This is a genomic window from Mycobacterium sp. NGS51 (genome assembly GCF_059812525.1).
This window is the reverse complement of the sequence record NZ_JCALCV010000003.1, coordinates 113,571-228,913: the sequence shown is the minus strand read 5'-3', so window position 1 is coordinate 228,913 and position 115,343 is coordinate 113,571. Positions and strand designations below refer to the sequence as shown.

100 protein-coding genes, 1 tRNA gene, 1 other RNA gene and 1 pseudogene (2 of these 103 cut by a window edge) are annotated in these 115,343 nt (G+C 65.8%); 50 read left to right on the top strand and 53 right to left on the bottom strand.

The features are described from left to right. Together cobT and AC5Y5W_RS05420 are read left to right on the top strand one after the other, a co-directional pair. A protein-coding gene (cobT, locus tag AC5Y5W_RS05425) for a nicotinate-nucleotide--dimethylbenzimidazole phosphoribosyltransferase (RefSeq protein ID WP_500022229.1) crosses the window boundary here: on the top strand, positions 1-157 show its 3' portion. Its footprint begins 902 nt before the window's first position; the window shows 157 of its 1,059 coding nt (coding positions 903-1,059); the start codon falls outside the window, past its left edge; the stop codon is at positions 155-157. Continuing rightward, a complete protein-coding gene (locus tag AC5Y5W_RS05420) occupies positions 154-885 on the top strand; it encodes an adenosylcobinamide-GDP ribazoletransferase (protein ID WP_500022204.1) in 732 nt (243 codons plus the stop codon). Before cobT ends, AC5Y5W_RS05420 begins: the two co-directional genes overlap by 4 nt. Here AC5Y5W_RS05420 and AC5Y5W_RS05415 read toward each other — a convergent pair. Continuing rightward, a complete protein-coding gene (locus AC5Y5W_RS05415; protein ID WP_500022203.1) occupies positions 882-1,988 on the bottom strand; it encodes a branched-chain amino acid aminotransferase in 1,107 nt (368 codons plus the stop codon). The genes AC5Y5W_RS05420 and AC5Y5W_RS05415 overlap by 4 nt on opposite strands. A gap of 22 nt (positions 1,989-2,010) precedes the next feature. Beyond that, positions 2,011-3,108 (bottom strand): glycine cleavage system aminomethyltransferase GcvT, encoded by a 1,098-nt coding sequence (gcvT, locus tag AC5Y5W_RS05410; RefSeq protein WP_500022202.1) that lies wholly within the window; start codon positions 3,106-3,108, stop codon positions 2,011-2,013. A 50-nt stretch (positions 3,109-3,158) separates the two neighbouring features. Here gcvT and AC5Y5W_RS05405 point away from each other — a divergent pair, with 50 nt between their 5' ends. Both AC5Y5W_RS05405 and AC5Y5W_RS05400 read left to right on the top strand, forming a co-directional pair. Then, entirely contained in the window at positions 3,159-4,265 is a 1,107-nt protein-coding gene (locus AC5Y5W_RS05405; protein WP_500022201.1) for an adenylate/guanylate cyclase domain-containing protein, read from the top strand. 11 nt (positions 4,266-4,276) lie between these two features. Continuing rightward, complete coding sequence (locus AC5Y5W_RS05400; RefSeq protein WP_500022200.1) at positions 4,277-5,800, top strand: leucyl aminopeptidase; 1,524 nt, start codon at positions 4,277-4,279, stop codon at positions 5,798-5,800. Between the two features lie 12 nt (positions 5,801-5,812). Here AC5Y5W_RS05400 and AC5Y5W_RS05395 read toward each other — a convergent pair whose 3' ends face one another. The 4 genes from AC5Y5W_RS05395 to AC5Y5W_RS05380 all read right to left on the bottom strand — a co-directional run bounded on the left by AC5Y5W_RS05395 (position 5,813) and on the right by AC5Y5W_RS05380 (position 8,924). Continuing rightward, positions 5,813-7,249: a phytoene desaturase family protein gene (locus AC5Y5W_RS05395; protein WP_500022199.1), complete on the bottom strand. Its 1,437-nt coding sequence runs from the start codon at positions 7,247-7,249 to the stop codon at positions 5,813-5,815. Continuing rightward, on the bottom strand, positions 7,246-7,710 hold the full coding sequence (locus AC5Y5W_RS05390; protein ID WP_500022198.1) for an SRPBCC family protein: 465 nt from the start codon (positions 7,708-7,710) through the stop codon (positions 7,246-7,248). Before AC5Y5W_RS05390 ends, AC5Y5W_RS05395 begins: the two co-directional genes overlap by 4 nt. Before the next feature lie 89 nt (positions 7,711-7,799). Beyond that, a complete protein-coding gene (locus AC5Y5W_RS05385) occupies positions 7,800-8,540 on the bottom strand; it encodes a hypothetical protein (RefSeq protein WP_500022197.1) in 741 nt (246 codons plus the stop codon). Positions 8,541-8,555: 15 nt separating this feature from the next. After that, entirely contained in the window at positions 8,556-8,924 is a 369-nt protein-coding gene (locus AC5Y5W_RS05380) for a hypothetical protein (protein WP_500022196.1), read from the bottom strand. Between the two features lie 310 nt (positions 8,925-9,234). On the opposite strand from AC5Y5W_RS05380, the gene sucB reads away from it, so the two are divergent. Genes sucB through AC5Y5W_RS05355 form a run of 5 tightly spaced genes read left to right on the top strand, consistent with a single transcriptional unit; the run spans position 9,235 to position 14,317 of the window. Continuing rightward, positions 9,235-10,989, top strand: a complete 1,755-nt coding sequence (gene sucB / locus AC5Y5W_RS05375) for a 2-oxoglutarate dehydrogenase, E2 component, dihydrolipoamide succinyltransferase (protein ID WP_500022195.1) — start codon at positions 9,235-9,237, stop codon at positions 10,987-10,989. A gap of 4 nt (positions 10,990-10,993) precedes the next feature. Continuing rightward, positions 10,994-11,905 (top strand): TIGR01777 family oxidoreductase, encoded by a 912-nt coding sequence (locus AC5Y5W_RS05370; RefSeq protein ID WP_500022194.1) that lies wholly within the window; start codon positions 10,994-10,996, stop codon positions 11,903-11,905. Between the two features lie 42 nt (positions 11,906-11,947). Next, entirely contained in the window at positions 11,948-12,622 is a 675-nt protein-coding gene (lipB, locus tag AC5Y5W_RS05365; protein ID WP_500022193.1) for a lipoyl(octanoyl) transferase LipB, read from the top strand. Further along, on the top strand, positions 12,619-13,560 hold the full coding sequence (gene lipA / locus AC5Y5W_RS05360) for a lipoyl synthase (protein WP_500022192.1): 942 nt from the start codon (positions 12,619-12,621) through the stop codon (positions 13,558-13,560). The genes lipB and lipA overlap by 4 nt, the downstream gene beginning before the upstream one ends. Positions 13,561-13,564: 4 nt before the next feature. Continuing rightward, positions 13,565-14,317, top strand: a complete 753-nt coding sequence (locus tag AC5Y5W_RS05355; protein WP_500022191.1) for a DUF4191 domain-containing protein — start codon at positions 13,565-13,567, stop codon at positions 14,315-14,317. 20 nt (positions 14,318-14,337) lie between these two features. Here the strand turns inward: AC5Y5W_RS05355 and AC5Y5W_RS05350 are convergent, their stop codons facing one another. After that, positions 14,338-14,805, bottom strand: a complete 468-nt coding sequence (locus AC5Y5W_RS05350; protein ID WP_500022190.1) for an RDD family protein — start codon at positions 14,803-14,805, stop codon at positions 14,338-14,340. A gap of 202 nt (positions 14,806-15,007) precedes the next feature. Between AC5Y5W_RS05350 and glnA (AC5Y5W_RS05345) the strand changes: the two genes are divergently transcribed. Further along, a complete protein-coding gene (glnA, locus tag AC5Y5W_RS05345) occupies positions 15,008-16,444 on the top strand; it encodes a type I glutamate--ammonia ligase (protein ID WP_500022189.1) in 1,437 nt (478 codons plus the stop codon). 5 nt (positions 16,445-16,449) lie between these two features. Here glnA (AC5Y5W_RS05345) and AC5Y5W_RS05340 read toward each other — a convergent pair whose 3' ends face one another. Next, entirely contained in the window at positions 16,450-17,712 is a 1,263-nt protein-coding gene (locus tag AC5Y5W_RS05340; protein ID WP_500022188.1) for a hypothetical protein, read from the bottom strand. Between the two features lie 214 nt (positions 17,713-17,926). On the opposite strand from AC5Y5W_RS05340, the gene AC5Y5W_RS05335 reads away from it, so the two are divergent. Continuing rightward, positions 17,927-18,415 (top strand): DoxX family protein, encoded by a 489-nt coding sequence (locus AC5Y5W_RS05335; RefSeq protein ID WP_500022187.1) that lies wholly within the window; start codon positions 17,927-17,929, stop codon positions 18,413-18,415. Here the strand turns inward: AC5Y5W_RS05335 and mddA are convergent. The 10 genes from mddA to AC5Y5W_RS05285 all read right to left on the bottom strand — a co-directional run bounded on the left by mddA (position 18,412) and on the right by AC5Y5W_RS05285 (position 31,338). Continuing rightward, entirely contained in the window at positions 18,412-19,200 is a 789-nt protein-coding gene (gene mddA / locus AC5Y5W_RS05330) for a methanethiol S-methyltransferase (RefSeq protein ID WP_500022186.1), read from the bottom strand. The genes AC5Y5W_RS05335 and mddA overlap by 4 nt on opposite strands. Before the next feature lie 106 nt (positions 19,201-19,306). Then, the gene (locus AC5Y5W_RS05325; protein ID WP_500022185.1) at positions 19,307-20,437 is read right to left on the bottom strand and encodes an epoxide hydrolase family protein; all 1,131 of its coding nucleotides are present in this window, start codon (positions 20,435-20,437) and stop codon (positions 19,307-19,309) included. Beyond that, positions 20,434-20,667 (bottom strand): hypothetical protein, encoded by a 234-nt coding sequence (locus tag AC5Y5W_RS05320; protein WP_499899107.1) that lies wholly within the window; start codon positions 20,665-20,667, stop codon positions 20,434-20,436. Before AC5Y5W_RS05320 ends, AC5Y5W_RS05325 begins: the two co-directional genes overlap by 4 nt. 153 nt (positions 20,668-20,820) lie before the next feature. Then, positions 20,821-21,681 (bottom strand): TIGR03619 family F420-dependent LLM class oxidoreductase, encoded by an 861-nt coding sequence (locus tag AC5Y5W_RS05315; protein ID WP_500022184.1) that lies wholly within the window; start codon positions 21,679-21,681, stop codon positions 20,821-20,823. Further along, the gene (locus AC5Y5W_RS05310; RefSeq protein WP_500022183.1) at positions 21,678-22,289 is read right to left on the bottom strand and encodes a PaaI family thioesterase; all 612 of its coding nucleotides are present in this window, start codon (positions 22,287-22,289) and stop codon (positions 21,678-21,680) included. Before AC5Y5W_RS05310 ends, AC5Y5W_RS05315 begins: the two co-directional genes overlap by 4 nt. Positions 22,290-22,319: 30 nt before the next feature. Continuing rightward, entirely contained in the window at positions 22,320-25,298 is a 2,979-nt protein-coding gene (locus AC5Y5W_RS05305; protein WP_500022182.1) for a bifunctional [glutamine synthetase] adenylyltransferase/[glutamine synthetase]-adenylyl-L-tyrosine phosphorylase, read from the bottom strand. A 27-nt stretch (positions 25,299-25,325) separates the two neighbouring features. Then, on the bottom strand, positions 25,326-26,666 hold the full coding sequence (gene glnA / locus AC5Y5W_RS05300) for a type I glutamate--ammonia ligase (protein ID WP_499884204.1): 1,341 nt from the start codon (positions 26,664-26,666) through the stop codon (positions 25,326-25,328). A 20-nt stretch (positions 26,667-26,686) separates the two neighbouring features. Then, positions 26,687-28,258, bottom strand: a complete 1,572-nt coding sequence (locus tag AC5Y5W_RS05295) for an alpha/beta hydrolase (RefSeq protein WP_500022181.1) — start codon at positions 28,256-28,258, stop codon at positions 26,687-26,689. A gap of 81 nt (positions 28,259-28,339) precedes the next feature. Next, positions 28,340-29,905 carry an alpha/beta hydrolase gene (locus tag AC5Y5W_RS05290; RefSeq protein WP_500022180.1) on the bottom strand — a complete coding sequence of 522 codons (1,566 nt, stop codon included), beginning with the start codon at positions 29,903-29,905 and terminating at the stop codon, positions 28,340-28,342. A gap of 41 nt (positions 29,906-29,946) precedes the next feature. Continuing rightward, positions 29,947-31,338, bottom strand: a complete 1,392-nt coding sequence (locus tag AC5Y5W_RS05285; RefSeq protein ID WP_500022179.1) for a WS/DGAT/MGAT family O-acyltransferase — start codon at positions 31,336-31,338, stop codon at positions 29,947-29,949. Positions 31,339-31,522: 184 nt separating this feature from the next. Here AC5Y5W_RS05285 and panB point away from each other — a divergent pair, with 184 nt between their 5' ends. Both panB and AC5Y5W_RS05275 read left to right on the top strand, forming a co-directional pair. Further along, positions 31,523-32,365: a 3-methyl-2-oxobutanoate hydroxymethyltransferase gene (gene panB / locus AC5Y5W_RS05280; RefSeq protein ID WP_500022178.1), complete on the top strand. Its 843-nt coding sequence runs from the start codon at positions 31,523-31,525 to the stop codon at positions 32,363-32,365. Positions 32,366-32,443: 78 nt separating this feature from the next. After that, positions 32,444-33,940 carry a CYTH and CHAD domain-containing protein gene (locus AC5Y5W_RS05275; protein WP_500022177.1) on the top strand — a complete coding sequence of 499 codons (1,497 nt, stop codon included), beginning with the start codon at positions 32,444-32,446 and terminating at the stop codon, positions 33,938-33,940. A gap of 15 nt (positions 33,941-33,955) precedes the next feature. Here the strand turns inward: AC5Y5W_RS05275 and rnpB are convergent. Both rnpB and AC5Y5W_RS05265 read right to left on the bottom strand, forming a co-directional pair. Beyond that, positions 33,956-34,353, bottom strand: an RNA gene (gene rnpB / locus AC5Y5W_RS05270) — RNase P RNA component class A. Positions 34,354-34,400: 47 nt separating this feature from the next. Next, positions 34,401-35,687, bottom strand: a complete 1,287-nt coding sequence (locus tag AC5Y5W_RS05265) for an HNH endonuclease (RefSeq protein ID WP_500022176.1) — start codon at positions 35,685-35,687, stop codon at positions 34,401-34,403. 47 nt (positions 35,688-35,734) lie between these two features. On the opposite strand from AC5Y5W_RS05265, the gene AC5Y5W_RS05260 reads away from it, so the two are divergent. Further along, positions 35,735-36,454, top strand: coding sequence for a 2OG-Fe(II) oxygenase (locus AC5Y5W_RS05260; RefSeq protein ID WP_500022175.1), 720 nt, complete (start codon positions 35,735-35,737; stop codon positions 36,452-36,454). Here AC5Y5W_RS05260 and AC5Y5W_RS05255 read toward each other — a convergent pair. After that, complete coding sequence (locus tag AC5Y5W_RS05255; protein ID WP_500022174.1) at positions 36,439-37,077, bottom strand: class I SAM-dependent methyltransferase; 639 nt, start codon at positions 37,075-37,077, stop codon at positions 36,439-36,441. The two genes, AC5Y5W_RS05260 and AC5Y5W_RS05255, sit on opposite strands and share 16 nt — an antisense overlap. A 46-nt stretch (positions 37,078-37,123) precedes the next feature. Here AC5Y5W_RS05255 and AC5Y5W_RS05250 point away from each other — a divergent pair, with 46 nt between their 5' ends. Then, positions 37,124-37,693, top strand: coding sequence for a helix-turn-helix domain-containing protein (locus tag AC5Y5W_RS05250; RefSeq protein ID WP_500022173.1), 570 nt, complete (start codon positions 37,124-37,126; stop codon positions 37,691-37,693). On the opposite strand, the gene AC5Y5W_RS05245 is transcribed toward AC5Y5W_RS05250, so the two are convergent. Genes AC5Y5W_RS05245 through cobC form a run of 4 tightly spaced genes read right to left on the bottom strand, consistent with a single transcriptional unit; the run spans position 37,690 to position 41,670 of the window. Further along, positions 37,690-38,775, bottom strand: coding sequence for a bifunctional RNase H/acid phosphatase (locus tag AC5Y5W_RS05245; protein ID WP_500022172.1), 1,086 nt, complete (start codon positions 38,773-38,775; stop codon positions 37,690-37,692). The genes AC5Y5W_RS05250 and AC5Y5W_RS05245 overlap by 4 nt on opposite strands. Further along, positions 38,772-39,506, bottom strand: a complete 735-nt coding sequence (locus AC5Y5W_RS05240) for a zinc ribbon domain-containing protein (RefSeq protein ID WP_500022171.1) — start codon at positions 39,504-39,506, stop codon at positions 38,772-38,774. The genes AC5Y5W_RS05245 and AC5Y5W_RS05240 overlap by 4 nt, the downstream gene beginning before the upstream one ends. After that, positions 39,503-40,642 (bottom strand): Nif3-like dinuclear metal center hexameric protein, encoded by a 1,140-nt coding sequence (locus AC5Y5W_RS05235; RefSeq protein ID WP_500022170.1) that lies wholly within the window; start codon positions 40,640-40,642, stop codon positions 39,503-39,505. Before AC5Y5W_RS05235 ends, AC5Y5W_RS05240 begins: the two co-directional genes overlap by 4 nt. Continuing rightward, a complete protein-coding gene (gene cobC, locus AC5Y5W_RS05230) occupies positions 40,639-41,670 on the bottom strand; it encodes an Rv2231c family histidinol phosphate aminotransferase CobC (protein ID WP_500022169.1) in 1,032 nt (343 codons plus the stop codon). Before cobC ends, AC5Y5W_RS05235 begins: the two co-directional genes overlap by 4 nt. A 60-nt stretch (positions 41,671-41,730) precedes the next feature. Here cobC and AC5Y5W_RS05225 point away from each other — a divergent pair, with 60 nt between their 5' ends. From AC5Y5W_RS05225 to AC5Y5W_RS05215, 3 genes are read left to right on the top strand one after another with little or no spacing between them, the layout of a single operon-like run. After that, positions 41,731-42,387 (top strand): HAD hydrolase-like protein, encoded by a 657-nt coding sequence (locus tag AC5Y5W_RS05225; RefSeq protein WP_500022168.1) that lies wholly within the window; start codon positions 41,731-41,733, stop codon positions 42,385-42,387. Then, on the top strand, positions 42,380-42,874 hold the full coding sequence (locus AC5Y5W_RS05220) for a low molecular weight protein-tyrosine-phosphatase (RefSeq protein ID WP_500022167.1): 495 nt from the start codon (positions 42,380-42,382) through the stop codon (positions 42,872-42,874). Before AC5Y5W_RS05225 ends, AC5Y5W_RS05220 begins: the two co-directional genes overlap by 8 nt. Beyond that, entirely contained in the window at positions 42,874-43,689 is an 816-nt protein-coding gene (locus AC5Y5W_RS05215) for an SURF1 family cytochrome oxidase biogenesis protein (protein WP_500022166.1), read from the top strand. The genes AC5Y5W_RS05220 and AC5Y5W_RS05215 overlap by 1 nt, the downstream gene beginning before the upstream one ends. Here AC5Y5W_RS05215 and AC5Y5W_RS05210 read toward each other — a convergent pair. Then, complete coding sequence (locus tag AC5Y5W_RS05210) at positions 43,661-44,605, bottom strand: cobalamin biosynthesis protein (protein WP_500022165.1); 945 nt, start codon at positions 44,603-44,605, stop codon at positions 43,661-43,663. The genes AC5Y5W_RS05215 and AC5Y5W_RS05210 overlap by 29 nt on opposite strands. 52 nt (positions 44,606-44,657) lie before the next feature. On the opposite strand from AC5Y5W_RS05210, the gene AC5Y5W_RS05205 reads away from it, so the two are divergent. Beyond that, positions 44,658-45,473, top strand: coding sequence for an oxygenase MpaB family protein (locus AC5Y5W_RS05205; RefSeq protein ID WP_500022164.1), 816 nt, complete (start codon positions 44,658-44,660; stop codon positions 45,471-45,473). Between the two features lie 3 nt (positions 45,474-45,476). Here the strand turns inward: AC5Y5W_RS05205 and AC5Y5W_RS05200 are convergent, their stop codons facing one another. Further along, complete coding sequence (locus tag AC5Y5W_RS05200) at positions 45,477-45,647, bottom strand: hypothetical protein (protein ID WP_500022163.1); 171 nt, start codon at positions 45,645-45,647, stop codon at positions 45,477-45,479. Between the two features lie 129 nt (positions 45,648-45,776). On the opposite strand from AC5Y5W_RS05200, the gene AC5Y5W_RS05195 reads away from it, so the two are divergent. Beyond that, positions 45,777-46,172, top strand: a complete 396-nt coding sequence (locus AC5Y5W_RS05195; protein ID WP_500022162.1) for a VOC family protein — start codon at positions 45,777-45,779, stop codon at positions 46,170-46,172. A 7-nt stretch (positions 46,173-46,179) separates the two neighbouring features. Here the strand turns inward: AC5Y5W_RS05195 and AC5Y5W_RS05190 are convergent, their stop codons facing one another. Continuing rightward, positions 46,180-46,371 carry a hypothetical protein gene (locus AC5Y5W_RS05190; protein WP_500022161.1) on the bottom strand — a complete coding sequence of 64 codons (192 nt, stop codon included), beginning with the start codon at positions 46,369-46,371 and terminating at the stop codon, positions 46,180-46,182. A gap of 138 nt (positions 46,372-46,509) precedes the next feature. Between AC5Y5W_RS05190 and AC5Y5W_RS05185 the strand changes: the two genes are divergently transcribed. Further along, positions 46,510-49,806, top strand: coding sequence for a LuxR family transcriptional regulator (locus AC5Y5W_RS05185; protein WP_500022160.1), 3,297 nt, complete (start codon positions 46,510-46,512; stop codon positions 49,804-49,806). A gap of 11 nt (positions 49,807-49,817) precedes the next feature. Here AC5Y5W_RS05185 and AC5Y5W_RS05180 read toward each other — a convergent pair. The 4 genes from AC5Y5W_RS05180 to AC5Y5W_RS05165 form a co-directional block, all read right to left on the bottom strand. After that, positions 49,818-49,892: transfer RNA gene (locus AC5Y5W_RS05180), tRNA-Val, on the bottom strand. A 136-nt stretch (positions 49,893-50,028) separates the two neighbouring features. Then, positions 50,029-50,499, bottom strand: coding sequence for a peroxiredoxin (locus AC5Y5W_RS05175; RefSeq protein WP_500022159.1), 471 nt, complete (start codon positions 50,497-50,499; stop codon positions 50,029-50,031). Beyond that, positions 50,499-50,921 carry a DUF3052 domain-containing protein gene (locus AC5Y5W_RS05170; RefSeq protein ID WP_499884227.1) on the bottom strand — a complete coding sequence of 141 codons (423 nt, stop codon included), beginning with the start codon at positions 50,919-50,921 and terminating at the stop codon, positions 50,499-50,501. The genes AC5Y5W_RS05175 and AC5Y5W_RS05170 overlap by 1 nt, the downstream gene beginning before the upstream one ends. A 97-nt stretch (positions 50,922-51,018) precedes the next feature. Continuing rightward, positions 51,019-51,591 carry an Rv2240c family protein gene (locus AC5Y5W_RS05165; RefSeq protein WP_499900863.1) on the bottom strand — a complete coding sequence of 191 codons (573 nt, stop codon included), beginning with the start codon at positions 51,589-51,591 and terminating at the stop codon, positions 51,019-51,021. Positions 51,592-51,777: 186 nt separating this feature from the next. Between AC5Y5W_RS05165 and aceE the strand changes: the two genes are divergently transcribed. The 7 genes from aceE to AC5Y5W_RS05130 all read left to right on the top strand — a co-directional run bounded on the left by aceE (position 51,778) and on the right by AC5Y5W_RS05130 (position 61,483). Beyond that, positions 51,778-54,579 (top strand): pyruvate dehydrogenase (acetyl-transferring), homodimeric type, encoded by a 2,802-nt coding sequence (gene aceE, locus AC5Y5W_RS05160; RefSeq protein ID WP_500022158.1) that lies wholly within the window; start codon positions 51,778-51,780, stop codon positions 54,577-54,579. A gap of 72 nt (positions 54,580-54,651) precedes the next feature. Then, entirely contained in the window at positions 54,652-55,959 is a 1,308-nt protein-coding gene (locus AC5Y5W_RS05155) for a PucR family transcriptional regulator (protein ID WP_499900861.1), read from the top strand. Positions 55,960-56,088: 129 nt separating this feature from the next. Then, a complete protein-coding gene (locus AC5Y5W_RS05150) occupies positions 56,089-56,997 on the top strand; it encodes an ACP S-malonyltransferase (RefSeq protein ID WP_500022157.1) in 909 nt (302 codons plus the stop codon). A gap of 90 nt (positions 56,998-57,087) precedes the next feature. Beyond that, on the top strand, positions 57,088-57,435 hold the full coding sequence (gene acpM, locus AC5Y5W_RS05145; RefSeq protein WP_499900859.1) for a meromycolate extension acyl carrier protein AcpM: 348 nt from the start codon (positions 57,088-57,090) through the stop codon (positions 57,433-57,435). Further along, positions 57,432-58,682 (top strand): 3-oxoacyl-ACP synthase KasA, encoded by a 1,251-nt coding sequence (gene kasA, locus AC5Y5W_RS05140; protein WP_499900858.1) that lies wholly within the window; start codon positions 57,432-57,434, stop codon positions 58,680-58,682. Before acpM ends, kasA begins: the two co-directional genes overlap by 4 nt. A gap of 88 nt (positions 58,683-58,770) precedes the next feature. Continuing rightward, the gene (kasB, locus tag AC5Y5W_RS05135; protein WP_499900857.1) at positions 58,771-60,030 is read left to right on the top strand and encodes a 3-oxoacyl-ACP synthase KasB; all 1,260 of its coding nucleotides are present in this window, start codon (positions 58,771-58,773) and stop codon (positions 60,028-60,030) included. 31 nt (positions 60,031-60,061) lie between these two features. Then, a complete protein-coding gene (locus tag AC5Y5W_RS05130) occupies positions 60,062-61,483 on the top strand; it encodes an acyl-CoA carboxylase subunit beta (protein WP_499900856.1) in 1,422 nt (473 codons plus the stop codon). 77 nt (positions 61,484-61,560) lie between these two features. On the opposite strand, the gene AC5Y5W_RS05125 is transcribed toward AC5Y5W_RS05130, so the two are convergent. Both AC5Y5W_RS05125 and AC5Y5W_RS05120 read right to left on the bottom strand, forming a co-directional pair. After that, the gene (locus AC5Y5W_RS05125) at positions 61,561-63,093 is read right to left on the bottom strand and encodes a glycerol-3-phosphate dehydrogenase/oxidase (RefSeq protein ID WP_500022228.1); all 1,533 of its coding nucleotides are present in this window, start codon (positions 63,091-63,093) and stop codon (positions 61,561-61,563) included. Beyond that, positions 63,093-63,656, bottom strand: coding sequence for a TetR/AcrR family transcriptional regulator (locus tag AC5Y5W_RS05120; protein WP_500022156.1), 564 nt, complete (start codon positions 63,654-63,656; stop codon positions 63,093-63,095). The genes AC5Y5W_RS05125 and AC5Y5W_RS05120 overlap by 1 nt, the downstream gene beginning before the upstream one ends. 41 nt (positions 63,657-63,697) lie before the next feature. Between AC5Y5W_RS05120 and AC5Y5W_RS05115 the strand changes: the two genes are divergently transcribed. Then, positions 63,698-65,278: an FAD-binding oxidoreductase gene (locus tag AC5Y5W_RS05115; protein ID WP_500022227.1), complete on the top strand. Its 1,581-nt coding sequence runs from the start codon at positions 63,698-63,700 to the stop codon at positions 65,276-65,278. Further along, positions 65,278-66,219 (top strand): diacylglycerol kinase, encoded by a 942-nt coding sequence (locus tag AC5Y5W_RS05110; RefSeq protein ID WP_500022226.1) that lies wholly within the window; start codon positions 65,278-65,280, stop codon positions 66,217-66,219. Before AC5Y5W_RS05115 ends, AC5Y5W_RS05110 begins: the two co-directional genes overlap by 1 nt. A gap of 19 nt (positions 66,220-66,238) precedes the next feature. Here the strand turns inward: AC5Y5W_RS05110 and AC5Y5W_RS05105 are convergent, their stop codons facing one another. Then, the gene (locus AC5Y5W_RS05105) at positions 66,239-66,751 is read right to left on the bottom strand and encodes a DUF3145 domain-containing protein (protein ID WP_500008986.1); all 513 of its coding nucleotides are present in this window, start codon (positions 66,749-66,751) and stop codon (positions 66,239-66,241) included. Between the two features lie 121 nt (positions 66,752-66,872). Next, positions 66,873-67,697: a serine hydrolase domain-containing protein gene (locus AC5Y5W_RS05100; RefSeq protein ID WP_500008985.1), complete on the bottom strand. Its 825-nt coding sequence runs from the start codon at positions 67,695-67,697 to the stop codon at positions 66,873-66,875. Between the two features lie 34 nt (positions 67,698-67,731). Here AC5Y5W_RS05100 and AC5Y5W_RS05095 point away from each other — a divergent pair, with 34 nt between their 5' ends. The 5 genes from AC5Y5W_RS05095 to AC5Y5W_RS05075 are packed head-to-tail and all read left to right on the top strand — an operon-like array spanning position 67,732 to position 71,878. After that, positions 67,732-68,817: an S-(hydroxymethyl)mycothiol dehydrogenase gene (locus tag AC5Y5W_RS05095; protein WP_500008984.1), complete on the top strand. Its 1,086-nt coding sequence runs from the start codon at positions 67,732-67,734 to the stop codon at positions 68,815-68,817. Next, complete coding sequence (locus tag AC5Y5W_RS05090) at positions 68,814-69,431, top strand: MBL fold metallo-hydrolase (RefSeq protein ID WP_500008983.1); 618 nt, start codon at positions 68,814-68,816, stop codon at positions 69,429-69,431. The genes AC5Y5W_RS05095 and AC5Y5W_RS05090 overlap by 4 nt, the downstream gene beginning before the upstream one ends. A gap of 39 nt (positions 69,432-69,470) precedes the next feature. Continuing rightward, positions 69,471-70,421, top strand: coding sequence for an SDR family oxidoreductase (locus AC5Y5W_RS05085; RefSeq protein WP_500008982.1), 951 nt, complete (start codon positions 69,471-69,473; stop codon positions 70,419-70,421). After that, entirely contained in the window at positions 70,414-71,502 is a 1,089-nt protein-coding gene (locus AC5Y5W_RS05080; protein ID WP_500008981.1) for a class I SAM-dependent methyltransferase, read from the top strand. Before AC5Y5W_RS05085 ends, AC5Y5W_RS05080 begins: the two co-directional genes overlap by 8 nt. Positions 71,503-71,512: 10 nt before the next feature. Then, entirely contained in the window at positions 71,513-71,878 is a 366-nt protein-coding gene (locus tag AC5Y5W_RS05075; protein WP_500008980.1) for a hypothetical protein, read from the top strand. Here the strand turns inward: AC5Y5W_RS05075 and AC5Y5W_RS05070 are convergent. From AC5Y5W_RS05070 to AC5Y5W_RS05055, 4 genes are all read right to left on the bottom strand, one after another. Next, the gene (locus tag AC5Y5W_RS05070) at positions 71,875-73,620 is read right to left on the bottom strand and encodes an Hsp70 family protein (protein ID WP_500008979.1); all 1,746 of its coding nucleotides are present in this window, start codon (positions 73,618-73,620) and stop codon (positions 71,875-71,877) included. The genes AC5Y5W_RS05075 and AC5Y5W_RS05070 overlap by 4 nt on opposite strands. 32 nt (positions 73,621-73,652) lie before the next feature. Next, the gene (gene tnpB / locus AC5Y5W_RS05065; protein WP_500008978.1) at positions 73,653-75,032 is read right to left on the bottom strand and encodes an IS607 family element RNA-guided endonuclease TnpB; all 1,380 of its coding nucleotides are present in this window, start codon (positions 75,030-75,032) and stop codon (positions 73,653-73,655) included. A 1-nt stretch (position 75,033) separates the two neighbouring features. After that, a complete protein-coding gene (locus AC5Y5W_RS05060) occupies positions 75,034-75,621 on the bottom strand; it encodes an IS607 family transposase (protein ID WP_500008977.1) in 588 nt (195 codons plus the stop codon). Positions 75,622-75,742: 121 nt separating this feature from the next. Continuing rightward, positions 75,743-76,828, bottom strand: coding sequence for an NAD(P)H-dependent amine dehydrogenase family protein (locus AC5Y5W_RS05055; RefSeq protein ID WP_500008976.1), 1,086 nt, complete (start codon positions 76,826-76,828; stop codon positions 75,743-75,745). Positions 76,829-76,971: 143 nt separating this feature from the next. Here AC5Y5W_RS05055 and AC5Y5W_RS05050 point away from each other — a divergent pair, with 143 nt between their 5' ends. From AC5Y5W_RS05050 to AC5Y5W_RS05035, 4 genes and pseudogenes are all read left to right on the top strand, one after another. After that, positions 76,972-77,328, top strand: coding sequence for an MmpS family transport accessory protein (locus AC5Y5W_RS05050; RefSeq protein WP_500008975.1), 357 nt, complete (start codon positions 76,972-76,974; stop codon positions 77,326-77,328). 199 nt (positions 77,329-77,527) lie between these two features. Beyond that, a pseudogene (locus AC5Y5W_RS05045) lies at positions 77,528-77,879 on the top strand (hypothetical protein). Between the two features lie 94 nt (positions 77,880-77,973). Further along, complete coding sequence (locus AC5Y5W_RS05040) at positions 77,974-79,872, top strand: serine/threonine-protein kinase PknD (protein WP_500008974.1); 1,899 nt, start codon at positions 77,974-77,976, stop codon at positions 79,870-79,872. A gap of 51 nt (positions 79,873-79,923) precedes the next feature. Then, positions 79,924-81,516: a Na+/H+ antiporter gene (locus AC5Y5W_RS05035; protein WP_500009101.1), complete on the top strand. Its 1,593-nt coding sequence runs from the start codon at positions 79,924-79,926 to the stop codon at positions 81,514-81,516. A gap of 9 nt (positions 81,517-81,525) precedes the next feature. Here the strand turns inward: AC5Y5W_RS05035 and AC5Y5W_RS05030 are convergent, their stop codons facing one another. The 3 genes from AC5Y5W_RS05030 to AC5Y5W_RS05020 all read right to left on the bottom strand — a co-directional run bounded on the left by AC5Y5W_RS05030 (position 81,526) and on the right by AC5Y5W_RS05020 (position 85,352). After that, the gene (locus AC5Y5W_RS05030; protein ID WP_500008973.1) at positions 81,526-82,215 is read right to left on the bottom strand and encodes a sensor domain-containing protein; all 690 of its coding nucleotides are present in this window, start codon (positions 82,213-82,215) and stop codon (positions 81,526-81,528) included. 120 nt (positions 82,216-82,335) lie between these two features. Further along, positions 82,336-84,120 carry an N-acetylglutaminylglutamine synthetase gene (ngg, locus tag AC5Y5W_RS05025; protein WP_500008972.1) on the bottom strand — a complete coding sequence of 595 codons (1,785 nt, stop codon included), beginning with the start codon at positions 84,118-84,120 and terminating at the stop codon, positions 82,336-82,338. Between the two features lie 44 nt (positions 84,121-84,164). Next, positions 84,165-85,352 (bottom strand): acyl-CoA dehydrogenase family protein, encoded by a 1,188-nt coding sequence (locus tag AC5Y5W_RS05020; RefSeq protein ID WP_500008971.1) that lies wholly within the window; start codon positions 85,350-85,352, stop codon positions 84,165-84,167. Positions 85,353-85,438: 86 nt separating this feature from the next. Here AC5Y5W_RS05020 and AC5Y5W_RS05015 point away from each other — a divergent pair, with 86 nt between their 5' ends. Next, a complete protein-coding gene (locus AC5Y5W_RS05015) occupies positions 85,439-85,684 on the top strand; it encodes a type II toxin-antitoxin system Phd/YefM family antitoxin (protein WP_500008970.1) in 246 nt (81 codons plus the stop codon). Next, a complete protein-coding gene (locus tag AC5Y5W_RS05010) occupies positions 85,681-86,073 on the top strand; it encodes a type II toxin-antitoxin system VapC family toxin (protein WP_500008969.1) in 393 nt (130 codons plus the stop codon). The genes AC5Y5W_RS05015 and AC5Y5W_RS05010 overlap by 4 nt, the downstream gene beginning before the upstream one ends. A gap of 20 nt (positions 86,074-86,093) precedes the next feature. On the opposite strand, the gene AC5Y5W_RS05005 is transcribed toward AC5Y5W_RS05010, so the two are convergent. The 3 genes from AC5Y5W_RS05005 to AC5Y5W_RS04995 are packed head-to-tail and all read right to left on the bottom strand — an operon-like array spanning position 86,094 to position 88,058. Continuing rightward, positions 86,094-86,528, bottom strand: coding sequence for an SRPBCC family protein (locus tag AC5Y5W_RS05005; RefSeq protein ID WP_500008968.1), 435 nt, complete (start codon positions 86,526-86,528; stop codon positions 86,094-86,096). A 10-nt stretch (positions 86,529-86,538) separates the two neighbouring features. Further along, entirely contained in the window at positions 86,539-87,270 is a 732-nt protein-coding gene (locus AC5Y5W_RS05000) for a DUF2652 domain-containing protein (protein ID WP_500008967.1), read from the bottom strand. Between the two features lie 26 nt (positions 87,271-87,296). Then, a complete protein-coding gene (locus AC5Y5W_RS04995) occupies positions 87,297-88,058 on the bottom strand; it encodes an SDR family oxidoreductase (RefSeq protein ID WP_500009100.1) in 762 nt (253 codons plus the stop codon). A gap of 123 nt (positions 88,059-88,181) precedes the next feature. On the opposite strand from AC5Y5W_RS04995, the gene AC5Y5W_RS04990 reads away from it, so the two are divergent. After that, the gene (locus AC5Y5W_RS04990; protein ID WP_500008966.1) at positions 88,182-89,150 is read left to right on the top strand and encodes an aldo/keto reductase; all 969 of its coding nucleotides are present in this window, start codon (positions 88,182-88,184) and stop codon (positions 89,148-89,150) included. Between the two features lie 6 nt (positions 89,151-89,156). Further along, positions 89,157-89,543, top strand: a complete 387-nt coding sequence (locus AC5Y5W_RS04985) for a DUF2237 family protein (RefSeq protein ID WP_500008965.1) — start codon at positions 89,157-89,159, stop codon at positions 89,541-89,543. 24 nt (positions 89,544-89,567) lie between these two features. Here AC5Y5W_RS04985 and AC5Y5W_RS04980 read toward each other — a convergent pair whose 3' ends face one another. Continuing rightward, positions 89,568-90,794: a type II toxin-antitoxin system HipA family toxin gene (locus tag AC5Y5W_RS04980; protein ID WP_500008964.1), complete on the bottom strand. Its 1,227-nt coding sequence runs from the start codon at positions 90,792-90,794 to the stop codon at positions 89,568-89,570. After that, a complete protein-coding gene (locus AC5Y5W_RS04975) occupies positions 90,791-91,003 on the bottom strand; it encodes a helix-turn-helix transcriptional regulator (protein ID WP_499898070.1) in 213 nt (70 codons plus the stop codon). Before AC5Y5W_RS04975 ends, AC5Y5W_RS04980 begins: the two co-directional genes overlap by 4 nt. Before the next feature lie 243 nt (positions 91,004-91,246). Here AC5Y5W_RS04975 and AC5Y5W_RS04970 point away from each other — a divergent pair, with 243 nt between their 5' ends. Together AC5Y5W_RS04970 and AC5Y5W_RS04965 are read left to right on the top strand one after the other, a co-directional pair. Then, on the top strand, positions 91,247-92,371 hold the full coding sequence (locus tag AC5Y5W_RS04970) for a glycoside hydrolase 5 family protein (protein WP_500008963.1): 1,125 nt from the start codon (positions 91,247-91,249) through the stop codon (positions 92,369-92,371). An 810-nt stretch (positions 92,372-93,181) separates the two neighbouring features. Then, a complete protein-coding gene (locus AC5Y5W_RS04965; protein WP_500008962.1) occupies positions 93,182-94,390 on the top strand; it encodes a Fic family protein in 1,209 nt (402 codons plus the stop codon). A gap of 138 nt (positions 94,391-94,528) precedes the next feature. Here AC5Y5W_RS04965 and AC5Y5W_RS04960 read toward each other — a convergent pair whose 3' ends face one another. Beyond that, positions 94,529-94,939: a type II toxin-antitoxin system VapC family toxin gene (locus AC5Y5W_RS04960; protein WP_500008961.1), complete on the bottom strand. Its 411-nt coding sequence runs from the start codon at positions 94,937-94,939 to the stop codon at positions 94,529-94,531. Further along, positions 94,936-95,214, bottom strand: a complete 279-nt coding sequence (locus AC5Y5W_RS04955; RefSeq protein ID WP_500008960.1) for a type II toxin-antitoxin system Phd/YefM family antitoxin — start codon at positions 95,212-95,214, stop codon at positions 94,936-94,938. The genes AC5Y5W_RS04960 and AC5Y5W_RS04955 overlap by 4 nt, the downstream gene beginning before the upstream one ends. Before the next feature lie 120 nt (positions 95,215-95,334). Here AC5Y5W_RS04955 and AC5Y5W_RS04950 point away from each other — a divergent pair, with 120 nt between their 5' ends. Further along, complete coding sequence (locus AC5Y5W_RS04950) at positions 95,335-96,030, top strand: Type 1 glutamine amidotransferase-like domain-containing protein (protein ID WP_500008959.1); 696 nt, start codon at positions 95,335-95,337, stop codon at positions 96,028-96,030. Between the two features lie 119 nt (positions 96,031-96,149). Next, positions 96,150-106,892 carry a BTAD domain-containing putative transcriptional regulator gene (locus AC5Y5W_RS04945; protein ID WP_500009099.1) on the top strand — a complete coding sequence of 3,581 codons (10,743 nt, stop codon included), beginning with the start codon at positions 96,150-96,152 and terminating at the stop codon, positions 106,890-106,892. Between the two features lie 44 nt (positions 106,893-106,936). Here AC5Y5W_RS04945 and AC5Y5W_RS04940 read toward each other — a convergent pair whose 3' ends face one another. Together AC5Y5W_RS04940 and AC5Y5W_RS04935 are read right to left on the bottom strand one after the other, a co-directional pair. Then, entirely contained in the window at positions 106,937-107,506 is a 570-nt protein-coding gene (locus AC5Y5W_RS04940; RefSeq protein WP_500009098.1) for a Fic family protein, read from the bottom strand. A 120-nt stretch (positions 107,507-107,626) separates the two neighbouring features. Continuing rightward, positions 107,627-107,998, bottom strand: a complete 372-nt coding sequence (locus tag AC5Y5W_RS04935; protein WP_500008958.1) for a hypothetical protein — start codon at positions 107,996-107,998, stop codon at positions 107,627-107,629. 146 nt (positions 107,999-108,144) lie between these two features. Between AC5Y5W_RS04935 and AC5Y5W_RS04930 the strand changes: the two genes are divergently transcribed. After that, positions 108,145-109,323 (top strand): ATP-grasp domain-containing protein, encoded by a 1,179-nt coding sequence (locus tag AC5Y5W_RS04930; RefSeq protein ID WP_500008957.1) that lies wholly within the window; start codon positions 108,145-108,147, stop codon positions 109,321-109,323. On the opposite strand, the gene AC5Y5W_RS04925 is transcribed toward AC5Y5W_RS04930, so the two are convergent. After that, positions 109,324-110,202, bottom strand: coding sequence for an alpha/beta fold hydrolase (locus AC5Y5W_RS04925; RefSeq protein WP_500008955.1), 879 nt, complete (start codon positions 110,200-110,202; stop codon positions 109,324-109,326). It lies immediately after the preceding gene. A 225-nt stretch (positions 110,203-110,427) separates the two neighbouring features. Here AC5Y5W_RS04925 and AC5Y5W_RS04920 point away from each other — a divergent pair, with 225 nt between their 5' ends. Continuing rightward, positions 110,428-114,723: an AAA family ATPase gene (locus tag AC5Y5W_RS04920; protein ID WP_500009097.1), complete on the top strand. Its 4,296-nt coding sequence runs from the start codon at positions 110,428-110,430 to the stop codon at positions 114,721-114,723. A gap of 94 nt (positions 114,724-114,817) precedes the next feature. Continuing rightward, positions 114,818-115,343: the 5' portion of a hypothetical protein gene (locus tag AC5Y5W_RS04915; RefSeq protein ID WP_500008954.1), read on the top strand. It continues 245 nt past the right edge of the window; only the first 526 of its 771 coding nucleotides appear in the window; the start codon lies at positions 114,818-114,820; its stop codon lies beyond the right edge, outside the window.

Genomic DNA, 115,343 nt, shown 5'->3' with positions numbered 1-115,343 from the left:
GCTCGATCCCATCTTGGACCTGCGAATGCGGTTGGGCGAAGGCACCGGGGCAGCGGCAGCGCTGCCGGTGCTGCGGGCCGCGGTGGCCGCCCTGTCGTCGATGGCAACCTTCGCAACTGCCGGCGTTTCCGGCCGCGTCGACAAGCACCCATCGTGATCCGCTCGCTGGCAACCGCTTTCAGCTTCGGAACTGTCGTACCGCTGTCTGGTGCGACGGACCGGCCGGTGGGTGGCGCAGCGGTGAGCGCGCTGCCGCTGGTGGGCGCCGCGTTGGGCGGTCTGGCCGCCGGTGTGGCCTGGGTTGCCGGGCTGGCGTTCGGGATGGGCAACCCGCTGGCGGGTCTGCTCGCAGTGGCCGCACTGCTCGCAGCCACGCGCGGCCTGCACATCGACGGCGTGGCCGACACCGCCGACGGGCTGGGCTGTTACGGGCCGCCGCAACGCGCACTGCAGGTGATGCGCGACGGGTCGACCGGCCCGTTCGGGGTCGCCGCCGTCGTCGTGGTGATTGTGTTGCAGGGCTTGGCCTTTGCGTCGTTGAGCGCGGCCGGCATTGTCGTCGCGGTGGCCGCCGGCCGCGTTGCGGCGGTGCTGGCCTGCCGCCGGACCATGCCCGCGGCCGAGGGCAGCACCCTGGGCGCCCGGGTGGCCGCCACCCAGCCCGTGGCGGCGGTGCTGGTCTGGATCGCAGTGCTGGTGGTGGCGTCGCTGTGGGCGGCTCCGCGACTGTGGCAGGGTCCGCTGGCGGTGCTGGTGGCGCTGTGCGTGAGTGCCGTTCTGGTCGCCCACTGCGTGCGCCGGTTCGGCGGCATCAGCGGCGACGTGCTCGGTGCTGCGATCGAGCTGACCACGACGGTGAGCGCAATGCTGCTGGCGGCAGGCTAACCCAGCCGCGACATCCAGCCGTGGGTGTCGGCGAACGTGCCGCGCTGAATGCCGGTCAACGTGTCGCGCAGCGCCATCGTGATTTCACCGGGTTCGCCGTCGGCGATAGTGAACTCGCCCTCACCGTGCTTGACGTGGGCGATCGGGGTGATCACCGCGGCCGTGCCGCACGCGAACACCTCGGTGATCTCACCTGCGGCTGCCTTCTTCTGCCACTCGTCGATGTCGATCTTGCGTTCCTCAATCGCGAAGCAAGCGTCGGTTGCCAACTGCAGCAACGAATCTCGAGTGATGCCCGGCAGCAGCGAGCCGGACAGCTCGGGAGTGACCAGTCGGGCCGATCCGCCGCTGCCGAACACGAAGAAGATGTTCATCCCGCCCATCTCTTCGATGTAGCGACGTTCCACCGCGTCGAGCCACACCACTTGGTCACAGCCGTTCTCGGCGGCTTGGGCCTGGGCCACCAGTGACGCGGCGTAGTTGCCGCCGAATTTGGCCGCTCCGGTGCCGCCGGGGCTGGCCCGGACGTATTCCGTGGACACCCACACAGTGACCGGTTTGACGCCGCGCGGGAAGTACGCACCGGCCGGCGAGGCCAGCACCAGATACCGGTACTGCTTCGCCGGGCGCACACCCAAACCCGGCTCAGTGGCAATCACGAACGGCCGCAAGTACAACGACTCCTCGCCCCCGGCCGGGGGCACCCATCCGTCGTCGACGGCGATCAGTTGCCGCAGCGATTCGATGAACAACTCGTCGGGAATCTCCGGGATCGCGATCCGCCGCGATGACGCCCGCATCCGGGCAGCGTTGGCGTCGGGGCGGAACGAGACGATCGAGCCGTCCGCCCATCGATACGCTTTGAGCCCTTCAAACACTTCTTGCGCGTAGTGCAGCACGATCGCCGACGGGTCCAGTTCGATGGGGCCGTAACCCACCACCCGCGCGTCGTGCCAACCCTGGCCGTCGGTGTAGTCGATCGACACCATGTGGTCGGTGTGGTACTTGCCGAAACCGGGATCGGCCAGGATCGATTGGCGCACCTGGTCGCTGGTCGGGTTTGCGGTGTGCGAAACCGTGAACTCGAGGCGGCCGCTGGTCATGGGGCGATTGTATATCCGGGCGCTAGCGAGTTTTCGGTTCGACGAATGGGGGTCGGACCACTTCGCATTCGACGGCGCGGCCACGGACGTCGACGTTCACACGCTGACCGTCCTGGACATCTGCGTCGGTGTCGATCAGCGCCAGTGCGATACCGACTTTCAATGTCGGTGAAAATGTTCCCGACGTGGTGATGCCAACCTTGCGGTCACCGTCGCTCACCGTCAGGTCGGGCCGCAGCACACCGCGACCGACTGCGCGCAGCCCGCGCAGCACCCGCCGAGGACCCGCCGTCTTCTCGGCCAGCAGCGCGTCGCGGCCAAAGAACGCGTCCTTCTTCCAGCCGATCGCCCAGCCGCAGCGGGCCTGCAGTGGCGAAATATCGGCCGACAATTCGTGGCCGTGCAGCGGATAACCCATTTCGGTGCGCAGCGTGTCGCGGGCGCCCAGGCCGGCCAGTTGACCGTCGGCTCGGCTGACCGCGGCCACCAGCGCATCGAACACCACACCCGCCGACTCCCACGGCGGCAACAGCTCATAACCGTGCTCACCGGTGTATCCACTGCGGCACACCCGCACCGGCACGCCGGAGAGCGCCGCATCGGCATATCCCATGTAGTCCATGCCGGTCGGTAGCCCTAATTCGTCGAGAACCTCGGTCGAGCGCGGGCCCTGCACCGCCAGCACCGCATAACTGCGGTGCTCGTCGCTGATCGTGAGCTCCGCCGGGGCAGCCTGCTGCAGCGCGGCAACCACCGCGGCGGTGTTGGCGGCGTTGGGCACCAGAAAGATCTCGTCATCGGCGACGAAATAAGCGATCAGATCGTCGATGACGCCACCGGATTCGGTGCAGCATAACGTGTATTGCGCCTTGCCCGGCCCGATGCGGCCCAGGTCGTTGGTGAGCGTGGCGTTGATGAATTGCGCGGCGCCCGGCCCGCGCACCGACGCCTTGCCCAGGTGGCTGACGTCGAACAGTCCGACGCCTGTCCGGGTGGCGGTGTGCTCGCTGACCGTACCGGCATACGACACCGGCATCAGCCAACCGCCGAACTCGGCGAAGCTGGCGCCCAGCTCACGGTGGCGGTCTTCCAGCGGTCCGTGCTGCAGCTCTTCGGGCATTCTGCGCCGCTCCTCCTCATCGCCGCGCTCTGCATATCGCGGCGCGCACGATGCCCCACACTAATCAGGTGGTCAATTTTGATGCGCTGGAAGCTGCCGGACTCGCCGATGCGCGTAAACGGGCACCGCTCATCCACTACCTCGATGACCTCGGGTTCACCGCAGGCGACATGGTCGAGGCCGAGCGTCGCGGCCGCCTGTTCGGGCTTGCCGGTGACGTGCTGGGCTGGTCGGGCCCGCCCGTCTACAGCCTGCAAAGCGCCGCCGAGGTGCTGAGCGTTCCCGTCGAGGATGTCGAGCAGGCCTGGACGATGCTCGGCCTGTGCGTCGCGGGCCGCGACACGCCGGCGTTGAGCCAGGCCGATGTCGATGGTCTGGGAACCTGGTTCGCGATGCGGGCGCAGTTTGGCGACCCCGTCGACGGCTTCCTGCGGGTGCTCGGCGTGACGATGGCCCGGCTGGCCGAGGCCGAGTCGTCGATGATCCGGCTTAGCCTGCCCGACGTGTGGCTCGGGCACACCCAGGACGAACTGGCCACCGCGCAAGCCTGGCGTACGACCACGGAGCTCATCCCCCGTATTGGCGCCATGATCGACGCCGTGCACCGCCACCACCTGGTCAGTGCTCGAACGTTCCTCGAGGGTCTCGGCGGGGGCCCGTCGGCGAGCATGGTGTGCGGTGTCGGTTTCCTGGATCTGTCCGGCTTCACTGCGCTGACCCAGCTGCTCACGCCCGCCGAGTTGTCGACTCTGCTCAACGGCTTTTCCGCCAATGTCTCCGATGTGGTGCACGCCGACGGCGGGCGGGTGGTCAAGTTCATCGGCGATGCCGTGATGTGGGTGAGCCCGAGCGCCGAACGGCTGGCCAGGGCGGCGGTCGATCTCGTCGGCCACCCCCTGGCGCGGGAAACCGGACTACAGGTGCGCGCCGGCCTGGCTTACGGGGCGGTGCTGGCCATCAATGGCGATTACTACGGCAACGCGGTGAACCTGGCCGCCCGGCTGGTTGCTGCTGCCTCACCTGGCCAGGTCCTTACCGCCGCGGATGTCCATGCCGAATTGCCGGACTGGCCGGTGATCGAGCAGGAACCCTTGACACTGAAAGGTTTCGACGAGCCGGTAACGGCGTACGAGTTGAGCCTGTCCACCGGTCGTTAAGGTGGTGCCCTGTGAGCACCGAACCCGGCTACCAATCCCCCGCAGTCACTGTTGCCTCTTCGCTACCGCGGCGCGGCGCCGCTTCGGCCGTATTGGTCGTGCCGGTCGTCTCGACCGGTGACGAGGACAGGCCCGGCGCCGTCGTCGCCGCAGCCGAGCCGTTCCTGGACGCCGACGCCGTCACCGAGATCGAGGGCGCCCTGCGAGCGCTGGACGCCACCGGCGGCAGCGAACAAACCAATCGGCTGGTCGTGAAGTCGCTGCCGGTGGCCAGTGTGCTTACCGTCGGCCTGGGTAAGCGTCGCGACGAGTGGCCCGCCGAGATGATTCGCCGCGCTGCGGGCGCGGCGGCGCGCGCGCTGGGCGGCACCGAGGCCGTCATCACCACCCTGAGCGAGCTGGACCTGGCCGGCGCCGTGGAAGGGCTGATCCTGGGCGGTTACCGCTTCACCGACTTCCGCAGCGGCAAGACGGCGCCGAAAGACCGCGGTCTGCGCAAGCTCACCGTTCTCGCCACCGCCAGGGCCGCCAAAACCGAAGCCTCGCGCGCGGCGGCCGTCGCGACCGCCGTGGCCACCGCCCGCGACTTCGTCAACACACCCCCGAGTCACCTGTTTCCCGCCGAATTCGCCAGCCGGGCAAAGGCTTTAGGGCAGTCGGTCGGCCTCGAAGTTGAAGTGCTCGACGACAAGGCGCTGCACAAGGCGGGCTACGGCGGAGTGATCGGGGTGGGCAAGGGCTCGTCGCGCCCGCCGCGGCTGGTGCGGTTGCGCCACCGCCCCCAAACGCAGGGCCAGCCCAAGCGGGTCGCGTTGGTCGGCAAGGGCATCACCTTTGACACCGGCGGCATCTCGATCAAGCCGGCCGCCTCGATGCACCACATGACCTCCGACATGGGCGGTGCCGCCGCCGTCATCGCGACAGTGACGCTTGCCGCGCAACTCGGATTGCCCATCGAGGTGATCGCCACCGTGCCGATGGCGGAAAACATGCCGTCGGCGACCGCGCAGCGGCCCGGTGATGTGCTGACCCAGTACGGCGGCACCACCGTCGAGGTGCTCAACACCGACGCCGAAGGCCGGCTGATTCTGGCCGACGCCATCGTCCGCGCCTGCGAGGACAACCCCGACTACCTGATCGAGACGTCGACGCTGACCGGCGCGCAGACGGTGGCGCTGGGTGCCCGTACCCCCGGCGTGATGGGCAGCGACGAGTTCCGCGACCGGGTAGCCGCCATTTCGCAGGCCGTCGGCGAAAACGGTTGGGCGATGCCGCTTCCCGACGAACTCAAGGATGACTTGAAGTCGACGGTGGCCGACCTGGCTAATGTCAGCGGGCAGCGCTTCGCCGGGATGCTGGTGGCCGGGGTGTATCTGCGCGAGTTCGTCGCCGACGGGGTGGCCTGGGCGCACATCGATGTGGCCGCCCCGGCGTACAACACCGGTAGCCCGTGGGGTTACACGCCCAAGGGCGGCACCGGTGTGCCGACCCGCACCATGTTCGCGGTGTTGGAGGACATCGCCGCCAACGGTTAGGGCATCGAGTTCCTACCGCAAGTCGGTCCGCAGGGCGCCGCGCGCGGCCAAATACCCGGGCATGCCATGCACTCCCGGGCCAGGCGGTGTGAAGGATGAACAAAGGTAGGTGCCGCGGCGCGGCAACCGGTAGGGCCGCAGTCTGGTGGCCAGGTTCACGACGTATCTCAGCGGATCCTGAAAGCCTCCGTTGATCACTCCGCCGCACATGTTCGGATTGTGGGCTTCCTGCTGCTGGGCGGTGGTTGTCACCTTCTTGACGATCCTGTCTTTGAAGCCGGGCGCGAACCGTTCGATCTGATCCCCGATCGCTTCGGACATGTCCACCGTCGACCCGTTCGGCACATGGCAGTAGGTCCATACCGTCTCTTGCCCGGCCGAGGCGCGCGTCGAGTCGAAATGGCTCTGATTAGCAAGCAGGACAAAAGGTTTCGGCGCATGCCAGCCTTTGTTCACCATCGACTCGCCTGCGGCGACCTGCTGCAGCGTGCCGCCAAGGTGGACGGTTGCCGCACCCTTGCACTCGTCGGCCCGCCATGGAATTGGGCCATCCAGTAGGTAGTCGACCTTGCAGAGGCCCGGGCCATACCGGTAATTGGAATACAGCCGCCGATACCAGGTCGGCAAGCTGTCGCCGAGGATGGTTGCCACCTGCGTCGGGGACACATCGAGCATCAGCACCCGATGGGCAGGCACGTCCGACAGTCGCCTGACCCAGTGACCAAGGCGGATCTCGCCGCCAAGATGCTCGAAATACCCCAGTAGCGCATCGGCAATCTTTTGCGATCCGCCACGAGGCATCGGCCAACCAGTTCGGTGCGCGCTTACCGCGAACATCATGCCCGCCGCAGCGGTACCGACGAGAGTGAGCGGCATGAAGGAGTGTGCGGCCATGCCGGCAAGGAGGGCGGGCGCCCTCTCGTCGGTGAAATGGCGCTTCGAGAAGCCGACGATCGATGCCATCCCGAAGCGGGCGAACTTGGCGACGGTCAACGGATGCTTGGGCGGGAAGGGGTCGAGGATGCTGTCGAATAACTCAATTCCATTGGACACCAACGGAGTCAGCAAATCCTCGTACGCCGCCCTGTCGGCGCCCATTGCGGCGGCCGCCTTGCTGACGTCACGGTAGAGCGGGACGGCGGTGCCGTCATCAAGCGGGTGGGCAGCCTCGATCGGTGCAAATATCCATTCGAGACCGAAATCTGCCAGCGGCCAACGCCGAAACGCCGGCGAGGCCATCGCCAGCGGGTGTATCGCTGAGCAGATGTCGTGCACCGATTCGTCATCGGTGACATGCGCGGAACGAGTGCCCCCACCCGGAGTGTCGGAACCTTCCAGGATGAGGACTCGTCGGCCTGCTTCTGCCAGCGTCACTCCGGCAGCAAGTCCATTCGGCCCGGATCCGACCACCACCGCATCGAATTGGTCAGCGGCCATGTCTGCGGTCACTTCACCTGACTGGGCTCTAACCGTTCCGCAAGTGCGGCCAGCCGCAAGATGCACTCGCGGTTGCGAGGATGGATGGCCACCAGTGTCAACCGGTCGGGGATGAGGTTGACTGCCCCCTCGGCGGGCACCTCAATCATCTCCACCCGGCACCCATCCGGAATCTCGGCCAGGCGCATCGTGATTTGTGCTGCGCCGAGCGGGCCCAGCCCGGCGCGCAGCACCAACTCCTGCAACGGCGCACAGCTCTCGACCGACGTCTGGTCGTCGATCACCAATGGCCACACCCCGATCGAGTGTCTGATGGCCGTGCCAGGCTGTGGCCAGTCCGAGTCGACGGCACGGGTGCGGCTGTTGCCGACCACCCACTGGCTATAGGTCCATCCGTCGGCCAGCACCTCCCAGACCCGCTGGCAGGACGCATGCACATCTCGAGTCGCGGACAGTTCTCGTGTCGCCATCATCGCCGAGGTCCTTTCGCATCAGGCCGACCCCTGCGTATACCCCCGACAGTGATCACCGACGCGTCAGAACCCGCCGCGATCTGCGATGGCTAACGGTGCAGCGTTGAGCGCTGAAACCAGTTGACCTTTTGCCGCCACGCCAACGCCGACGTGACCGCGAAGACGGCCCCGCACATGCACGCGAAAAACCACACCAGGCCCGCGGTTGCCGGGCATTGAAACGGCGGAATCAGCGCAGTGGTGAACCGCACCACGCACGCCATGATTCCGCTGACACACGCCACCAAATAGACGGTGGCGATGCGCCTTGACCGCGGGTCTTTGCGCAGGACCAGCAGTGCGCGTGCGCCATACCCCAGCAGGTAGGCGAGTGTTGCGCACAGCAGCAGCCAGTACACGCTCAGCCAGAAATCGGTGGGCAGCGCGAAGAAATCACGCGCATACGTGTTGCTGCCGCAGCTGATCGAAAACGTCGCCAGCAGCAGCGGAATACACAGCGTGGCCGGCCGCTCGACATACTGCTTGAACGAAGCCTGCATGGCGTCGTCGTCGGCGAGGCGGCCAAGGGCGTTATAGACGATCGCCGACGCGGCGACGACATAACAGTCGTGCCCGAGGTAGTTCTGCAGATTCCACTCGCCGGTGATGTCGTGCAGGGCGACCCCGACCGTATCCGCCGCCAGGGGCGACATCAGCGCAACCGCGCAGCCCTGCAACGCGATGTTGAGCGTGGCAGCCACCTCCCAGCGGCAGCGCCAGGTGACGCGTCGTATCCACAGGCTCCACGAAATAGCTGCGAGCGTGATGACGATGAGAGCGGTGAGTGCCATGGCGACCGCGGTGCTCTACAGCGGCGGCGCGTCGAGACGGGGCCGATATTCCTCGACTCTGGGACGCCTTTTCGCCGTGACTACCGCGGCGTCCGTAGCGATCTGCAACGGGTAGCTCAGTCCACCGATCTCTTCGGCCAGCGAGGTGACCTCTTCGGGATCGATGAACCGGTAACGAGTCAGCAGCTCGGCCCGGTTGATGCCAAGGTTGGCGGCGGCCCGGCGAAGGTTGTCCGCCGTGATCAGGGTTCCTTTGTCCAGCTGGTCGTAGTAGGTGGACCGCGGCAGCTCCATCGCGGTCCAGATCTGCTCCCTGCTCAGGGGACGGCCTGCCAGGTAGGAGAGAACCGTGGCGAGGTCTTTGCCGGTGTCGTCGGGGTACACGCCGAGCAGCTTATCCAGCTTTTGGATCCGACTTTTAGACTTTTCACCACGCAGATGCCATTCATTTCGGTGCCAGCGTCACCGACGTCCGACTTCCAGATGCTCCGTCCCGGAAAGTGCACGGTCGACGTCGCGCAATGATGTCCGGCCGGCACCCCCGCAGCGCATTCTGCCCTGGGCGCGTGGCGGCAACGCCGTAGTGACAGGATGGTTTCGACATCCAGTTGGGTGCGCACCCCGGCTACCTTGGCGTTGGTAAGCCAGCGGTCGCCCCGTGCCGACCGACCGATCGATCGAGGAGTCAACAGAGATGGCCTTCTCAGTCCAGATGCCGGCACTCGGTGAGAGCGTTACCGAGGGGACGGTCACCCGCTGGCTCAAGCAAGAAGGCGACACCGTCGAAGTCGACGAACCACTGTTGGAAGTCTCCACCGACAAGGTCGACACCGAGATCCCCTCGCCGGCGGCCGGTGTGTTGACCAAGATCGTCGCTCAGGAAGACGACACCGTCGAGGTGGGCGGTGAGCTGGCCATCATCGGCGGGGCCGACGAAGGTGCACGCGAGCAACCTGCCCCGGAGGCACCGCCCGCGCCGGCTGCCGAGCCGCAGCCGGACGCTCAGCCGGAGCCCAGGGCCGAGGCCGAGACCCAACCGAAGCCGCAGCCGGCCGCAGCGTCGTCCAACGGCGAGGGGGGCGCCACTACCCCGGTACTGATGCCCGAACTCGGTGAATCGGTTACCGAAGGCACAGTGACCCGTTGGCTGAAAAAGGTCGGCGACACCGTGGACGCCGACGAGCCGCTGGTGGAGGTGTCCACCGACAAAGTCGACACCGAAATACCGTCGCCGGTGGCCGGGACGCTGGTCAGCATCACCGCCGAGGAGGACGTCACGGTCTCGGTCGGCGGGGAGCTGGCCAAGATCGGGACCGGCGCACCCGCGCCGGCCGCCGCCCCGGCGCCCGAACCGCAGGCACCGCCCGCCCCCGCACCTGAGCCGCAGCCCCAACGCGAGCCGGCGCCGGCACCGCAAGCGCCCGCGCCGAAACCGCAGCCGGAACCCGAGCCCGCGCCCACGCCGGCACGACCACAACCCGACGCCGCACCGGCAGCCAGTACCCCCAGCGCTCCCTACGTCACGCCGCTGGTGCGAAAGCTGGCTGCGGACAACAACATCGACCTGGATCAGGTCAGCGGCACCGGGGTAGGCGGACGCATCCGCAAACAGGACGTGCTCGCCGCCGCCGAAGCGAAGAAAGCACCGCCGCCACCGCCGGCAGCGCAGGCCCCCGCCGCCGCGGCAGCCCCGACATCGCCTGCACCCACGCCGGCGCTGGCGCATCTGCGTGGAACCACGGCGAAGGCCAGCCGGATTCGCCAGATCACCGCTGCCAAGACCCGCGAATCGCTGCAGGCCACCGCTCAGCTGACCCAGACTCACGAGGTCGACATGACCCGGATCGTGGCGCTACGGGCCAGGGCCAAAGCCGCGTTCGCCGAACGCGAGGGCGTCAACCTGACCTTCCTGCCGTTCATTGCTCGCGCTGTGATCGACGCGTTGAAGACACACCCGAACATCAACGCCAGCTACAACGAACAGACCAAGGAGATCACCTATTACGACGCCGAACACCTCGGGTTCGCCGTCGATACCGAACAAGGTCTGCTCTCCCCGGTCATCCACAACGCGGGCGATCTGTCACTGGCCGGGCTTGCCCGCGCGATCGCGGATATCGCCGGCCGAGCGCGCTCCGGAGACCTCAAACCCGACGAGTTGTCCGGCGGGACGTTCACCATCACCAATATCGGCAGCCAGGGCGCACTGCTGGACACCCCGATTTTGGTACCGCCGCAGGCCGCCATGTTGGGCACCGGCGCCATCGTCAAGCGGCCGCGGGTCGTCGTCGATGACACCGGCAACGAATCCATCGGGGTGCGGTCGATCTGCTATCTGCCACTGACCTATGACCACCGTCTGATCGACGGTGCGGACGCCGGACGTTTCCTGACCACGATCAAGCATCGGCTCGAAGAGGGAGCGTTCGAGGCCGACCTGGGGCTGTGACGGGATGGCCAAGTCAGTCATCGCGATCGCGGGTTCGTCCGGGCTGATCGGCTCGGCTCTGGTGGCGGCGCTGCGCAGCGCCGACCACCGGGTGCTGCGGATCGTGCGCAGAGCGCCGGCGAACGGCGGCGAAATCCGCTGGGATCCCGCCAGCGGCGAGTTCGACGCCTCAGCGCTGCGTGGTGTCGACGCGGTGGTCAACCTGTGCGGGATCAACATCGGAGCGCGACGCTGGTCGGGCGCCTTCAAACAAGAGCTGCGCGACAGCCGCATCACGCCGACCGAAGTGCTGTCCGCCGCGGTCGCCGACGCCGGTGTCGGGGTGCTCATCAACGCCAGCGCCGTCGGCTACTACGGCAACACCAAGGACCATGCCGTCAACGAAACAGATTCGGCTGGAGCGGGTTTCCTGGCGCAGTTGTGCGAAGACTGGGAAGCGGCCACCTCACCTGCGCAGCAGGCCGGCGTTCGCGTAGTGCTGGCCCGCAGCGGATTGGTGCTGTCCCCGTCGGGCGGTGCGCTGCGCAGGATGCGACCACTGTTTTCGGTGTGCCTCGGCGCCCGGCTGGGCAACGGCCGCCAGTACATGTCGTGGATCAGCCTCGAGGACGAGCTGCGGGCGCTGCAGTTCGCCATGGCCAATAGCGCACTGTCCGGGCCGGTGAATCTGACCGGGCCCGCCCCCGTGACGAACGCGGAATTTACTGCGGCGCTGGGCCGCGCCGTGCATCGGCCCACGCCGTTGATCATGCCGGGGTTCGCGGTGCGGGCCGCACTTGGCGAATTCGCCGACGAGGGCCTGCTGTGTGGTCAGCGGGTGATCCCGAGCGCCCTCGAGCGCGCCGGCTTCCAGTTCGACCACAACACCATCGGTGAGGCGCTGCGATACGCCACCACGCGCCCGGCCGCGGCGTGATCCCGCCCGCCGGCGTGACGGCGCCCGAGTAGCCTCGCCACTGTGAGTTCCATCCGGTCCAGTCCGGCCCCGATCGAAGTTCGCCAGCTGGGCTGCCTGGACTACCGGGCCGCATGGCAGCTGCAGCGCGAACTGGCCGACGCCCGGGTGGCCGGCGGCGCCGACGCGCTGGTGTTGTTGGAACACCCCTCGGTTTACACCGCCGGCCGGCGCACCTTGCCGCACGAACGCCCGGCGGACGGCACACCCGTCGTCGACACCGACCGCGGCGGCAAGATCACCTGGCACGGCCCGGGACAACTGGTCGGCTATCCGATCATCGGACTGGCCGAGCCGCTCGACGTGATCAATTACGTTCGGCGGCTTGAGGAGTCGCTGATCGCGGTGTGCACTGGCCTCGGCCTGTCCGTGACCCGAATCGACGGCCGCTCCGGGGTGTGGGTCCCCGCCGGCGGCGGCCGCCCCGCGCGCAAGGTCGCCGCCGTCGGAGTCCGGGTTTCCCGGGCGACGACGCTGCACGGCTTTGCGCTCAACTGCGACTGCGACTTGGACGCGTTCGCGCGGATCGTCCCTTGCGGCATCACCGACGCCGGGGTGACGTCATTGTCCGCCGAATTGGGCAGCCGGATCGGCGTCGAGGACGTTCGCGCCTCGGTTGCCGAGGCGGTATGTGACGCGCTCGACGGGAGGCTGGCCCGCGTAGCATCGGCATCGTGACCATCGCTCCGGACGGCCGCAAACTCCTGCGATTGGAAGTGCGCAACGCGCAAACCCCGATCGAGCGCAAGCCACCGTGGATCAAAACCCGCGCCCGGATGGGTCCGGAATACACCGAGCTGAAGAAGTTGGTCCGGCGTGAGGGCCTACACACCGTGTGCGAAGAGGCCGGCTGCCCGAACATCTACGAGTGCTGGGAAGACCGCGAAGCCACCTTCCTGATCGGCGGCGAGCAGTGCACCCGTCGCTGCGACTTCTGTCAGATCGACACCGGCAAGCCAGCTGCTCTGGACCGCGACGAGCCACGGCGGGTCGCCGAGAGCGTGCAGGCGATGGGCCTGCGCTATTCCACGGTCACCGGTGTCGCGCGCGACGACCTGCCCGATGGCGGCGCCTGGCTCTACGCGGAAACCGTGCGTGCCATCAAGGCACTCAACCCGTCCACCGGTGTCGAGTTGTTGATCCCCGACTTCAACGGCGAACCGGACCGGTTTCAGCAGGTGTTCGACTCTCGTCCAGAAGTATTGGCGCACAACGTCGAAACCGTGCCACGAATCTTCAAGCGGATCCGGCCGGCATTCAGCTATCAGCGCAGCCTGGACGTGCTCACCGCGGCACGGACATTTGGCCTGGTGACCAAGAGCAACCTGATCCTCGGGCTGGGCGAAACGATCGAGGAGGTACGCACCGCGCTGGTCGATCTGCACGACGCCGGCTGCGAGATCGTCACGATCACGCAATACCTGCGTCCGTCGGCACGCCACCACCCAGTCGAGCGCTGGGTCCGGCCAGAGGAATTCGTCGAACTCTCCGAATATGCCGAACAGCTCGGCTTCGCCGGGGTGCTGGCAGGCCCGCTGGTGCGATCGTCATACCGGGCCGGGCGGCTCTACCAACAGGCTATGCAGGCACGCCCGGCCGGCCCCGCCGTATCCTGAAGCCATGGCGAAATCCCGTAATGCAGCGGCGAATAAAGCCGCCAGAGCCGAGGCGAAGGCGGCCCGCAAGGCCGCCGCCAAGGAGCGTCGCAGCCAGCTGTGGCAGGCGTTCACCATGCAGCGCAAAGAGGACAAGCGCCTGCTGCCCTACATGATCGCCGCTTTCGTGCTGGTCGTGGGGCTGTCGGTGGCAGTCGGCGTGTCCGCCGGCGGGTTCACCATGGTGATGATGATCCCGCTGGGCATCGTGCTGGGTGCGCTGGTCGCGTTCATCATCTTCGGTCGGCGTGCCCAGCGGTCGGTGTACCGCAAGGCCGAGGGGCAAACCGGCGCGGCGGCCTGGGCGCTGGACAACTTACGCGGCAAGTGGCGGGTCACCCCTGGCGTGGCCGCTACCGGCAGCTTCGACGCCGTGCACCGAGTGATCGGTCGCCCCGGGGTCATTCTGGTCGCTGAGGGGTCGGCGACCAGAATCAAGCCGCTGCTGGCACAGGAGAAGAAGCGCACCGCGCGGCTGGTGGGTGAGACACCGATCTACGACATCGTCGTCGGCAACGGCGACGGCGAGATTCCACTGGCCAAACTCGAGCGCCACCTGACCCGGCTGCCGGCCAACATCACCGTCAAGCAGATGGACTCACTGGAGTCCCGGCTGACCGCACTGGGCTCACGCGCCGGCGCCGCCACCTTGCCCAAGGGCCCGATGCCCAGCGCAGCCAAGATGCGTGGCGTCCAGCGCACTGTGCGCAGGCGCTAACGCCCAGCGCCGCGATAGACCTAGCGCCGCACGACCGCCGTGCCGGTCACCCGGTCCTGCAGACCGCGGCCGTCGACGTCGACGAACAACGCGGGAATGACGACCGCGATCATCAACCCTCGCAACGCGGCACGTCCAAGCCCGACGTGCATCCGCCCATCGACGGACTGCACCCGCAGTCCGAGCGCAAACTGGCCTGGAGTGAACTGAAACAACCGCACCGCGATCATGCCGAGCACCAACCAGATGACCAGGACCGCGGTCGAGAGTTGGCCCGGCGTGACGAGCCCGAACGTCAGACCGAGCGCGGCGAGCCCGTAAGCCACTAACCAGTCGACGACTAGTGCCGCCACCCGGCGCCCGCTGCGGGCCAGTGAGCCTGGCCCGTGTTTCGGCAAATCGATCGTCTCGCCGGGGTATTGCCGCTGCTGACCGTCGGAATTCAGCGGCCCGGGACCGGATAGCCAGGATGCGATGCTGCGGGCCATGGCCCCACAATAGGCATCGGCTGGCACGGACCCGGTTTCGACGGCCGCCAACCGGATCGCGTAACGTCAGCGCAACACGAGGTTGACTGCCGGGCAACATCGCCTCCTTAGCGTCTGATCGGGCCACCCGTCACGGCCAGTAGAGGAGAGCGCTTCAATGACCGCAGTCGCACCAATGCCCGTAGTGAAGGAGAGCGCCTCGGTGTCCGAAAAGACGGCCGACGACATCAGCAAGCTCATCGCTGACGAGAAGGTCCAGTACGTCGACGTCCGTTTCTGCGATCTGCCCGGCGTCATGCAGCACTTTTCGATTCCGGCTTCGGCGTTCGACCAAAGCGTGTTCGAAGACGGGCTGGCCTTCGACGGGTCGTCGATCCGCGGTTTCCAGTCGATCCACGAGTCCGACATGATGCTGCTGCCCGACCCGGACACCGCGCTGATCGACCCCTTCCGGGCGGCCAAGACGCTGAACCTCAGCTTCTTCGTGCACGACCCGTTCACCCGGGAGCCGTACTCGCGCGACCCGCGCAACGTCGCCCGCAAGGCGGAGAACTACCTGGCCAGTACGGGTATCGCCGACACCGCCTTCTTCGGCGCCGAGGCGGAGTTCTACATCTTCGACTCGGTGTCCTTCGATTCGAGCATCAACGGCTCGTTCTACGAGGTGGACTCGGTCTCCGGATGGTGGAACACCGGCCAGGCCACCGAGGCCGACGGCAGTCCTAACCGCGGGTACAAGGTCCGCCCCAAAGGCGGTTACTTCCCGGTGGCGCCGACCGACCAATACGTCGACCTGCGCGACGAGATGACCACAAACCTCATCAATGCGGGTTTCACCCTTGAGCGCGGTCATCATGAGGTCGGCAGTGGCGGCCAGGCGGAGATCAACTACAAGTTCAACACACTGCTGCACGCGGCCGATGATCTGATGCTGTTCAAATACATCATCAAGAACACCGCCTGGCAGAGCGGCAAGACCGCCACGTTCATGCCCAAACCACTGTTCGGGGACAACGGCTCCGGGATGCACTGTCACCAATCGCTGTGGAAAGCGGGCAGCCCGCTTTTCTACGACGAGTCGGGCTACGCCGGTCTGTCGGATACTGCTCGCCACTACATCGGCGGCATTTTGCACCACGCGCCGTCGCTGTTGGCGTTCACCAATCCGACGATCAACTCCTACAAGCGACTGGTGCCGCACTTCGAGGCGCCCATCAACTTGGTGTACAGCCAGCGCAACCGGTCGGCGTGTGTGCGCATCCCGATCACCGGCAACAACCCCAAGGCCAAGCGGCTGGAGTTCCGCTGCCCCGACTCGTCGGGCAATCCCTACCTGGCGTTCTCGGCGATGTTGATGGCCGGTATCGACGGCATCAAGAAGCGGATCGAGCCGATGGCGCCGGTGGACAAAGACCTCTACGAGTTGCCGCCGGACGAAGCCGCCAACATCCCGCAGGCGCCCACGCAGTTGGCCGACGTGATCGACAATCTGGAAGCCGACCACGAGTACCTCACCGAGGGCGGTGTCTTCACCACCGACCTGATCGAGACGTGGATCTCCTACAAGCGCGAGAACGAAATCGAGCCGGTCAACGTCCGGCCGCATCCGTACGAATTCGCGCTCTACTACGACTGCTGATCGCGCTAGGGGCCCGGCGGCCCGATCTGCCCGCTGCTTCCGCGACTGATCCCCCAGGCCACACCGCATACGGCGATCGCCAACGCGCCGTAGATCAGCGCCTGCGGCCACCAGGGTCGGGCGGGCTGCGGGGGCTCCGCAGCGGCCAGCGCCACCAGGAAGCTGCCATTGTCGGTCGGCCCGGCCCCCGGTAGCGACTGAGTCTTGGTCACTCTGATCTGGGCGTTGCTCTCGGGATCGTTGACCTGGCCCCACGCCAGCGTGGAGTCGTCAAGAAGGAAGGTGTCCCTGCTGCCCGGGGGTTGGCTGTCGTCGTGGCCCACCACCTTCACTTGGCCGACTTTCACGGTCTTGTCCTCGGCCGGGACATACGCCGCGACGTTTTGGTACACCTCCGGCGGCGCCGCCGGGATGTAGTCGGGTGGCGGTGGGCCCTGCCAACCCTCCGGCGGTATCCAGGCGCCGCCGTAGAAGCTGCCCGACACTACATAGCTGTCGCCGACCGCGGTGAACGGGAACAGGCCAAGGGCCGCGACGTCGAGCACGATCCGGCCGCCGGCCGGTAAGTAGGCCTCACGGTGTTCGCCGTTGTACAAGTAGCGGAACGTCATCGCCTCATCGAGCGGGTTGTACAGCGTCGGGCGGTGGTACTCGTCGTAGTCGATGTAATCCCAATGGCGGGGGCGCACCAGATCCCGGAAGCCGACTTTGACGACGTCGACGTTGCCGCGGTGGTCGTTGACCACATTCTGCACTTGGCGGTCGAAGTCGGCGATCTGCAGCATCGGGTTGCGTGTGCTGAAATCAATCCGCGTCGCCGGTGCGGCTTTGGCAGCCGCGATCGCCTGCGGTGACGCATCCAGGTCTTTCGGTGCCGTCACCAGCGCGTACCGCGGCGCCCCCGGGGCCGGCGGGTTGATCTTCGGCCCCGGAATCGTCCGCAGGGGCGGCGGCTTCGGCAGAACTTCCGGGGGTTGCGACGGCGGCGCGGGGGCGACCGGGACTACGGGAATCGGCACGGGCGGGGCCTGGGGAATCGGCGCGGGTGCCCTGGTCGCTGGCGCCGGACGCGGCGGCGCGGCCTCGTAACACGAGCGCGGCGACGGCAGACGATATTGCGCCACCCAGCGCAGGCAGTCGTCGCAGAACTTGGGATTGGCCCCGGCGCCGGCACATGGCGCCGCCTGCGCCACCCCGGACGTGGCGGCTACCGCCGAGAACGGTGCGAAAGCCAAGACAGCTGCCGCCACCATCCCGAGGGCTTTCATCTCGTGACCTTTCCGGAACCGCGCTGCCTGACAGCTGAGACCACCGAGATGCGGACGGGTAGCGGCGGCTTTGCCGTTATCTGAGACAGTGTTGCACTTTCTCTCTTGGCCACGAAATCGCGACTCGACCGCGATTCGCAGATGAGTACATCGTGTGTACCCGAGCCCGATGCGGCTCGTTTCCAACATAGCCGCGCCGCCGTATTGTCGGCGCATGACGCGCAATCTGGAGAGCCGGCTCAATACGCGTTCACCGTCGGCAGTGGCGGTGTTTCGAGTGGTGTTGGGGCTGCTGTTCTTATGCCACGGGCTGTCCAAGCTGATCGGCTGGCCGGCAGGGCCGGTGATCCCGGTCGGCGAATGGCCGGTCTATTACGCGGGTTGGATCGAATTGATCACCAGTGTGCTGATCATCGTCGGCCTGTTCACTCGGGCTGCTGCCTTCGTCGCCTGCGGCGAGATGGCCGTCGCCTATTTCACTGAGCACCTGCCGTACGGATTTTGGCCGCTCACCAATCACGGCGAACTCGCCGTCGTGTACTGCTTTGCTTTTCTGCTATTGATCTTCATCGGTGGCGGCGCGTACGCATTGGATGCGCGTCGTACCGGGGCCGGTTGGCGGGGGTTGCAGACCCGTTGGCGAGGGCCGCGGCGGATGGCACGACGCCCGCGGCTCGGTCGGATGTCTTCTCCGCGACGCTAGGAGGGCTCCGCCATGCTCGACGTCGGATGGTGTGGGCGTCGGCGCGGATACGGCAGCAGCATCGGCACCTCTTGGCGATAGCTGCGGTATTGCGCGCCCAGCACCGCCACTAGATCGTGTTCCTCGAACTGCACCGCGATCAGAATGTAAGCCGTGGTGGCGACGGCAAAGAGGAGATGGCCGGCCGTCATTGTCGGCGCCGCCCAGAAGGCGATGATGAAGCCCAGCATCAACGGGTGGCGCACCAAGCTGTACAGCATCGGCGCACGAAAACCAATGTCGCTCTGCGGTTTTCCCTGCCAGACCGCATACACCTGACGCAGGCCGAACAAATCGAAATGACTGATCATGAAGCTTCCCGCAAACACGACCACCCAGCCGATCCAGAACACCACCCAGACCACCAGCCGACCGGCTTGGGAGCCGATGTGCCATATTTCGGCGGGCATCGATCGCCACTGCCAGTACAGCAAGAACAGCACCAAACTCGACAGCAGCACATATGTGCTTCGTTCCAGCGGCTCTGGCACGATGCGGGTCCACCATCGCTTGAACACCGGTCGCGCCATCACACTGTGCTGGACCGCGAAGAGCCCGAGCAACAGCAGGTTCACCACAATCGCCTGCCCAACCGGAGCGGCGATGGCGTGATCGACAGTGCGCGGCACCACGATGTTGCCGACGAAGCCGATTGCGTACAAAAAACTCGCGACAAACGCCAGGTAACTCACCGCGCCGTAGCTGATCGCCAATGTGCGGTTGACCCTCGTCGGTGACTGCGTCATGTTCGTGCACCTCCCGCAGGGTTGTCCTCGCCGGAGAGTTATCAGTATCCCGCCAGTCTGCAGAAGCGCAATAGGGTAACCGGCTACCCGAATCGCCGACGTCTGACTATCGGAAGTTCGCAAAGAACGCACGAACGTCGTCGACGAAGAGGTCGGGCTGCTCGAAAGCGGCAAAATGCCCGCCGCGCGGCATCGTCGTCCAGTGCGTGATGTTGTAGATGGCCTCACACCAGTGTCGGGGCGCGGGAAGGATTTCCCGGGGAAATGCGGCGACGCCGGTGGGCAGTTCGACCCGGTCGAACTCGCCGAACCTTGGGAAACTCTCCCAATACAACCGTGCTGAGGACGCGCCGGTCGCCGTCGCCCAGTACAACATCACGTTGTCGAGAAGCTCATCGCGGCTCACCACATTTTCCGGGTGTCCGTCGCAGTCCATCCACGCCCAGAACTTCTCGACGATCCAGGCCAGTTGTCCCACCGGCGAATCGACCAGCCCATAACCCAGCGTCTGCGGCCGGGTGGATTGCTGCTTGGAATAGCCGGTGCCCCACCGGCGATGGTGGGCGACCGCCGCCAGCGCTCGTTGCTCGTCGTCGGTGGGATCGCTGATTGCCTCCGCCGGAGGCCGGGCGATCGGCATGTTCAGGTGGATGGCGATGCAGTCGCCACGATTGCGGCCCAGTTGGGTGGTGACCGCGGCACCCCAGTCACCGCCCTGCGCGCCGTAGCGGTGGTAGCCGAGGCGGCCCATCAACGTCGCCCACGCCTGCGCGATGTTGTCGACACCCCATCCGGTCGTCGTCGGCTTGCCGGAGAACCCGTAACCGGGAAGTGAAGGGCAGACGACGTGGAATGCGTCCTCGGGGCGGCCCGTCGTCGGGTTGACCAGCGGCTCGATCACCTTGTGGAACTCCACGATCGAACCGGGCCAGCCGTGGGTGATCAGCAGCGGCAGCGCATCGGCATGCGGTGAGCGTTGATGGATGAAGTGGATGTCCAGCCCGTCGATTTCGGTGATGAACTGATCGAAGCGGTTCAGCGCAGCTTCGCGAGACCGCCAGTCGTATCCGTCGGCCCAGTAGGCGGCCAGTTCACGGGTGTAGGCCAAGGGCATACCTTGGCTCCAGTCCTCGACGCACTCGGCTTCCGGCCATCGGGTGTGCGCCAAACGTGTCCGCAGATCGTCGAGGACTTCGCTCGACAGGTCGATGCGGAACGGCCTGACTTCCGGCGTCACAGAATTCGACGAGGTGACCTGCCCATGTGATAGCCGGACGGAAACGACATCTCGATCACCCGAAGCCGATCATTGGCTTTCGACTCGAGTTCAAGGACAACGCAACTCTCGCCGATGGCTTTGGATTCGAGAACGGTGTAGTGCTGACCGCCACCTTGGACATCGGTGATCGGGTCACCTGAGCGCAGTGCCTCGACGGGCACCAGTTCGGGGGTTCGATGTGCCTCCACGCTGGTAACGCTAAGGCAAACGGGCGAGCAAAGGAATGCTTTCTCAGCCTTTCGACGCCCACAAGTGGCTCGACGTCCCTACGACGCGGGATGGCGATCGTCGCCGACCCCGATACGCACGTCGCCGCCATGAGACTTGCGCGACTGGCCGTCTCACTCGTCGAGCCGCAAATCCTTACGGAACCGCCGCATGCCGTCGACCTTCTCGGCCAGGGTGGCATCCGGCCCGGTGTAGAACATCCACGGCATGGTGAGGATGCCGCTAATGCCGGCCTCGGTGGCCCGCTGGTAATCGGCGACGGTCAATGCATCGGTGAGCGGCGTCAGAATCGTGAAATCATCCATCGACAAACCATTTTCGGCCCGCAATGCACGCAGCCGGTTCGCGGCCTCGATCGCACGATCCGTTTTGATCAGGTCTCCTATCCAGCCGTCGTGGCGCGCCGCGCGCCGCAGTGCGACTTCGCTGAGCCCGCCGACGTACACCGGTATCGGCGGCGGTGTCGGCTCCATTTCCAGCCGCGGTGTCCGGTAGAACTGGCCCTCGAACTCCGTCCAGCCCGGGCTCCATAGCGCGGCCATCAACTCCAGCATTTCGTCGGTGCGCTTGCCGCGGTCTTCGAATCGCTGCTCCATCAACGCGAATTCGTCGGCGCACCAGCCAACGCCCACACCGAGTTCCACCCGGCCGTCGGCCAGGCAGGCGGCGGTACCGATGGCTTTGGCCGTCGCATAGGGATTTCGCATCGCCGGGATGTAGACGGTGGTGACGAACCGCAGCCGGGTCGTCACCTGCGCGAGCGCGCCGACCAAAACCCACGGGTCAGGCCACGGGGTGAACGGCTGCCACCGTCGCTCGCCGTCTTTGGTGTAGGGGTAGGGCGTGCTCAGCGTTTCCAGATTCACGATGTGATCGGGGATACCGATACCGTCGTAGCCCAGGTCGTCGGCGGCCTTGGCGATTTCGACGATCTCGCCGGTGCTCAGATAAGCGCTGCTGATGTAGAACTTCATCCGACTTCCCGCGCCCAGGCCGGCTTGACGAAGACCCCTTCCGCTTCGGCGGTGATCCCGTCGCCGTCGGAGAGGTGCCCGCGGGCAATGGTTTTGACGCCTTCGACGCGCTCGATGGTGGCTTCGGCGCGAAGCCTGCCCAGTGGAGTGCCGCGCAGATATTTGACGGTGATGGTGCCGGTGAACAATGGCTTGGTCAGTCCTTCACTGGCTGCCTCGCCCAGAATGTGGTCGAGCACAAGGGCGCAGATGCCGCCGTGCACCAGGCCCGGCGGCCCCTCATAGGCCAAGCCCAGCGAGAATTCGCTCCAACATCTGACGCCGTCTGGGTCATGGTGAATGGTCAGGGGCGGCGAAATCGGGTTGCGCATCCCGATCACAGCGTTGCCCCACGCCAGTGGGCGCCCGTCGACGGCGTAGCGCACGCCTTGCGGTTCGTCGAGTTGGCTGCTGCGCAGTGTCCGAGTCACCGCTTGAATCGCGGTTCGCGCATCATGCACGGTGTCCCCGTCGACCTGGGTACGAAGCGTGGCGTCGATGAGGTCGCGCACCGCATCAGTCAGCGGACCATACAACGCCGTCAGCCGCGTATGCTCCTGGGCGCTCATGACCTCGTAGGTAATGTTCAACTGGCCTCCCTAGTCACCGAACACCTTGCGCACCACTGCTTTTGCACGTCGAGTCACCCGCAGATAGTTGTCCAGGAATTCGCCGCCGTCGCCGTTGCGCCAGCCGGCGGCCACCGCGACGGCATTGAGCTGTCGTCCCGGCCCGGGTAACTGGTCGGTGGGCTTGCCGCGCACCAGCACCAGCGCATTGCGGGCCCGGGTCGCCGTCAGCCAGGCTTCCCGCAGCAGCTCCACGTCGTCGGCGGCAATGAGTTCGGCCGCCGCGATGACATCCAGACTCTGCAGCGTCGAGGTGTTGTGCAGCGCCGGGATAGCGTGCGCGTGGCGAAGCTGCAATAGCTGCACGGTCCACTCGATGTCGGCAAGCCCGCCGCGCCCCAGCTTGGTGTGGGTGTTGGGGTCGGCGCCGCGCGGCAGTCGCTCGGCGTCGACCCGGGCCTTCATCCGCCGAATTTCACGCACCGCTTCGGCCGACACCCCGCCGTCGGGGTAACGCGTTTTATCGGCCATCAGCAAAAACCGCTGGCCGAGTTCCGCGTCGCCAGCCACCGCGTGCGCCCGCAGCAGCGCCTGGATCTCCCACGGCTGCGCCCACTGCTCGTAGTACGCGGAGTAGGACGCCAACGTCCGGACCAGCGGACCGTTGCGGCCTTCCGGGCGCAGGTTGGCGTCGACCTCCAACGGCGGGTCGACGCTGGGCGTCCCCAGCAGCGCCCTTACCTGCTCGGCGATCGACACCGACCAGCGCACCGCCGCCGAATCCTCGACACCGTCAGCCGGCTCGCAGACGAACATCACGTCGGCATCGGAGCCATAGCCCAGTTCGCGACCGCCCAGCCGGCCCATGCCGATCACCGCAAAACTGGCGGGGGCGGATCCCTGCTCGGGAAGGTTCACCCGGATCACCGCATCCAGGGCGGCCTGTAGCACCGCCACCCATACCGAGGTGAGTGCGGCGCAGACATCGGTGACTTCGAGCATGCCGAGCAGGTCGGCCGAGGCCACCCGGGCCAGCTCGCGCCGGCGCAGGGTGCGTGCTGCGGCGATGGCCCGGATCGGGTCGGCATGCCGGCCGGCCGACGCGATCAACGCGCCGGCCACCGCCTCGGGCGAGGTTTCGAGCAGCTTCGGGCCGGCCGGCCCGTCGCCGTATTGCTGGATCACTTCCGGGGCGCGCATCAGCAGATCCGGCACGTACGCCGAGGTGCCCAATACATGCATGAGCCGCTTGGCCACTGCGCTGCTGTCCCGAAGCGTCGACAGGTACCACCGCTGATCGACCATCGCCTCGCTGACCCGGCGGTAGGCCAACAGCCCGCTATCCGGGTCAGGAGTGTCGGAAAGCCAGTCCAGCAGTTTGGGTAGCAGGACCGCTTGAACCCGTCCGCGCCGTCCGCTCTGGTTGATCAGCGCCGACAGGTGGCTCAGCGCGCTTTGCGGACCGTCGTAGCCGAGCGCCGCCAGCTGGCGCTCGGCGGCCTCCGGCGTCATGCCGTGGGAAAACTCCAGTGCCGCAGGACCAATCGATTCCAGCAGCGGCTGGTAGAACAACTTGGCGTGCAGCCGGGACACCCGCAGGTTCTGGCGTTTGAGCTCCTCGCGCAACACCCCGAGTGCGTCGTGGCGCCCGTCGGGCAGGATGTGGGCCGCGCGCGCCAACCAGCGCAGCGCCTCGTCGTCGTCGAGGGCGGGCAGCAGGTGGGTGCGCTTGAGCCGCTGCAGCTGCAGCCGGTGCTCCAACAGCCGGAGGAACTCATAGGAGGCGGTCAGGTTCGCGGCATCGTCGCGCCCGACGTAGCCGCCGCGGCCCAGTGCGCTCAACGCGTCCACCGTGGAAGCCACATGCAGTGACTCGTCACTGCGGCCGTGCACCAGTTGCAGCAGCTGCACCGCGAACTCGACATCACGCAGCCCTCCGCTGCCGAGCTTGATCTCGCGGCTGCGGACGTCGGCCGGCACCAGTTGCTCCACCCGCCGCCGCATCGCTTGCACTTCGTCGACGAAATCCTCGCGTTCGCAGGCGCTCCACACCATCGGCATCAACGCAGCCAGGTAGCTCTCCCCCAGCTCGGGATCGCCGGCGGCGGGCCGGGCCTTGAGCAATGCCTGAAACTCCCAGGTCTTGGCCCAGCGTTGGTAGTAGGCGACGTGTGAGTCGACGGTACGGACCAGCTCACCCTGCCGGCCCTCCGGGCGCAGGGCGGCGTCCACCTCGAAGAAAACCTCGGATGCCAGCCGCATCATCTCGCCCGCGACCCGTTTGGTCGCTGCGTCGGCGTGTTCGCCGACGAAGATCACGTCGACGTCGCTGACGTAGTTCAGTTCACGGGCACCGCATTTGCCCATCGCGATGACCGCCAGCCGGGGCGGGGCGTCCGCACCGCAGACGGTGGATTGGGCCACTGCCAGCGCCGCCGCCAGCGCGGCATCGGCGATATCGGCCAGGTGAGCGCCGACAGCCGTGAACGGCAACACCGGCTCGTCCTCGACAGCCGGTGCCAGATCGAGTGCCGCCAGCACGAGCAGCCGGTCACGATAAAGCGATTGCAGCCGCTCCATGATTGGGACGGTTGAGGTTTCGGTGACGCACTCGGTGAAGCTGCGACGCAAGTCCTCAGCTGACGGCAACGTCACGGTGCCCTCCGAGCCGGCCAGCAGACGCCACGACTGCGGGTGGGCGACCAGGTGGTCCCCCAATGCCAGCGAGGACCCGAGCAGCGCCAACAACCGGCCCCGCAGCCCGCGATCGGTCAGCAGCGCGGCGTTGAGTTCATCCCAACCGGCGTCGAGGGCCTCGGACAACCGAACCATCGCGGTCAGCGCAGCGTCGGCATCCGGCGCGCGCGACAGCGACCACAACAAGTCGATATGTGCGTCGGTGTTCCAGCCCAGCTGTGCCAAGTTGGCACTCGCCCGAGAATCGACCAACCCGAGCCGGCCCACGCTGGGCACTTTCGGGCGCTGCGTGGCGGGTTGGCTCACGACCACGACGGTAGCGCACGCACCGGAGCGCGTTTACAGCGAAAGGTAAGTCTTCAGCTCGTAGGGCGTGACGTGGCTGCGGTAGTTCGCCCACTCTCGGCGCTTGTTCCGCAGGAAGAAGTCAAATACATGCTCCCCCAACGCTTCCGCAACCAGCTCAGATTGCTCCATAGCCCGCAGGGCATGATCCAGACTGGCCGGCAGCTCGCGGTAGCCCATCGCGCGGCGTTCCTCGGGTGTCAGGTCCCACACGTTGTCTTCTGCTTGCGGTGCCAGCGCATAGCCCTTCTCCACCCCGCGCAGCCCTGCGGCCAGTAGTACGGCGAACGTCAGGTAAGGGTTGCAGGCCGAGTCGGGGCTGCGCACCTCGATGCGGCGCGACGAGGTCTTGTGCGGGCTGTACATCGGAATCCGAACCAGCGCCGACCGGTTGGCCGCCCCCCACGACGCCGCGGTGGGTGCCTCACCGCCGTGCACCAGCCGCTTGTAGGAGTTGACCCACTGATTGGTGACCGCGCTGATCTCGCAGGCGTGTTCGAGGATTCCGGCGATGAACGACTTTGCGATGCCCGACAGCTGCAGCGGATCGTCAGGGCTGTGGAACGCGTTGACTTCACCCTCGAACAGGCTCATATGGGTGTGCATCGCCGAGCCGGGGAACTGCCCAAAAGGCTTGGGCATGAAGGAGGCCCGCACGCCCTCCTCCAGAGCGACTTCCTTGATCAGATAGCGGAAGGTCATCACGTTGTCGGCCATCGACAGCGCGTCGGCGAAGCGCAGGTCGATCTCCTGCTGGCCGGGGGCTCCTTCGTGGTGGGTGAACTCCACCGAAATGCCCATCGACTCCAAGGCTTCGATGGCGCGGCGGCGGAAGTTGGACGCGGAGTCGTGCACGGCCTGGTCGAAGTAGCCGGCATCGTCGGCCGGCACCGGCGGCTGCCCATCGTCTGGGCCGGGCTTCAGCAGAAAGAATTCGATCTCGGGATGCACGTAGCAGGAGAAGCCGAGATCGTTGGCCTTGCCGAGTTGGCGTCGCAGCACATGCCGCGGGTCCGCCCAGGACGGCGACCCGTCGGGCATCGTGATGTCGCAGAACATCCGCGCCGAATGGTGGCTGCCGGCGGTGGTGGTCCAGGGCAGCACCTGGAACGTCGACGGGTCGGGATGCGCGACCGTGTCGGCTTCGGAGATCCGGGAGAAACCCTCGATCGCCGACCCGTCGAAGCCGATGCCCTCTTCGAAGGCACCCTCGAGTTCGGCCGGGGCGATCGCGACCGACTTGAGGTAACCGAGCACGTCAGTGAACCACAGCCGGACGAACCGGATATCCCGTTCCTCCAGCGTGCGAAGCACGAATTCCTTCTGTCGATCCATGATGCGAAGCGTATCGCGTCTCAGCACCGCAGGCTGCCTGGCGAGGCCCCGTCGACGAAGTAGCGCACTACTGCGGTGTCGACGCAGGGGTCGCCGCTGAATACCACGGTGTGCTGCGTGCCGTCGTAGGTGATCAGCGGGGCACCGAGCTGGTGGGCCAGGTCAACTCCGGCTTGATACGGGGTGGCCGGGTCGTGGGTGGTGGACACGACAACGACCTTGTCTCCGCACGGCGACGATGCGCGCTGCGCAGCGGCGCGAGGAGGAGCCGGGCAATCGGCCGAAGCCACCGGCGCGGCCGTATGCGGCGACGACGTTGCCGGAACTGGCCACAGCGCGCACAGATCGCGCGGCGCATAGCCGGTGAACTGCCCATACGACAGGAACGGTGCGACCTGCCGGATTTTGCGATCGGCCTCCACCCACGCTGCCGGATCGGTAGGCGCGGGTGCGTCGACGCAGCGGATCGCGCTGAACGCGTCCTGGGAGTTGTCGTAGTGGCCACTGTCGTCGCGTCCGTTGTAGTCGTCGGCGAGCTTCAACAGGTCATCAGCGTCGGCGCCGCGTTGCAGCCCCAACAGCCCGCTGGTCAGAAACTTCCAGTACTGCGGGGTGTAGAGCGCGTTGATCGTCCCGGTGGTGGCATCGGCATAGCTCAGCCCCCGCGGGTCCGACGTCTTGCCGGGCTTGTCGACAAGCGGGTCGACCAGGTCGTGGTAGCGGCTCACCCATTTGGTGGGATCGGTGCCCAACGGGCAGCCTTGCGAGCGGGCGCAATCCGCGGCGTAGTCGTTGAACACGGTTTGAAACCCGGCCATTTGGTTGATGTTTTCCTCGATCGGGCCGACGCTGGGATCGATCGCGCCGTCAAGCACCATGGCCCGCGCGTGCTCGCCGAACCGCTCGACGTAGGCGGTGCCCAACTCGGTGCCGTAGCTGTAGCCCAAGTAGTTGATCTGCTCATCGCCCAGCGCCTGCCGGACCATGTCCATATCGCGGGCGGCAGCCGCGGTTCCGACGTTGGCCAGGAACGCCGCGCCCATTCGTTCCGAGCATTGTCGGGCCAACTGTTGGTAGAGCGCCTCGATGTGGGCAACCCCGGCTGGGCTGTAGTCGACCATCGGTTCGCGGCGATACGCGTCGAATTCGGCGTCGGTGCGGCAGCGCAGCGCCGGCGTGGAGTGGCCGACCCCACGGGGGTCGAATCCGACCAGGTCGAAGCGCTGCGCGATCTCGCTGTCGGACAGCGCCGCCCCCATCGCCGCGACGGTGTCGACGGCCGAGGCTCCCGGCCCGCCGGGATTGACCAACAATGATCCGATCCGCGGGCCGGTGGCCGGAATCCGAATCAGCGCGAGCTGCGCCTGAGCGCCGGTTGGCTCGCTGTAGTCGACCGGGACCGGCACGGTAGTACAGCGGGCGGTGGGAATGTCGCTGGTGTCATCGAGAAATCGGCTACAGCTTCCCCAGCTGAGCGCCGTAATGGGTTGACCGGCGTCTGCTTCCGGGGCGGCACCGGCCGGTGCGACGGCGGGAGCGGTCAACAACGCAAACGAAAGCAGCGCAGAGCTCAGCCGTCTCATGCGCCACATGGCTGTCCATCGTCGCACGGGTCAGAGCCATGCTGCACGGCCACAAGGTCACACCTTGGTCTCGTTATCTGCCGCGGAGTCTTAGCATTTCGCGTCCGGCGGCGGCGTGGTCCCATTGATCAGATACGCCGTCGCGTAGTCGTCGATGCAGCCGTTACCCTGAAAGACAACGGTGTGCTGAGTCCCGTCGAAGGTGAGCAGCGACCCGCGCAGTTGCTTGGCGAGGTCGACACCGGCTTTGTACGGTGTCGCCGGGTCGTGGGTCGTCGAGACCACCACGGTCGGCGGCAGTCCGGGCGCAGAGATGACGTGCGGTCTGCTGGTGGGCGGCACCGGCCAGAACGCACACGTCCCCAGCGGCGCGTCGCCGGTGAACTTTCCGTAGCTCATGAACGGTGCGATTTCGCGTGAGCGACGGTCCTCGTCGATGATCTTGGCCCGGTCCTTGACCGGCGGTTGATCAACACAGTTGATCGCCACCCGGGCGTCGCTGGCGTTGGTGTAGTGACCGTGCGAATCGCGGCGCATGTACATGTCGGCCAGCGCCAGCAGGGTGTCGCCGCGACCGCCTCTCAGTTCGCTCAGCCCGGTGGTCAGATGGTGCCACAGCGTCGGCGAGTACAGCGCCATGATGGTTCCCACGATCGCGTCGCTGTAGCTGAGGCCGCGCGGATCTTTGGTGGGCGCCGGCTTGCCGATCCTCGGGTTGTCCGGGTCGACCAGCGGATTCACCAGGCTCTGGTAGACGTCGACGGATTTCGCCGGATCGGTGCCCAACGCGCACGTCGGGGCCTTCGCACAGTCGGCCGCGAAGTCGTTGAAGGCATCCTGAAATCCCTTGGCCTGCCGCAGATCCGCCTCGATCGGGTCAGCGTTGGGGTCGACGGCGCCGTCGAGGATCATCGCCCGCACGTTCTGCGGATAGGCCTCGGCGTAGGCGGAGCCGATCCGCGTCCCATAGGAGTAGCCGAGATAGGTCAGCTTGTCGTCGCCGAGCGCATCGCGGATGGCGTCGAGGTCGCGTGCGACATTGACGGTCCCGACGTTGGCCAGGAAATTGTTGCCCATCTTGGCCTTGCAGCGGCCGACGAACTCCTTGGTTTCGTCCTCGATGTGCGCCACGCCCGCCGGGCTGTAGTCGACCTGAGGCTCGGCACGGAGCCGGTCGTTGTCGGCGTCGGAGTTGCACCAGATCGCCGGGCGCGACGACGCCACCCCGCGAGGGTCGAAGCCGACCAGGTCGAAGCGCTCACGGACCCGTGTCGGCAACGACTGCACGACACTGACCGCGGCTTCGATACCAGACTCTCCGGGCCCGCCGGGATTGATGACCAGTGAGCCGATCTTGTCGCCGGTCGCCGGAAAACGCATCATCGCCAGCGTCGTGGCATCGCCGTCGAGGTGGTTGTAGTCGACCGGCACGGCGATCTTGCCGCATTGCGCGCCGGCCGGGAGCTTCACCGCAGTACCGCCGGTGACCCGGCACTGCCCCCACTCCAGCGCCTGACCGATTTTCGGGCCCTCCAACACCGCGCGTCCACTCACGACGTGAGTGCAGCTCGCCACTGTCATGACGATCGTGGCCATCGCGGTCCAGATCAGCATCGTGCACGCGATCGTGTCGCGGCGAGTCAAGCCCATGGTCACCTATGCTGCCATGCGCTCAGAACTGACCACGCCGGCGCATATCACCGGATAGCAAGCAGCAGTTCTTCCATCCCGACGGGGAAGTCGTCGGCCAACTCCCACAAGTCCGGCACCAACTCCGGGCAGGCGATCAGGCCGACGTCCAGCTTGCCGTTCAGCGACATCACCGTGATGTTCAGGCCCGAGCCGTGAAAGATCGGGCCCAGTGGATACATCGCCTTGACTTCGCAGCCCAGCAGGTACAACGGCATCTGCGGGCCCGGAACATTGGAGATCACCAGGTTGTGCACCGGGCGGCTGCGGGTCAGGCGTGTCCGGGCGTAGGTCCGCATGGCCAGGCCGAACACCGCTGGCGCCGCGAACTGCGACCAGTCTTGCAGCAGCGCCGCGTTGATCGCCGAGCTGTGTTGTTTGGCAACCGAATTCGCTTCGGAGATGGCCTTGATGCGCTCAGCCGGGTCGGCGATGTTGGAGTGCAAACTGGCGAACATGCCCGAAACCTGGTTACGCCCCGGCCGGTCGGATTTGCCGTGCACCGATACCGGCACCATCGCCACCAACGAAGAGTCCGGCAGTTCGCCACGGTCAAGCAGGAATTGGCGCAGCACCCCGGACACCAGCGCCATCACCACGTCGTTCACTTTGACGTCGAAGTGGTTTTTGACCTTCTTGACGTCTTCGAGATCCAGTTGCGCATAGGCGATGTTGCGGTTCCCGGTAATGCTGGCGTTGAACGTGGTTTGCGGCGCGGCGAACGGACGTGCCATCGTCTGCCCGCTACTCGCCCGCATCAGCGTCTTGACCACTGACGTCGCCGTGTTGGGCAGCACTTTGCGCAGAGATAGCGGTCGCGACGCGAATCTCGCCAAGCCGCCCAACGCGATCCGGACCTGGTCGCCGCCGCCTACGCCGTCCACCGCTTCCGGCGCGGGTGCGTCTGCTTCGGTGCTGCACAGCTGCGACATCAGGTTCGCACCGGTCACCCCGTCCACGCATGCGTGGTGCACTTTGGTCATCACCGCCAGCCGGCCGCCGCTCTGGGCATCGGTGCCCGCGACGCCCTCGATCACCCACATCTCCCAGAGGGGCCGGCTGCGGTCCAGCGGCAGGGCCGCAATATGGCCGCAGATCTCCGTCAGCTCCATCCGCCCTCCCGGTGGCGGTAACCCGATGCGGTGCAGATGCCGGCTGACATCGAAGCTCTCGTCGTCCACCCACACCGGATGGTCGAGGTTGAGCGGGCTGTCGGCGAGCTTCTCGCGGAACTGCGGCATCGCCTTGATCCGGATCGCCAATTCGTCGCGAAACCGGTCGAAGCTGTAGCCGCCCGGCATTGTCGAGGTGTCGACTTCCAGGATCGAACAGACATGCAATGGCTGAGAAGGGGTCTCTAAATACAGGAAACTGGCGTCGAGTCCGCTGAGCCGCTGCATTCGCAGATGGTATGTCCGGTACTGCGTGATGGAGTGAAAATCGCGGGCGCGGATCCCGGTGTGAGGAAGTCCACTGGGCGTGGCGTGTATCGGCACCGCGATAGATGGCAGACTGGCATGATCAGACGAACCCGGGGACCCGGCAGGGCCACGAGGATCGACCCGACCATCACTAGGGACAATGATGTCTGAACAGACCGTGTACGGCGCTTCCCAGCAGGCCACTGCACCGCGGACCAAGATCCGCATCCACCACTTGCAGAAGATGAAGGCCGAAGGCCACAAGTGGGCCATGCTCACGGCCTACGACTACTCCACCGCCCGCATCTTCGACGACGCCGGCATTCCCGTGCTGCTGGTCGGTGACTCCGCTGCCAACGTCGTCTACGGCTACGACACCACCGTGCCGATCTGCGTCGACGAGCTGATTCCGCTGGTTCGCGGTGTGGTGCGCGGCGCCCCGCACGCTCTGGTGGTCGCCGATCTGCCGTTCGGCAGCTATGAGGCCGGACCCACCGCCGCGCTGACCACTGCCACCCGGTTCATGAAGGAGGCCGGCGCGCACGCGGTCAAGCTGGAAGGCGGCGAACGGGTGGCCGAGCAGATCGCCACGCTGACCGCGGCCGGTATCCCGGTGATGGCGCACATCGGCTTCACCCCGCAAAGTGTCAACAGCCTCGGCGGCTTCCGGGTGCAGGGCCGAGGTGACGCCGCCGAACAGACCATCGCCGATGCGATTGCCGTCGCCGAAGCCGGCGCGTTTTCAGTCGTGATGGAAATGGTGCCAGCCGAGTTGGCCACCCAGATCACCGGCAAGCTGACCATCCCGACCGTCGGCATCGGGGCGGGCCCCAACTGCGACGCACAGGTGCTGGTCTGGCAGGACATGGCAGGGCTCACCAACGGCAAGACCGCCCGCTTCGTCAAACGGTTCGGTGACGTCGGAGCCGAACTGCGCAGGGCCGCAACGCAATACGCAGAAGAGGTTGCCAGCGGCGTTTTTCCCGCCGACGAGCACAGCTTCTGACCCGTCTGCCGGACGCCTCGCGGATAAATCCCGAGTTACCCTGGACGCCTATCCCTCATCCCCCGGCGGAGGCGCGACATGGCTGTCAAGGCCCCCGACACGTCGCGCTATCTGGAAGTGGAGCGCAAGTTCGACGTCGTCGAGTCGACGTCGCCGCCGTCGTTTGACGGGATCACGACCATCGTTCGGGTGGAGGGGCCACCGGCCCAGACCCTGGACGCCGTGTACTTCGACACGCCGGAACGTGACCTGGCGTCCAAACGCGTCACGTTGCGCCGTCGTACCGGCGGCACCGACGCTGGGTGGCATCTGAAGTTGCCGGCCGGTCCCGACGCACGCACCGAGGTTAGGGCATCGTTGGATGCCGAAGGCAACCAGGATGGGGTGCCGGCCGACTTGGTGGATGTGGTCTTGGCGATCGTGCGGGATCGTCCGCTGCTTCCGGTGGCGCGGATCAGCACCACACGCAAAGTTCACCTGCTGCACGGCACCGACGGCGTGTTGGCGGAATTCTGCGATGACCGGGTCACCGCACGACTGGCCGACGAATCCGCCGGCGAACAGCGTTGGCGCGAGTGGGAACTCGAACTCGTCGATGCCGACGCGACGGCTGACACCGATCTGCTGGACCGGCTGAGCAACCGGCTGCTCGGCGCCGGTGCCACGCCGGCGCGGCATCTGTCCAAACTCGCGCGGGCACTCGACGGGATTGTGCCGCCGCATGATTCGCCGGCGCAGGCGGCCAACCCGGTGCATCGCGCGGTGGCCGAGCAGATCGACGAGTTGCTTGTCTGGGACCGCGCGGTGCGCGCCGACGCCGACGATGCGGTGCACCAAATGCGGGTCGCGACACGCAAAATCCGCAGCCTGCTGCGGGCTGCGCCGGATTCGTTTGGGCTGGCAGACAACGCGTGGATCCTGGACGAATTGCGCGAATTGGGCCGGGTGTTGGGAACGGCCCGCGACGCCGAGGTGCTCGCCGAGCGTTACCAGCAGGCCCTGGACGGTCTGCCACCCCAACTGGTGCGCGGCCGGGTCCGGGAGCGCCTCGTCGACGACGCGCAGCGCCGGTACCGAAAAGGCTTATCGCGATCGCTGATTGCGCTGCGCTCGCCGCGGTATTTCAGGCTGCTCGACGCCCTCGAGGCGATCGTCGCGGAGCCGTCGGCCAGGCCAGATCAGGAATCAACACCGGTCACCGTCGAGGCCGCCTACAAGCGGGTGCGCAAGGCGTCGAAGCAGGCAACCGGTGCGCCCGAGGAAGACCGCGACGACGCGCTGCACGGTATCCGCAAGAAAGCCAAGCGGCTGCGTTACACCGCGTCGGCGACGGGTGCGGGCAAGGTGTCCGAGCGCGCCAAAGCCATCCAGACATTGCTCGGAGATCACCAGGACAGCGTCGTCAGCCGATCCCATCTACAGCAACAGGCGGCGGCCGCACATGCAGCCGGCGAGGACACCTTCACCTACGGTCTGCTCTATCAGCAGGAGGCCGAACTGGCTCAACGCCGCCGCGAGCAACTCGACAAGGCGCTGCGCAAGCTCGACAAGGCGGCACGCAAAACACTGCGATGACTGCGCCGAGCGGGGCGGACGAGTTGGCCTGTAAGCCGGATTCTGTTCCGCGCCGCCATGTCTGGCGGCGAGGCGGCGACCATCCATCTGGACACACCGTTGCCGGGTGCCTCAAGCGGCCTACCCGCAGGCTCGGGCGAGCAACCCTCGGACACCTGCGCGGCCGCACCGCAGTGCGGCCTTCTTGGCCTTGCTTCGGGTGGGGTTTGCCGAGCCATCCCGGTCACCCGGGATGCTGGTGCGCTCTTACCGCACCGTTTCACCCTTACTACCTAGGTAGCGGTCTGTTTTCTGTGGCACTTTCCCGCGAGTCACCTCGGATTGCTGTTAGCAATCACCCTGCTCTGTGAAGTCCGGACTTTCCTCGACTCGCATGGCGAACCAGCACGAGCCGCGGTCGCCCAGCCAACTCGTCCGCGTTGATCACCGTACCTGCTGCCGAATGTCCAGGCCAGCCCATCTAGGCGGCATGGAGATCGGACAACCGGATGGCGACGGCGACTTCCAACTCGCTTACCTCGATCCCAGCAGGAGCTCGTGCAACCGGTGGCGCTCCCGAGCGATAGCGCGCGCCCGTCGGCGTAGTGAATTCCGCTGTGTGGGTACTTTTTTGGTCGATGCTGGTGTTCACCTGCCAGCCGGCGGCCTCTTTGGCGTAGTTGCATCGTTCGCAGGTTCCGAGTCCATTCCCGACCGAAGTCGCACCGCCGCGACGGTGCGGCACGGCATGGTCGCGGTGCCGGATCGGCGCATCACAATATGGAGTGCGGCACCGCTGGTCCCGGAACTCGATGAACTTGACCAAGCCGCGTGGAAACAAGCGTGCCCTGGATTCCATAGCCACCAGCGCACCGGAGCGCGGATGTGCGTAGAGCCGCCGCAGGGTGGCGCGCGACTGTGAGTCGGCGACGGCGGCGGAGATCAATCCGCGCGCGACTGCCGCCGGTATCGGGCCGTAGCCGCAGATATCCGCCGCCGTGTTGTCGCCGCCGAGCAGCGTTTGGTCGGAGAGCACCAGGTTGACCGCGATCGGAGCGGGTGTCGCTGCGCTTCGCCCAGTAACCCGTTCGATCAGCGTGTCGGCCATGATCTGGCCACGAGACCGGCCGTCGAATGTGGTGTCGGCCGCGCGGCGCAGCGCGGCATATACGGATACGCCTTGAGCGACCGGGAGTAGCGCCGTCAAATACGTCATGGTGTCAGGCGCGGGCCGGATCGTCACAGTACGTTCGTCTGCCGCTTTGGCCGCCCGCTCGACGACAGCGTGCGGGTCGAGTCGATAGGCAATCGCTTTGGCGGCCGCGGCTACCCGAGCATCACCCAAACCATCGAGATCGGCGGGCTGGCCGCACAACTCAGCGTCCAGTATGCGTCGGTCCTCGACGTCCAAACATGCGCTTTCCCGCACGATCAGAGTTGCCCGCCACTCCGACAACACTCCAGTCTCCAGCGCCGCGAGGGTGTGCGGCATCTCGTGTACGAGCGCTTTGGCGAACCCGAGGTGCCGGCCGCCCCGGGCCGGGGAATCGCGCCGCGCAAGTGCGATCTCGCTGGCCACGCCACGACAGCGACGTGCCGCAGGAACACCGGCCGCGGCCTCGGCAGACCGCCGCGCTGCATCCAAAGCGGCCGCCGCCCGGGCCTGCCCAGCGGCCGCCGCGGACTTGACACGCTCCAACTCGGCAATGCGCTCCACCAGCGCCGATTCCTCGCTAGCCGGGTCAACCACCGCCAGGTTATCGAACATACGTTCGATCATACACGATCCCGGCGGCATTGCCTATCGTGAGAACGGTGACGCAGGTCAATAGATGGCTCAAGCGTGTCGACGCCGGTGACTGGGACGCCATCACCGCCGACCTCAATGTCCACGGCGGTGCGCTGCTACCCCGGCTCCTCACGCGCGCCGAGGCGCAGAAGCTCCGTGCGCTCTATGACCGCGACGAACTTTTCCGCAAAACCATCGAGATGGAACGCCACCGCTACGGCGTCGGCCAGTACCGGTACTTCCGCGCACCGTATCCCGAGCCGATCGAACGGCTCAAACAGGCGCTGTTTCCACGACTACTGCCGATCGCCCGAGACTGGTACACCAAGCTTCGTCGCGACACACCATGGCCCGACAGCCTCGACGAATGGCTGACAATGTGTCACGCGGCCGGTCAGACCAAACCGACGGCGCTGCTGCTGAAGTACGGCGCCGACGGTTGGAACGCGTTACACCGAGACCTGTACGGCGAGCTGGTTTTCCCGCTTCAGGTCGTGATCAACCTGAGCGATCCGGCTAGCGAGTACACCGGCGGTGAGTTCCTGCTCGTCGAACAACGCCCGCGGGCACAGTCCCGCGGCCTCGCAACCCAACTGCCGCAGGGTCATGGCTATTTGTTCACCACTCGCGACCGGCCGGTGCAATCAACCCGCGGTTGGTCGACATCACCGGTGCGCCATGGTCTTTCCGTGGTCCGGTCCGGTGAGCGCTATGCGCTGGGGTTGATCTTTCACGACGCGGCCTGACTGTCGCGTCGCAGTACGATGATGTTGTCGGCTACCGTGCCGACTTGGCCGTCCGGCCCGGTAACCTGCCGCTCCACACTCTCGGCACGCACCGGGCGCAGGCCGGTGTCGGTCAGCGGTAGTGCGGCAAGTACATCGGAAACACTGGGAAATGGGTAATCCTGGTGCTGCGACCACGGCGGCGCCGACCCGTGGTCGACGATCAGCAGCACACCGCCGGGCGTCAAGTGACCGGCGGCGCGTGGCAACACCTGCTCGCGCTCCAGCCGCACGGGTGAGTGCAAGTACTGCGCCGACACCAGGTCATAGCTCCCGTCCGGAAAGCTATCGGAAAGATCGAGGCGCTTGAAGACGATGCGATCCAATAGGTTCCGTTGGCGCGCGTCATCAGTTGCGCGCTGTAGCGCGGTCGCCGAGACGTCGACGGCCACCACCTGCCACCCGTGCTCGGCCAACCACACGGCATCAGCCCCCTCACCGCAGCCCAGATCAAGGGCTCGGCCGGCCGGTAAGCGCCCGGCCACCTCGGCCAGGTGCGCATTGACTCGTCCGCTCCACACCCGATCGGCTTGGCGATAGTGCTGCTCCCAGAACTGCTGCACATCGTCGAGTTCAGCTTCCATATCTAGAGCTTGCAGGCGCAGATCGAGTCTGCCAACCTAATTTGCCATGCAGGCAAACTCTGAAGACTCCGTGGATGTCGTGGTGCGCCGGCGGCTTCGAGAGCTGCGCATGCAGCGCGGCATGACGCTTGAAGATGTGGCGATGCGGGCGAATATCGATATTTCGACGCTGAGCCGCCTGGAATCCGGGAAGCGCCGGTTGGCCCTGGATCATCTGCCCAGGTTGGCCAAGGCGCTTTCGGTCAGCACGGATGAGTTGCTGCGGGAGCCCGAGCAACCCGACCCGCGAGTGCGGGGCGCCTCGCATACCCGGCACGGCATCACTTACTGGCCGCTGACGCGGCAGGGTCCGGCCGGCGGTTTGCACACCTTCAAGATTCGCGTCAAACGTCGCACGCCGCCGGCCGAGCTACCGGTGCACGAGGGGCAGGAATGGTTGTACGTGCTCTCCGGCCGGATGCGCCTGCTGCTCGGTGACCGAGACTTCGCGATCAAGCCTGGTGAGGCGGTCGAGTTCTCCACCTGGACCCCGCATTGGTTCGGTGCGGTGGACGCTCCGGTGGAAGCCATCGTGATCTTCGGCGCAAACGGCGAACGCCTGCATCTACACAGTTAGAGATAGGCCGTCTGGTTCACCAACCGCACCGACGAGTTCCCGTCGGGGTAGAACTCGGCGATACTCAACGACGCCAGGTCCAGGTGCAGCCGGTAGAGGATGCCGGTTCCGGCCTCCAGCGCCTGCCGCAGCAGCATTTTGATCGGCGTCACGTGCGACACCACCAACACCGTTGTACCGCCGTGCTCTTCGACGATCCGATCGCGCGCTGCCGCCACCCTCTGGTGCACGCTGTCGAAGCTTTCACCGCCGGGCGGCCTGGTGCTGGTGTCGCGCAGCCAGCGTCGATGCAGCTCAGGATCGCGCTCGGCGGCCTCGGCGAAAGTCAGTCCTTCCCAGGCGCCGAAATCGGTTTCGATCAAATCGTCGTCGACCGTCACATCCAAGCCCAGCGCCTTGGCGGCCGTCGTCGCGGTGTCATAGCAACGCTGCAGCGGCGAGCTGATCACCGCCGCGATTCCGCCCCGTTGGCCCAAATACCGGGCCGCCGCATCGGCTTGTTGCCGCCCCAGTTCGGTCAGCGCCGGATTACCGCGTCCCGAGTAACGCCGTTGTACCGACAGCTCGGTCTGCCCGTGCCGCAACAGCAGCAGCCGAGTGGCCGCGCCGCGGGCACCAGTCCAGCCGGGTGCCGTGATGGTCTCGGTTGCCGCGGCGGGCAGAGCAGTTTCGGTGGCCTCAGCGGCGGCATCCATCGCTTCGTTGGCCAGCCGGTCGGCATACGAGTTCTGCGCCCGCGGCACCCAGGTGTAGCTGATCTGCCCGAAACGCGCCGCCAGGGCGCGGGCCTGCGCGTGCAGCTCCGCCAGATCGGGATGTTTGACCTTCCAGCGTCCCGACATCTGTTCGACCACCAGCTTGGAGTCCATCGACACCGCGACATCGGTAGCACCGAGTTTGGCCGCCTCATCCAAACCGGCGATCAGCCCCCGATATTCGGCGACGTTATTGGTGGCGCGGCCAATCGCCTGCTTGCTCTCGGCCAACACGGTCGAACGGTCGGCCGACCACACCACCGATCCGTACCCGGCCGGCCCAGGGTTACCGCGCGACCCGCCGTCAGCCTCGACGAGGACTCTCATTTGCCGAAGCCAATGGTGCGCAACAGGATTGCACCGCATTCGGGGCAGCGCAGCACGTCGTCGTCGGCGGCCGCCGCGATCCGCGACAGCTCACCGCGGTCGATTTCGATGCGGCATGCTCCGCACCGGCGTCCCTGCAACGGCCCGGCGCCCGGGCCACCGCCGGCACGTTGCCGTTCATAAAGCGCAACCAGTTCTGGATCTAGCGCAGCCGTCAGCTCGTCGCGCCGCGACGAACGTTGCCGGCGAGTCTCGTCAATCTCGGCGAGTGCACCGTCGAGAGACTGTTGGGCGTTGCCGAGATCGTCCTGCAACTTGTCGACTGCCGTCGACTCGACGGTTTGATGAGCTTGCAGTTCCTCGCGGCGCTCCATGACCTCCAGCAGCGAATCCTCCAGGCTGGTCTGGCGGCGTTGCAACGTTTCCAATTCGTGCTGCAGCTCGGCCAATTGTTTGGCGTCTGCCACGGTCTGCAGCAGCGAGCGGTCGCGGTCCTCACGCTGGCGCACCGCGTCGATTTCCGACTCGAATCGAGACACTTGGGCGTCCAGATCCTCCATTGCGATTCGCACCGCGGCCAGCCGGTCGGTGGCGGCGCTGTGTTCAGCCTGCATCCGCTGATAGTCCTGCTGTTCGGGCAGATGGCCCGCCCGATGGGTGAGTCGGGACAGCTCGGCGTCCAGCTCGGCCAACTCGAGCAGCGACTGTTGTTGCACTACGGCAGCTTTCATGACGATAGGCCTTCGGCGGAATTGTCGACGTTCCAGGGGTCGGTGCGGATGGGGCACACCCGAACCGGCAGCGCGTCACCGAATGCCGAGCGCAACACGTCGGCGGCCTGGCCACACCACGGGTATTCGCTGGCCCAGTGGGCGACGTCGATCAGAGCCACATCAGAGGCGCGACGGTGCTCGTCGGCCGGGTGGTGCCGCAGATCGGCGGTGACATATGCCTGCACATCCGCGCCGGCTACCGCATCCAGCAATGAGTCCCCCGCGCCGCCGCACACCGCCACCCGCGACACCGGCGCGTCGGGGTCGCCGGCGGCACGCACCCCCCATGACGTTTGCGGCAGGCCGGCGCTAACCCGGGAGACAAACGCGCGCAACGATTCTGGGTGCGACAGGATGCCGATGCGGCCCAACCCAACATCGCCGGGCGGAGATGCGAGCGCGATGATGTCGAATGCCGGCTCCTCATAAGGGTGGGCGGCCCGCAGCGCCGAAAGCACCTCACCCCGCAATCGGGCCGGCGCGATGAACTCGACCCGGTCCTCGATCACCCGCTCGACGGCGCCAACCCTGCCGATTGTGGGCGAAGCTCCGTCGCGGGGCAGGAATTGGCCGGTGCCTGTGACACTCCAGCTGCAGTGCGCGTAGTCGCCGATCTCGCCGGCACCCGCGGCGAACACCGCCGCCCCCACCGCTTCAGCGTGGTCCGGCGGGACGAAAACGACCCACTTGTCGTGGTTGGCCATCGCTGCCAATGGCTCGAGCACCGCCTCGACGGTCAGTCCCAGCGTCTGCGCCAGCGCGTCGGACACCCCCGGTGAGGCGGAGTCGGCGTTGGTGTGCGCGGTGAACAGCGAACGCCCTGAACGGATCAGCCGGTGCACCAGAGCACCTTTGGCTGTGCTGGCCGCCACGGTGTCCACCCCGCGCAACAACAACGGATGGTGCGCCAGCAGCAGTCCCCCGTCGGGGACCTCGTCGACCACCGCTGTGGTGGCGTCGACCGCAATCGTCACCGATTCCACCGCGTCATCGGGGTCACCGCAGACCAGCCCGACCGAATCCCATGATTGGGCCAGCCGCGGCGGATATGCCTCGTCGAGCACGCCGATGACGTCGGCCAATCGCATAGTCATTCCAGCACCTCGCTCAACGCCTCGACCAGCAGCGACCACTCCGGGCGCACCGCCGCCCGCAGATACCGCCCATCCAGACCGACAAATGTGTCGCCGCGACGGACTGCAATACCCTTGGCGTGCAACCGCTTTCGCACCAGCTCAGCGTCGCCGACAGTGAACAGCACGAACGGCGCCCGGCCGTCAACCACGGCGACACCCACGGATTGCAGCCCGGACACCATCTCGGCCCGCAGCTCCGCCAGCCGCCGAGCGCCAACCGCCGCCTCGGCCACCGCGCCGGGAGCACAACAGGCCGCGATCGCCGCCAGTTGCAGGGTGCCCACCGGCCAGTGCGCGCGTCGTGAGGTCAGGCGGGCCAGCACCTGCGGCGGCCCAAGCGCGTAGCCCACCCGCAGCCCGGCCAGCGACCAGGTCTTGGTCAGGCTGCGTAACACCAGCACATCGGGCAGCGCATCACCGGCCAGCGACTCCGGCTCACCGGGAACCGCGTCGGCGAACGCCTCGTCGACCACCACGATCCGGCCGGGGCGGCGCAACGCGTGGATCTGCTCGCGAGCGTGCAGCACCGAGGTCGGATTGGTTGGGTTGCCCAGCACCACCAGATCTGCCTCGTCGGGCACCTGCACACCGGCCAGGCCGAACGGCGACTTGAGCACAACATGCTGAACCGGGACCCCGGCCGCGGCCAGCGCAATGTGCGGTTCGGTGAACGACGGCGCGATGATCGCGGCCAGTCGCGGGCACAGGTTGGCCAGCAGCGTGAACCCCTCGGCGGCGCCGGCCAGCACCGTCACCTCGTCGGGGGCGTGGCCGTGGCGGGCGCACACCGCTGCAATGGCGGCCCGCTCGTCGTCGACTCCCGGGTATCTTGCGAGGTCGGACAGCCGGTCGGTCAGCCGCCGGATCAGCCATGCCGGCGGTTGCGGATCACGAACGTTGACGGCGAAGTCCAGCATGCCCGGCTCAGCGGCCTGATCGCCGTGGTAGCGCGCCACCGCAAGCGGGGTCGGGTCCAGACTCGCCACGCTTGAAACAGTAACGGCCTCAGTGGCAGGGCAGGTCAGCGCATCGGAGACAATGAGAAGGTGACCGGCATAATCTCTGCTGCGGCGCAGCTGGTGATATTCGACCTCGACGGCACCTTGACCGATTCCGCCGACGGGATCGTTTCCAGCTTTCGCCACGCGCTGCGCCACGTCGGTGCGGCCGAGCCCGAGGGCGATCTGGCGAGCCGGATCGTCGGCCCGCCGATGCACCACACCCTGTCCGGGCTGGGATTGGGTGAGCGCACCGATGCAGCGATCGCGGCCTACCGCGCGGACTACAGCACCCGCGGCTGGGCGATGAACACGCTCTTCGACGGGATCGGGTCGCTGCTGGCGGATTTGCGGGCCGCCGATGTTCGGCTGGCGGTGGCCACCTCCAAGGCCGAGCCGACCGCGCGCCGCATCCTGGCCCACTTCGCGCTCGACGAGCATTTCGAAGTCGTCGCCGGAGCCACCCTCGACGGCTCGCGCAGCAGCAAGGTCGACGTGCTGGCCCACGCGTTGGCGCAGCTGCAGCCGCTGCCCGAGCGCTTGCTGATGGTCGGTGACCGCGTGCACGACGTCGAAGGTGCGGCCGCCCACGGCATCGACGCGGTGGTGGTCGAGTGGGGCTACGGGCACGCCGACTTCGCCGAAGACAGTGGTGTCGCCCGGGTCGCCACGGTCGCGGAGTTGCGGAGGATGCTGGGTGTCTGATCCACGGCTGCACATCACGTTTGTCTGCACCGGCAACATCTGCCGGTCGCCGATGGCCGAGAAAATGTTCGCCCATCAGATCAGCCAGCGCGGGCTGCACGACGCGGTGCGGGTGACCAGTGCGGGTACCGCCGAATGGCATATCGGCAAATGTGCTGACGATCGGACCAACCGGGTGCTGCGCGCGCACGGCTATCCCACTGAGCACAGCGCGGCGCACCTCGACAGCGACCACCTGACAGCCGACCTGGTAATCGCCTTGGCGCGGAACCACGTCTGGCTGTTGCGCCAGCTCGGGGTCGACCCCGACCGGGTACGAATGCTGCGGTCGTTCGACCCGCGGTCCGGTGCTTACGCGCTCGACGTCGATGATCCCTACTACGGCGATCACGATGATTTCGAGGCGGTTTTCGCCACCATCGAGGCCGCCCTGCCCGGGCTGCATGATTGGGTCGACGAGCGACTTGCGCAAAACGGTCACCACTGATGCGGCGTTTGGCGTTCCTGTTGCGGCCGGGCTGGTTGGCGCTGGCGGTGGTGGTAATCGCGTTCACCTACCTGTGTCTCACCGTGCTCGCACCGTGGCAGCTGGGAAAAAACAGCAAGACCTCGCGAGAGAACGACCAAATTCAGCAGTCCCTGAGTACCGCCCCGGTCCCGGTGAAAACGCTGCTGCCGCAGCAAGATTCGTCAGCACCCGATGCGCAGTGGCGAAAGGTGACGGCCACCGGGCACTATCTGCCGGATGGGCAGGTGCTGGCCCGGCTACGAGTGGCCGGCGGGGAGCCCTCGTTAGAAGTGCTGGTCCCGTTCGTTGTGGATGCCGGTCCCACCGTGCTGGTCGACCGCGGCTATGTCCGGCCAGAACAGGGCTCGCGGGTGCCGCCGATACCGCCGCCGCCCAGCGGTGCGGTGACCATCACCGCGCGGTTGCGTGACTCCGAAGCGCCGGCACGCGGCAAGGATCCGTTCACCACAGACGGTGTGCAGCAGGTGTATTCCATCGACATCGATCAGATAGCGAACCTGACCGGGGTGCCGTTGGCCGGCTCCTACCTGCAACTGGTGGACAACCAGCCCGGTGGGCTCGGCGTAATCGGGGTGCCGCATCTGGATGCCGGGCCGTTCTTGTCGTATGGCATCCAGTGGATCTCGTTCGGCATCGTCGCGCCCATCCTGCTGGGCTATTTCGTCTACGCCGAGATCCGCGTCCGCCGTGCGGAAAAGGCGGCAGCCGGCGATCCCACCGCACCCAAGACCGTCGAAGAAAAGCTCACCGATCGCTATGGCCGGCGGCGGTGAACGCCACCAACAGCGCCGTCGCGGCCTGCACCACCCGGGAAAGCAGCACCGCGCGGCGCAGGTCGGCCACCGACGGTGACGGCCCCGCGCCGAGGGTTGGCCGGATCTGCAGTTCGTAGTGGTACTGCGTCGGCCCGCCCAGCCGCACCCCCAGCGCCCCGGCGAACGACGCCTCGACGACACCGGCATTGGGGCTGGGATGGCGGTCGGCATCGCGTACCCAGGCCCGCAGCGCACCGACCGGTGATCCGCCGACGGCCGGCGCGCACATCACCACCAGCGTCGCAGTCACCCGCGCTGCCGCATAGTTGGCCAGATCGTCCAAACATGCTGCTGCCCAGCCAAATCGGGCATAGCGGGGCGAACGGTGACCGATCATCGAGTCCAAGGTGTTGACGGCGCGGTACGCCAGCACCGCCGGCACCCCACCGACCGCCGCACACAGCAGCGGCGCCACATGCGCGTCGGAAGTGTTTTCGGCGACCGATTCCACTGCCGCACGGGCCAGCCCGTCAGCGTCGAGCAACGCCGGATCGCGGCCGCACAACGACGGCAGCAGTCGCTTGGCGGCCTCGACGTCGCCGCACTCCAGCAGCTCCGCCATGCTCGCGCCGGTGCGGGCAAGTGACGTCCCGCCCAGCGATATCCAGCTGGCCACCGCGGTGGCGGCAACCGACCACGACGGACCGCGCCGCTCGGTGTACCGCTGCAGCGCTGCCCCCACAAGGGTGATGGCGCCGACCAGCACGCCGACGTGGGCTAGGCCGGCGACCCGGCTATCGCGGTAGCTGACCCGCTCCAGGGCCGCCGCCGTCGCACCGAAGGCGGCCACCGGATGGCCGGCCTGCGGGTCGCCCAGCAGCAAGTCGGCCAGGTAGCCGACCAGCGCGCCCAGCAGCTGTCGCACCGCAAACATTCCGGCAGCGTCTCACACATGGTCTACTCGGTGATATGAGGCGGTATCCACGATGAAGCGCCCTGCCACCCGGGTGGCCGACCTGCTCAATCCCGCCGCAACGCTGTCGCCCGCCGCCAATGTGATCATGCAGCTGTCGTTGCCGGGCGTCGGCTACGGCGTGCTGGAAAGCCCGGTCGACAGCGGCAACGTCTACAAGCATCCGTTCAAGCGGGCCCGCACCACCGGCACCTACCTGGCCGTCGCGACGATCGGAACCGACGCCGACCGCGAGTTGATCCGCGCTGCCGTCGACACCGCGCATCAGCAGGTGCGGTCGACGCCGTCGAGCCCGGTCTCCTACAACGCGTTCAATCCGCAGTTACAGCTGTGGGTGGCGGCCTGCCTGTACCGCTATTTCGTCGACCAGCACGAGTTTTTGCACGGCGCGCTCGATGACGTCGTCGCCGACGCGGTATATCAAGACGCCAAGCGGCTGGGCACCACGCTGCAGGTGCGCGAGGGGATGTGGCCGCCGGACCGCGCCGCGTTCGACGAATACTGGAAGCGCTCGCTCGACGAGCTGCACATCGATCCGCCGGTTCGCGAGCATCTTCGCGGCGTCGCCTCGGTGGCGTTCCTGCCGTGGCCGTTGCGCGCGCTGGCCGGACCGTTCAATTTGTTCGCGACGACGGGTTTCCTGGCGCCGGAGTTCCGCACGATGATGCAGCTGGACTGGTCACCATCCCAACAACGCCGGTTCGAGTGGCTGCTGAGCGCCCTGCGACTGGCTGACCGGCTGATACCGCATCAGGCCTGGATCTTCGGTTACCGGCTTTATCTATGGGACATGCGGTTTCGCGCTCGGCGCGGGTGGCGAATCGTGTGACGACTAGCCGTAGATGGCGAGCAGCACGATGGCGGCCATGCAGACCATCGCCAGCAGAAACCAGGGCTGCAGATAGATGCGCTCGCGGGTTTCCTCGGTCTTCGGCGTCTTCGCCGTCTCCGGCGCCTCCGGCGCAAGCGAAGTGGAACGCTCCGGCGTTAGTTGTGAAGTCATGCTAACTATCATTATCGACTCGTTAGCCTTAGTAAATGTGTTGCTCGTTTCATCGACCCCCTCATTGCGACGCAGGTCACACTGCTGGGCCGGGCGCGGCCCGCGAAATGTTCCGAAGGGAGCAGACTCATGGCTTTCCCGGCGCTCAACCACGTCGCCATCACGGTGCGCGACATGACAGTCAGCGGCCCCTGGTACCGCAAACTGCTCGGCACTGACCCAGTCCTCGACGAGCACACCGACGCCGGATTCCGCCATCTGGTCTGGATGCTCGACGGCGGGACGATCTTCGGCATCCACCAGCACGAACGTTCCGCTCCCGACGAGCGATTCAGCGAGTTCCGCGTCGGCCTCGACCATGTTGGCTTCGGCTGCGCCGACCGCGCCGAGCTGGAGCAATGGATGACGCGACTCAACGAGCTGGGTGTCCACCACGGCGGCATCGTGGACGCCCGCTACGGCTCGGGGTTGAGCTTTCGAGACCCGGACGGCATCGCGCTGGAGTTCTTCGCGCCGCCAGGGTGATGTGGTCTTAAGCCAGCAGAATGATCAGCACGATGGCCAGGACGATGAGCGCTGCCAGCGTCCACCAGACAACGGGGCCGGTGTTGGGCTTGCGAGACGGCCGCGGCGTCAGCGGGCTATTGGACGGTGCGACGCCCCATTTGCCCTTCGGCGAGACATTGGGCGGATCGGGCGGCGGCGGGGTGGGTTCTGTGGTCACCCCTCTGCGTTGCCGGCGTGGGAGAAGCTAAACGTCCTCTCGTGTCTGCGCCGCCTCACCACCGCTGCGCCATACGTACGCATACCCCTGCCGCGACTATGAGCGCTTTTGCTGATGTTTCGTGCCGCACGTCACCGCATGCTGGCTAGCATGAGCGAAACCAGCTGGAGCGGCACAGACATGGGAGACATCCGCGAGCTTCCGACCGGAACGGTCACGTTGCTGCTGGCCGATGTCGAGGGGTCGACTCGCCTGTGGCAGACCCAGCCCGAGGCGATGAAGGCCGCCGTCGTGCGCCTCGACCAGACGCTGTCGGATGCTGTCGCGGCCCACCACGGTGTGCGGCCCGTCGAGCAAGGCGAGGGCGACAGCTTCGTCATCGCGTTCGCCCGCGCCGCCGACGCGGTCGCCTGTGCCCTGGACTTGCAGCGGGCGCCGCTGGCGCCGATCAAATTGCGCATCGGCGTGCATACCGGCGATATCCAACTGCGCGACGAAGGCAACTACATCGGCCCGACGATCAACCGCACCGCACGGCTACGCGATGTCGCCCATGGCGGCCAGACGGTGCTCTCCGGCGCGGCGGAACCGCTCGTCGTAGACCAGCTGCCGACCGGCGTCACCTTGACCGATCTCGGCGCTCACCCGCTGCGCGACCTGCCACGCCCGGAACGGGTTGTGCAACTCTGCCATCCCGATCTGCATAACGATTTCCCGCCGCTGCGCACCGCGAATACCTTCGCCAACGAGCGCCTTCCGGTACAACTGACGAGTTTCATTGGGCGCCAATCAGAAATGAACGGCATCCGCGAGGCGCTCGCCGACAACCGACTCGTCACGCTGACCGGTGCGGGCGGCGCCGGTAAGACCCGCCTGGCGGTGCAGGTCGCCGCCAACATAGGCGGCGAATTCGTCGACGGCCTGTGGTACGTCGACTTGGCACCGATCACCGATCCCGACGTCGTCGCCGTCACGGTGGCACGGGCGTTGGGCCTGCCTGACCAGCCCGGCCAACCGACGATGGACGTGCTGCGTCGGTTCGTTCGCGACCGCCGGATGCTGATCTTGCTGGACAACTGCGAGCACCTGCTCGACGCCAGCGCCGAGCTGATCATCGGGCTGTTGGCCGGGTGTCCGGCGCTGACACTGCTGGCGACCAGCCGCGAGCCCATCGGCGTTGCCGGTGAGGTGAGCTGGCGAGTGCCCTCCCTCTCGCTGGCCGGCGAAGCGATCGATCTGTTCAGCGACCGCGCCCGCCGGACTAAGCCCGACTTCCGCGTGACCGCGGACAACGCCGAGACGGTGACCGAGATCTGTCGCAGGCTCGACGGACTTCCGTTGGCCATCGAGCTCGCCGCAGCCCGGGTCCGCGCATTGTCGCCGACCGAGATCCTGGACAGCCTGCATGATCAGTTCCGCCTGCTGACCGGTGGTGCGCGTACCGCGGTCCGACGCCAGCAGACACTGCGCGCATCAGTGGACTGGTCGCACGCATTGCTGTCCGAGCCCGAACAGGTGCTGTTTCGACGGCTGGCGGTGTTCCTCGGCGGGTTCGATCTCGATGCGGCCCAAGCCGTTGTCGGCGAGATGGAGCGCTATCAGGTGCTCGATCAGCTCACGCTGTTGGTCGACAAGTCGCTCGTCGTCGCCGACGACAGCCCGCGTGGCACCCGCTACCGGCTGCTGGAGACGGTCCGCCAGTACGCGCAGGAAAAACTCGGCGAGTCCCGTGAAGGCGATGATCTGCGGGCCCGGCACCGCGACCACTACACCGGGGAGGCCACCTCGCTCGACGCGCCGGCAGACATCGACTACGAACGGCGAATCGACTGGGCGGAAACCGAACTCGACAATCTTCGAGCCGCCTTCGGGTGGAGTCGGGAGGGTTCTGAAACTGAGCTTGCGCTGACGCTGGCGTCGTCGCTGCAGCCGCTGTGGCTGACCCGCGGACGCATCCAGGAAGGATTGAACTGGCTCGGCGCCGCGCTGGCTGACGGGAGCCAAGCGAACGGCGAGGTTTCGGCGGCGTTCGTACGGGCGTCGGCGAACAGGGTCCAGCTGCTTTCGCAGCTCGGCAGGGCCGATGTCCTCGATGACGCTGTACGAACTCTGGCAATGGCACGGAAATTCGGCGACCCATCGCTGGTGGCGGTCGCGCTGACGGCCTGCGGTTTGATCGGAGCTGCCAACGACGCCGACGCTGCGCGGCAGTACTACGCCGAGGCGGCAGGCATTGCCCGAGATCTGGGCGATTTACGGACGTTGGCCCGAATCCGGGCCCACGAGAGTTTCGCAGGTCTCATCGGCGGCGAACCAATCGCTGATGTTCAGGCTGCGGCGGAGGAAGGCCTTCGGATCGCGGACCGAATCGGCGACGGCTTCCTCACTCGTCAATGCGACTTGGCATTGAATTGGATGAAGATTTACGGCAGCGACCTGCTCGGCGGCGCCGTCCGGTTGGGTGAGGTGGTCGAGGAGTCCAATGCGGCCCGCGATCCGATGTTCGCGATGTATGGGTCCGTACTTCGGGCATACGCGCTCGCGTACACCGGGGATTTGACCGGTGCTCGAGCCGTGGCAGAGGCGGCGCTCCGCAGCGCATCCGCGCTCTTCGAATACTACGAAGGTCCGGTGCACACGGCGTTCGCCATAGCGCACCTGGCGGCGGGCGACGCGTCTGCGGCCTGGAAATCCTACGAAGCAGCGCTGCAATGCAGCGGCATGGATGCCCAGATCGCTTCCACCTTCAGCTGGGCGGCGTTAGCGCCGTTGGCATGCGGCGATCTCGCTACCGCCCGTCGCTGGGCTGATGATGCCGTATCGGTGATCAAGGGCTGCGGCTTATCGATCGCGTTGGCGTCACGCGCGTACGTGGAGATTGCGCAGCGCGAGTTCGATGCTGCCGAACGTGATGCTCACGACGCGCTCAATCTGATTGCTCGGCTGGGAGGCGATGTCGCCGTTCCGTTCGCTCTCGACTGCCTCGCCTTTGCGGCGGGCGACGCCGGCAACCACCAGATGGCAGCGCGCCTGTTCGGTGCAGCCGAATCGGCCCGCCAGAACATCGGATTGGTGCAATTCAAGGCGCTCGCGGCCGATGACGAGGCGAGGATCGCTGAGATCCGAGATCGTATGGGCGAGGACGACTTTGCCGCCGGGTGGGCTGAAGGTGCGATGCTCTCGATCGATGAAGCGATCGCGTACGCGCAGCGCGGCCGCGGCGAACGCAAGCGCGCCAGCAGTGGATGGTCATCGCTGACCCGTGCCGAGCGCGACGTCGTGAGACTGGTCAGTGACGGCTTGGGCAACAAAGATGTCGCCGCGCGGCTGTTCATCTCGCCGCGAACCGTGCAGGCGCATCTGACCCACATCTACAGCAAACTGGGCCTCACCTCTCGGGTGCAGCTGGCCCAGGAGGCGGTGCGTCACAGCTGACTGCTCAACACTGGTGGGCGCGGACGGTATCGAACCGCCGACCGCTGGTGTGTAAAACCAGAGCTCTACCACTGAGCTACGCGCCCTGCCTCGGGCAGGCTACCCGCCTACCTGCCTACTGCTCAAAACGCCGACGCTTCGCGTCGAGCGTGCGCAAAACCGGGTTTCAGCTCGGCGTGTCGACCGGGGACACGCACGCTCGCGGCAGGGATCCACAGAACGCTAGGCCTTGAGGGCGGCCAGCGCGTCGGTCCAGAGCCGCTGGTCGCGGGCTTCGCCCGGCTGCTTCATCTCAGCGAATTGGATGACCCCGGACCGGTCGATGACGAAGGTGCCGCGGTTGGAGAAACCGGCGGCGTCGTTGAACACTCCGTAGGCCTGGCTGACCGCGCCGTGCGGCCAGAAGTCCGACAGCACCGGAAACAAGAAGCCGCTTTCCATCGCCCACACTTTGTGAGTCGGCGGCGGGCCCACCGAGATGGCCAGCGCCACACTGTCGTCGTTTTCGTAGTCGGGCAGGTGATCGCGCAACTGGTCGAGCTCGCCCTGGCAGATACCGGTGAAGGCCAGCGGGAAGAACACCAGCAGCACGTTCTTGGCCTCGTTTCCAGCCCGATACGCGCTCAAGGTGACCGGCTGCTGGTTCTGGTCGCGCAGGGTGAAGTCGGGCGCCGTGGTGCCGACCGTGAGCATTAGCGCCGCCCGGCCCGCGACTTCGGCTGGACCAACCGGCTGGCGCTCCAGTCGCCCAGATTGACCGACGACGTCGGCATCAGGCCGGCAGTGGGCGCCGATTCGGCGATCTCGGCGGGCAGCACGTGGCCGGGCCGGCCGGTTTTCGGTGTCAGCACCCAGATCACGCCGTCGTCGGCCAGCGGGGCGATCGCGTCCATCAAGGTGTCCACCAAGTCCCCATCGCCGTCACGCCACCACAACAAAACGACGTCGACGACTTCATCGGTGTCCTCGTCGAGTAGCTCGGCGCCGCACGCATCCTCGACGTCGGCGCGAATGTCGTCGTCGGTGTCCTCGTCCCAGCCCCACTCCTGGACAATTTGGTCTTTCTGGATGCCCAGTTTGCGGGCGTAGCTCGGGGCGTCATCCGCCGCGACCACAGGGGGACCTCCTTCTACCGACACACGCGCCGTGCGATGGCCACTATCGTCGCACAGCCCACCCCCAGCTGACACGACTGTGCCGTTGAACCCCCGCTCACGAATAAGCCAGGCAGGCGCGCACCGTTTTGGTTTTGGTGTCGTTGAGCTGATCGACGCGCTGGTTGAACTCACCCGTCGGGGCATGCGCCCGGATGGCGTTCGCGACGTCGCGGGCCGCGTCGACATAGGCGTTCAGCGAGTCACGCACCTGTCCGGACAGCGGCTCGCTGATGCTGCCGGCGACAACGTCGGCGCTGTTGTTGAGTGCATCGACGGCCGGGCCTTCGGCGGAGGCGGGGTCGCGGCCCTGATTGAACGCCCCGACAAAGGCATTCACCTTCTCGATTGCGTCCTTGCTGGTGTTGGCAAACGACTCGCAGGCCCGGATCACAGCTCGGGTTGTCAGCTGCTGCTGGCGCTGCGTCTCCCGAATCCGGGAGGTCGCCGAGGACGCCGACACCGACGCCGATACCGAGGCCCGGTAGGCGGGCGCCATTGCGGTGTCGACGGTGGGGCTGCCTTCGGTGACGGTGGTGCACCCGACGATGGCCATCAGCATCGCCGCGACGCAACCGAGTACCAGCGCGACGATCCGCCATCTTCGGGCGGCACGCCATCCGGTCAGCACAACGTCTGACGTTACCGGTTCCCGATTTCGCCCGCCTCGAGCCGCCGACTGCCGGTTGCGGACATCGTGTCGATAGCCCCTACGCGACGAGGCGTCCGGTGCGGCACGATAGGAGGGACAACGACCAAGCGGCGGCGGCGGGCATCGGCCACAAGCGGATACCCGCCACACACAAGGAGCAGCGAGTTGACTACCGAGTTCGTACGCCACGATCTGGCGAAAAACTCAAGCGGTACAAGCGAACCCGACCGGGTGCGGGTGATTCGCGAAGGTGTCGCGTCTTATCTGCCCGACATCGATCCCGAAGAGACCGCCGAATGGCTGGAATCCTTCGACGAACTGCTGTCGCGCTCCGGGCCTTCGCGAGCCCGCTACCTGATGCTGCGGCTGCTGGAACGCGCCGGCGAACAGCGCGTCTCGATTCCGGCGCTGACATCGACCGACTACGTCAACACCATCCCCACCGAGCTCGAACCATGGTTCCCCGGCGACGAGGACGTCGAGCGCCGCTATCGGGCCTGGATCCGGTGGAACGCGGCGATCATGGTGCACCGAGCGCAACGGCCGGGCGTTGGTGTGGGCGGCCACATTTCGACCTACGCCTCCTCTGCCGCACTCTACGAGGTCGGCTTCAACCACTTCTTCCGCGGCAAGTCGCATCCCGGCGGCGGCGACCACGTGTTCATCCAGGGCCACGCCTCCCCCGGCATCTACGCGCGCGCATACTTGGAAGGCCGGTTGACCGCCGACCAACTCGACGGATTTCGCCAAGAACACAGTCACGCCGGCGGCGGGCTGCCCTCCTACCCGCATCCACGGCTGATGCCCGACTTCTGGGAATTCCCCACCGTGTCGATGGGCCTGGGCCCGATGAACGCCATCTACCAGGCTCGATTCAACCATTACCTGCGTGATCGGGGCATCAAAGACACCTCCGACCAGCACGTGTGGTGCTTTTTGGGCGACGGCGAAATGGACGAGCCCGAGAGCCGCGGCCTGCTGCACATCGGCGCGCTGGATGGTCTGGACAACCTCACCTTCGTGATCAACTGCAACCTGCAGCGTCTCGACGGCCCGGTGCGCGGCAACGGCAAGATCATCCAGGAGTTGGAGTCGTTCTTCCGGGGAGCCGGCTGGAACGTCATCAAGGTGGTGTGGGGGCGCGAATGGGATGCGCTGCTGCACGCCGACCGGGACGGCGCGTTGGTCAACCTGATGAACGTCACGCCCGACGGCGACTACCAGACCTACAAGGCCAACGACGGCGGCTATGTCCGCAACCACTTCTTCGGGCGCGACCCGCGCACCAAAGCATTGGTGGAAAACCTGACCGACCAAGAGATCTGGAACCTCAAGCGCGGGGGTCACGACTACCGCAAGGTCTACGCCGCCTACCGCGCCGCGATGGAACACAAGGGCCAGCCGACCGTGATCCTGGCCAAAACCATCAAGGGCTACAGCCTGGGCAGCTACTTCGCCGGCCGCAACGCCACCCACCAGATGAAGAAGTTCCGGTTGGACGACCTCAAAGATTTCCGTGACGAGATGCGGATTCCGGTCTCCGACGCGCAGTTGGAGGAAGACCCGTACCTGCCGCCGTACTACCACCCCGGGCCGGACGCACCGGAGATCCGCTACCTGCTCGACCGGCGTCGTACCCTCGGTGGCTTCATCCCCGAGCGCCGGACCAAGTCCAAGGCGCTGCCGTTACCTGGCCGCGACACCTACAAATCGCTGAAGAAGGGCTCCGGCAGCCAAGAGGTCGCCACCACCATGGCGACTGTGCGCACCTTCCGGGAGATCCTGCGCGACAAAGAAATCGGTCGACGGATAGTCCCGATCATCCCCGACGAGGCGCGCACCTTCGGGATGGACTCCTGGTTCCCCTCGCTGAAGATCTACAACCCCAACGGTCAGCTGTACACCTCGGTCGACGCCGATCTGATGCTGGCTTACAAAGAAAGCGAGTCCGGGCAGATGCTCCACGAGGGCATCAACGAAGCCGGGTCGGCGGCCTGCTTCACCGCGGTCGGCACCTCGTATGCGACGCACAACGAGCCGATGATCCCGATCTACATCTTCTATTCGATGTTCGGTTTTCAGCGCACCGGCGACGGCCTGTGGGCGGCCGGCGACCAGATGGCCCGCGGGTTTCTGCTCGGCGCCACCGCAGGGCGTACGACGCTGACCGGCGAGGGATTACAACATGCCGACGGCCATTCGTTGCTGCTGGCGACCACCAACCCGGCTGTGGTGTCCTACGACCCCGCGTTTGCCTATGAGGTCGCCTACATCATCGAAAGCGGGCTGGCCCGCATGTTCGGCGAGAACCCGGAAAACGTCTTCTTCTACATCACCATCTACAACGAGCCGTATGTGCAGCCGCCGGAGCCCGAGCACTTCGACCCCGAGGGCCTGCTGCGCGGCATTTACCGCTACCGGGCCGCCACCGAGCCGCGCGCCAACACCGCGCACATCCTGGCCTCGGGGGTGGCGATGCCGTCGGCGCTGACCGCCGCCGACATGCTCTCCTCGGAGTGGGATGTCGCCGCCGACGTGTGGTCCGTCACCAGCTGGAGCGAGCTTAACCGGGACGGAATCGTCATTGCCAAGGAAAGGCTGCGCCATCCCGACCGTCCGGCCGGCACGCCGTACGTGACCCAGGTGTTGTCCCACGCCCTCGCGGACAAGGCCGGCCCCGTCGTCGCGGTGTCGGACTGGATGCGCGCGGTGCCCGAGCAGATCCGGCCCTGGGTGCCGGGCACCTACGTCACGCTGGGCACCGACGGATTCGGCTTCTCCGATACCCGGCCCGCCGCGCGGCGCTACTTCAACACCGACGCCGAGTCGCAAGTCGTCGCGGTCCTCGAGGCGCTGGCCCGGGGCGGCGAGATCGATCCATCGGTGCCGGTCGCTGCGGCGCGCCAGTACAAGATCGACGACGTGCAGGCCGCACCGGCGCAGACTTCGGATCCCGGCGTGGCATAGCAGCTCGCTGAGCCCAACGGGCCCGGGTCGCGCTTGGCGAAAACATCCATAAAAGTGGCGTAGCTTTTAGGGGTGGCCGACAAGGATATTGGGCAGTTCGTCCTGCCGCGCTCAACGCTCGAGCTACTGGACACCGTGCCGGAGTCGCTGCTGAGGCGGCTCAAGCAGTACTCCGGGCGGCTGGCCACCGAGGCGGTCTCAGCGATGCACGACCGGTTGCCGTTCTTCGCCGACCTGGAGGCCTCTCAGCGCGCCAGCGTCGCGCTGGTGGTCCAGACCGCGGTGGTGAACTTCGTCGAGTGGATGGGCGACCCGCGCAGCAACGTCAGCTACACCGCGCAGGCGTTCGAGCTGGTGCCCCAGGAACTGACACGCCGAATCGCGCTGCGAGACACCGTCGACATGGTGCGGGTCACGATGGAGTTCTTCGAGGAAGTCGTCCCGATGGTGGCCCGCTCGGAAGAGCAGGTCACCGCGCTGACGGTCGGAATTCTGAAGTACAGCCGCGACCTGGCCTTCACCGCCGCCACGGCGTATGCCGACGCGGCCGAAGCCCGCGGCACCTGGGACAGCCGGATGGAGGCCAGCGTCGTGGACGCGGTGGTGCGCGGCGACACCGGCCCCGAGCTGTTGTCCAGGTCCGCCGCGCTGAATTGGGACACCACCGCGCCGGCGACGGTAGTAGTAGGGACACCCGCGCCGGGACGGGAAAACCATGCCAGCCAGGATGTCCGGGATATCGCCACCCGTCACGGCCGCGCCGCGCTCACCGACGTGCACGGCACCTGGCTGGTGGCGATCGTGTCCGGCCAGCTCACCCCGACCGAGAAGTTCTTCGGCGATCTGCTGAACGCGTTCTCCGCCGGCCCGGTGGTGATCGGGCCGACGGCGCCGATGCTGACCGCTGCCTATCACAGCGCCAGTGAGGCCATCTCCGGGATGAACGCGGTAGCCGGCTGGACCGGCGCGCCGCGCCCGGTGCTGGCGCGGGAACTGCTGCCTGAACGCGCGCTGATGGGCGACGCCTCGGCCATCGCCGCGTTGCATACCGACGTGATGCGGCCGCTCGCCGATGCCGGGCCTACCCTCACCGAGACGTTGGACGCCTATCTGGATTGCGGCGGCGCGATCGAGGCCTGCGCGCGCACATTGTTCGTTCATCCAAACACGGTGCGCTACCGCCTTCGGCGTATCGCCGACTTCACCGGGCGGGACCCCACGCAGCCCAGGGATGCCTATGTACTCCGGATAGCCGCTACGGTGGGGCATCTCGCCTATCAGGCGCAGCACAACAGCATCACCAGTAACACTGTGACGCCCGTCACCACCCCGGTGGTAAAAGACCTGGTCGAACCGTCGGCGGCCCACCGGGTGGACTGACGAGGTTGCGACGCGATCTCAAACATGTCGCATCCGAGGCTGTTTTGTAGGGTCCCGACAAAAACCTAAGACAAGGTTCATAATCTCTTACACCGCGCAAAGTCGTCTTCACAGTGTTCTCTTAAACACGTGATTGCGTTACTTGCCCCCGGACAGGGATCGCAGACTCCCGGCATGCTGTCGCCGTGGCTTGAGCTGCCCGGCGCCGCGGACCAGATTGCCTCGTGGTCGACGGCCAGCGGCCTGGACCTCGCCCGGTTGGGCAGCACGGCGTCGGCAGAGGAGATCACCGACACCGCGGTGACCCAGCCGCTGGTCGTGGCCGCCACCCTGCTCGCCCATCAGGAGCTGACCCGACGCGATGAGCTCGGCGAGGCCGACCTCATCGTGGCCGGCCACTCGGTCGGCGAAATTGCCGCCTATGCGATCGCCGGCGTGATTTCGGCTGATGAAGCCGTCTCGCTGGCCGCCACCCGCGGCACCGAGATGGCCAAGGCATGCGCCCTCGAGCCGACCGGCATGTCCGCGGTGCTCGGTGGAGATGAGGCCGAGGTTCTGAACCGGCTCGAGCAACTCGACCTGGTCGCTGCCAACCGGAACGCCGCCGGCCAGATCGTCGCCGCGGGTCGATTGACCGCGTTGGACAAGCTCGCCGAAGACCCGCCTGCCAAGGCGCGGGTGCGTGCACTCGGTGTCGCCGGGGCCTTCCACACCGATTTCATGGCCTCCGCCCTACAGGGTTACGCCGCAGCGGCGGCGAAGGTCACGCCGGCCGAGCCGACCGCGACATTGCTGTCAAACCGCGACGGAAAACCGGTATCGTCGGCGACCGACGCGATGGAGAACCTCGTCGCGCAACTGACCCGACCGGTGCGCTGGGATTTGTGCACCGAGACGCTGCGTCAGCACGATGTCACGGCGATCGTCGAGTTCCCGCCCGCGGGCACTTTGGCCGGTATCGCCAAACGCGAACTTCGTGGGACTCCGACGCGCGCCGTCAAGTCCCCCGCAGACCTGGACGGCTTAGCCGAGGCGTAACGCAGCCGGAGCTGTAAACCCCGCCAGTACAACCGCATATCGCACGTTTCATCACCAGTAACACACCACCATTACGAAGGGAATCTCACCGTGGCTGTCAGCCAGCAAGAAATCATCGCCGGAATCGCCGAAATCATCGAAGAGGTGACCGGCATCGAGCCCTCCGAGATCACGCCGGAGAAGTCGTTCGTCGACGACCTGGACATCGACTCGCTGTCGATGGTCGAGATCGCCGTGCAGACCGAGGACAAGTACGGCGTCAAGATCCCCGACGAGGACCTCGCCGGTCTGCGTACCGTCGGTGACGTCGTCGACTACATCCAGAAGCTCGAGGAAGAGAACCCCGAGGCCGCCCAGGCGCTGCGCGCCAAGCTGGAGTCGGAGAACCCCGAGACGGTCGAGTCGGTCCGCTCCAGGATGGAAGCCGACAGCAAGTGACCAAGCCTTCCACTGCTAACGGCGGTTACCCCAGTGTTGTGGTAACCGCCGTCGAGGCCACCACATCGATCGCGGCGGACATCGACGGCACGTGGAAGGGTTTGTTGGCCGGCGAGAGTGGCATCCACGTCCTCAAGGGCGATTTCACCGAAAAGTGGGACTTGGCGGTGAAGATCGGCGGCCAGCTCAAGGACCCAGTCGATGATCACATGGGCCGGCTGGACCTGCGCCGCATGTCGTATGTCCAGCGGATGTCTAAGCTGCTCAGCGGGCGGCTCTGGGAGAACGCCGGCAGCCCGGAGGTCGACCCGGACCGGTTCGGCGTGGTTATCGGCACCGGCCTGGGTGGCGGCGAGAAGATCGTCGAGACCTATGACCTGATGAACGAGGGCGGCCCGCGCAAGGTGTCACCGCTGGCCGTGCAGATGATCATGCCCAACGGTGCGGCTGCGGTCGCCGGTCTGCAACTCGGCGCTCGCGCCGGGGTGATGACCCCGGTGTCGGCCTGTTCGTCGGGGTCGGAGGCCATCGCCCACGCCTGGCGCCAGATCGTCATGGGTGACGCCGACATCGCCGTCTGCGGTGGTGTGGAAGGCGGCATCGAGGCGCTGCCGATCGCGGCTTTCTCGATGATGCGCGCCATGTCGACCCGCAACGACGAGCCTGAGAAGGCGTCGCGGCCATTCGACAAGAACCGCGACGGGTTCGTGTTCGGCGAGGCCGGTGCGCTGATGATCATCGAGACCGAGGAGCACGCCAAGGCTCGCGGCGCCAAGCCGCTGGCCCGGTTGATGGGCGCCGGAATCACCTCGGACGCCTACCACATGGTGGCGCCCGCGCCGGACGGCCTGAGGGCCGGTCGTGCGATGACCCGGTCGCTGGAGTTGGCAGGCCTGTCCGCCAAGGACGTCGACCACGTCAACGCGCACGGGACGGCCACCCCGATCGGTGACACCGCCGAGGCCAACGCCATCCGGGTCGCCGGGTGCGAACATGCCGCGGTGTACGCGCCGAAGTCGGCGCTGGGTCACTCCATCGGCGCGGTCGGTGCGCTCGAGTCGGTGTTGACGGTGCTGTCGCTGCGCGACGGCGTCATCCCGCCAACGCTGAACTACGAGACTCCGGACCCGGAGATTGAGCTGGACGTGGTCGCGGGCGAACCCCGTTACGGCGACTACCAATACGCCATTAACAACTCGTTCGGGTTCGGCGGGCACAACGTGGCGCTCGCCTTCGGGCGTTACTAAAGCACGATGTCCGGCGACGATGCGGGCCAAACGGGCCGAGGAGGAGCCGGACAAGTAGGAAAGGAAACGGCCGGGGGGCCTTAAAGCTATGACAGAGCTCGTTACGGGGAAAGCGTTCCCCAATGTGGTGGTCACCGGCGTTGCCATGACTACGGCCCTCGCATCCGACGTGGAGAACACGTGGAAGATGCTGCTAGACGGTCAAAGTGGCATCCGTCAGCTCGACGACCCGTTCGTGGCGGAGTACGACCTGCCGGTGCGCATCGGCGGACACCTCGTCGAGGAATTCGACAGTCAGTTGAACCGCGTCGAGAACCGCCGGATGGGCTACCTGCAGAAGATGGCCACCGTGCTGGGTCGGCGGGTGTGGGAAAACGCCGGTGCACCCGAGGTGGACACCACCCGGTTGGCGGTGTCCATCGGCACGGGCATGGGATCCACCGAGGAGCTGGTCTTCGGCTACGACGACATGCGCGCACGCGGCATGAAGGCGTTCAACCCACTGGTCGTGCAGATGTACATGCCCAACGGTGCTTCGGCGGCAGTCGGGCTGGAAAGGCATGCCAAGGCGGGGGTGATGGCGCCGGTATCGGCGTGTGCGTCCGGTTCGGAGGGCATCGCCCGTGCCTGGCAGCAGATCGTGCTCGGTGAGGCCGACGTGGCGATCTGCGGTGGTGTCGAGACCAGGATCGAGGCCGTGCCGATCGCGGCATTCGCCTCGATGCGCATTGTGCTGTCGAAGAATAACGACGACCCGGCCGGTGCCTGCCGCCCGTTCGACAAGGACCGCGACGGTTTCGTCTTCGGTGAAGGCGGCGCACTGCTGGTCATCGAGACCGAAGAGCACGCTAAGGCGCGCGGCGCCAACATCCTGGCCCGACTGATGGGGGCCAGCGTCACCTCCGACGGTTTCCACATGGTCGCGCCGGACCCCAACGGCGAACGCGCCGGGCATGCGATGACGCGGGCGATCCAACTCGCTGACCTGACACCGGGCGACATCGACCACGTCAACGCCCACGCCACCGGTACCTCGGTCGGTGACATTGCCGAGAGCAAGGCGATCAACAACGCGTTGGGGCCCCATGGCGCAAACGCGGCGGTGTACGCGCCCAAGTCCGCGCTCGGCCACTCGGTCGGCGCCGTCGGTGCGGTGGAGTCGATCCTGACGGTGCTGGCGCTGCGCGATCAGATCGTGCCGCCGACGCTGAACCTGGTCAACCTCGACCCCGAGGTCGACCTGGATGTGGTGGCCGGCAAGCCGCGACCGGGCGACTACAAGTACGCGATCAACAACTCGTTCGGATTCGGCGGGCACAACGTCGCTTTGGCGTTCGGCCGGTACTGATTCCGAGCACCCATCGAGGAGGAGACCTGCGATGACGATCATGGCCCCGGATACGGTTGGCGAGTCGCTCGATCCCCGCGATCCGCTGCTGCGCCTGAGCGCGTTCTTCGACGACGACAGCGTCGAGTTGCTCCACGAGCGGGACCGCTCGGGAGTCTTGGCCGCCGCAGGCACCGTCAACGGGGTGCGCACCGTCGCGTTCTGCACCGACGGCACCGTGATGGGCGGCGCCATGGGCATCGAAGGCTGCACCCACATCGTCAATGCCTACGACACGGCCATCGAAGAGCAGAGCCCGATCGTGGGCATCTGGCACTCCGGCGGTGCCCGGCTCGCCGAAGGTGTGCGCGCGCTGCACGCGGTCGGCATGGTGTTCGAGGCCATGATCCGTGCGTCGGGCTACATCCCGCAGATCTCCGTAGTGGTCGGCTTCGCCGCCGGCGGCGCCGCCTACGGGCCGGCGCTGACCGACGTCATCGTGATGGCTCCCGACAGCCGGGTGTTCGTCACCGGACCCGATGTGGTGCGCAGCGTCACTGGCGAGGACGTCGACATGGCCGCACTCGGTGGGCCAGACACCCACCACAAGAAGTCCGGGGTGTGCCACATCGTCGCCGATGACGAGCTCGACGCTTATGAGCGCGGCCGGCGGCTGGTCGGATTGTTCTGTCAGCAGGGGCATTTCGACCGTACCAAGGCCGAGGCCGAGGACACCGACCTGCACGCGCTGCTGCCGGAGTCGCCACGCCGGGCATACGACGTGCACCCGATTGTGACCGCGCTGCTCGACGACGACGCGCCGTTCGACGAGTTCCAGGCCAAGTGGGCACCGTCGATGGTGGTGGGCCTGGGCCGGTTGTCGGGCCGTACGGTTGGCGTGCTGGCGAACAACCCGCTGCGGTTGGGTGGCTGCCTGAACTCCGAAAGCGCGGAAAAGGCAGCGCGTTTCGTGCGATTGTGCGACGCATTCGGCATTCCGTTGGTGGTGATCGTCGACGTGCCCGGATATCTGCCCGGTGTCGGGCAGGAGTGGGGCGGCGTGGTGCGCCGCGGCGCCAAGCTGCTGCACGCGTTCGGCGAGGCCACCGTTCCGCGGGTCACCCTGGTCACCCGTAAGACCTACGGCGGGGCCTACATTGCGATGAACTCGCGTTCGCTCAACGCCACCAAGGTGTTCGCCTGGCCGGACGCCGAGGTCGCCGTGATGGGCGCCAAGGCCGCGGTGGGCATCCTGCACAAGAAGAAGCTGGCCGCCGCGGCCGACCATGAGCGCGAGGCACTGCACGACGAGCTGGCCGCCGAGCACGAGCGCATCGCCGGCGGCGTGGACAGCGCGATCGACATCGGCGTGGTCGACGAGAAGATCGACCCGGCGCACACCCGCAGCAAGATCACCGAAGCGCTGGCCGAGGCCCCCGCGCGCCGCGGCCGCCACAAAAACATCCCGCTGTAAGGCTTGCCGATCCGCGCGAGCGTGCGTGTCCCCGGTCGACACGCCGAGCTGAAAGCCGGGATTCCGCACGCTCGGCGCTAACCGAACCGCGACAAAAACTCCTCGGCCACGCCGACAACCCGCTCGCGATCCGACGCCACCAGACCGATCCGGGTCCGGCGATCGACGATGTCGTCGACGTTGAGCGCCCCCTCATGGGTAATGGCGAATTCGAATTCCGCGCGGAGGACATCGATGCCCTCGGCGACCGGTTCGGCGGGACGCTCACAACTGGAGGCAGCGACGACGTTTGCCGCTTCGGCCCCAAAACGTGCGATCAGCGACTCCGGCAGATCGGTGGTCAGTGCCACATCGGTCCCCGGATTCGTCATTGCTCCGACCAGGGGCAGATTGCGGGTCCGGCACGCGCCGGCCGTCAGCCCACGCAACTCGATGGCGCGATCAAGCACATCCTGGGCCATGTGCCGGTATTCGGTGAGCTTGCCGCCGATGACGCTGAGGACACCTGTCGGTGATTCGACGACTGCATGATCGCGCGAGATGTCGGCAGTGTGGCCGGTGCCGGTGTCGATCAGCGGCCGCAGGCCCGCGTAGGCCCCGATGACGTCGGAGGCGTCGAGTGTGGTCTCCAGCGCGGTGTTGACCGTTTCCAACAGAAAGTCAATCTCAGCCGACGTCGGTTGCGGCACATCGGGAATCGGTCCGGGGGCATCTTCGTCGGTCAGCCCGAGGTAGACCCGGCCCAGCTGTTCAGGCATCGCGAACACAAATCGGTTGAGTTCGCCGGGAATCGGAATGGTCAGCGCCGCAGTCGGATTGCCGAAGACCTCGGCGTCAAAGACCAGGTGTGTCCCGCGGCTGGGCCGCAGCTTCAAGGCCGCATCGATTTCGCCGGCCCACACCCCCGTTGCGTTGATGACAGCACGGGCCGATACGTCGAATGCATCGCCCGTGTGCTGATCGGTGAGCCGCACCGAGTCGCCGGTGGCCTCGGAGGCGGCCACATAGTTGAGGATTCGGGCGCCGTGCTGCGCTGCGGTGCGCGCGACCGCGGTGACCAGTCGGGCGTCGTCGATCAGTTGACCGTCGTAGGCGAGCAGGCCGCCGTCGAGGCCGTCGCGCCGCACGGTTAGCGCCATGTCGATGACGCGCTGCGCGGTAATGCGTTGCGACCTCGGCAGTACCGATGCCGGAGTGCCGGCCAGCTTGCGCAGCGCGTCGCCGGCCAGAAAGCCGGCACGCACCAGCGCCCGTTCTGTGCGGCCCATCGACGGCAGCAACGGGACCAGTTGCGGCATGGCACGCACCAGGTGCGGCGCGTTGCGGGTCATCAGGATTCCGCGCTCGACGGCGCTGCGCCGCGCAATGCCCACGTTGCCGGTGGCCAGGTAGCGCAGACCCCCGTGGACCAGCTTCGAACTCCACCGGCTGGTACCGAACGCGAAATCGTGCTTCTCCACCAACGCCACCCGCAAACCGCGCGAGGCGGCGTCCAGCGCGATACCGGTGCCGGTGATGCCGCCGCCGATCACGACGAGGTCCAACGGCGCACCGTCGGCCAGGGCGGACAGCTCGGCGGTACGGCGCGCGGCGTTGAGTGCAATTGACATCACGACAGGTATCCGTTCAGTGCGTAGCGCAGCTCGCCGGCCAGCGCGTCGGCCGCCAGGATGGGCTGCACAATTTGGGCGGATTGGATTGTCGACTGGGTGATCAGCAGCACCATCGCGGCGAGGCGGCGTGGGTCGCCCGGACGCACACTGCCGTCACGTTGGGCCGCATTGAGGTTTTCGGCCAGCATGTCGATGAGCGCCTGCTGGCTGGTGCCAAGCCGCTGGGTCAAGTAGGTGATAGCCAGTTCCGAACGCAGCACCGCCATGACCAGCTCGTCGTCGCGCAGACGGTCGGCCAGCGCGACTACGCGCTCTACCAGCGCTTCACGGCCCTCGCCGGCTGCCGGTACCTCGTCGAGGGTGGCGGCAATGTGTGCGGTGAGCAGGTCAGCCAGGATCGACTGGGTGTCAGGCCAGCGGCGATACACGGTCGGCCGGCTCACACCGGCCCGGCGGGCAATCTCGGCCAAGGTCACCCGTTCCACACCGAAATCGCGGACGCAGCTGGCGGCGCCGGCCAATATCCGGTCAGCCACCGATGCGTTACTGATTGACAGCATGTGTAATACTGTAACGCATGTCTGACGCGTTGCGCCCGCCGATGAAATGGAACGCTTGGGGCGACCCGGCCGCGGCCAAACCCCTCTCCGACGGGATCCGGTCGCTGCTCGAGCAGGCTCTCGGGGTTACCGACGCGGGCGGCAGCGAACCGCAGGCCGACCAGGTACCGCTGCGCCCGTCGGCTCTCACCGACGATGACCGCGACGCGCTGGCCGCCATTGTGGGGGCCGACTACTGTCTCGTCGACCACCACGATCGACTCCTGCACGCCGGCGGGAAGTCGACGCTGGATCTGTTGCGGCGCAAGGGCTCCGATGAACAGGATGCACCCGATGCGGTGCTGTTGCCGGGTAGCGACGACGAGATCAGCGCGATCCTGCGGTACTGCTCGCAACACGGTATCGCCGTCGTCCCGTTCGGTGGCGGCACCAGTGTGGTCGGTGGACTTGACCCGATCCGCGGCGAATTCAGCGCCGTGGTGTCGCTGGATCTGCGTCGCTTCGACCAGCTGCTGGCCCTCGACGAGGTATCTGGCGAGGCTGAGTTCGGCGCCGGAGTCACCGGTCCGGAGGCGGAGCGTCTGCTGGGCGAACGCGGCTTCTCACTCGGACATTTCCCACAAAGCTTCGAATTCGCCAGCCTGGGCGGATTTGCCGCGACGCGGTCGTCGGGCCAGGACTCGGCGGGATACGGGCGGTTCGACGACATGGTGCGGGGCCTGCGGGCGATCACCCCGGCGGGCGTGCTGAACCTGGGCCGCGCGCCGCAATCGGCGGCCGGGCCGGACCTACGCCAACTGCTGATCGGATCGGAGGGCGTCTTCGGCGTCATCACCCAGGTTCGGGTACGCGTTCATCCGGTGCCGGAAACCACTCGCTATGAGGCGTGGTCGTTCCCAGACTTCGCCACCGGCACAGCGGCGCTGCGTGCGGTGACCCAAGCCGGCACCGGCCCGACAGTCATCCGGCTCTCCGACGAAGCCGAGACTGGCGTCAACCTCGCCACCACCGAGTCCATCGGTGAATCGCAAATCACCGGGGGATGCCTGGCGATCACTGTTTTCGAAGGGACGACGGCGCACGCCGAGAGCCGGCACGCCGAAACCCGGGCGGTGCTACAGGCACACGACGGGACATCGCTGGGCGAAGCGCCGGCGCGGGCCTGGGAACACGGCCGCTTTGGCGCGCCGTATCTGCGCGATTCGCTGCTGGCGGCGGGTGCGCTGTGCGAGACGCTCGAGACGGCCACCACCTGGTCGAACATCCCCGCGCTCAAGGCGGCGGTCACCGACGCATTGACCTGCGCACTCGCAGAATCCGGCACACCGGCACTGGTGCTGTGCCACATTTCGCATGTGTACGCCACCGGCGCTTCGCTGTACTTCACCGTGGTAGCCGGGCAACGCGGCAACCCGCTCGAGCAGTGGCGCGCCGCCAAGACCGCCGCATCGGATGCGATCGTGGCGACCGGCGGGACAATCACCCATCACCACGCCGTCGGTGCCGATCACCGGCCCTGGATGGCCGGCGAAGTGGGTGAGCTGGGCGTGCAGGTGTTGCGGGCGGTGAAGTCGACACTTGATCCCGCTGGAATCCTCAACCCCGGCAAGCTGATTCCGTGATAAGCCGGCGTGAGATCGCCCAGGTGACGATGCTCACCAATCCGGCGTCGGGGCACGGAAACGCGCCGCACGCCACAGAGAAGGCGACCGCGCGACTTCAGCAGCGCGGTGTCGACGTCATCGGAATCGTCGGCACCGACGCCGAACACGCCCGTCGCTTGCTGTGTGAGGCCCTCGACCGCGGCACCGACGCGCTGGTCGTGGTCGGCGGTGACGGGGTGATAGCCGACGCGCTACAGGCCTTGGCCGGCACCGACATTCCGCTCGGAATCGTTCCGGCGGGAACCGGCAACGACCATGCCCGCGAATACCGGATTCCCACCAAGGATCCGGCGGCCGCCGCGGACGTCGTCGCCGACGGTTACACCGAAACCGTTGATCTGGGCCGTATCCGTGCCCGCAACGGCGTCGTCAAATGGTTCGGCACCGTCGCGGCAACCGGATTCGACTCGCTGGTGAGCGATCGGACCAATCGGATGCGCTGGCCGCGCGGGCGGATGCGCTACAACCTGGCGATGCTCGCCGAGCTCTCGCAGTTGCGGTTGCTGCCGTTTCGGCTGGCCTTCGACGGCGGCGAGGAGATCGTCACCGAGCTCACCCTGGCAGCTTTCGGCAATACCCGCAGCTATGGCGGCGGGATGATGATCTGCCCCAATGCCGATCACGCCGACGGGAAACTCGACATCACGATGGTGCACTCTGCGTCACGTGCGCGGCTGATCCGGTTGTTCCCTACGGTCTACAAGGGCACCCATGTCAACCTCGACGAGGTGACCACGGCGCGTGCCGGGTCCGTCGAGGTCGACTCACCGGGGATTAACGCCTACGCCGACGGCGACTTCGCCTGCGCGTTGCCCGCAGAGATTTCGGCCGTTCCCGGCGCGCTGCAGATCCTGCGGCCGACGCGCGACGACGATGCGGGCCGTCCGGCGGCCCGCTGAGGAGTCGGGCAATCCGGGCTCAACCCACTCCCCGGCTGAGCCAGGAGACCTCGGCGCCGTCGCCGCCGTCGCGGTAGACCTCGAGAGCCTCATCCCATGCGGTGCCCAGTGCCGAATCCAACTCGGCAGCCAACGCGTCGGCGCCCGCGGCCATCATCGTGCGCAGCCGCATCTCCCCGACCATCACGTCGCCGTTGGCGCTCATCGCGCCGCTCCACAGTCCCAACTGCGGCGTATGGCTGAACCGCAGGCCGTCGACGCCGGGACTGGCGTCCTCGGTGACCTCGAACCGCAGCACCGACCAGGATCGCAGCGCATTGGCCAACCGTGCGCCGGTGCCCACCGGGCCGACCCAGTTGGTCACCGCGCGAAGTTGGCCGGGCATCGCCGGTTGCGGCGTCCAGGTCAGGTTCGCGTTGGCTTCCAGAGTCGACGACAACGCCCACTCGACATGCGGGCACACCGCGGCCGGCGAAGCGTGGATGTACACCACGCCCGTCGCCGCGTCGGCGAACTGGTTCGACGCACGCATCTTGCTGCTCCTTCGGCTCCACGAGGGACGTCTTCCCCAACGGCCTGGTGAATCCGACGAGCATGCTGCAGATGAATTTGTGGCTTGCGTGTCTATTGTGCCTCGTGAGACCCCTGTTGCGCTAGTCCACCGCGTATTCCGATATCACAGCCTCGGAGAGCGCCGGCCACACCGGCAGCGCCCACTCCCCGAAATCCCGGTCGGTGAGGACCACCAGAGCCAGCTCAGCCTCCGGATCTGCCCAGATGAACGTGCCCGACTGGCCAAAATGCCCGTAGGTTCGCGGCGAGTTGTTGCCGCCCGTCCAGTGCGGTGCTTTGGAGCTTTTGATCTCGAAACCCAGCCCCCAGTCATTGGGCCGCTGCACGCCATATCCCGGTAGCACCCCGTCCAGACCCGGAAACTGGACGGCGGTGGCCTTAGCGTGCATCTGCGCCGACACGAGCGCCGGACACAACAGATCGGCGGCGAACACTGCCAAATCCGCCAGCGTCGATCTCACGCCGAATCCGGCTGCCTGCGCGCCGCCCTCCAGCGCGGTAGCCGTCATCCCCAATGGCTCGAAGACCGCTTCGGTGAGGTATTGGCCGAACTCGATGTCGGACGCCTGCTGCACCGTCTCGGCCAGCACCGTGAACCCTTGGTTGGAGTACATCCGGCGGGCACCGGGCTGGGCCAGCGTTTGGTTGGAATGCATGGCCAGCCCGGAGGCATGCGCCAGCAGGTGCCGCACGGTGGATCCGGGCGGGCCGGCCGCGGTGTCCAGGTCGACGACGCCCTCTTCGACGGCGATCTGGGCGGCCCGGGCCACCAGCGGCTTGGTCACCGATGCCAGTTCGAAGTGCCGACTGACGTCGCCGTGGGTGGCCGCTGTGCCGGAACGGCCGACGACCGCGGCGACGGCGGTGGGGACCGGCCAGTCATCGAGCGCATCGAGTGCAGCCATCGCGGCCGAGCCTACCGACGCTAGGTTGGACGCCATGAGTCAGACAGTGCGCGGCGTGGTTTCACGAAAGAAGGGCGAACCGGTCGAGGTGGTCGACATCGTCATCCCCGACCCAGGCCCGGGTGAGGTGGTGGTCGACGTGACCGCCTGCGGGGTGTGCCACACCGACTTGACCTACCGCGAGGGCGGCATTAACGACGACTACCCGTTCCTGCTCGGGCATGAGGCGGCGGGCACTGTCGAATCGGTCGGGGCGGACGTGACCGCCGTGCAACCGGGCGACTTCGTGATCCTCAACTGGCGTGCGGTCTGTGGCCAGTGCCGCGCCTGCAAGCGCGGCCGACCGCATCTGTGCTTCGACTCCTCAAATGCGGAAGCCAGAATGACCTTGACCGACGGCACCGAACTGACGCCGGCGCTGGGTATCGGGGCGTTCGCCGACAAAACACTGGTACACCAAGGACAGTGCACCAAAGTCGATCCGGCGGCCGACCCCGCGGTGGCCGGCCTGCTGGGCTGCGGCGTGATGGCCGGGCTGGGCGCGGCCATCAACACCGGAGCCGTTACCCGCGACGACACCGTGGCGGTGATCGGCTGCGGCGGCGTCGGTGACGCCGCGATCGCCGGTGCGGCGCTGGTCGGCGCACGCCGCATCATCGCCGTCGACACCGACAACACCAAACTGGACTGGGCGCGCGGCTTCGGAGCGACCCACACCGTCAACGCGCGCGAACTCGACGTCGTCAAAACCATTCAGGACCTCACCGACGGGTTCGGCGCCAACGTGGTGATCGACGCCGTCGGTCGACCGGAAACGTGGGAGCAGGCGTTCTATGCCCGTGATCTCGCCGGAACTGTTGTGCTGGTGGGTGTTCCGACACCTGACATGCGCATCGACATGCCGCTGGTGGACTTCTTCTCCCATGGCGGGGCGCTGAAGTCGTCCTGGTATGGCGATTGCCTGCCCGAGCGTGACTTTCCCACCCTGATCGATCTGTATTTGCAGGGCCGAGTGCCGCTGGAGAAGTTCGTCTCCGAGCGGATCGGTCTCGGCGACGTCGAGGAGGCGTTCCACAAGATGCATGACGGCAAGGTGCTGCGATCGGTGGTGATGTTGTGATCGAGCGGGTGGTCACCCACGGAACCTTCGAACTCGACGGTGGCAGTTGGGAAGTCGACAACAACATCTGGGTCGTCGGTGACGACTCCGACGTCGTGGTTTTCGACGCAGCGCACACTGCAGCGCCGATCGTCAAGGCCGTCGCCGGGCGCAACGTCGTGGCGGTGGTGTGCACGCACGGCCACAACGACCACGTGACCGTGGCTCCGGAGTTGGGCCAAACGCTCGACGCGCCGGTGCTGCTGCATCCTGCCGACGACATGTTGTGGCGGATGACCCACCCCGACAAGGATTTCCGTGCGGTTTCCGATGGGGATACGCTGCGCGTCGCCGGAACTGAGCTGCGAGCACTGCACACCCCGGGCCACTCGCCCGGCTCGGTGTGCTGGTATGCCCCTGACCTGGGTGCGGTGTTCAGCGGCGACACGCTGTTCGAGGGCGGTCCGGGCGCGACGGGCCGCTCGTTCTCCGACTTCCCAACGATCCTGGAGTCGATCTCGAGCCGGCTGGGCACATTGCCCGGCCACACCGTGGTGTACACCGGCCACGGCGACACCACCACCGTCGGCGACGAGATCGTGAACTACGACGATTGGGTCGCCCGCGGCCACTAAGCGCTCGGCGAGCGGCCAAGGGGACTAGCGTCGCTATACATGGCCACCAACCTCGTCGCCGCCGTGCCCGACTTGACCGGAAAGCTGGCCGTCGTCACCGGATCCAACAGCGGCCTGGGATTCGGGCTGGCCCGCCGGCTCTCGGCGGCCGGTGCCGACGTCGTAATGGCGATCCGCAACCGCGCCAAAGGTGAGGCCGCTATCGCGGAGATCCGCCGCACGGTTCCGGATGCCAAGTTGACCATCAAGGCGCTCGATTTGTCGTCGCTGGCCGGCGTGGCCGCCCTGGGCGAGCAACTCAACTCCGAAGGGCGTCCCATCGACATCCTGATCAACAACGCCGGTGTGATGACCCCGCCGACACGCGACACCACCGTCGACGGATTCGAATTACAGTTCGGCAGCAATCATCTCGGGCATTTCGCGCTCACCGCCCACCTGCTGCCACTGCTACGCGCCGCCAAACACGCGCGGGTCGTTTCGTTGAGCAGCTTGGCCGCCCGTCGTGGTCGTATCCACTTCGACGACCTGCAATTCGAGAGGTCCTACACTCCGATGGGGTCCTACGGGCAATCCAAGCTGGCGGTGCTGATGTTCGCCCGGGAGTTGGACTGCCGCAGCCGCGAGGCCGGCTGGGACATCCTCTCCAATGCGGCGCACCCGGGATTGACCAAGACCAACCTGCAGATCAGTGGTCCCTCCCACGGCCGGGCCAAGCCGTCGATGATGGAGCGCTTCTACAAGCTGTCGTGGCGGCTGACTCCGTTTCTTTGGCAGGAAATCGACGAAGGCATCCTGCCCGCGCTGTATGCGGCCACCGGCCCGGACGCCGAAGGCGGCGCCTTCTACGGGCCGCGCGGTATCTACGAGGCCGCCGGCGGCGGCGTGATCAACGCCAAGGTCCCGGCCCGCGCCCGCGACGACGCCGACAGCCGACGCCTCTGGGAAATCTCCGAACAACTCACCGGAGTCTGTTATCCCAATGCCTGAATCCAGCATCGTCGTCCGGCCCGAGCCGATAGAGAGCGAGACCTACACCCCGTCGTCGCGGCTGCGGGCCGCGGGCCTTGCGCCGGCCGTCGCACTGTTCGAACAAGCCGCCGAAGCGGTACCGCTGCCGAAACCGCCGCACCCGATCGTCATCGTCGACTACGGCGCGGCGACCGGACACAATTCGCTGTTGCCGATGTCGGCGGCGATCGCAGCGATCCGCCGCCGCACCCGACCCGAGCATGCGGTGCAGGTCACCCACACCGACCTGCCGGACAACGACTTCACCGCACTGTTTCGTACCCTCGCCGAAGATCCGGACAGCTACCTGCATAAGGACTCGGCGAGCTTCGCCTCGGCTATCGGCCGCTCGTTTTACGGGCAACTCCTGCCGACCCAAAGCGTCACGCTGGGCTGGACGTCCTGGGCGACCATGTGGCTGAGCCGCTCCCCGACCGGTGTCGACGACCACGTCCAAGTCGCCTACAGCAGCGACGACGCCGCCCGGGCGGCATATGAACACCAGGCCGCCCAGGACTGGCAGGCGTTCCTGGCATTCCGGGGCCGCGAGCTGGCCACCGGCGGACGGTTGGTGGTGCTGACGATGGCCGTCGGCGACGACGGCGAATTCGGTTACCGGCCGTTGGTGCACGCCATCGTCGCGGGCCTGGGCGACCAGGTCCGCGACGGGCTGTTGCGCGACGAGGAATTGCGACGCATGATCATCCCCACTTTCGCCCGCACCGAGAAGGACTTCCGGGCGCCGTTCGCGCCTAAGGGCCGCTTCGAGGGCATGTCGATCGAGCATCTGGAAGTGTTCAACGCCGAGGACCGGTTCTGGGCCCGATACCAGGTCGACCATGACGCCGCGGCGTACGGCGGGCAATGGGCGACGTTCGCGCGGACAGCGATTTTCCCGACGTTGGCCGGGTGGCTCGACGGCGGTACCGACGACCCGCGGGCGGCCGATTTCGTCGAGCATCTGGAAGCCGCTGTAGCGGCGCGGCTCTCCACCGCCCCCGAGCAGATGCAGATGCCGCTCGCGTCGGTGGTGCTGGTCAAGCACGGACGGTCGCACTGACCTGCCCGGTTTGGGTTCATCGGGGCAGCGGGTAACCGTCGACCCACACCCTGAGCCCAACGGGATGGAAATGGTGATGAGCAACGACGACGACGAAAAAACCCGTGCCGAAAAAATCGATGACGAAAACAGCGGCGATGACCAAGAGCAGAAGATGACCGAGGCGCCCGACGTCACCGATGAGCACAAAGAAAAAGCCGCCGAAATGATGAAGTCCTACGACGATCAGCGCCCGACGGCCGTGATGCCGGGATCTGAGGGGACCATCACCGGAACCGCGGTCAACGAGTGGCTCGACGACGAGGGCAACCCGAAGTTCGCCGACGACGCCAAAGAAGATGCGCCGAAAGAGGACGCCCCCAAAGAGGACAGCTAGCTACCGGGGGACGGCGGCTGCGGCAGGAACCGCGGGAAGCCGGGAACCCTCGGGATCACGGCGGCTTGCGACGACGTCGGCGCCTGCGTTGTCGTCGGTGCCTGCGTTGTCGTCGGTGCCTGCGTGGTGGTCGGCGCCTGCGTGGTGGTGGTCGGTGGTTGAGTAGTCGTAGTCGGCGGCTGGGTCGTGGTGGATGGCGAGGGCGACGACGGGGGGCTGGATTCTGTCGACGGCGCCGATGAACTGTCCGGCGCCTGTGACGACGCGGGGCTTTCGGTGCCGGATCCGGGGGTTGCCGATTCCGGTGTGGTGCTGACACCCGGCGCCGGCAAGGTCGGTGCGTTGGGCGTGTGGCGCAGCGTGAGCAGAATGGCGGCCCCGATGGCCAATACCACCAACGCGGTGCCGATGATCACCACCGCTGGCCGCCGATACCAGGGCACCGCGGCGGCGCCGGCGGCGGCGGGGCGGGCCGCGTGGTCGACAGCTGGCTGCGGCCGGGCGGACGTCGCGGGGCCGCTACTGCCGGCTGCCGGGTACTCGCCGGTGAGTAGCGGAATGATGGCGGAGGCGTCGTCGGCCTCAGACCAGGCCAGCGCCGGCTCTGGGCTCGGGCCTGGGTCTGCTTCGGCCATCGTGGTGGCATCGGCGATCGGTCCGGCCTCGGTGACAGCCGGCGCCAACGCCGTCGCGCCGGTGTCCCCAGGGCCTCGGATGGCCTGAAGCGCCATCCCGACGGCAGCGGCCAGCTGCGGCCGCGCCGCCGTGATGACCCGGGCGCGTAAGTGTTCCGACAGCGTCGAGGTGATGGCCGGGATGCTCGCACCGCCGCCCACCGTGGCGAGTGCGGCCACATCGCGAATCCTGTTGCGCTGTAAGGCTTGCTGAACCACAGCGACGAACGCGTCTAACGGCCGGCGGATCGCGTCGTCGAGCTCGGTTCGGGTGAGCTGGATGTCGCTGCGAAATCCGGGCAGATCCGCGGTCAGCGTGGCGGCCGTGGCCGACGACAGTTCTTCTTTCGCATGTCGGCAGGCAGCACGCAGTCGGGTCATCGACCCGATCTCGGAAGTTTCCGAGGTGTCCAGCGAACCCGCCGCCGTCAGATCAGCCACAACGCGGCTGAGCAGTACCTCGTCGATCACGTCGCCGGAGAACTCGGTGTGCCGCACGGTCGGCGCGACCGGCTGGTAGCCGTTGGCGGCATCGACCAGCGTGAGGCTGGTGCCGCTGCCGCCGAAGTCGCACACCGCGATGATTCCGCGGTCCGGCAACCCCGGGTTCGCTTGCAGGGCGGTCAGCGCGGACAGGTAATCCGGAAGCAGCGTCAATCCGCCCGCCCACTCGGGCACCCGGCCCAGCGCAGCCCCCAACGCGTCCACCGCCGCTGGCGGCCAATGCGCCGGATAGGCGACGGCGATCGCTTCGGGCAGGGCGCGACCATCGGTCGCGGTGTAGGCCAAGGCCCGCAGGCTGTCGGCCAGTACGGTCTCGCTGCGATGCGTGGAGCCGTCAGCTGCCACGATCGCGGCCGGATCGCCCACCCGGTCGACGAAGTCGGTGATGACCAGCCCGCGCTCGGTCAGGTTCGGGTTCTCCGATGGCACACCCACTTCGGGCGGACGCTGCCGATACCGCGTCAGCACCGGCTTGCGGGTCACCGCTCGATTGGCGGTCACCGCCGCGAGGTTGGTGGCGCCTACTGACAGACCTACCGCCGGTCGTTGTCGTCCGTTTGCCATGCCCACCGTTGCGAGTGAGTGATCTTTAGTGGTCACGCGACTCGTACCCCATCTCGGGGTTGTTCAGCAGCTTTGCGACTGCGTCCCTTCCGCGCTTCATCGCCACCCGCCCGGCTCAGCCGGGTCTTATGGTCGGCTCCACGCTTGACGGCGGCCCCAACTGGGCCGACGACGCTAAAGGTGTCCTCGTAGCGTGCGAGGTTGATCGCGGCGTTGTCATCACGCTGGTGGGTGACCGAACAACCGCCGCATTGCCAGTGTTCGCCCCAGTCGATGTCCTGAACATGCCCACATTCATGGCAGGTTTTCGATGACGGAAACCACCGGTCAGCGACCACGGTCTGTGACCCGTACCAGCCTGTCTTGTAGGACAGGTGTCGGCGCGGGGTGCCCAGGGCGGCGTCAGACAGTCCGCGCCGTCTGGCGCGGGCGCCCGGCAGGCCCTTCTGCTGCAGCATTCCCGCCGCGTCCAAGCCCTCAACAATGATGCGGCCGTGAGTTTTGGCCAATCTCGTGGTGAGGACGTGCAAATGGTGGGTGCGGACATCGTTGACCCGGCGATGCAGCCGGGACATCTCGGTGGTGTGCTCACGATACTGGCGCGAGCCTTTCGTGCAGCGTGCCCGGGCGCGACTGACATGCCGCAACTCTTTGAGCGCCGCGTTGAGTGGTCGTGGATTCGCTACCTGTTCAATGACATTCCCGTCAGCGTCGGCGACGGTGGCCAGGCGCCGCACACCGACGTCGACACCGACCCGCGAATCTGGACGGGCGACACGGGGTTGTTGAGGGCGTTGCACCAGCACCCGCACGCTCGCATCCAGGCGGGTACCGTTGCGGCGCACGCTGATTGCCAACACCCGCGCCCGCCCCGCACGGATCAGTCGCTCAATTCGGCGGGTGTTCTCGTGGGTACGGACACAGCCGATCACCGGAAGCGTCAAGTGCCGACGGTCGGGCTCCACGCGCATCGCGCCGGTCGTGAATGACACTCGATCCTGGTCGCGGCCCTTCTTCTTGAACCGCGGGAACCCGACGCGTTTGCCGGCCCGGGTGCCCGCGCGGAAGCTCTGCCAGTTCCAGTACGCGTCCACCGCGCCCTCGATACCGTCGGCGTAGGCCTCCTTTGAGCATTCCGGCCACCACACCTGCCCGGTCTCAGGGTTGACACACACCTCGTCTTTGGCCTGGTTCCAGCGCTTCCGCAGCACCCGCAGTGAGGGTTTCTCCGTCTCTACACCACCGGTGCGGTACGCCGACAGATCGGCCCTGAGCGTCGCGACGGTCCAGTTGAAGGCCTTACGGCGGGCGCCGAAATGCCGGCCCAACGCGCGAGCCTGGTCCTGTGTCGGGTCGAGCGTGAACTTGAATGCCTGTACACACCACCCGTCGGGAATCTGGAACTTCGCCACCTCAGGCCGCCTCGCACTCATCAGCAGCGGCAGCGGTGATGGCACGCTTTGCGTGGTTGACAGCAGCGCGCCTGCCGTAGAGGCCAGCGCACATGCTGGTGAAGATCTCGGTCATATCCCACACCAGGTCGTCGTCGACCTCGGCTGAGTCGACCACAACCAGCTCACCCTCCTGGGCGGCCAGCGCGACTTCGACATAGTCAGAGCCCAACCCGCAGAACCGATCCCGGTGCTCCACCACGATCCGGCCCACCGACGGATCACCCAGCAATGCCAAGAACTTACGGCGATGCCCGCTGAGCGCCGAACCAACCTCGGTCACCACCTTGCCAACTGGCATCTGCTCGGCCGTGGCCCACGCGCTCACCCAAGCCACCTGACGACCCGGATCAGCTTTCTGGCCTGCAGACAAGACCCGCGCATACACCGCAGTCCACCGATGCCGGGCTGTCTCGGCTGCCGCATCGTTCACCACAATCAACCGACCCGCACGCTGCGCACGAACAGGCAACCGGCCCGAGTGAAAAAAACAGCGATACGCAGCCACCCCCGCCACACCGCTGCGCTCAGCCCACCTCGCGAGATTCATACACCTGTTCCTACAACACACCACCGACAACCACCGACTACTCAGAACGCAACAGCTGCCCACCCTCGATATCCGCCGGCGCGCCCACGCGCGCCGCCCTCCAATTTATAGACAGCCCGGATCAGCGAATCGTGCCGGCTCCGGCGATCAGCGGAAGGTCGAGCGCGGTGACCCAGCCCGGGGAGAGTTCGTTGACGGCTGGCACCGCGTTGAGTGCCCGCATCCCCGTCGCCAGACAGCCCGCCGTCGCCGCGTCGCGTCCGGATCCGTCGGTAAACCGAAAGGCGGTCTCCTGAAAGACGCTCGGCGTTCCTTCGATGTCCACCCGGTAGACGTCGTCCTTGGTGCCCGACGGCCAGTCCGGCGCGGCGTCGTGCCCGATGCGGTTGACGTGTTCGAGTTGGATTCGCGTCCTGCCCTGGTAGATGCCGTTGATGGTGAACCGGACCGCCGCGACGTGGCCGGGCGCGATGATGCCCTTGGCGGTCTTGCGCTCGGTGGGGGTCACCCACTTGTCCCACGTGGTGGTGATTTCGTCGAGCATGATGCCGGCAGCGTGCGCGATCATCGGGACGGTGGCGCCCCAGGCGAAGATCAGCACGTCGCGGTTCTCCAGCACCGGGCGAAAGTCAGGCGCACGGCCGATGCCCATCTCGTTTTCGTAGTCGCCGGTGTAGTTGGTGTAGTCGAGCAACTCGGAGGCCCGCACGGTGTGCACCTCGGAGCACAGACCCATCAGCGTCATCGGGAACAGGTCGTTGGCGAATCCCGGGTCGATGCCCGTGGTGAAACACGACGACTCACCCAGCTCGCAGGCCTCGGTGATGGGCTGAATCCAGTTGGGCGGATTGAGGTGCATGGTCGGCCAGACCCAGGGCGTCATCGCGGTGGAGCAGACATCGATGCCGGCGCGCAGAAACCGGGTCATCAAAGCGATGTTGGCCTCGGCGTGCGCGGCGGTCGGCCCGTAATGCACCAGCGCGTCCGGCTGCAGCGCGATCAGCGCGTCAGCGTCGTCGGTGGCGGTGATGCCGACTGGCTCGGCCATCCCGCAGATGTCGCCGACGTCGCGGCCCACCTTCCCGGGACTGCTGACACCCACGCCCACCAGTTCGAACTGGGGGTGCTTGACGATCTCGGCGATCACCATCTTGCCGATGAACCCGGTACCCCACACCACAACCCTTTTTGGACTGCGTTCTGGCATCTGTCACCTCTCCACTCGTGTCCGGCTCACCCTAATGGGCGCCCACACGGGTGGGCGTCCGCAAAAGATGCAAAAACGCTGGATAACCGGCGCCTGAGTGCCACCATAAGGCCGGTAACCGTCCCTGAACCGGAGGCATCCAGATGACGCGTTTCACGGGCCGCACTGTGTTCGCCACCTTTGCCGCGTTCACCGTAGCCGCGGGTACCTGTGCTGTCGGTGTGGCCAACGCAGTACCGCAGCCGCAGAAAATCCGTTACGTAGTCAGTGGCAGTTCTCCTGTGGCCGAATACATCTCGTATCAAACCGACACCGGACAGCAGCAGCAGGCAAATGTGACATTGCCGTGGACGACGCAGTTCACCGCGTTCAGTACCCAAGTGTTTGTGCTCAGCGCCGAAGGCCCCGGCTCGATTACCTGCGCGATCCTGGTCGACGGCGACGTGGTGACCAATATGACCGCCACCGGCCAGCCCGCCCGCACCGCCTGCTCGCACTGACCGCACATATCTTGCGGCGTCTCGCTGTACTCGCGGACATGGGACTTTTGACGCTTCGGGGCCAGTCCGCTGCTGTTAGCGCTTAGTATTCAGGCGAATTGCGTGCGAGACGAACGGAGAGTGGTCCGTGAAGACGTTGGCACTCGGCGCGGTGCTCACCGCAATCGCCGTGACCCTCGCGCCGGTTTCTCAAGCCGAGATGCAGTTCGGCAACTATGCAGTTGAGACGCCAGGAAATCCGGGCCATGCGTGGCTGTGGGCCATCCGGCCATGCCGTACCGCGGACTGTGTGCATGTGCAGGCGATCCCACAGCCCAACGGACAAGCCGCGCCCTACAACGGGGACGCCCACCTCGTCGACGGCCGCTACACGATGAGCGTCGATGTGCCCGACGGTGTGCGGTGCGTGATCGCCTTTTTTCCGTCACATGACACCTACTCCTGGGACGCGGTAACGCTCAGCGGTTCGGTGCAGCCCAGCTACGAGACGGGCTGCGGCGGCGGGCCGGGCGGAACTGACAGCTACCCCCTTCACGCTGACGCGGTGGTAGCGCCAGGGGTTTAGCTAGCAAAAAACCTGCGCCTGTTCTTGCTGGCACGTTATGGTGCTGCCAAGTTGCTGACAAGTTGCTGTGGGAGGGCCCGTTGCAGGGGACTTCGTTCGGGAAGTACCGGCTGATCGAGTTGCTGGGCCGAGGCGGCCAAGGCGAGGTTTGGCGCGCCCATGACACGATGATCGACCGAATCGTCGCGATCAAGATCCTGCCCGCCGATTTTTCCCGCGACGAGGTGTTCCAACAGCGGTTCCGTCGGGAAGCCCATGCGGCCGCACGGCTGAGCAGCCCGCACGTCATACCGATCCACACCCACGGCGAAATCGACGGGCGGCTGTTCGTGGACATGCGACTGATCGAGGGCCGCGACCTGCAGTCGCTATTGGGCCGGGGTCCGATAGCGCCCGCGCGAGCGGTGTACATCATAGATCAGATCGCCAAGGCATTGCATGCCGCACACAAGGTCGGGTTGCTGCATCGAGATGTCAAGCCGTCCAACATATTGCTCGACGATGACGATTTTGCCTATCTGATCGATTTTGGAATCGCCCGCGCGGCAGGCGAACTGGGCTTGACAACAGCCGGCGACGTGATCGGGACCTTCCACTACATGGCCCCGGAGCGGTTCAGCGCCGGGCAACTCGACGCCCGCCCGGTCGACGCGCGTTCGGATATCTACGCGTTGACCTGTGTGTTGTACGAGTGCTTGACCGCGGCACATCCGTTCCCCGGCGACAGCCTGGAGCAACAACTCACCAACCACCTGACAGCGCCGCCACCGCGACCTTCCATCACCGACCCCGGGCTTCCCGGGGGCTTCGATGCGGTCATCGCCACCGGCATGGCCAAAAATCCCGACGACCGATACGGCACCGCCGTGCAGTTGGCGCGGGCCGCCTACGACGCGGTCGCCACGCCGCCGGCACCTGCTCGCACCCAGCCGGCGCCTCCCCCGCGCGGGAACCGGCAGGCCCGCCCCGAGGGCCGCGGCCGACCACACACCCCGAAACCGCAGCCCGTCGCCAGCCCCGCGACAATCCAGCACCGGTTGCCCAACGCCGTCGCGACGCCGCGGCCGCAGCCCGTGCCTGCGCACCTGCCCGAGGCGACGCCGTCGCCGTCGCAGTCGTGGTGGCGCCGCAAACCTGTGCTCATCTCGACCGCCGCCGTACTTGGCGTCATCGTGCTGATCGCAGGCATGGTCGTGCTGGGCGGCGGCGGCTCCAAAGCCGGTGACACGCAGCAGACGGCGTTGCCCTTCACCGGCCTACGAGAGCCGCAAGGTGTGTCGGTCGACAGCGGCGGGACGGTGTACGTCGCCGACACTTTGCACAATCGGGTGCTTGCGTTGTCGGCGGGTTCCACGGCCCCGGCCGTACTGCCGTTCGACGGTCTCAACTATCCAACCGGTGTCACTGCGGACAACAGCGGAACGGTCTACGTCACCGACGCCGGCAACAAGCGAGTCGTGGTGCTACCCGCGGGCTCAACAACCCAGACCCAGCTGCCATTCACCGATCTCGGCAATCCGACCGGCGTGACGGTGGATAACAGCCGGACCGTTTATGTGACCGACACCGCGAAGAACCGGGTGGTGGCGCTGCCCGCTGGCTCGGACAGGCAGACCGAGCTTCCGTTCACCGGCCTCAACGCTCCGACCGGCGTAGTGGTGAACAGCAACGGAACGATTTACGTCGCCGACGGCGGCAATGACCAAATCCTGGCGCTGCCCGCTGGTTCCAGCAGTCCATCCACACTGCCCTTCCGGGGCCTCAACGAACCCGGCGGCGTGACAGTGGACAACGACGGCGCCGTCTATGTCACCGACAGCCAAAACAACCGGACCCTGAAACTTCCCGTCGGCTCGACGACGCAAGTCGAACTGCCGTTCACCGGTCTCGATTTTCCGTGGGGTTTGGCCGTCGACAGCAACGGCACTGTCTACGTTGCCGGCCACAGCAACAAGGTGATGTCGCTGCAGCAGAAGTAAGTACGGCAGGGCGCTCGCCCCGGTGGTGGGCTCGTGCCGGAAGATGTCCTGGTGTTCGGACTTGTCGTCGTCGTTGCGCTTGTCGCCACCGTGGTGGTGGGAACGGTTCTGGGCAAGCGCTATCGCGTTGGACCGCCGGTATTGCTCATCCTGCTCGGCGCTCTGCTGGGCCTGATCCCTCGGTTCGGCGAGACCCGCCTCGACGGGGAGATCGTGCTGCTGTTGTTCCTGCCGGCGATCCTCTACTGGGAGAGCATGAACACCAGCTTTCGCGAGATCCGGGCGAACCTGCGCGTGATCGTCTTGTTCAGTGTTGGCCTGGTGATTGCCACCGCGGTGGCGGTGTCGTGGACGGCGCGAGCGCTCGGGATGGAGTCGCACGCCGCGGCGGTGCTCGGTGCCGTGCTCTCGCCGACGGATGCCGCGGCCGTGGCCGGGCTGGCGAAGCACCTGCCGCGTCGCCCCCTGACTGTGCTGCGCGCCGAAAGCATCATCAACGACGGAACTGCGCTGGTGCTGTTCGCCGTGACCGTTGCCGTCGCGACCGGCAGCCCCGCGATCGGTCCGGCTGCCCTGGTCGGCCGTTTTGCCGGCTCATACCTGGGCGGTATCGCCGCCGGGCTGGCGGTCGGCGCGGCGGTGACCTTGCTGCGCCGCAGAATCGACGCACCGCTCGAGGAAGGCGCGCTGAGTGTGCTGACGCCGTTCGCGGCGTTCCTACTCGCCGAAACGATGCACTCTAGCGGTGTGGTCGCTGTCCTGGTGGCCGCCTTGGTCCTCACTTATGTTGGGCCGCGGGTGATCCGGGCCCGCTCGCGTCTGCAGTCGTTCGCGTTTTGGGATATTGCGACGTTCTTGATCAACGGTTCGCTGTGGGTGTTCGTCGGCGTTCAAATCCCGGGCGCGGTGCATGGCATCGTCAATGTCGGTGCCGGACTGGGCCACGCGGCGTTACTGGCGCTCGCCGTCACCGGCGTCGTGATTGCCACCCGAATTGTCTGGGTCGAAGCCACCACTGCGTTAATCCGAACCGTCGACCGGCGTGCGGTGCAGCGCGCCCGTCGGACCGGTTGGCGTCAGCGCGTGGTGTCCAGCTGGGCGGGATTTCGTGGCGCGGTGTCGCTTGCCGCGGCGCTGGCCGTTCCACTGACCACGCACAGCGGCGCCGCATTCCCGGACCGCAACCTGATCATCTTCGTGGTGTCCGTGGTGATTCTGGTGACCGTCCTGGTCCAGGGCAGCACGCTGCCCCTCGTGGTTCGCTGGGCGCGAATGCCCAAAGACACTACGCACGCTGAGGAATTGCAACTGGCCCGCTCTCGCAGCGCCGAGGCGGCGATCGAAGCGTTACCCGTGGTCGCCGATGAGATCGGCATCGGCGGTGAACTACTGGACCGCCTGCAGGCGGAATATGAAGACAGTGCCGCGCTCGTCATGGCCAGCGCCGACGACCCGGCCACCAGTGGCGCAGCCGAGCAGAACGACCTGATACGACGGGTGCGTCTCGGGGTGCTCGAGCACAAGCGCCGGGCCGTCACCGATCTTCGGGATCAAAACCGGATCGACGACATCGTCCTGCGCGAGTTGCAGTCGGCGATGGACCTCGAGGAAGTACGGCTGCTCGATCCGGCCGACACCGACTGATCGACAGCCTTACTGGTTCGGAACTCGGGCGGCGATCTGGTTGGCGATGTCGACAGCCGTGTTCTTCGGGTCGGGGCTGCAGGTGTTGACGTCGACAATGACATTGTTTCGAACCGCCAGCGCCCGCCCGCACGCCCAGCCGCCGGCCCTCGGATCCTGCTGGCTGGCGATCAGGCTCAGGACGCCGTTGGCGTTGGATATCGGCCCGGCAGTCCATTTCGTCCCGGACTGGATGTGGCGGTATTGGTGGCACTCCGGCCACTGCTTGGCGGAGGCGGCGAAGAAGGCGTTGGCTTGTTTGGCGATCGGGAACAACACCACCGCCTGCTCGGCATAGTGGGTGAAGTTGTCGCCGTCGTTGAATGCCTGATCGAGCATCGCGGTGAAGCCGCTGTCGGCGTAGACCTGGGCCTGCGCCGAGCTGTCGACGGCCAAGCACTCCCGGGGCTCCATGATCGCGCTGTCGTCGGACATTGTGTCGTGTTTTCTGGTGATTTTCATTTCGGTCGCCCCCATCACGGGGTTGATTTGCTCGGGGGTGAGCAGCAAGGCGCCCAGTTCGCGCTCGACGACGGGACGCGGAATGCGCGATGTGGTGGTGGTTGTCGTCGATTTGGCGTCGCCGTGGTCGCCGCCGCCGCACCCGGCGGTGAGAAGGCAAAGGCCCACTACGACGAATGCGGCCGTCAGATGACGCATCTGCTCTTCCCCATTCCCGGTCACCGCGTCGCGGTCGTCCTCCTGCGTTGCCGGTCAGAACTCGCGTGTCGTCAGCCTAACGCCATTTGCGGGGAGCCGGGCGGAGGCCGAACCGCGGTGTCAGTCACGGTCAGGTTGCGACTCTTCCGGCGTCCAGGCCTGCGGCGGGGCCGGCTGACCTGGAAAAAGAAAGTCGACAAACGCCGCGGCGGTCGGCTGTGGCTCGTGGTTGGCCAGCCCTGGCCGCTCGTTGGCTTCGATGAAGACATAGTCGTCGCCGGTGACGTCGGGGACGACGAGGTCGATGCCCGTCACCGGGATGCCGATCGCCTCGGCTGCAGCGACAGCTACCCGACAGAGTTCCGGATGCACCTTTGCGGTGACGTCGTGGATGGTGCCGCCCTGATGCACGTTGGCGGTGCGACGAACCGGTAGCCGAGTGCCTTCGGGCAGCACATCATCCAGCGCCCAACCGGCGTCGGCGACCGTGGCCTCGGTGACGTCGTCGAGCGGGATGCTGGCCTCGCCGTCGCTGGCCTGGGCGCGCCGCCGGCTCTCGGCTTGGATCAAGTCCCGCACGTTGTGGTCGCCCGTGCCGATCACCTCGGCGGGCTGTCGCAGCGCGGCGGCTACCACTTTGCCGTCGATGACCACCAACCGCAGGTCGTCGCCGGCCACGCGCTCCTCGATGAGCACGTCGGGATGTTGCTCGCGCGCCCGGGTCAACGCGGCGGCAAGCTCGTCGGGACCGTCGTCGACCGTGATACCGACCGTAATGCCCTTGCCCTGCTCTCCGCGGGTGGGTTTGACGACGACCTCGTGGACTTCGGTCAGGAAGGCGTAGTCGGCGTCGTCGAAGGTGGCCAAGCGGCCGCGCGGCACCGTGATGCCCGCCTGCGAGACAAGGCGCCGGGTCAACCGCTTGTCGTCGCACCGGCACATGGCCACCGCCGAGGTGAATTCGGACAGCGACTCGCGGGTGATCACGCTGCGGCCACCGTGAGTGAGCCGCATCTCGCCGACCTCCGCGTCCAGGATCTCCACCCGGATTCCGCGGCGCAGCGCCTCGTCGGCGATGATCCGCGCATATGGATTGAGGTCGTCGATCGTTTCGGGCGACGGCGTGAACAGCGGCTCGTTGATCGCGTTCTTCCGCTTGATCGCCATCACCGGGATGCGACGAAAACCCAGTTTCTCGTAAAGGGCGATGGCCGCGGCGTTGTCGTGCGCGACGGACAGGTCCAGGTAGGCACGGCCCTCGCTGCGGAAGCGCTCAGCCATCGCCTGGGTCAGCGCTGCGCCGACGCCGGGCAGCGCGGCAGCCGGATCCACCGCCAGGGCCCATATGCTGGACCCCCGCTCGGGATCGGAGAACAACAACTCGTGGTCGACACCGGTCACGGTGCCCACCACCGCGCCGTCCTCGTCACGCACCGCAATCAGGTAAATCACCGCCGGAGCGTGCCGATGGTTGTTCCAGATCGTGTCGACTGGCGCCGGGACCATTCCGCAGCGCACATAAACCCGGTTCATCGCATCGGCGTCGTCGGACTCCTTCAGCGTGCGGACCGTCAGACCGGTCGGCGACGAAGCCATGTCTTCGGGATCAGAGTCCTTGAAGCGCAGTCGATAGGTGTGGCTGGGATCGATGAAGAACTCGCTCGGCGACCCGGCGACCACCACGTGTGGCTCACGCGGGTAGATGCAAATGTCGCGCCGCCCCGGCCCTTCCCATCGCAGTGCCTCGGTCAGCTTGCCCAAATCGGCGAAGGTCTGACCGAATATGAGTCGGCCCCAACCTAATTCGAGCTCGACGTTCTCGGCCATGTTGTCCATCAAATGGGACGGCGCGGCGTCGTGCAGGCCAAGCGTGATCGCCTCGGGATGGTCGTCGGAAGCCTGCATGGTCAGGTTGTTTACCCACTTCCCAGGTCGTCTATCACGGCTGCTCAGAGACCGAACTGGTCCTCGATGATGCCGAGCCAGATCTGCGCCGCATCGATGGCCACCTTTTCGCTGATGAAAGCGTGCTGAGTTCCGGTGTAGATATCACGAAAAGCGCGTTCCAGGCGGCTGCCCTCACGGATCGCGGTGGTTCCGGCGACCAGATGGGCCCACTCCGCGCAGCCTCGGGCCGTATCGGTGGCGTACACGGCGGCTACCCGCATGTCGGCCCGCCGGGCCGCCGTCAGGTCTTCACCGGAAGCGACGGCAGCCTCGGCGGTGCTGAACGCATCAACTACCAATAGCCGCGCCGCGCGCCAAGCCGCGACATGGTGGGCAAGACCCTTCTGGAAGGTGGGGCGACTGGCCAACGACTCCCCCATGTCGCTCATCCGGTATTTCGTAGCCGCCAATTCGGTGACGTCGTCGAGCATGCTCTTGGCCACCCCGAGTGCCCACGACGCGTGACCGGCAGCGGTCACCGACATCAGCCCCATCCGGGTGGCCGGCGAGGAACCTCGGTACGGCTCACGGCGAAACAACGGAAAGGTTCGGCTGTGCGGCACGAACACGTCCTGCGCGCTGTAGTCATAGGATCCAGTTCCCTTGAGCCCTTGCACATGCCAGCCGTCATTGAACGTGATGTGTTCGCGCGGAATGACAGCCACCTGCATGTCGGGGATACCGTCGCTGACCCAGCGCATTTCGCCGTTGTCCATCGGGAAGAAGCCCGCCGCGATGTATTGGGAATGGCCAATGCCCGAGCCGAAATTCCACGAGCCGCTCAACCGGTAACCGCCGTCGACGGCGACACCCTGCCCATTGGGGAAAAACTGGCCACCCATCGTGACCCGGTTGTCGTGAGCGGTGAACACCTCGGCAAAACCGTCGTCGGGGAGATATGCGGCGGCCGCGAACGTCGACGGCAGGTTCGCGATGCCGACCCAGCCGAACGAGCCGTCCTGCCAAGCCATTTCGATCCACGTCTCGATCATCTCGGCAAACGACGGTTCGACACCACCGGCCGCGATTGGTCCAAAAGCCGACATCAGGCCGCTGGCCCACATCTCGTCGACGATCGGGGCGGTCAGGGTGCGGTTCCGCTCTGATTCGGCCGCCTCGGCACGAACGAGGTCGCGCATCCCTTGGGCCAACGCCACGACCTGACCGCTTATATCGGCTGTCGATGTCATGGTTGCTTTCCTATCACCGATTTCGATTGTCCGAGCCGACCAAACGTGCGCCAGCATCCTCGCGCGCCCAGAGGTAGACTAAGTCTATGACTAAGTCCACTTCTATCAGGGTCGGCGTTCACGAGGCGAAAACCCGCATGTCCGAGCTGTTGCGGCTCGTCGACAGCGGACAGGAGATCGAGATTGCCCGCGCGGGTGAGCCGGTGGCAAAGCTTGTGCCGTTTCGCCCTCGGGAGACCCGTCGTTTGGGCATAGACGAGGGCGTCTATACCGTGCCCGACGATTTCGACGCACCGTTGGCCAATGATGTTCTCGACAGCTTCCAGCGATGAAACGCTTCCTCGTCGACACACACGTTTGGCTCTGGATGCAGTCAGACCCTGACCGCCTGCGCGACGAAACTCGCGCAGTCGTTGGGGACGGCCGTAATAGTATTTTTTTCTCTGCCGCCAGCGCATGGGAAATCGCGATCAAATATCGGCTGGGCAAGCTGCCGTTGCCCGAAGCGCCGGCATCCTATGTGCCTGACCGCCTTCGCCGTTCGGGAACTTCACCGCTGCCCGTCGACCACGCCCACGTCCTGAGGACCGCGGAGCTTCCCGACCACCATAGGGATCCGTTCGACCGTGTCCTCGTCGCCCAAGCGCAGCTACTCGACCTGGCAATCGTCACCGCGGACGACCAGTTATCTGCCTACGACGTCACGGTCATCGCCGCTTAACACCGACGCGCCTGACGTCGCTATCCCTCGAGTGCTTTGGCGCAACCAGCGAGAATCGCCGAGAAGCTCGACTGCAGCAGCCGACTGCTGACCGGCTCCAACAACTTGCCGCCCACGTAAGCCGGATGGCTGTAGCGGGTCAGCCAGACGACCTTGGTGCCGCCGCCCTCCGGGGTGAACGTCAGTGTGCCGCCCTCGTGATCGAACGGTGGGACGGAGCGGAGGATGAGATATGAGTAGCTTCGCGGCCGGTCGTAGGCGGTGATCTCTTCGCGGAACCAAGTTCCCAACCCGATCACCCGTCGTACCGCCCCCTCGGCAGGTCCCGACGAGCCCTTCTCCCACTTCGCCCGCAGGACTGGCGGGGCGGCGGTCAAACTGGCCGGGTCGGCCAACCAGTCGAAGACCCGTTCCGGAGGCGCCGCGATCGCGCGCTCGATGCGTAGTTCGGCCATAAGACCTCCTTCAAACTTTCGGCATGTTCGCAGAGCCGCGGCCCAGATTACGGAAGTCCGCACAGGCTTCCTTGATGCCCAACATGAACGGCAGCGCGCTCAACTCCAACTTCAGCTTCGCTCCCAGCCGGCTGGAAGTGCTGCGCTCGGCCACCGCCACTGGCGCACCGGATGCGGCCAAGTCGATGTAGTGGGTGGACGTTTGTCCGATGCCCTCGAAGTCGTGAATCAGCGGCAGGCAAAGTTGGCGGAACTGCTCGTCGAGACGCTGTGCCACCACGTCGGTCATCAGTACGTATTCCGCCACTGGCACTTGGTTTTTCAGCATGCGATGCACCAGGATGACGTCAAGCCCGGCGAGCTCGGCGTGGCGCTTCACTTTTTGCTCTGCGACCTCGCCCTCATGGGCGACGAACTTCAGCGACAGGTTGTCCAGCTGCGAGCAGCTCGCACACTCGCAGCTGTGGTCGCGTTTGATCTTGTCGCGCCTGGCGAAAAACGATTGGCGCATCCGCGTCAGCCGTTCGCAGACCAGCATTTTGGCGTCACCATCTGGTGCCCAGAAGAACGCGGCGTCGCCCTCCAGCTTCGCCAGCTTCAGGCCTTTGGCGGCGTCGATGACCGCCTCCAGCAGCGTGGCTACCGTGAACTGCGCGTGAACCAGATGCAGCCGGTTCCAATTCATGTAGTTCGTGTACCCGCTGATATCGGCAATGAGGAGAACTGCGCGCCGAATGGCCATGAGATTGGCAGTCTACGCGGTTGCGGCTAACCGGCGCCCGGAAACGCTGCGGCCCCGGCGGGCGCGCCTCTGGCAACCACGACCGGCATCGATGTCGACGCGTCGGCGCGCAGGATCGTGTGCACGACGTCGATGAGATCTTCGACGGGCATCAACTTGCCGGGCATGCAACCGCGCGACACCCAAAGCGGAACGGCCTGCGTGGCGAGCTCAAGATCCCAGCCGATGTTCATTCCCGTTTGCGAGTCGCCCTCGCCGCCCGCGCACTCTCCCACGATCAACGTGGTGAAGCCGATGTCTGGATGTTCGGCTCGCCAGGCGTCGACGAGTCGTTCTAGCGCGGCCTTGCTGACGCCATACGCGCCGAGGCCGGGCCAGGGTGGGCCGAAAGTGCCTGCATCAGAGGACAGATAGATCGCTTTGCCTGCGGAGGCCGTCAAGTGTGGCACCGCGGTCGCCGTCGCCAGCGCCGCGCCGATGACATTGGTGTCGAAGACGCGCCGCCAGGTTTCGGCGTCGGTATCGACCATGCGCACCAGCGGCCCCACAGCCGGGGTGTAGATGAGGTTGTCGATGCCGCCCAGCGCGTCGGCGGCATCGTTGATGGCCGAACGGCAGGACGCCTCGTCGGCGACATCGCATTCGATGGCGATCGCGTCCGGCCCGGCGGCCTTCGCGGCAGCCTCGAGACGCTCACGACGCCGGGCGAGCAGTGCGACGTGGTTGCCGCGCTGCGCGAGACCGACACCAATGCAGCGCCCGAGACCGCTCGATGCGCCGATCACCACTGTCCTTGACATATTCGCCCTTTCTTGTAACGACCTTGATGCAGGCACAGCGTATCTGCCACCGGTCCCGAAGAACTCGGTATTGCGTTGGGCGGAGTAGGTCAGCCCAGTACCGTGGGGCGCATGAAGTATCTGGACGTCGACGGAATCGGCCGGGTCAGTCGGATCGGCCTGGGCACCTGGCAGTTCGGCTCACGCGAGTGGGGTTACGGCGACCAGTACGCGTCCGGGGCCGCCCATGAGATCGTGCAGCGCGCACTTGACCTGGGGGTCACGCTGTTCGACACCGCCGAGGTCTACGGGTTCGGCAAAAGCGAGCGCATCCTCGGCGAAGCGCTCGGCGACAAACGCGCCGAGGTCGCAGTGGCCAGCAAGATCATGCCGGTCGCACCGTTCCCGGCGGTGGTCAAGCAGCGTGAGCGCGCCAGTGCCCGGCGGTTGCAGTTGACGCGCATCCCGCTGTACCAGATCCATCAGCCCAACCCGGTGGTGCCGGATTCGGTGATCATGCCCGGGATGCGTGACTTGCTCGACAGCGGCGACATCGGCGCGGCCGGTGTCTCCAACTATTCGCTAGCGCGATGGCAGCAGGCTGATGCTGCGCTCGGCCGACCTGTCATCAGCAACCAGGTGCACTTCTCGTTGGCATATCCGCGCCCGCTCGACAATCTGGTGCCGTTCGCCGAGCGCGAGAACCGGGTCATCATCGCCTACAGTCCGCTGGCGCAGGGGCTGCTGGGCGGCAAGTACGGCGTCGACAACCGGCCGGGTGGTGTTCGCGCGGTCAATCGGCTGTTCGGCACCGAGAATCTGCGCCGCGTGGAGCCGCTGCTGCAGACGTTGCGTGCCGTCGCCGCGGACGTCGACGCCCAGCCGGCCCAGGTGGCGCTGGCTTGGCTGATCAGCCTGCCGGGCGTCGTCGCCATTCCCGGCGCGTCCAGTGTCGAGCAACTCGAGTTCAACGTGGCCGCCGCCGGTATCGAACTTCCGGTGGATTCCCGGGACGCGCTGACCGACGCGGCCCGCTCGTTCCGGCCGGTATCGGCGAGGCGCTTTCTCACCGATACGGTCCGCGAAAAGCTCGGGCGCTGAGAGTCGATGCCTGATCGCAACGTGCTGGGCGGCCCGTTGGAACCGTGCGGTACCGACCCCGTCACTGGCTTCTACCGCGACGGCTGTTGTTCGACTGGGCCAGAGGACATCGGCGCCCACACCATCTGCGCGGTCGTGACCGCCGAGTTCCTCAAGCACCAACGCTCCGTCGGCAATGACCTGCTGACACCGCGACCTGAGTACCGGTTCCCAGGGCTCCTTGCCGGTGACCGATGGTGTGTCACCGCGCTGAACTGGCTTCGAGCCCACCAGGACGGCTACGCGGCGCCGGTGGTGCTCGCCGCTAGCCACGAACGCACACTGGACATGGTCCCGCTGGAGGTGCTCCGCAAGTATGCCGTCGATGTGCCCGACGACCTGGGTGACTTGTAGGCGTGTCGATACTGAGCCAGCGGCCTATTTGAGGCTGCCGATTCTTTTGGACAGCATTTGTGCAAGGAGCTCGGTTTGGCGATCGTCGAATCCGATGTCGCCGCATCGATCAGGCCACTCCTGCGCGGCGTCGATGATTGAATCGATCATCCGCGTCGTGGCGCGTGCTCGCACACCGAGGCGTTCGCCAGCTTCAACGAAGTGCGGACGGGTAAGCCGATTCGCACGCCCATATAGGCTCAGCGCCATGGGATCACGCCATCGCATGTAGGGCTGGGTGCACAGCAGGTCATAGGCAGGCGTTGGTTGCCACACACCGTCGGGGTCGTAGATCGACAGATTTTTGCCATGCAGGTCGCCATTGCCGATAACCCAGGAAAATACAACGGTTTTCAGCAATTCCAGGGCTGCCGCCGGCTTGGAGCCGCCGCCGCGCGCACATGCTTCCGCAAGTGTGCCGATAGCGGCCTCGGCCTTGATTCGGTACTTGGAGGCCGGGTAGACATCGGCGACCTGGCAGGCATCTTCCTGAGCGACGCGCGTCGTTCCATCGCGGTCGAATCGTCTCACCAACAACGCACTGCGCCCGTCAGCATCGTGCAGCAAAGATGTTGCGGCGACTCGCAATCCAGATGCAGCGGCCATCAGCATAAAAAAGTGCTCATTCTCAACCAACAACGGATATTGCGTGGGATTGAGCTTGAGGATCGCTGGGCCGGAGCGAGTCAGCGTCGGCGTCGACATCATCGCAGCACTCACCTTGGGCTGGACTCCCGCCATTCCGACAGGATCTGCATCAACCGAACCGACCAATTTTTCGAACACGGCATGAAAGTTGGTGTCGTGCTCAGGGTCGAACATCGGCAACGGTCGAACCCGATCAGCACCGGAGGGCACCACCTGTACATTGCCGACCGTGTCGGCGCCGATCGCCAACAGAAGTGTGAGGTGATCATCCGCCGAGGTCTTTGTCGATGACGTCACCACACCCAGCCGGACCCCTTCAGGAAGGAGCCCCGCGAAAAACGCTGGAACCGCGCCACCTGTGGTGACAAGGGGGTACCGGCTCGTGCGCAGGAGTGACCATGACACCGACCGGTCACGCACGCTCGCGTCGGCAACGCGGTAATCGGTAACGTAGTCGAAGCCGACCGTGTCGTGCTGCCCGCGTACCAGGTGAGCAACGAGATCGTCACCGATATAAACGTCGGCGTCGGCAATCTCGCGTAGGTCAAGCCGTGTTGGTGTCATCGATTGGCCGCTACGCCGACGTCGACATGCATCCCTAGGACGTCGGCAATATCGACGACCGAGCCGAACTTGATCGAGCCGCTCCCCCGCTCCAACGCCTGGACACTGGAACGGGACACGCCCGCGAGGTCGGCCAGCGTCTGTTGGGTGAGTCGTAACGCGATCCGGCGCTCCGCCAACGCTCGGCCTATGCGTGAAATTTCAGGCATAGTCGCCTCAGAACGCGGATGTGTTCGGCGAGGTCCAGCCACTTCGTTCCTTATGCTTGAAAACACATGCATAAACAGCATGCATAGGCAGATGCACCGCTGTCAAGTGCTTATGCTTGCAGTTCCACGCTTAAGAGTCGCGTTGTTAGCGCACGTTGAGGACCCGGTACGCCAGCAGCGCAAAGCGTTTCCGAATCAACCAACACAGCCAGCCCACATCACGCGGCCAACTATGGTCACTTTGTGAGGCGTCGAACGGTGTTGAAGCTGCCGCTGCTGATGGCGGCAGGCCCGACGCTGACCCGGATGCCCCGCGCCGCCGCAGAGACAACTCCGTGGTCGCTCGACCGAGCCAACCACTGGTATCAAGCACAAGGGTGGCGCGTCGGCGCCAACTACATCACCTCCAATGCGATCAACCAGCTCGAGATGTTTCAGGCCGACACCTTCGACCCGCGGCGCATCGATACCGAGCTGGGTTGGGCTCAGTCGCACGGGCTCAACACGGTCCGGGTCTTCCTGCACGATCAGCTGTGGGCCCAGGACGCCCGAGGCTTCCAACGACGTCTGGCGCAGTTTGTGGACATTACGGCGCGTCGACGCATCAAGCCACTCTTTGTCTTCTTCGACTCCTGCTGGGATCCCTTCCCCAAACCGGGTCGGCAGCGCGCGCCGAGGCCTGGCGTGCACAACTCTGGCTGGGTGCAAAGCCCGGGCGCTGAACACCTCGATGACCTCGATTACCGCCGGACTCTGCGCGACTACGTCACCGGAGTGCTCAACCAGTTCCGCACCGATGATCGCGTGCTGGGCTGGGACCTGTGGAATGAGCCCGACAACCCCGCGCGGGTGTATCGCAACGTCGAGCGGAAAGACAAGCAGGAGCGGGTCGCCGATCTGCTCTCCCTGGCATTCGGATGGGCACGATCGGTTGATCCAAGCCAGCCGCTCACCAGCGGCGTGTGGGACGGAGAGTGGGGAGATCCGCAGCGCCGCAGCGAAATCGTCAACATTCAGCTGGACAACTCCGACGTGGTCACATTCCACTGCTATGACAAGCCGACCGGCTTTGAGGCCAGGATCGCCGAACTTTCCCCGCTGGGCCGGCCGATCCTCTGCACCGAGTACCTGGCCCGGTCACTCGGCAGCACCGTCGAGGGCGTTTTGCCAATCGCTAAGCGCTACAACGTAGGTGCACTCAATTGGGGTTTGTTTGCCGGGAAGACCCAGACGTACTTCCCGTGGGATTCCTGGGATCACCCATACAAGACGGTTCCGAAAGTCTGGTTTCACGACCTGGTCCAACCTGATGCACGGCCCTTCCGGGACAGTGAAATCCAAACAATCAACAAACTGAGCAACCTGTAACGCGACGGACTCCACCGTTCGCAGCTTAGGTCGAGCGCAGAGCCGCTAAACTGGCGACGTCAATACCGCACGGCTGACGGCTTGAGCGAATGACCTCGCTAACTAGGCGAAGCTATGGAGAGAACATGAAACGTCGCGTATTCAGCGCCATGCCCGTGGCCACTTTTGCAATCGCGGGTGCGGTGATGCTCACCGCACCGCTTGCCCATGCGCAAACGGATATCGAAAGTAACTGCAGGGGTTCCGGCGGCGACTATACGTCGCAGGAGGTACAACCCCATTGGGGCGCTGCCCCCACTCTCATCGAGACGTGTTGCACCGGGAAGCAGTGCACCACATACCGCGACGGCGTGCAGGGCCCCACGTACGGGGGTTAGGCGGCAAGCGCCGGTCAAGCGCCGAAGGGATCGGCTTCGCTATACCAGCTGAAACTGTCGCCGACGTAGCACACGAACTGATCACCTATGGGGCAGTCGAACGTGCGTCGCTGGGGGTCAGCGTCGCCCGTCGCGCCGTCGATGGAGCACCTAGCGAACTGTGCGACGTGGAGCATGGGTTCGAATTCTCCTGCGGCGGAATCAGTCACGAGAAGACCTTTCAAGCCTGCAAGGACCGCGCACACAATGTTGTCAATCGAGCACTCAGTGAGCCGCCACCTCCGGCGTGCGTGGTGGCGCCAGAAAACTCCTGACGGGTCACAGACGTCGTCGTCATCGACCAAGTCCGCATCCGTCAGCCATGCATACAAATGTGATGCCATGCCGCGCCGATAACATCATATAGGCAGTTAAGTGATGCTATCCTCGTTGGATGGCATCAGTTAGTGCCAGCACCGCTGTCGAATACGAAACGCTCACTTGGCCGACGCCAGCTGAGGCAGGCTATGGCCTGGCCGATCTGCGGGCGGCCCAGCGGCAGGCCGGAAACTACGAAGCCGCTATACCCGCCGTCATTGCCGATTTAGAAATCGCGTTGCCAGCGGCCGTCCTCGCCGATGCCGACGAGGCAAGCCATGAAATCGCCCGGTTCGACGCCGAACTCGGCAACGAGATCGCCCCTTTCTCCTCAGTACTGCTTAGAACGGAGTCGGCGGCAAGCTCCAACATCGAGAACCTAACCGCCTCGGCACGAGCCATCGCCGAAGCCGAGACACTAGGCGATACCAGTCGCCGCAACGCAGCATTGATCGTGAGCAATACCGAGGCGATGAAAGCTGCAATCGCTTTGGCGGATCAAATCGACGAGGACGCGATCCTGGCCATGCACGCAGCGCTGATGCGCGCCAGCCATCCGGACATGGCCGGCAAGTGGCGAACCGAGCAGGTGTGGATCGGCGGTGGCACCTTCGGGCCGCGTGGCGCTGACTTTGTGGCGCCCCATCATGACCGGATTCCCGCCGCGATCCAAGACCTGCTCGCCTTCACCCGCCGTAGCGACATCCCAACGCTCCCGCACATCGCGGTCGCACACGCACAGTTCCAAACAATCCACCCCTTCCCGGATGGCAACGGGCGCGCAGGACGCGCGCTGATCCAGGCGATGCTCCGCAATAAGCGTCTGGCGCGACAGATCACCGTTCCTGTCTCGGCGGGACTGTTGACCAACACCGACGTCTATTTCGATGCGCTCGACTCCTACCGAGAAGGCGACCCTGCCCCGATAGTCGAAAAGCTCTCCGCCGCCTCTGTATTGGCGGTCGCGAACGGCCGTCAACTGGTCGACGATCTTCGGTCGATCCGTCACGGCTGGGATTCAAAGATCAGCGCACGCCGCGACTCTGCAATTCACCGTGTCGCGGATCTGGTGATCAAACACCCGGTAATCAATGCGCGACTGCTTCAGCGTGAACTGGGCATCTCCACCGGAAACGCACGTCGATACGTCGATCCCCTTACAGAAACAGGAATCATCGTCGAGTTCAGCGACCGCGCACGCAACCGCGTCTGGCGCGCACCTGAGGTTCTCGGCGCACTCGACGCATTCGCCGTACGCGCCGGCCGGCGCACACCCCCGGCCTAGGTTTACGAAGGCCCGCAGCTGTACAGCAACAGCGATGCGATTGGCTCACGTCGAGTGGAACGCTCCCGACAGATGCTGCACAACCATGGGCTCCCCTTGTTGCCACGCGCCAGCCAGTCGCAGCTGCCATCGGGCTACTCAATGGGATGCGCCGGGTGACACCGTCGCGAGCCCAACGTCGCGGCATCCGTTCAACAAGCGGTGGTCGTATGTGACGAAAGCTGTTAATTCCCGCTTGATCTGGGCTGCAGCCGCGAGATGAATTGCGTCGAGCGAGCGCAAAGTGGTCGGGCCGATGGTTTCTGCCAGAGCAATCACCGGGTCGGTGAGGGGGAGCATATCGAGGCCATCGAGTAGGTAACGTGCACGCTCGGCTTGGCCCGGTTCCCCATATCGGGCAACTACTCTCATCAACTCGACCCGGCCGATCGAGCTCGTCGCCGCATACTCCCCGTGGCCGCTTTGCGCGGTAAGCCATATCTGCAGTTCGGACGTCTCAGGCTCGGCGACAAGCAACTTGGTCAACGCCGAGGTGTCCAGATAGATCACTGCTCCTCGCGCATCTCGTCGAGAACATCGGACAGATTGCGCTTGCGGTCTCGCGCCGGTGCGGCCGTGACGTCAAGGAGGTTCTGTGGACGACGAGCCCGAACTAGAGCGCCTGATTCAATCAGAGCCTCACGAGAACGCGCGGCGGCTTGCACAGGAACAAGTCGGGCCACCAATCGGCCGTTATTGGTGACGCCGAGTTCCTCACCAGCCTCGACCCGGGCGAGGTATCGCGACGCGTGCTGTCGCAGTTCTCGGACCCCGATCGCCTCCATAACCTGACCGTAGCACGCAATGTGCTACCTAGCTAGCATGCGACCGGTCGCGGGCGATAGCGCCGAAACGGAAGGCATGCCCTGGTATTCCTCGGACTCGCGGCCTGAGAAGCTGAGCCTGTGCCACAACTCCAACCGCTTTATCTGCTGGCGGACAGTCAGTTGCTGTTTTGGCAGTGTCGCGACCGATTGCTCCTCGAAACTGCCCTCGATGGGCTGGCTCGGGACACCCCGCCCAGCGCCGCATACATCGGCGCCTCCAACGGGGATAATCCCGAGTTCTACGGCATCTTCGAGGCCGCGGTGGACGCCACCGGAATCACCGATCGTCGCATGATCGAGTCGTCGTTCGGCCCTGAGGACCGCGCTTTCCTGCAGCGCGCCCAGTTGATCGTCCTCGCCGGCGGCGACGTGCGCCTCGGCTGGGATACGTTCGAGAGAACCGGGATGAAGGATGCGATCCTGGACCGCTACGCGAAAGGCGCGGTTCTGTTTGGTGTTTCAGCCGGGGCGGTCCAGCTCGGACGCTATGGAGTCGTCGAGACCCCGAAATCACCCACAATCGAGCTGCGCGAGTTCTTCAAGCTCGTCCCGCTGGTCATTGACACACACGACGAGCGAGCCGAGTGGGCGCGACTGTCGCGCACGATTCATCTGTTGGAGGGAGCGGCCACCGGACTCGGAATCCCCTCCGGTGGCGGAGTCATTGTGCATCCGGATGCCACCATCGAGCCATTGCGGCGACCCGCCCACGAATTCCGTTTCGAGGACAATCACGTCACGCAAGCACTGCTGTACGCCGAAGAGGACACTTGACCGACCGCTGAAGCACGGCTGAACGGTGCGACTGCCTGGACGACGCCGCGGCTTTACTCGACCTTGACCGCCTGTTGAATCGCCCCACCGACGATCAGGACGTGAGTACGCTTCAAGCCGTGGAACTGGGGGTTTTGGGACCTCTCCAGGTCCGGCAGGACGGTGCGCCCGTCCCAATTCCGGGCGCGAAACCGCGCGCCATCCTCACGATGCTCGGGCTCCACGGCGGTTCGGTCGTGCCCGCCGAAACGTTGATTGAACTTCTTTGGGGCGACGATCCCCCGCGCACCGCCGCCAAGGCTCTGCAGACCCACATCTCGTCACTGCGTCGCACCTTGGGCGACGGCTTCGTTTTGACGGAGGGCATGGGCTGGACCCTCAGCACGACCGCGGTTGATGCCTCGCGCTACAAACTGGCCACCAAAGCGGGCCGCGACGCCGCGGCCGTCGGCGACATCACTCAAGCCGTGGCCCGCTTCGAGGAGGCGCTGACCCTTTGGCGCGGAATCCCCGAACTGCCCGACTCGCACCGGGGGTTGTCCGAGAAGACGCGCTGGATCGAAAGCCACGCCGCGCTGGTCGAGGACCGGGCCGATGCGCTGCTCGCGACGGGCCGGGCCGCCGAGATCGCCGGCGAACTCGAGGCCGCGGTGGCCGACGCTCCGCTGCGCGAAAGACGCTGGGGCCAACTGATGCTCGCCCTCTACCGTGCCGGCAGGCAGGGCGAAGCGCTGGCCGCATACCAACGGGCACGGTCGCTGCTGGCCGACGAGCTCGGGGTCGACCCCGGTCCGGAACTTCGCCGGCTCGAGGCTGCAATCGTCGCTCAAGATGCAGCGCTGGATACCCCTGTGGCACAACAGCTTCCATCGGTGATGCGGGCCGTCACGTTTCTGCTCACCGATATCGAGGGTTCAACCGCCGCTTGGGAAGCTGACGCCGGCGCCATGGCGGCGGCGCTGGCCCGGCACGACGAGCTCGTCGAACAGGTCGTCACGTCCCGCGGCGGACGACTGATCAAGACGCGCGGCGAGGGCGATGCGACGTTCTCGGTCTTCGAGCGGCCGTCGGCGGCAGCTGCGGCCGCTATCGAATTGCAAGACGCGATCACCCACGAGCCGTGGGCACTGCTAGAGCCCATGCGTATTCGGGTGGCGCTGCACACCGGCGAGGTGGAGCTGCGCGACGGCGACTACTTCGGTCGGGCGGTCAACCGTGCCGCGCGCCTGCGGTCGCTGGCGGTGGGCGGCCAAATTTTGTGCTCGGGTGCGACCGCCGAACTCGTCATCGACTCGCTGCCCGACGACGTTGTGCTCGCCGACCTGGGGATGCGCCAGCTGCGCAACCTGGCGCGCCCCGAGCACGTGTTCGAGCTTCGGCTGGAAACCGCCGAGCGACCAGAGGAGACCCCCGAAACCCCCATCGAGCGACCCGACCTTCCTGCGATATTGACTGGCCCCGGGCCGTTCGTCGGGCGCGGCCATGAACTCGAACGACTTCTGTCGGCATGGCAGACCGCGCTTACCGGGAGCACGCGCGCGGTGCTCATTGCCGGCGAACCCGGCGTCGGCAAGACCCGCCTTGCCGGCGAATGGTCGCGACAGGCTCACCAGCAGGGAGCGGTCGTGCTGTACGGGCGTTGCGACGAGGATCTCGGCGCGCCCTACCAACCGTTCGCCGAAGCCGTGCGTTCGGTCGTGCCCTGCCTCGGCGCCAGTCGACTGCGAGGACTGCGCGGCGTGGAAGCGCTGCTGCCATTGGCGCCTGGGTTGACCGAAGTCGTACCCGACCTGGCAGCGCCGACCCGCGCCGATCCGGACACCGAACGGTATGCGCTTTTCGACGCCGTCGTCGCACTGTTGCAACTCGCGTCCACGAGCGCGCCCGTCGTCCTGATACTCGACGACCTGCACTGGGCGGCCAAACCCACACTGCTGTTATTGCGGCATCTCCTGCGCTTCGGCGATCAGGCTCGCGTCCAAATCGTCGGGACGTACCGCAGCACCGACCTCGACCGCTCCCATCCCCTGGCCGCGATGCTCGCCGACCTGCACCGTGACGGCACCGCCAACCGCCTTCAACTCACCGGCCTCGATGAAGACGACGTGAGCGCCTACGTCGCCGAGTCCGGGTATGACGACGAAGAGCTCGCTCGGGCATTGGCGTCCGTCACCGGTGGCAACCCGTTCTTCCTTATCGAAGCATTGCGCCATGTGGACGAAAGCGGCGGCGTGTGGGACCCGAGCACCTTGCCACAAGGTGTCCGTGAAGCCGTGAGCCGCAGACTATCCCGGCTTCCCGTGGAAACGAACAAGGCCCTTGCCGCGGCCGCGGTCGTCGGCAGTCGATTTGCCCTCGACCTCGTGGAGCGAGTGGTCGACCAGGATCTGGTCGACGCCTTCGACGAGGCGTGTAAGGCCGGCATCGTCATCGAAGAACCCGGCGGTCGATATCGGTTCAACCATGCCATCGTTCGGCAATCGCTGCTTGCTGAGCTGGCGTCCGTGCGCCGCATGCGGCTGCACCAACGCATCGCCACCACGCTGGAGAACGAGCCCGGCGCCGACGACGAGCTGCTCGCTGAGCTGGCGCATCACTACTTCGAATGCGCCTGGGCAGGAAACGCGGCCAAGGCCGTCCTCTACTGCCGGCGTGCCGCGGACCAGGCGATGGCCCGGCTCGGCTACGAGGGCGCCGCCGATCTCTACGATCACGCGCTGCACGCGCTGGAGGAGATCGACGAGGAACTGCCAGACCGCGACGAGCAGACCGCCGAGCTACTTATCGCGCGCTGCGAGGCGCTGCTGGCCGCAGGTGATGTGGCATCGGCAGCGGGTGCTGTCGCGCAATTGCAAGAAGCGACAGTCGATTCCGCGCGGTTGGCGGCATGGGCGACGTGCTTCCACGGCCAGCTGTCGATGCTGATCCACCCTGAGCGATTAGATGAGGTGGCGACGGCAGTAGGTGCGGCCGCCGAGAAACTTGCCGAACTCGACGACGCGGCCGGAGAAGCCCAAGCGCACACCGTGCGCGCCGGATGCCTCGCCCGCCTTGGAAGAGTCGGCGACTGCGAAATCGCCCTGGACGAGGCTCTTACCGCGGCGCGACGTGCACGTGAACACCGTCGGGTGAACGCTGTGCTGGCAGGTGCGCCGCTCGCGGCGCTGTGGGGCCCGAATCCTGTTCCGCGCGCGGGCGGGCGGTGCCTTGACGTGGTACGGCTGCTGCGAATCACGACCGACTCGCCTGCGGTCGAGGCGACGTCGACGCGATGCCAATCCGTGCTGGAGGCCTTCCGCGGCCGCGCCGAAGCAGCTCGACGAATGATCGACTCGGCTCGGCGCACGGTCACCGAACTCGGCCTCCGCCATGCTCTGCTCGAAGTCGAGCAGTTTGCCGGCATCGTCGAGCTGGTTGTCGACGATCCTGCTGCCGCCGAGCCGCACCTGCGCAAGGCCTACAACGGTTTTCGTCGCATGGGACTCGATGCCGATACCGCTGAGACTGCGGCCCTTTTGGGTCGCGCGTGTCTCGCGCTCGGGCAAGATGTCGAAGCCGACGAATTGTGTTCGGAAAGTGAGCGTCTCGCCGGGCACGCCCTGAAGGCGTCGATCTCCTGGCGCACGCTTCGAGCGCAGCTGCTGTCACGCAGCGGCGATCATGGTGAGGCCCGGCGCGTCGCCGAGGCTGCGGTCGCTCTGGCCGAGCGCACCGATGCATTGGTCGATCACGGTGATGCGTGCCTGGCGCTGGCAACGGTTTTGAGTGCTGCCGGCGACACTGCGGCGGCGCGAGGGGCAGCCGAGCGAGCAGTCAACCTGTATGAACGGAAAGGAGCTGCGGCACTCGCCGAAAGGGGACGCGGCATTATCGGAGAACGCATCTCGCAAAGCGCCACGACGCCACTCGAAGCGCCCGTTGTAGAGCTCGACAATGCATGCGCACGTGTGGGCCAACGCGTCATAGCTGTTATTCATAGCGAGGCCTGGGATGCGCTCGAGGAGCTGTATGCCCCTGAGGGCCTCGTCGAGAGTCGTCGGAAGATCGTCGGCTTCACGACCGACCTCCCACCGGCGGACTGGGCACATCAAAGCAGGCGAGCTGTTGAGACACGCGCGGTCCGGTTCGACCAAGTCGTTATCGCCGTGCGAGGCGAGCGCCTGGCGCTCGCTCGAGTGGTGGTAGGCAGTGCCGACGTGAGCCCTGGAGCGCCGCGCGACGAATTTCTCTCGCTACTCGGCATCGACGAGGAGGGGCGAATCGCGCTGCAGGTGTGGTTCGACGTCGAAGATGTCGACGCGGCGCTCGCCGAACTCGACGCCGCCTACGCCCGGTTCAAGGAAGAAGGCCCGCCAGAGCGGCGGCTCGATAACGCCTTAAGCCGAGCGGCAGAGCGCTTTTCGTCGTGCTACGCAGCCCGCGACTGGGACGCCATGGCGGATGTGCTTGCCGATGACCTGGTTGTCGACGATCGCAGGCGAATGGTGAACGCGGGGGTTCGGCACGGCCGGGACGCCGAGATCGAAGATTTGCGTATGTCCGTCGAGGTCGGGTTCACGACCATGACCTCGGTCGTCATGGCGACCCGCGGAGAGCGCCTCTCCCTCAATCACTTTTCGGTTCACGCTCGGCAGCCAGAAGAGTTGGGAGTCGAAGCACTTCATGTCGCCGAGTTCGACGCCGACGGGCGCATCGCGGTATTGGTCATATTCGACCGTGACGACTTTGACGCCGCCATCGCCGAACTCGATGCGCGGTATCTCGTCGGCGAGGCGGCAGCCCATGTGCACACATGGTCTACGATCACGGCCGCGTACGCGGCAGTCAACCGACGCGAAGTCCCCGCCACGACACAAGATTTCGCGAGCATCGACCACCGTCGCGGAGCAGCGGGCCCTCCAGGTGGCATCATCGCGTACATCCAGGCCGCATGGGATGACATGGCTGGCAGGATCTGCATCGAGACTGTGCATCGGTTGGATAGCCTCGGTGCCGTCGTCAGCCATGCCGCGCATGGGATCTCACAGGAGGGCCTTGACGCCGAGTGGCGGATGATATGCATCTTCACTGCCGAAGGCGACGCCCTCAGCTGCTGTGAGCTGTTCGACGAGGCAGACGTTGACGCCGCGCTCGCCCGCTTCGACGAACTGTGTCGGCCTGCGCCACGATTGGAAAATGCGGCAAGCCAAGTGGCCGAACGCTTCCTCGCGCAATTCGCAGCCCGCAACTGGGGCACCATGGCGACGATGCTGGCCGACGACTTTTTTAATGACGATCGCCGTCGGGTGGTGGGCTCGGGATTCCGCGGCGGTCGAGACGCCCAGATGGCAAACATGCGGGCCATCGCCGACCTCGGGTTCACGAACGTGACGTCGACCGTTATTGCGACCCGCGGGAGGCGCCTCATCCTCACGCGTCTCCGCTTTTCGGGCAGCGAGCACGGGCCCGAGGAATTTCTCACGGAGTTGCTCGCCGTCGGCGAGGTCAATGGCGACGAGCGAATCGTCGCGTTTGTGTCGTTCGACCTCGACCACTTCGACGCCGCCGTTGAAGAACTCGACGCCAGATACCCGACCGGCGAGGCGGCCGCCTATTCACACTCGTGGTCAGTCGTAGCGCAGACGTACGCCGCAGCGAACAGGCAACAACTCCGACTGACGCCCGACTGTGTGAGCATCGATCACCGACAAGCAAGAGCGTTTGCACCCGGTGAATTGACCGAATACATGCACGCGACGTGGGACCTCGCGCCAAACGTCAAGGGCTACGTCGAGACCGTGCATCGGTTGAGCCACATCGGCGCTGTCGTCACTCACGTGGTCCGTGGAAGCTCGCAAGAGGGCTTCGACGCCGAATGGCGGGAAGTTCTCCTGGGCACTTTCGACGGTGAGCTGATCAGCCGTTGTGAGCTGTTCGACGAGGCAGACCTTGACGCTGCGCTCGCACGATTCGACGAACTGTGTCGACCGGCGCCACGATTGGAAAATGCGGCAAGCCAAGTGAGCGAGCGCTTTCTGGCGCACTTCGCGGCTCACGAGTGGGACGCCATGGCCGAGCTATTGGCCCACGACTATTACCTCGACGATCACCGAAGTGTGGTGAACGCCGGAGTCCGGCACGGTCGAGATGCGGCTATTGCAAACATGCGCGCTGTCGCCGACCTCGGGATCGCGAACGTCATCGTGACCGTCATTGCGACCCGCGGGGAGCGCCTTGTTCTCACCCGCAGTGTCTTTTCGTTCCGGGATCAAGATCCTGAGGCCTTCTGCGCCGAGCAACTCGACATCGGGGAAATCAACTCAGATGGGCGAGTCGTGGCGAACGTCTCGTTCGACGGCGACGACATCGACGCCGCCATAGCGGAACTCGACGCCCGATACCTCGCTGGTGAGGCTGCCGCCCATGTGCACACCTGGTCGCTCGTCGCGGCCAGCTACGCCGCGCTCAACCGTCACGAGCTCCCCTCGACAACCCCTGACTGGGTGACCATCGACCACCGACGGGAGACAGCGTTCGGGCCCGGTGACGTGACCGCATACATCCAAGCCGGGTGGGACGTCGAGCAAGACATCGATATCTACGTCGAGCAAGTGCATCGGCTGAGCAACATCGGAGCAGTCGTCACATACGCGGCGCAGGAGACTGCGCAGGAGGGCTTGAAGGCTGAGTGGCGCGGGATCGCGGTTTTCACGGTCGACGGCGACATGATCAACCGCACCGAGGTCTTCGATGAAGCAGACCTTGACGGCGCGCTCGCGAGGTTCGGCCAACTCAGCCGGCCGACACCGCGGCTGGAAAACACCGCAACGCGTGTGTGGGAGCGCCTTTTTTCGTACGTTGCGGACGACGACTGGCAGGCCGTGGCTCAAATATCAGCCGAGAACGTCGTCGTCGACGATCGCCGACGGGTGGTCAACGCCGGGACCCTGCATGGTCGAGATGCCAACATCAAAGATGCGCAGGCAACCGTCGGTGTCGGTTTCACGATGACGATGGTGGGCACCTCGGCAACCCGCGGCGGGCGCCTCGCCCTGACACGAGTTCGCGTGTCGGGCCGCGACCCCGAGGCGATCCAAAACGATGCCCTCAGCATCGTCGAGGTCGACGCCAGCGAGCGGATCGCGGCGGCGGTCGTGTTCGACCTCGACGACTTCGATTCGGCCATCGCGGAGTTCGATGCGCGGTACCTCACGGGCGAAGCGGCAGCGCACGCGCACGCGTGGTCGGTGATTGCGCGGGCCCAGGCCGGATTCACCCAGCACGAACTCCCCGCGACGACATCGAATCCCGTTTTCATCGATCATCGACCGCTCGTAACGAGTGACGCGGTTGATATGGCCGCTCATCTTCGTTCCGTCTGGGACCTCATTCCGGACGTCAGCGTCTACATCGAGGCAGTCCATCGGCTGAGCGAACTCGGAGCCGTCGTCACCCAGACACTGAAAGGAAGCTCGCGCGAGGCCTTTGACGCCGAGTGGCGGATGATCAACATTTTCACAGTCGAAGGTGATCTGATCAGCCGCTGCGAAACCTTCGATGACACAGACATCGACGCCGCGCTCGCTCGCTTCGAAGAACTGCACCAGCAGCCACCGCGATTGGAAAACGCGGCAAGCCAAGTGGACCAACACTTCTGGACCTCCTACGCAGCCCGCGACTGGGACGTCATAGCCGAGTTGCTCGCCGACGACGTCTCCACGGACGATCGCCGTCGGGTCGTCAACGGCGGGGTCCTGCACGGTCGAGATGTTCACATCGAAAGCATGCGAGCCCTCGCCGAGTTCAACGCGCGCATGACGTCTGCCGTCATTGCAATCCGTGGGGAGCGCCTCGTTCTTACCCACTTGAACCGTAACCTGCGCGACGGGGAGTTCGGCAGCGAGCTGCTTTACCTTAGCGAGATCGACGACGACCATCGGATCACGGCGGGCGTCTTCTTCGATGCCGCCGACATCGACGCCGCTTTCGAGGAGCTCGACGCCCGATACCTCGCCGGTGAAGCGGCCGCCCCCGCGCAGACGTGGGCCGTCCTGACACGGGCGTACGCCGCACTTAACCGGCGGGGACTCCCAGCAACGACGCCGGACTGGGTAAACGTCGACCACCGCCGGGGGACAGCCTTCGCGCCCGGCGAGATGACCGCATACATCTCTGCCGCGTGGGAAGACCTCGAACAGGATCTGCATGTCCACATCGAGGCTGTGCACCGGCTGAGCAAGCTCGGAGCCGTCTTGACACAGGTGCTGAAAGGGACCACGCAGGAGGGCTTCGAGGCCGAGTGGCGGACGATCAACCTCTTCGGCGTGGACCGCGACCTGATCAATCGCTGTGAGCTCTTCGACGAGGCAGATCTCGAGGCGGCGCTCGCGCGCTTCGATGAACTAGAGCCGCGGGCACCGCAGCTACAAAACGCGGCAAGCCAAGCAAATGACCGGTACTTTGGGTACTTCCGGGCCCGCAACTGGGCAGCGATAACCGAAATCCTGACCGACGACAGTTTCGTCGACGACCGCCGTCGCGTGACGAGCTCCGGGTTCTGGGACGGTCGCGACGTCGTGATCGCAAATCTGCGAGCCCTGGCCAATGCGGCACCCATGCCGCCGACCGCTATCGCGACCCGCGGGGCGCGCCTTGCCCTCACTCATATCAGTTCCCCGAACCGCGACCTGCGGCAGGGGGAGTTCAGCAGTGACATGCTCATCATCGCCGAGATCGACACCGACGAGCGGATCACGGCGCAGCTCGCGTTTGACCTCGATGACGTCGACGCCGCCTTCGACGAACTCGATCGTCGGTACCTCGCCGGCGAAGCAGCCGCCCACGCGCACACGTGGTCGGTCATTGCGGGGGTGTACGCCAGCTTCAACCGGCACGAACTTCCCGCGACGACACCAGACTGGATCACCGTCGATCACCGGCCACTCGCCACGTTCGAGTACCGCGACCCGACCGCATTCTTCCGCGCCACATGGGATCTCACGCCTCAATCCAGCATCTACATAGAAGCTGTCCATCGACTCACCAATTTTGGTGCAGTCGTTACCCATGCGGTTTACGGGACTTCGCCGGAGGGCTTCGACGCCGAGTGGCGGCAGATCAGCATTTCAACGGTGAAAGGCGAACTGCTCAACCGCTGTGAAATCTTCGACGAGGCAGACCTCGACGGAGCGCTGGCCCGCTTCGAGGAACTGCATTCGCGGACACCACGGCTGGAAAACGCGGCAAGCCAAGTCGTTGAACGTTTCCGGCAGTGCTTCGCTGCCCGCGACTGGGACGCCATGCCAGAGTTACTGGCCAACGACGGTTTCACCGACGACCGTCGTCCGGTCGTGGGCATTGGAATACGACGCGGCCCAGCGGTCATCATCGCGGACTGGCGCGCTGTTGCTGATACCGGAACGAAGAACGTGACGTTTACGGTGATTGCGACGCGTGGAGCGCGCCTGATACTTGCGCGACTTCGCTTCGCCGGCCATGACCAGCGACCCGAGGCGTTCCGTACCGATGTGCTGGGCATCGTCGAGATCAACGCCGAAAACCAGGTCGCCGCGTGCATGATGTTCGATCTCGACGACATCGATACCGCATTCCACGAACTCGATCGTCGCTACCTCGCCGGCGACGCAGCCGCCCACGCACACACCTGGTCGGTAATCGCGCGGAGCTATTGCGAGACCAGTCGGCACGAACTTCCCGGCATGACACCGGATTCGGTTTTCATCGACCATCGAGCGGTCTTAACGACTGAGCAGGAGCATCTGGCCGGATATCTTCATAGCCCGTGGGATCTCATGCCGGACATCAACGTCCGCATCGAAGCGGTGCATCGGCTGAGCGGCCACGGAGCGGTCATCACCCAGGCTGCGCATGGAACGTCGCGGGAGGGCTTCGACGCCGAGTGGCGGGCAATCGTCATTGGCGTAATCGAAGGCGACCTCTACAGCCGCGTGGAAGCCTTCGACGAGGACGATCTCGACGCCGCGCTCGCCCGCTTCGACGAGTTGCAAACACAGGCACGGCAGTTGGAGAATGCGGCAAGTCGGGCAAATCACGGCTTGTTTGCCTATTCCGCGGCCCACAATTGGGCGGCGATAGCCAAGATCTTGGCCGACGACAGTTTCGTCGACGATCGCCGTCGCGTGATAAATGTCGGGTTCTGGGACGGCCGCGATATCGTGATAGCAAACATGCGAGCCCTGGCCGAGGGCCTCGCGAACGTAACCTTGACCGTCATTGCTATCCGCGGGGAGCGCCTCGCCCTGACTCGCATCTGTTCCTTGAACCGCGACCCGCGCGATGGGGACTTCGGCGTCGAGATGCTCGGCATCGTCGAGATCGATGCCGCCGAACGCATCGCGGGCTACGTCTTCTTCGATCCCGACGACATCGACGCTGCCTTCGCGGAACTCGACGCTCGGTACCTCGCCGGCGAAGCGGCCCCCCACTCGCGCACCTGGTCGGTCGTGACGAGGGACTACGCGGCGATCAACCGACATGAGGTACCCACGACAACGCCGGATTGGGTGAACATCGACCATCGGCGCGGGATAGCTTTTGCGCCTGGCGAATTTCCTCAATACCTGCGTGCCACTTTTGACGTCTCGCCAGACATCAAGATTTACATCGAGGCGGTACACCGGCTGAGCGATCTCGGAATCGTGTTCACGCACGCGGCATATGGGACCTCCCAAGAGGGTTTCGACGCCGAGTGGCGAGAGACGGCAATTCTGACCGTCGACGGTGACCTGGTCAACCGCTGTGAGATGTTCGACGACACCGACATCGACGCCGCGCTCGCGCGGTTCGAGGAGATCGGCCATCCGGCTAGCTGCCCTGACACATTTGACGAAGTCGATGAGTAACCGAGGCCGGTTTAAAGAATAAACAGAATGGCGTTGAAAACACCTCAGCTGGCCAATGTTTCAGCCAACATGCGCGCGAACAACGCGGTGACTGGCCCATGGTCTCCGACGAAGTCCGGCGGACGACCCATCGAAGCGTGGCCCGCGCGACCGTACGCGGTGTTAGCAGGGCGTGGCCTGACGCGAACAAAGGCAGGAAGCGAATAGCGCAGCGCGATGAAATTCGCCCAACCACGCGCAGTCCGGCCATTGCCGTTCGCAAAAGGATGAAGCCGGACCCATTCACCGTGTACCCGTGCAGCGAGCAGAACGACTGCCTCAACGGCTTCACCCATCGCAGGGCGCACTCCCGGCTCTAGCGCCGAATCCAACTGCCGGATCCCTGCTTTAATTTGTGCGACCAGAGTAGGAATCTCGACCGCAAGATCCTTAGAGTAGACGCCGACCTTCTCCGTTAGCCCGTCCGGCTGAAGACGTCCGACCCCTACCTCATAGCCGACCAACTCTTCAACCGTAGGATCGCCACGAAAGTGGCCGACATACCCGGCGACTGGCACACGGCAATCCTCGTAGAGCCGCGTATGCCAGTTCAGAACCTCGGCAGCACCGGGCACCGTTGACCAATCGCAGGCCCCATAAGCGATAGATCGGATTAGCGCCGCGGCATTCTGTCGGATCCGAGCGAGATCGTCAGGCGAATCGTCGTTCCACGCTGGTTTGGGCAACCAGGCTCTCTAGGTCTGCGCCGAGTCAGCTTGAGCCGAGTCGAATGCGGCCATAACCCCGAGACGGTCGGTTTCGCCTTCCGATTGACTCACGTCTTCAATGTCTATCGCACGCGCCTGCAACGGCTCGGCCAATCCCTCCCCCTCGGCGAAGTCGCCAAGACTGCGGTCGACAACTTTGGCGTACTCCGCATCGGTGAGGTTGCCGATGCGCTCGGCAGCGCGCTCGAGGTCATCGACAAGCGTGGCTCCGCGCAGGAGAACTTCGTGGGCGACAGCTTGCACGATTAGCTCGTTTTGACTGATTTTCTCGCTGGCAGCGACCTCACGTACCAGTTCCCGAAGGCCTTGGCTAGGCAGGCGTAGGGGGAAGACCTTCATAAAACACATCCTTCTCCCGCTGCAGAGTGATGTCAAATGCTCGATATGATATCAATACGCGCGAGCTTCAACCCAGCCACAAGCCCGCCTCCCCGCCCGTAGGTTGAGTGGAGCTACCGTGCCGCGGGTGTTCCAGGGGAGGTTCGATGTCGCGATCGGGTGGAAAGACTGTGCTGATCACGTTCGGCCGGTCATTTCTGGCACTCCATCTGGCCCGCTTGATGGGCGCCGCCGGACACGATGTGCTGATTTCGGATTCGGTGCCCTTCCCGATCACCAGATTCTCGTCGTCGGTCAAGAAGACGTTCCGCACGCCACGACCGACGTTTGAACCTGTCGAGTGGACGCGGGCCATAGCGAACATAGTTAGCGAACGGGGCGTCGACCTGGTGGTGCCGATCCACGAGGGAACCGAAATCCTCGCGAACACCATCAAGCGACACCCCGACCTGTTCCCGGACGGCTGCACGTTGTTCTTCTCCGAATTCGAACTTGAGGCTCAGCTGGAGAACAAGTACGAGTTCCAGGCGGCATTGAAAACGCTGGGCATCCCAACCCTCGACTTTGCGCAAGTCCGCAACCAAGAAGAGATAGAGGCGCTGGATTTCGACCAGCCCTTCGCGCTCAAGCCCGTCTACTCGCGTGGCTCGCAGGAGATCCACAAGGTGCGTCCCGGCGAGGTGCCGCACGACCTTAGTTTCGACGCGGGAAATGCGTGGATCGCGCAGGAGTGGGCCGACGGCACGAACTATTGCTCGTATTCGGTCTGCCACCACGGTCAGATCAAAGCGCACGCCGCATATCCGGTGCGCTACGCGATCGACGGCACGTCGTGCCTGACGTTTGAGTCTGTCCAGCACGACGGCATCGTCGCGTGGGTGCGCGAATGCGTCAAGGCGTTCAATTTCACCGGTCAGATGGGTTTGGATTTCATCGAGGCGCCAGGAGGGGAGCTCTTCGCCATCGAATGTAATCCACGGGCCACCAGTGGAATTCTGTTGTTCGACCCTGAAACACGGGTCGATAGGGCATTTTTCGGCGTCAACGAAGAGGTCATCGCACCCGAGGCCGGGGCGAGCAAGATGCTGGGTCCGGGGATGCTGATGTACGGGTGGCGCAAATCAGCGCTGAAGGACAACACTTTCCGCGGATTCCTGCGTGACTACCGACGTACTGATGGGGTCATCTTCGCACACAGCGATCCAGGGCCGAGCCTGGCGCTGCCGCTGGCGATGGGAAATATTCTCGCCGAGGCCATTCGGTATCGAGTGAACATCCCCGAGGCGTTCATGCACGACCACGAGTGGGATGGCGGGCCGGGATGATCAGCTAACGCGGTGCGCGCAGCAGAATTTGGTGATCCGGGCGACGCTGTCGCCAGGTCCGGTGAAGATGCCACCGTGGCCTGCGCCGTCGATCTGTGCGAATTCGGCGGCGGGGATCAGCCGAGCCGCCGCCTCGCACAGGGCCGGCGGAAAGAACAGGTCGTGTTCGAACGCCAAGACAAGGGTGGGCACGTCGATCGCGCGGAGATGTTCCGGGGCCGGTTCACCGGCGGTGATCCACTGCTGTGATGCCATCAGCTGACCCTTGAATCCTTCAGGCCCTGCCCACCCACTGTCGTAGCCGGCCGACAACATCTGCTGCCAGCCCTGCACCGTCGCCGGATCTTGCAGCATCGGCGAGTGGAGGGTGGTCAACAATTGCTCGAAGACCAGTACCTCACGCGGCACCTCGCCGTAGCGCTCGATCAGCCCGAGTTCCATCTCCCCCACCATCGCCCCGATTGGCGACGGCTGAAGTCCGGCGAACAAGACCAGCGCACCCACCAACTCGGGTCGGCTGCGCAGCAGCATCTGCGCGGTATAACAACCCATCGAATAGCCGACGACCGTGGCTCGCCGGATCTGGAAATGGTCGAGTATGGCGGCGGCGTCGCCGGCCAGGTCGGCCACTGAATACGGCGCGCCCGGCGCCGACGACGGTGACATTCCGCGCGCGTTGTAGGCGATGACCTGGAATCCCGCGTCGACCAGGGACTGGGGAAGCCCGCAAATCTCCCAGGTGATGCTCGGCATACCGAGGCCACCGACCAGCAGCACGGTCGGGCCCTGGCCGGACCGTTGCACCGCGAGTTCGACGCCCGGTTCTGCGACGACGAACTCGAACCCGTCGTTCGGCGTCGTGCCGGTGGCATCGCTCATTCGTGCAACTCTAGTAACGGGCCGGCAAGGGCTGGCGCGATCATTCGCGCCCACCGGATCTGCATCGTTTTGGCCGCAGCCGTAATACCGGTCATTACGATGATTCGACAATTCCCCCGGTAGAGGGACACCGAGGATGCAGATGCGCTTTACCTTGCGATCCCCTTCCGGCGCCGTCCGGCGGACGGCGCCCGCCTTGGTGTGTCCAGCAACATGACGGCTCCGGTGCTCGACCTCGACGGCCGTGTGGTCGACCGGCAACAGGAGTTCAGCGAACTCCGAGCCGCAGTGGAAGCGGCGGGTCGCGCCGGCGGGGAATGCGTCCTGCTCAGCGGGGTGCCCGGAGTCGGCAAGTCGACGCTCATCCAAGCGTTCGGCGCGGAGGTGTCCGGGCGAGACTGCGTGTTTGCGTACGGGCGGTGCCGGGACGGGGCGCCGGCCCCGTACTCGGCGGTGGGAGATGCGTTCGGCTCGCTGGTCCGCACGATGGAGGCCACCGGGCCGGCCGAACGCGACCGTTGGCGTACGGACATCGTCGGCGGGATGTCCTCGATCGCCGGCGTCCTCGGTGAGCTCGTGCCTGACCTGGCGCGTGTGCTCGGTGAGGCCCCGCAGGTAGCGACAGGCCTCGACGCGGCCGATGCTCGCCGACGGCTGCACCGTGCGGTCAACCGATTGTTGTCCGATACTGCGGCTTATCGACCCGTCGTGTTGGCGATCGATGACCTGCAGTGGGCCGATCGCGACACGCTGCTGCTGTTATCCGAACTCTTGACGGTGTCGCTGCGCAATGTGCTGGTGCTGGGTGCGCATCGCGCGGGTGAATTCGATGCAGGCGCAGCGGGTCTCAGTTCTGCGCGACTGCGCAGTATCGAACTCGGACCGCTCTCCAGTGAGGACGTCGAGGAGCTCCTCGCCGCGGTGTCCGGCCGGGGCGTGGAGTTGGGTGATGTGGCCGCCGAGTTCCAGCATCGGACCGGCGGGAATCCGCTGCAGGTTCGACAGCTCCTGTACCGCGCACAACGCGAGGGCGCGCTCACTCCAGTCGGCGCGGGTGGACGCCCCAGTTGGGACCTGCGCGTCCTTGCGTCGATCGAGGTCACTGCCACGGCCGCCGAATTCCTCGGCCGCTACCTCGACCAGCTGCGTCCGAACGATCGGGCTGTGCTGAGTTCGCTGGCCTGTATTGGCGGCGAGTTCGACCTCGACGACGCCACTGCGGCGGCCGCGGAGCCGCCCGACGTGGTGGCCCAGGCACTCTGGGCGTGCCTCGAGCTTCGTCTGCTCGAGGCCGTCGACAGCGGCGGCAGGCGGATCGCCAACGCGATCAGTCGGGACGCCTGGTACCGCTTCAGCCACGATCGCGTGGCGGAGGCGGCACGCGACGGACTATCCGATGCCGCTCAACGCGAAACACACCTGCGGATTGGTCGACTGCTGGTCGAGCGGGGCGACGATCGGTTGTTCGAGGCCGCCCGCCACGTCGGCATCGGCGGGCGTGGGCTGCCAGACGATGCCGAGCGCGTTCAGTTCGTCGATGTGCTGCGGCGCGCGGCGCTAAAAGCGAAGGCGCAGACCTCGTTCCCGTTGGCGCTCGCATACTGCCGCAATGCCCTGGACATGCTCGGCGAACAGCGTTGGGCCACTCACTTCGCCCTGACCCGCGAGCTGCAACTCGATGCGGCGGAAGCCGCGCTGCTGGTCGGTGACGTGGCGGCGCTACACGTGTTGCTCGACGAGGCGGAGCAGGTGTTGCACGAGCCGGCCGACCGCGCCCGGCTGGCCTACCTCCGGGTCAAGGGCCGGGTCGCACAGAAACGTCTCCAGGAGGCGCTCGACATCGGGCTGCGCGCACTGGACGAGCTGGGCGAAACAGTGCCCGCGGATGCCGGCAAGCCGCGGATGGCCAACGCGCTGGTTCGGATGAGGCTGACAGCGCGCCGCTGGAGCAACGAGCGGCTGCTTGAGTTACCGCAGTGCGATGACCAGCGGGTCATCGCACTGCACCGGATTCTTGCCGAGCTGTGCAATATGGCGGTTCTCGTGCGGCCTAACCTCTTGCCCTTGCTCGTGCGAAAGCAATTCGATCTCACGTTGGCCCACGGCCATACGCCGTCCTCGCCGCTGGTCATTGCCGGTTACGGGATTGTGCTCGTGCTGCTCGATGACCACGCGGGCAGTCAGCGCTTCGGCGAGGTCGCCATGCTGCTTGCAGAGCGCCCGGAATTCCGCCAGGCGAGGCCGCAGACGGTGTTCATGTACCTGGGCTACATCCGCCACTGGCGCCATTCCATCCAAGACGGCTTAGGCGAGCTTCGCGATGCGGTCGAGGAGGCACTCGACCAGGGCGACCAGGAGAACGCCGGGCTGCTGGCCGCGACACTGCTCTCCCAGTCGTTTTGGGCCGGTCGTCCGCTCCCGGAGATCGATGCCCTCGCCAGCTCCCTCATCCCCCACATCCGTTCCCAGCCCGTGCACAGCGCACTTTGCCAGGCCATGCAGCAGCTTTCCCTCAACCTGATGGGCCGAAGCGCCGATCCTTTCCTCCTCGCCGGCGAGAGCGGTTACGACGAGCGAGATGTGCTGCCGGCGGCCCGCAATGAGGGCGATGAGGTGGCCATGGGTGTAGCCGCGGCCATGAAGCAGGGCCTGCACTTCTGGTCTGGCGACCACGCCGGTGCGGTCGCCGCCACGTCAGAGGCGATCGAGCATATCGGCGGTTTGGCCGGCGTTGCGGCCTCACAACTCGTCTACATGATCGGCGCCCTCAGCATGATCGAATGCGCGCCGCGGGACCGCTCTACCGCCCGCTTCGTGCGCCAGACCCTGGCCTCGCACCGAAAGTGGGCGGCGGGCGCTCCGGAAAACTACGCCGCGCCGTATGCCCTGATCCGAGGAGCCTGGGCGCGAGCACACGGCCAACACGCCAACGCAGACCGCTACCTTCACCAAGCGATCGAGCTTGCCGAGGAGAACCGGCTGCCAACGATTAGTGCGCGCGCCCACGAGGAGGCCGCCGCCCTCTACGCCGAGACCGGTCGAAAAACACTCCGCGAACACATGCTGCGGTCGGCATATCAGCGTTGGCTGAACCTGGGTTTCGGGGTGCGCGCGGACTGGCTAGCGCGGGAACACTCTTGGCTACTGCGACGCGACCTCAAGACGGGTTCGGCTGGGATCGACCCGGTCGGCGCGCATCAGCTTCTGCGCGCGTTGTCGGGCGCGCGGACCTCGGACGGGTTGGCCAACATCATCCTGGGCTCCGTCGCGGATACGACTGGTGCAGGCCGCGTCTTGTTCGTCACCGGCGACGCGGAAAACCCGACGGTCCGGGCCGTCGGTGATCATGGCGACATCTCGATCGTGGACGGGCCATGGACCGAGGTCGCCTATGACCGGGATATCGTGCGCCGCGTGATCGACGGTGGCTCTTCCGTCGTCGTCGCCGCGGACCGTCGGAGGCCGGCGACCCTGGCTGTTCCAATAACGCTGCACGACAGAACAATCGGCATGATCTACGCCGAGCAAGATAAGTCGGGCACCAATTTCGGCACTGCCCACGAGGAGGCAGTGACCTTCCTGTGCGAACAGGCCGCTGCGCCTTTGTGGAACTTCCAGCTCGAGGAACGGCTACGGGTCGCCGACGAGCACCGGCAGTCCCTCATGGACGTGCAATCGAAATTTGTGCCCAACGAACTGCTGCGCATCCTCGACATCGACGACCTTCGGCGCGTCCGCGCCGGTTACCGCGTCGAACGCGAGATGACGGTGCTGATCAGCGACATCCGGGGCTACACGACGATGCTCGAGGACATGGACGTCGCGGAGGCGAGCAACTTGGCGATGGGCTTTCTGCGGGCAGTCGAGCTTCCGATCATCAGTTACAACGGCATGATCCAAGACGTGCGCGGCGATGAGATCGTCGCCGTCTTCGACTCGGAGCCCGACGCCGTCCGGGCGGGATTGGCCATGCTGCGCTCCTTGCATGAACACAACCGGGAGCGCACGGCACTGGGCTCCGAGGAGCTGCGGGCGGGCATCGGCATCAACACCGGCGCCGTGGGCGTCGGGCTGGTCGGCGGCGTTAACCGCATGGTGCTCACCATCATCGGCGATGCGGTGAACCTGGCCGCCCGCATCGAAAGCACCAACAAACGCTACGGCTCTGCTCTGCTGATTTCCGACCGCACCTATAGTCGCCTCGATCATGCGGAACAGTTCGATGTCCGTCGTATGGAGCGCGTCATGGTGGTCAACCGGCGTCGGCCGGTGACGATTTACGAGGTATACAACGAGGATTCGGCTTCTCTGCGAGCCGCGAAGCGCGCAGCGCAGCCCGCTTTCGATGAGGCCTTCGCGCTGTTCGACGGCGGCGATGTCGACCGGGCGCGCGCCGCGTTCGAACGATGCCGGCAATTGTTGCCCGACGACCCGGTAGCAACGCTGCACCTGGCGCACTGCGATGCGGTGGCTCGCGGCGAGATGACTCCTGGTCAGGAGATAGCGCTCCTGAACAAGTAATCCAATACTCCATTTTCAAAAACTGCGCAAAGTGCTATTCGATTACCGATTTCGTCTGCCATGATTTTGGTCGGCAGTCAGGAGGGTCACAGCCATGTACCTAAGCGGTGAGCGGTTGGCCCTTGCCAACCAGACGGTCAAAGAGACGTTCGAGCAGTCCAGCATTGCCTGGCAGGCGATCCCACACTGGGACACGGGTGACCCTAGCCAGACACAGGTGCCCAACGACAACGTGACCGCACCCGCATTCCTCACTCTCACGTCGGTACCTATCGACTTCCAGGTGACGCTGGCCGCGGCGATCTCGCCCAAACCCGACGCGCTGCTCGCCAGCGTGATCGTCTACACCGTCAAACTCGCTGCGGCGGTCGACGATGCGGTGTTCCCGGCACTCCGCACCAACGCCCCCTCCGCGACAATCAAGGCACCGGGGAAGACCGCAGAGATCCTGAACGGCCTCATCGATGCCCGAACGCTGGTCGAGCAGGGCGGCTACCCGGCACCGTCGTGCTTCATCACGGACACGGCGGGCCTCCAACTGCTCAGCGCGTTGGTCAACGGAAACCCCGGCACCAATGTGCTGTTGCCTCCGGCCAACATCAACTCGCTCCAGCGCGTGG

Coding starts and splice junctions, on each gene's coding strand:
- AC5Y5W_RS04955 (WP_500008960.1), bottom strand. CDS start 95,214: ATGGAGGCGATCGGGGTCCGAGAACTGCGACAGCACGCGTCGCGATAC.
- AC5Y5W_RS05105 (WP_500008986.1), bottom strand. CDS start 66,751: ATGCGTGCGTCGAACCAGTTCGCCGACGCGGCGACGGGCGTGGTGTAC.
- AC5Y5W_RS04975 (WP_499898070.1), bottom strand. CDS start 91,003: ATGCCTGAAATTTCACGCATAGGCCGAGCGTTGGCGGAGCGCCGGATC.
- AC5Y5W_RS05005 (WP_500008968.1), bottom strand. CDS start 86,528: ATGGCCGAACTACGCATCGAGCGCGCGATCGCGGCGCCTCCGGAACGG.
- AC5Y5W_RS05080 (WP_500008981.1), top strand. CDS start 70,414: ATGCCTGAATCCAGCATCGTCGTCCGGCCCGAGCCGATAGAGAGCGAG.
- AC5Y5W_RS05085 (WP_500008982.1), top strand. CDS start 69,471: ATGGCCACCAACCTCGTCGCCGCCGTGCCCGACTTGACCGGAAAGCTG.
- AC5Y5W_RS05385 (WP_500022197.1), bottom strand. CDS start 8,540: ATGGCACTCACCGCTCTCATCGTCATCACGCTCGCAGCTATTTCGTGG.
- AC5Y5W_RS05335 (WP_500022187.1), top strand. CDS start 17,927: ATGACGCGCAATCTGGAGAGCCGGCTCAATACGCGTTCACCGTCGGCA.
- AC5Y5W_RS05340 (WP_500022188.1), bottom strand. CDS start 17,712: ATGAAAGCCCTCGGGATGGTGGCGGCAGCTGTCTTGGCTTTCGCACCG.
- AC5Y5W_RS05215 (WP_500022166.1), top strand. CDS start 42,874: ATGCGGCGTTTGGCGTTCCTGTTGCGGCCGGGCTGGTTGGCGCTGGCG.
- AC5Y5W_RS05250 (WP_500022173.1), top strand. CDS start 37,124: ATGCAGGCAAACTCTGAAGACTCCGTGGATGTCGTGGTGCGCCGGCGG.
- AC5Y5W_RS05000 (WP_500008967.1), bottom strand. CDS start 87,270: ATGGCCATTCGGCGCGCAGTTCTCCTCATTGCCGATATCAGCGGGTAC.
- AC5Y5W_RS05245 (WP_500022172.1), bottom strand. CDS start 38,775: ATGAGAGTCCTCGTCGAGGCTGACGGCGGGTCGCGCGGTAACCCTGGG.
- sucB (WP_500022195.1), top strand. CDS start 9,235: ATGGCCTTCTCAGTCCAGATGCCGGCACTCGGTGAGAGCGTTACCGAG.
- AC5Y5W_RS05405 (WP_500022201.1), top strand. CDS start 3,159: ATGCCCCACACTAATCAGGTGGTCAATTTTGATGCGCTGGAAGCTGCC.
- AC5Y5W_RS05120 (WP_500022156.1), bottom strand. CDS start 63,656: ATGCTGTCAATCAGTAACGCATCGGTGGCTGACCGGATATTGGCCGGC.
- AC5Y5W_RS05125 (WP_500022228.1), bottom strand. CDS start 63,093: ATGTCAATTGCACTCAACGCCGCGCGCCGTACCGCCGAGCTGTCCGCC.
- AC5Y5W_RS05070 (WP_500008979.1), bottom strand. CDS start 73,620: ATGGCAAACGGACGACAACGACCGGCGGTAGGTCTGTCAGTAGGCGCC.
- AC5Y5W_RS05050 (WP_500008975.1), top strand. CDS start 76,972: ATGACGCGTTTCACGGGCCGCACTGTGTTCGCCACCTTTGCCGCGTTC.
- AC5Y5W_RS05195 (WP_500022162.1), top strand. CDS start 45,777: ATGGCTTTCCCGGCGCTCAACCACGTCGCCATCACGGTGCGCGACATG.
- panB (WP_500022178.1), top strand. CDS start 31,523: ATGTCTGAACAGACCGTGTACGGCGCTTCCCAGCAGGCCACTGCACCG.
- AC5Y5W_RS05095 (WP_500008984.1), top strand. CDS start 67,732: ATGAGTCAGACAGTGCGCGGCGTGGTTTCACGAAAGAAGGGCGAACCG.
- AC5Y5W_RS05275 (WP_500022177.1), top strand. CDS start 32,444: ATGGCTGTCAAGGCCCCCGACACGTCGCGCTATCTGGAAGTGGAGCGC.
- AC5Y5W_RS04965 (WP_500008962.1), top strand. CDS start 93,182: ATGGCATCAGTTAGTGCCAGCACCGCTGTCGAATACGAAACGCTCACT.
- AC5Y5W_RS05210 (WP_500022165.1), bottom strand. CDS start 44,605: ATGTTTGCGGTGCGACAGCTGCTGGGCGCGCTGGTCGGCTACCTGGCC.
- AC5Y5W_RS04990 (WP_500008966.1), top strand. CDS start 88,182: ATGAAGTATCTGGACGTCGACGGAATCGGCCGGGTCAGTCGGATCGGC.
- AC5Y5W_RS05010 (WP_500008969.1), top strand. CDS start 85,681: ATGAAACGCTTCCTCGTCGACACACACGTTTGGCTCTGGATGCAGTCA.
- AC5Y5W_RS04925 (WP_500008955.1), bottom strand. CDS start 110,202: ATGAGCGATGCCACCGGCACGACGCCGAACGACGGGTTCGAGTTCGTC.
- ngg (WP_500008972.1), bottom strand. CDS start 84,120: ATGCAGGCTTCCGACGACCATCCCGAGGCGATCACGCTTGGCCTGCAC.
- AC5Y5W_RS05240 (WP_500022171.1), bottom strand. CDS start 39,506: ATGAAAGCTGCCGTAGTGCAACAACAGTCGCTGCTCGAGTTGGCCGAG.
- AC5Y5W_RS04985 (WP_500008965.1), top strand. CDS start 89,157: ATGCCTGATCGCAACGTGCTGGGCGGCCCGTTGGAACCGTGCGGTACC.
- AC5Y5W_RS05185 (WP_500022160.1), top strand. CDS start 46,510: ATGCTGGCTAGCATGAGCGAAACCAGCTGGAGCGGCACAGACATGGGA.
- AC5Y5W_RS05200 (WP_500022163.1), bottom strand. CDS start 45,647: ATGACTTCACAACTAACGCCGGAGCGTTCCACTTCGCTTGCGCCGGAG.
- AC5Y5W_RS05255 (WP_500022174.1), bottom strand. CDS start 37,077: ATGGAAGCTGAACTCGACGATGTGCAGCAGTTCTGGGAGCAGCACTAT.
- AC5Y5W_RS05055 (WP_500008976.1), bottom strand. CDS start 76,828: ATGCCAGAACGCAGTCCAAAAAGGGTTGTGGTGTGGGGTACCGGGTTC.
- mddA (WP_500022186.1), bottom strand. CDS start 19,200: ATGACGCAGTCACCGACGAGGGTCAACCGCACATTGGCGATCAGCTAC.
- AC5Y5W_RS05205 (WP_500022164.1), top strand. CDS start 44,658: ATGAAGCGCCCTGCCACCCGGGTGGCCGACCTGCTCAATCCCGCCGCA.
- AC5Y5W_RS05370 (WP_500022194.1), top strand. CDS start 10,994: ATGGCCAAGTCAGTCATCGCGATCGCGGGTTCGTCCGGGCTGATCGGC.
- AC5Y5W_RS05310 (WP_500022183.1), bottom strand. CDS start 22,289: ATGAGCGCCCAGGAGCATACGCGGCTGACGGCGTTGTATGGTCCGCTG.
- AC5Y5W_RS05265 (WP_500022176.1), bottom strand. CDS start 35,687: ATGTTCGATAACCTGGCGGTGGTTGACCCGGCTAGCGAGGAATCGGCG.
- AC5Y5W_RS05100 (WP_500008985.1), bottom strand. CDS start 67,697: ATGGCTGCACTCGATGCGCTCGATGACTGGCCGGTCCCCACCGCCGTC.
- glnA (WP_499884204.1), bottom strand. CDS start 26,666: ATGGATCGACAGAAGGAATTCGTGCTTCGCACGCTGGAGGAACGGGAT.
- gcvT (WP_500022202.1), bottom strand. CDS start 3,108: ATGCCCGAAGAGCTGCAGCACGGACCGCTGGAAGACCGCCACCGTGAG.
- AC5Y5W_RS05020 (WP_500008971.1), bottom strand. CDS start 85,352: ATGACATCGACAGCCGATATAAGCGGTCAGGTCGTGGCGTTGGCCCAA.
- AC5Y5W_RS05295 (WP_500022181.1), bottom strand. CDS start 28,258: ATGTGGCGCATGAGACGGCTGAGCTCTGCGCTGCTTTCGTTTGCGTTG.
- AC5Y5W_RS05315 (WP_500022184.1), bottom strand. CDS start 21,681: ATGAAGTTCTACATCAGCAGCGCTTATCTGAGCACCGGCGAGATCGTC.
- AC5Y5W_RS05285 (WP_500022179.1), bottom strand. CDS start 31,338: ATGCAGCGGCTCAGCGGACTCGACGCCAGTTTCCTGTATTTAGAGACC.
- AC5Y5W_RS05350 (WP_500022190.1), bottom strand. CDS start 14,805: ATGGCCCGCAGCATCGCATCCTGGCTATCCGGTCCCGGGCCGCTGAAT.
- AC5Y5W_RS05175 (WP_500022159.1), bottom strand. CDS start 50,499: ATGCTCACGGTCGGCACCACGGCGCCCGACTTCACCCTGCGCGACCAG.
- AC5Y5W_RS05355 (WP_500022191.1), top strand. CDS start 13,565: ATGGCGAAATCCCGTAATGCAGCGGCGAATAAAGCCGCCAGAGCCGAG.
- AC5Y5W_RS04980 (WP_500008964.1), bottom strand. CDS start 90,794: ATGACACCAACACGGCTTGACCTACGCGAGATTGCCGACGCCGACGTT.
- AC5Y5W_RS05415 (WP_500022203.1), bottom strand. CDS start 1,988: ATGACCAGCGGCCGCCTCGAGTTCACGGTTTCGCACACCGCAAACCCG.
- AC5Y5W_RS05235 (WP_500022170.1), bottom strand. CDS start 40,642: ATGACTATGCGATTGGCCGACGTCATCGGCGTGCTCGACGAGGCATAT.
- AC5Y5W_RS04935 (WP_500008958.1), bottom strand. CDS start 107,998: ATGAAGGTCTTCCCCCTACGCCTGCCTAGCCAAGGCCTTCGGGAACTG.
- AC5Y5W_RS05390 (WP_500022198.1), bottom strand. CDS start 7,710: ATGATGGCGACACGAGAACTGTCCGCGACTCGAGATGTGCATGCGTCC.
- AC5Y5W_RS05015 (WP_500008970.1), top strand. CDS start 85,439: ATGACTAAGTCCACTTCTATCAGGGTCGGCGTTCACGAGGCGAAAACC.
- AC5Y5W_RS04930 (WP_500008957.1), top strand. CDS start 108,145: ATGTCGCGATCGGGTGGAAAGACTGTGCTGATCACGTTCGGCCGGTCA.
- kasB (WP_499900857.1), top strand. CDS start 58,771: ATGACAGAGCTCGTTACGGGGAAAGCGTTCCCCAATGTGGTGGTCACC.
- AC5Y5W_RS05130 (WP_499900856.1), top strand. CDS start 60,062: ATGACGATCATGGCCCCGGATACGGTTGGCGAGTCGCTCGATCCCCGC.
- AC5Y5W_RS05115 (WP_500022227.1), top strand. CDS start 63,698: ATGAAATGGAACGCTTGGGGCGACCCGGCCGCGGCCAAACCCCTCTCC.
- AC5Y5W_RS05060 (WP_500008977.1), bottom strand. CDS start 75,621: ATGAATCTCGCGAGGTGGGCTGAGCGCAGCGGTGTGGCGGGGGTGGCT.
- AC5Y5W_RS05030 (WP_500008973.1), bottom strand. CDS start 82,215: ATGCGTCATCTGACGGCCGCATTCGTCGTAGTGGGCCTTTGCCTTCTC.